Genomic DNA, 112305 nt, shown 5'->3' with positions numbered 1-112305 from the left:
CCCGGTTGGCAGCATGTGCAGGATCATGAAAGGAGCCGTTCCCTTTCAGTGGGTTATCTGCGTTGGCGAGGCCATGTTCGAGGAGACACTGTATGAACCGATTCACGGGCGGTTGCCTTTGCGGCAACGTGAGTATCGTGGCGACGGGGCGCCCGTACCGGGTCGGCATTTGTCACTGTATCGACTGCCGCAAGCACCATGGAGCGCTATGACTGTGATCGTGAGGAGCCTGGACGTTCTGGTGAGTAGGTGTGGCTGAGACCTCAAAGCCCGCCCGATGCCAGTGGGGTCTCTATCATCGCCTTTGGCCTTCCGCTCAGCTCGAGGCCTCCTTTGAACGCCACTATGGCATAGCTTAGGCCCAGCCCCAGGCGAAGGCTTGGACATTATTGCGGAAAGCGATTTACCCAGGTGCCAGAGCTTAGCAAAGCGGCAGATGCAGAATGGCACCGCGCAGGCCACGCTCGTCGGCCCAGAGCTTGCCCAGGGTGATAGGCAGGCGAAAGCGGCGCTTGCCAGCCGCACCGGGATTGAACAGCAGGTGGCCCCCCTGCCATTCGTGACGCGGCTTGTGGGAGTGGCCATGAAGCACGGCATCGCACGAAGTGGCGGGATCGAAGTTCCGCAGGATATGCACCAGATGCAGGCGCCAGCCGTTGACGGCGAGATCCAGCGTCAGCGGCAGCGCCTCGGCCCAGGACGCGGTGTCGATATTGCCGCGCGCCGCCGCCACGGGTGCCAACTCCGCCAGCCGCTCGAGGATGGCTGCGTCCTCGTCCCGGCTGCCCACGTCGCCCAGATGCAGGATAAGCTCGCAGCCTTCCAGCATCGTCAGTGCCTCAGGGCGCAGCAGCCCGTGGGTATCACTGATGACGCCGATCGGCAGCTCGGTAATGATGGAAGCTTTCACTTCATCCCGAAACCACGCTTGGTCAGAAATTCACGCATATGGGCACGCAGCTTGCTGTCGAACAACGGGGTCAGATTCTTTGACCAGTTGGTGTCCTTGTTTCCGCCCTTGCGCTGGCCGTAGTAGGTCTGCATGGCGTCATCGAAAACCGCCACCAGCTCACTGTCGTCGGTGTAGTAGTCCTCCTTGAGGACCGCTTCCACCGGCAGGCGCGGCTTTACGTCAGGCTCATGGGCCGGGTAACCAAGGCACAGGCCAAACACCGGGTAGACGTGTTCCGGCAGGCGCAGCAAGTCACTCACGGCCTGGGGGTTGTTGCGAATACCACCGATATAGCAGATACCGAGCCCCTCGGACTCCGCGGCAATGACAACATTCTGGGCCATCAATGCGGTATCCACGCTGGCCACCAGCAGTTGCTCGGTCATGCCGCGCACGACGTTGGCGCCGATTCGCTCGGCAGCCTCGGTGGGCCGCTTCATGTCGGCACAAAACACCAGGAAATCGGAGGCGGTAGCAACGTAAGTCTGGCCGCCGGCCAGCTCGGCGATCTGCTCGCGGTTGGCCGGGTTCTTCACGTGAATGACGGTGTAGGCCTGAACGTGGTTGGACGTTGCAGCGGCCTGGCCGGCACGAATCAGTTCGAGAAGCAGTTCGTGCGGCACTTTCTGGTCTGTGAATTTGCGAATCGAGCGGTGGGATTTCAGCAGTTCGATGGTGGAATTCATGTCGCCTCGCGGAATGCGTGTCGATAGTTAACCTGCTTAGTATCTTTCATTCTGCGGCCCATTACATCGTTGCGCCACCATGGAGGAAGCAGGTAGGCGTGCCTCCCGCGCAGACAGCGTGTTAGCGTGGCGAACTTCCCCACCCATTGCCAAGAGCGTACTCCTGCATGGAAGAGATCGGCCTGAGATGGCTGCTGGGTCAGGGTGTCAGCCTGATCGCTCTGGCACTGTGCCTGGTGGCCTTCGCCAGCAAGCGCGATGATCGGCTGTTCGTGCTGCTTCTGTTTGCGAATATCGCCTTCGCCGTGCAGTTCGCACTGTTCGAAAGCTGGGTCGCCGCCGGGATCTCGGCGCTGATCGTGCTGCGCATCGCCCTGGTGCGCCGCTTCCGGCGCAACCTCCTCCTAATGCTCGGCATGCTGCTTGCCACCTTGGTGGTGGCCGCGCTGACCTGGAGCGGGCCGCGGGATATCCCGGCCCTGGCTGCCGGTCTTTTGGGGACCTACGGCATGTTCATGCTGAGCGGTATTCCCATGCGTATCACCCTAGCCGCAGCGGCGCTCTGCTGGGTCGCCAGCAACGTGCTGGCGGGCTCCATCGGCGGAACGATTGCAGAAAGCCTGATCTTCCTGACCAATGTCGTCACGATGCTGCGCCTGAGGCGCGACGCACGGTTGCTGCACACGACGTGACCGAGCCAGGTGGCCTTTCCGTGCGCCTTCAAGGGCTTGTCACACCGTTTAAGCCTGTCATTTGGTTCGCATGATGAGCAGAATAATGATGCGAGCCGACCTTGGTAAAAATGGTCCACTTGACCCACTGTCCCGCCGGGTAGTGAGATAAGTCCTACCGCCATGCGCAGCGGCACCCCGCCTTGCGCCAGTCCTGAGGCTTTCATGCGAAAGATTCTGCTCGTCGACAACGGTTCCCTGCGCCCCCAGGCCACGCTCAACCTGCGCCGCCTGGCACATGCCCTGAGCCAGGCCACTGGCGAAGCAGTGGAGGCTACCTCGCTGCTGCATTCCAACAAGATTTCCCCCGAGAAACTCGATGGTCACAAGGCCGTGACCCTGGGCCCCCTGGCGGAACGAGAAGCCGCGCGGGGGGTGACCGAGCTGCTCATCCTGCCGTTCTTCTTCGGCCCCAGCCAGGCGCTGACTCATTACCTGCCCGAGCGCCTATCCGAGGTTCAAGCCAGCTACCCGCAGCTCGGCGTCAAGGTAGCCCTGCCGCTGGTGGACAGCCAGGCGCCAGTGGATCTGCGCCTGGTACAGCTGCTGGCGGAGAACGTTCGCGAACGCATGGCGGGGCTATCGCAGCCGAAGGTGGTACTGGTGGATCACGGCAGTCCGCTCCCGGAGGTGACGGCGGTGCGCAACTACCTTGCAGGGCAGCTCAGCGTGCTGCTTGCCGATGAGGCCAGCTGCGTCACCTTCGCCTCCATGGAACGCCGCCAGGGAGATGCCTATCGCTTCAACGAGCCACTGCTGGTCGACCTGCTCGCCTCTCCCCCCATGGCCCACGGCGACGTTATCCTGTCCATGCTGTTCCTTTCCCCCGGGCGCCACGCCGGCGAAGGGGGCGATATTGCCGAGATCTGCGAACAGGCAATGACCCGGTCCCCCGACCTGCGCGTCACCACCACCCGCTTGGTGGGTGAGAATGACGCCATCGTGGATATCCTCGTAACCCGACTGCAGCAAGCCCTGGCAGGTGAGCCGCTGCTGGCGGAACTAGCCCCCTTCGGCGCTTCTTCCTGACCCTTGTCGGCCAATTTCGGCAACCAGCCAGACGGCACGCTGACTGTTTTGCTGCGCACCGCTTCAGTGGAAGCTCGTCATCCATGGCGACGACCCATGCGAGCGATGTAAATCAAATGCAAATCGCACGCAAAGGCAATACCAAACAACTGAATTCAAAGGAAAATTGACCAATTTCTCAATTAACCCTAGGATGGATCGGATACCCCTGCACGACGAAAAAAGGATTCGCATGAAAGGCAAGCAGAACATCATCGATGCCCTGAATGGCCTGCTGGCGGCAGAACTCGCCGCCATGGACCAGTACTTCATCCACTCCGAGATGTATGCCGACTGGGGGCTTGGCAAGCTCCATGAGCGAATCGCCCATGAATTCGACGATGAAAAGGGGCATGCCAAGCAGCTTATCGAGCGCATCCTGTTCCTTGAAGGCAAGCCCGATATGCATACCCGTACCCCGGTTCGCGTCGGCCAGGACGTGGAGGAAATGCTGGGCAACGACCTCCAGCTCGAGTACGAAGTGGGCGATGCCCTGAAGGAAGCCATCGCGCTGTGCGAGCAGGAGCGAGACTTTCAGACACGCGACGTACTGCTGGGGCTGCTGGCCGACACCGAGGAGGATCACGCCTACTGGCTGGAGCAGCAGCTGCGGCTGATCAAGATGCTGGGCAAGCCGAACTACCTGCTCTCCCAGATGTGAGCCACTGGACCTCGTCAGGGAACTGACCAGTGCATGCTGGGCCGGATGCAGCCGCGGTCAAGCATGACGCGCCCCCGAGCCCCACACAGACGATAACGAACGGGGGCTCGGCGAGCGTTCATGGCGTCTCCCACGCATGCAAGGAAGTGCCAATTAGTGCCCGGCGAGGTTCGGTGGAAACGATGTGCGCCATGTGCAACACAGTGACGCATGAGTTCAAAAGCAAATGGAATCATGCATCACGACAAATAGGATGGTCGGCGGGACACTCCCCCACGAACCCGCTTTTCATGGAGAGAAAATGAGCATGAGAAAAACGCTGACTGCGCTGGCAATATCAAGCTTCGTCCTTATCGGTGCAGGCCAGGCAACTGCCGGCCAAAGCGCACAGATTACCGAAGCGGATGTCGTTCAGGCCCAGCAGACCTGGGGCGAAGCCATCGTCGCCATCGGCGAGGCGTATACCTCGCAGGAGGACTACGAAGCACTGGCGGAGGAGGTCGTCGACACCCTTTACGGCTATGACCAGGGAACCGTGCTTTTCAAGCCCACCAAGGCGTCGGAATTGCAGTTCCGCTCAACCAAGGAAGAGGTATTGTCTTATTTCGTGACGGGAGCCATCTCGGAGGATGGCGGCTTCGCCATCCAGCCCTGGAGCAACGTACGCTTCGAGAACCACGGCATCATTCTCGATGAGGACTCTGCCATTGCCATGGGCAACTACTACTTTACCGAGGTCGACTCCGGAGAAGAGGTCAAAGTGGAATACACCTTTGGCTATTTCCAGGACGAGGATGGTGACCTGCGCATCAGGCTTCACCACTCATCGCTTCCCTACTCTCCGCAACACTGATCCCTACACTTCAGGTCTCTGAAAGCCTGGCCCCGCATGGCGGGGCCTTCAGCCCCCGCCTTAATCCCCTGAGCCCGGCCTTTGTACGCTGACGAACATACGCCGGCCCCCGATCTGCGTATGCTGAGGTACATCCACTGATCTTGGTGGAGACCTCTCGTTGACTGTCGGCCGTCTCGGCCGGGACCTTCCTGTCGCCTCCTCTGGGTCCAGACCTGAGGTTTGCGATTCATGCTTCCTGACTCCCTTCAAGCCATCCTCGGCTCCGCCACTCCCCCTGATGATGCCCGTCAATCGGCCGTTGTGTACTGCGAAAATAACTTCACGCGCATAGATGGCAAGACAGCCAACGGCTTGGTGCGCAGCAGTGAGCGGTATCGCATCCTTTCCGTCATCGACAGCACCCTGACCGGCGAAGACGCGGGCTCCGCCCTGGGCGAGGCGGCGGCAGGCATTCCCATCGTGGCCGATCTGTCGGCGGCGCTCACAGCGGCCGATAGCCTTCCCGACGTGCTCATCTTCGGGCTTGCCCCGCTGTCGGGGCTCATGTCCGAGGCGGACCGCGCGGTGGTGCTGGCGGCCGTGGCGGCTGGTGTCGGCGTGGTATCCGGCCTGCACGAGTTCCTCGCGGACGACCCGGAAATCTCGGCGGCCGCACTCGCCAGCGGTGTTGCGCTGCATGATATCCGCCGGCCTCGCCCCACCAAGCATCTGCGCATGTTCGATGGTGCGATCGACAGCGTCGATTGCGTACGCATCGCCATACTCGGCACCGATGGCGCGATCGGCAAGCGCACCACCTCGACGCTGCTCACCCAGGCACTCAACGATGCCGGGATTCACACCGTGATGGTAGGGACGGGGCAGACCGGCCTGATGCAAGGCGCCGCCTATGGCGTCGCACTCGATGCCATCCCCGCTCAGTTCGGTGTCGGCGAGCTGGAAGGGGCGGTGCTCGCCGCCTATGAAAGCGAGCACCCTGCCGTCATCGTGATCGAGGGCCAGGGTGCCCTCAGTCACCCCGCCTACCTGAGCTCGACGGTGGTGTTGCGCGCCAGCCGGCCACAGGCCGTGATCATGCAGCATGCGCCGGCCCGCCAAATGCTCAGCGACTACCCGCAGGTGCGCATGCCCTCCCCCTTATCGGAGGTCGAGCTCATCGAACGGTTCGGCAAGACCAGGGTCATTGGCATCACCATCAATCATGAGGACATGACCCGGGCGGAGGTCACGGCGGCCATCGCCCGCTACGATGCCGAGCTTGGCCTCCCCGCCACCGACGCGCTGTGGCACGACCCCTCGGCACTGGTGGCAATGGTCACTGCCGCCTTTCCTGCACTCAAGGAAGGCAGGCAACTGGCAATGGCATGACCTGCCCTCGCATTGAAATCGATCTGACCAAGATCGAGGAGAACGCTCGCACACTGGTCACTCTCTTGTCCGGGCGCGGCATCGATGTCACCGGCGTCACCAAGGCGACGCTAGGCTCGCCCGAGGTGGCGAAGGCCATGATCGCGGGTGGCGTGGTGCGTCTCGGTGATTCTCGCCTCGAAAACCTCGAGGCGCTTCGCGATGCGGGTATACAGGCACCCCTGACGCTGCTGCGATCGCCCACGCCGGACCAGGCAGACCGGACTGTGGCCTGCGCCAGCCTCAGTCAGGTGAGTGAACGTGATGTCGTGGAGGCATTGTCAGGGGCGGCGGGCAGGCGCGGGGTGGTTCACGGCCTGGTGCTGATGGTGGAGCTGGGCGACCTGCGCGAGGGCGTACTGCCAGAGAATGCACTCGACTTCGCCCGACACATTTCGCTCACGCCTCATGTGGCACTTGCTGGCCTCGGCACCAACCTGGCGTGCCGGGCTGGCGTCGTGCCCAGCGCCGACAACATGGGTGAGCTCTCTGCACTCGTGAACCGGCTCGAAAGCGAACTGGGCCAGCACCTGTCCCTCGTTTCCGGCGGCAATTCGGCCAATCTCGCCTGGGCCATCGCAGCGCCCGCTGGCCGAATCAACGACCTGCGGCTCGGCGAGTCGATCCTGCTGGGCTGCGACCCGCTCACGCGAATACCCCTGAACGGCCTGCACGCCGATGCTTTCACCCTGGTGGTGTCCGTCATCGAATCACTGGCCAAGCCGACAGCGCCACGCGGTGCAACCGGTGAGGCTGCTTTTGGCGTACCGACGCAGACAGGCGAGCGCGGCACCATCATTCAGACAATTGCCGCCATCGGACGTCAGGACGTCGACCCGGATGGCCTGGCCCCTCCACAGGGCATCAGCGTGCTCGCCGCCAGCAGCGACCATCTGGTGCTGGAATCGCAACATCACCTGCCACCCGGCACGGAGATCCACTTCGGCCTTGATTACTCGGCGCTGCTGCGTGTGATGACTTCCCCGTTCGTGGCGACCGCCCTCTTCGCTACGACATGCCTGCCGACTTTGATTCGGCCGTCTCCCCCACCCGTCCCTCCCCCTTCACCCTCTCCTTTCGCAACTCGACCCTAAGCCACTCTTTGATACTCACCGGGCCCAGAGCTGCCCGAGTCCAGGCGGCCCAGCCAGGCAGCGGAACCTCGAACGCCCAGGTGCATGGCAAAATTATCTTGACTCGCTTCACGGGTGTCGCTAAGTTGAAGCCACTAGCGTGGTCTGACCATCAGATCATAGAACCATGGAATCGAGCCCGGAACCGAGTCACAGCCTTATGAAAATTGAGCCGCTTGAGAAGAAAAGTTTGAGTGACGATGTCGTGGCAAAGATAAAGTCCATGATCGTTAGTGGTGAGCTCAAAGAAGGCGACCGGATCCCAAGTGAAAGGGAGCTGTGCGAACAGTTTGGTGTGAGTCGCGCCTCTGTTCGGGAAGGGCTGAAAATCCTATCCCTCCAAGGACTGCTTAATAGAACCAATGCTGGAACCGTTATTACCACAAACTTTTCTTCCATCCTTGAGGAAACACTTGCTCTAAAAATATTGCTGGACGACTGCAGCTACGAAGATGTCACCGAAGCCAGAATGTTTCTGGAAAAGGCCATGGTTCGCCTGGCGGCAAAAAGGATAACGAACAGCGATATAAGCATCATGTCACAGCAACTGGAGCTTATGGTAAAGGCCGAAGAAGAGGACAATAATGACGAGTATGTCCTGGCTGACATCGCTTTTCACCAGCAAATCGCGAAGGCATCCAATAGCCGGGTATTGGCCAGCTTATACAACTCCATCATCACGTTGGTATTCCGAACCCAGAAAAGCGTCGGGTACGACAAGCCTGTCATGAAGGAATCTATCAATTTCCATGGAAAAATACTGGAGGCCTTGAAACAACACAATGAGGAGCGTGCAGAACAAGAAATGCAGCTCCACCTGCTCGACGTCCAGGAAAGGCTAAACCATCTCGTCAAAACTGAAATAACAAAAGCCGGAGTTTAAATATGTACGTCCGTTATGAACATAACAACAACACATACGAAGGATACATGAAGGATGGCCTCGTCACGAAGCTTGAAGGAAGTATGTTCGAAAACCCTGAGCTGAGCGATGAGACGGTACCTGCCTCCTCAGTCACGTTACTCCCACCTTGTCAGCCAACAAAAGTGGTTTGCGTAGGTCTTAATTATCTGGATCATGCCAAAGAAATGAATGAAGCGCTGCCTGAGGCACCGCTGCTGTTCCTGAAACCACCGACTACAGTTATTGCACACGAAGATGACATCGTCGCACCCAGTAATACGGGGCGACTTGACCATGAGGGCGAGCTGGCCATTGTCATTGGGAAGAAAGCAAAAAACATTTCAGCCAATGAGGCAGAGGGAGCAATATTCGGGTTTACTTGCGCCAATGACTTCACCGCTCGCGCAATTCAACTGAGCGACAAGCAATGGACACGTGGAAAGTCCTTTGACACATTTTGTCCGCTGGGTCCGGGCATCGTAAGCGATATCAATCAGAAAGATGCTAAAATCCAGCTAACCGTAAACGGCGAGGTCCGACAAAGCTCCAACATCAACATGTTCATATTTGGTGTCAACGAGATCGTAAGTTATGTATCGAAGTGCATGACTCTACTGCCAGGCGATGTCATTCTCACCGGCACGCCCCATGGGGTTGGCCCGGTCAATAGCGGTGATGTAATGTCCGTCACGATTGACGGAATTGGCACCCTGACTAACGCGTTAAAAATCGCATAAAAAGAAAAACCTTGCAGCAGGCATGACGGTGGCGTCGCATCACAACGATGGTGCCAGGCCTTGCTGTATAAAAACAACAGAAATGAAAAGAGAGACAATATCGTGAACCCCTCGGTCTTGATGACAGACACGATCTTTCCTGACACACTGGTTGAGCAAGATGTGTTCCAAAAAGAAAGCATCGACTTCAGGCTAAGCCCTTCTGGCGAACTTGCCAGCCTAGGCGAACTGGGAAAAGATGCTGATGCGCTCTTGGTCGTTTATGCCGACGTAAGTGCAGAGCTCATTGAGCAGCTGGATCGCTGCAAGATAATAGTGAAAGCCGGCATCGGATATAACAACATAGACGTGGAGGCGGCATCGAGAAAGGGAATCATCGTTGCTAACGTTCCGGACTATTGCCAGGATGAAGTGGCAGACCATACCTTCGGAATGTTCCTTGCTCTGGTGAGAAAAATCTGCCACTTGGATAGCCAAGTCAAGCAAGGTGTTTGGAATGCCAACCAGGCGAAAAGCGTGCCTCAGCTCAGAGGAAAGAAGTTTGGCTTGCTAGGCTGTGGTGCCATCGGACAGCAGGTGGCTCTACGAGCCAGGGCTTTTGGCTTGGAAGTTGTGGGCTATGACCCATATAGTTCACCCGACCTTCTCGCTCAACACCACATCAGCCAGATAGAAGACTTCGATGAGTTTCTTCATGAAGTCGACTTTCTATCCTTACATCTCCCACTGACAGAGGACACCAGGCACATACTAAATAAATCAACATTGTCGAAAATGAAAGAAACCTCCGTTGTCATCAACACATCCAGAGGAGGACTCATACAGGAAAATGACCTTTTTACCGCGCTGATAGAAGGCCGACTCGCCGGAGCAGCCATGGATGTACTGGAGCAGGAACCTCCAGAAGGTGCGCCTGAGCTCTCCAGCCTGGATAATGTTGTCATCACTCCTCACACGGCCTTTTTATCCCAAGATTCCGTAGCAGCATTAAGAAAAAAAGCATCACAGGAAATAGTCAGAACAATAAGAAATGGGAAAGCCAGCAACCCTGTAAACTAAGCAAAATACCAAGAAAGCCATCAATACAAGGACAACAATATGAACATCAAGAAATCAGGCTCTGCAATAGCAGGCCTTGTGGCTGCCACCACCTTGTTTGCAGCATTGACAATGAGTGCATCCGCACAGTCTACCGTTAACATCAAGTTCGCCCACAATGGGAATACGAACCCTGACGACCCTCAGAATGTTGGTGTTAACGCCTTCAAGGACATGGTGGAAGAGCGCTCCAACGGTGCAATCAGTGTTCAAATATATCCAGCCGGCCAGCTTGGGGATGCCAGAACAATTGTCGAAGGCATACAGCTGGGCATGATTGAAATGGCTGATGTCGAAAATGGACCGATGGGTGGGTTCGTGCCAGAAGCCATGCTGTGGGACCTTCCCTTCATCTTCCGTGACATTGAGCATGCTCATACTGTCCTGGATGGGGACATCGGCAGGTCCGTTCAGGAAAAATACACGGACGTGGGGATCCGGCATCTAGCGTATAACGACGGGGGATTCAGATACTTCACCAATGACCAGCGACCCATCCATACAATGGAAGACCTGCAGGGTCTTAGTATTCGCGTGATGGAAAGTGAGGTCATGGTCGACACGATCAATGCATTTGGTGCTTCAGCCGTACCAATGTCATTTGGCGAGCTTTACACGGCACTACAACAAGGTGTTGTTGATGGCCAGGAAAATCCGATGAACCTCATTTACAGCCAACGTTTTTATGAAGTTCAGGATTACCTCTCCCTTAGTGGGCACTTTTATTATCCAAGGCAGTATATTGCTGCCGAGAAGTGGTGGCAGACACTGGATGAAGAGCACCAGGAGATCATATCCCAGGCATCCGTGGAAGCAAGCAATATCCAGCGTGAATCCCTTGTTGAATACGAGGTCGAGATGCGAAGCGTGCTTGAAAGCAATGGCATGAAAATCAATGAGGTTGAAAAAGACGCATTTATTGAGGCCGCAGCTGAACATATTTATCCTAGCTACTATGAAATGCTGGGCAGCGGCGATGCATCGCGAGGTGAAGAGCTCATCAGGGCCATCATGGCGACTGAATAAGCATTGCACCGGGGTGCCAAAGCCATGGCACCCCGGTGTCCTTCTTTCGGCCTGATCAACTTATAAGGAAATATTGGTGGATAACAAAAAGACGTTTAGCCCAATATTCTACCTGGACACGTTTCTCAAGTCATGCCTGGTTGCCATGATGATTGCCATCGCATCATTGACATTTTACCAAGTCGTCATGCGCTACGGGTTTAATAAATCCAGCTCATGGAGCGAAGAGGCTATTCGGTTTATATTCATCTGGTGCAGCTTTCTGGCGATTGCCATGGGAGTGCGTGAAAAAATACACATTGGCATCAACATCATAGTCGGGCTCTTCAATAGAAAAAGACAGCTCATGATAGAGATCATTGGATATCTTGCCATAATGTTCTTTTCGGGACATTTGGTGTACTACGGCTGGAAAGTTGTACTCGCAACAAGGTTTCAATCATCTCCCGCACTAGGCATCCCCATGAGCTGGGTGTATTTTTCAGTACCCACGATGGGCGCACTTATATTTTTTTACTGTCTGGTCGGGGCAATCAATTCTAAAAATAATTTAAAAACAATGCGCAAGGGGCCATGACATGTTGACTGTACTTCTTACTGTGCTTGTGGTCTGTTTCATGATCAACATCCCAATTGGCTTTGCCATGGGGCTTGCAGCATTAGCCAGCTTGCTGGCTTCAGGCATGATGCCCATCGAGATGCTGCCGCAACGCATGGTGGCCGGCATTAATTCCTTCCCTCTACTTGCCATTCCTTTATTCATGATGGCCGGATCCATCATGGAGCGTGGCGGTATATCAAAACGAATCGTTGGCTTGGCGAGTGCATTGGTCGGGCACTTCAAGGGCGGACTCGCCGCTGTTTCAGTCATGGCTTGTACGTTTTTTGCTTCTATTTCCGGATCGGCTCCCGGCACCGCTGCGGCCGTCGGCGAACTGACCATTCCCGAAATGGTAAAGCGCGGATATTCAAGGCCGTATGCGTCTTCTGTCGTTGCCTCCGCTTCATGCCTTGGTGTCGTGATTCCACCTAGCATTACCTTTATCCTGTTTGGTATCGTTGCCGATGTTTCCATCGGGCAATTGTTTGTGGCTGGTATCCTGCCTGGCGCCATGCTTGCTGGCGCACTGATCGCTGTCAGCATCATACGCTCTCATCAACTGGGCTATCCTGCAGAGCAAAAGCAGAGCTGGCGGCAACGCTGGAAAAAGCTGCTTGACTCCTCCTGGGGAATCTTGATGCCCATCATCATTCTTGGTGGAATCATGACAGGGGTATTCACGCCGACAGAATCGGCTGGCATCGCTGTCGTATACGGCCTCTTTGTCAGTATTTTCATTTACAAGGAGCTTGGCTGGAAAGATATCACCCCGGTCTTCTACAAGGCATCATTGAACTCGGCAATGATCGTGCTTCTCATTGCCGTTGCCAGTCCCTTTGGCTGGATCATGACTATCGAGCAGGTCCCACAAATGGCCTCCAGTACCATCCTGGGGTTATCAACCAACACTTACATTATCTTGATGCTGATGATCCTGATGTATCTGATTCTCGGCACGTTCATGGAAACTGGAGCTATCATTCTGCTGGTTGTGCCTATATTCACCCCTATCGCCCAACAGCTCGGCATCGACATGGTTCACTTTGGTGTCATTACCGTCGTGGCGCTGGCTATTGGCATGGCAACACCACCTGTAGGTATTACTCTATTTGCCACTTGCAGTATTTCCGGCGTCTCTATTGGGCAACTGTCTCGCATGATAATTCCTTTCCTGGCAGCCCTTATCGGATGCCTGCTTCTGCTGGCCTTTGTACCAGCTATCTCTACCTTCCTTCCGCAACTTGTGTTCTGAATACACCAAGGATTGTATCAGCCTCCGCCAAGTGGGCGAGTGTGATGTATGGAAGGCATCACCTGCCGGAACTCCTCCCGATAGGCCGCTGCGTGCTGCTCCGGATCCGCCGGGAAGCGCCCCAGTTCCACGGCAAGATCGAAGAAGCCCTGCGCTGGTAGGCCCTCGCCCCGGCGGCTGACAACCAGCGCTGCGATGAAGGGCTGCCCCTGCTCGGCATCTTCACGCATCAGGGTTTCCAGGGCATGTGCGATGCGCTGGATGGTGCGCGGGGGCTTGAGGCCCAGCGCCTCGGCGAGCTGCTGATAGGTCATCGGCAACATCGCCTCGGGTGCCGTTTCGAGCACCTTGCGGACTTGACCTGCCAGAGGAGTATGGGGCTCTGCTCTCATGATCATGTCTCGGGTTGACCGCTCCTGGTTACCCTGGCGGCCTACTCGTCTCCCCTCTTGTTGTTGTCGCTTTCCTCATCGTCGGGCTTGGTCGAGCCCTGGTGTCCCAGGCGGGATGCCTCATCGAGACGCGGGTGGTTGTCCAGGAACTCGCGGTGCGGGTCCGGCAAGGCATCCAGCGCCTGGAGGGTGTGCGTCAGCACGTGGATGGCGGCCAGCACGTCCTGGGTGTTACCGGTTTCGGAGATGGTGTGCATGTTGCGAATGGGGAAGCCGATGGAGGTGGCGGCGCAATCCACGGCAGCCAGCACACCGGCCATGCCATCGGTGCCGGTGTCGGCGCCAACGATGTCCCGCTGCATGGGAATACCATGTTCCCGGGCAGTGGTCTCGATGATGCGGTTGAGCTGCTCGCTGGCAATGGCACCCACCGACATGGTGAAGCCCTTGCCCATCTCCAGCGGCTGCATGCGCCGGTCGCCGATACCGGGGGCCGCCACGTAGTCGTGGTTGACGTCAACGCCGATCACCACGTCCGGGCGCAGTTCCCCGGCCAGCACACGGCTTCCGAAGCGGCCGATCTCCTCGTAGCTGGCGATGGCGAACAACACGCGCACCTGCTCGGTACCGCCGGCCTCGGCGATCAATCGCGCCACCTCGGCGGTGACGAAGCAGCCCAGGCCGTTATCCAGGTAGGCGCCGTAGAAGGTGTCGGGGCTGAAGCCGGGACGAATGGGGCGGTCGAAGATGATGGAGTCGCCGGGACGCACGCCGAGATTGAGCACTTGCTGCTTCTTGTTCTCGCCGTGGATCTGCAGGTCGAGGTAGATCTGCTCCTTCTTTATACCCTTGCGGCCTTCGCGCTGGGCCGGGTCGGAGAAGTGGATGGCGCCCAACGCTTCCACGGTGCCGCCCTGGATGATGCGATAATGGCCCGGCACCTGGGGGTCCTCGCTGAACAGCTTGACCTCGTGGCCGACCAACACATTGGGCAGGAAAGCGTCGGTGTTGATCCAGATCTTGCCATCGTCACCGATGCTGCGCACCTGCATGCGGATCTTGTCGGCGTGGCCGATGATCATCACCTTGAACAGGTCGTTCCGGCCGGGGTGGGTGTCCAGCACCACGCCGGCATGCCCCTTGTACTGGTGTAGATGCCAGTCGCCGGGGGCGAAAGTTTCGAAATAGGGCTTGAGCACACCGTAGGTCATGGCGCCCTCCAACCCCACGGGGCTGGGAGCATCCAGAATCTGCTGCATCAGGGTGAACTGCTGCTCCGGCATGGGCTGGGACCAGGGCTTGGTGGTTTCTCTCATATGCTCCTCTTCACTCTCTTCGGGTCAGTAACGACCCTAGTCTGACAGATTCCATGAGATCCGACCTTCCGGGCGCAGGGCGGCCAGTTGTAGCTGCTGCCAAAAAGAAAGGCAAGGCGCAATGGCCTTGCCTTTCCGATGCCTTTAAATGTCCTGCACAGCTGATCCGTGCTGCCTGGCGGTGAGGCTATCTCACATGACTAGTTACGTCCCCAGGCCTCGGAAAGGGTCAAATCGTCATCCACTTCGCTGTAGCGCTCCTCGTCGTATTCGTTGGTGCTTTCCAGCTCGTCTTCACCATAGGTCTGTTGGAACACCAGTTGGTCGTCCTCCAGGAGCATCTCCGCTAGCGGCAGAGTGATGTCCGTGCCACCCATGCCCCAGAAGCCCCCAACGGTGATAACCGCATGAAGGTCACCGGTGTCGTTATGCTTGACCACTTCCTGGATATCACCGATTTCCTTATCTTCCATATTGATGACGGTCATGCCTTCCAGTTCGCTGACCTGCATGGAGCCAAGTGACTCATCCAGCGTGGCCTCGGCCGGCCCTGCCTCATCGAATGCATCGTCGGCACCGGTCGCGGGAGCCTCATCGGCCTCCATACCTTCGGTGTCCATGCCTTCGGTATCCATGTCGTCGGCCGTTTCATCGACATCCATGTCATCAGCCATGTCGTCATCGGTCGTATCGACGTCCATATCGTCGGCGTCCATGTCCTCATAGTCTTCGACATCGTCGCCTTGGGCATCCAGATCGTTTTCATCACGATCCAGGGCGTTCTCGGGATCCTCGGTCACCTGTTCGGGCTGTTCTTCGCTCATTGCTGCATCACCGTTGAGCTCGTTTTCATCCTCGGCATCCTGAGCCAAGGCACCGCCTGCAAAGCCGGCGGAAATTGCGCCGATGGCGATAGCCAATAGTGTTCTCTTCATTCCATTTCTTTTCATGACAACTCCCTCCTAGAGTTAAGAACTACCTTGTCAAGATAGGTCGGCAATCTTGGTCGATACAGGAGAAATGCGCAGCAAAACGTTAACGAAAGAAACCGCTTAGTCACCATTGTTTACCGCTTATCCAGACCACGTGATGTTGTCTGGAGGCGGTCGGGCATGGTGACCTCTAAGACCACCAGGGCAAGGACGACCGTGGCCGAGGCAAGAAAGACGGCACGGTGAACCGGCACACCAGCAGATTGTGTCGCGTGGAACTACCATAATGATCGGAACCGGCCCGAACCCCGCCGTGGATGCCTTTCAGACCTGGCTGCTCGACGAGGTGCACCACGCCTATGGTGACGATACCTGACTCAGCTCTTCAAAGCTGAGGTGCCCAGAGGTCTACTCATTCGACGATCACGTCCAAGCTATACGGATCGAAACGATAGCTGCCCCCGTCTACCTCAAACACTAGCTCACCCGAACGCCACCCAACGGCGGTATAGCGAGCGTGGGCAGGCACTTGCGCTTCATGGTCCGGTATACGTACCGCCGCGGAATTCTCGCTGACTGTCGCGCCAAGGTTCTGACGATCGACGACGGCCAGGGTATGGCTCGGTGCCGGGCCCTCCGCCTCGAATACCGCGTAGCGCCCATTCTCGCTCCAGGGCCCGAGCGCCAGGTCGCCGCCATACTGAAACGCAGCAGGCTGCGGGTCTCGGTTTCCCACCCGCACCAGCCAGCCGGCACTGTGCGCGACCCCGTCGGTAGTGACTGCCAGCCACTCCCCATCGGGTGAAAGGGAAGCGCCGGTAAACTGCTCCGATGCGCCAAACTCGGTATCGGCATCAACATGGATGCTGCCAGGGATATCCTTGATATGAAGCAGCAGGGTGCCATCTACGGCATGAAGTCTGCTCTCCCCCACCTGAAGCGGGGCCAGCTCGGCGGTAGTCTCGCTCAATGGTGATGCAGTGCAACCAGCCAGCACAGCCAGGCTCGCCAGAAGGAAAAGGTACGTGCGAATAGCGACAGGGGGGCTCGTCTTCATTGGCTTCTCGGCAGTAAAGAGAAATGGCTCCCGCCTTTCAGGCGTCGTGCCGTATCGGCAGCGGGCACCCACGGCCCCTGCAAGGTAATATTAGCAGCGGTCCGGACGGAGACAGGTATTGATGCAGCCAAGCGGCAGAGCGAGACTCACTGACAGGTTGTATAGCATTGGATGAAATACCGCAGGCCCCATGTATGCCTGGGCGAGCGGCACGATCAAGCATAACAACGGCGAGGAAAGCACTATGCACTCAGCGCGTCGAGGTGGACGGTGGCCGTCGGTGTCGGGACTGCTTGCCCTTGCCCTGCTCGGCTTGGCTACCCTGCTGATGGCTGCAGCAGGACCCACCTATCGCATGGAATGGCTCTCCTTGAGCGGGGCCTTCGACCTGTTGCGCTACGGAGCCTATGCTGCCTTCGCGTCGGCTGGGCTGGGCCTGATCACCCTGGTGGCCGCTGCCTTCTGCCGTCGAGTTAAAGCGGCACTGGTCGGCGGCCTGGCGCTGATTGGCACAATGGCGCTGCTGATCGTTCCACTAACGCACCTGCAGCAGGCACGCTCTGCACCCGCCATCCACGACATCACAACTGATACCGAGGATCCGCCATCCTTCAGGGCGCTGGTGGAAGCCCGCGAGGCCGCACCCAATGCGGTGGAGTACCCCGGCGAAGCCTTCGCCAGGCTGCAGCATGAGGCGTATCCGCACATCGAGCCGCTGGAGCTGTCGATGCCCCTCTCGGACGCCTTCGATGCGGCCGTGGCCGAGGTGAAAGCCGCAGGTTGGGAGCTGGTCGCCGTCGACGATGGCATCATCGAAGCCGTTGCTACCACCACCTGGTTCGGTTTCGAGGACGACGTGGTAATCCGCCTGCGTGAAAGCGGAGCTGGCGTCAGGGTGGACATTCGCTCCGCCTCGCGCATCGGCCGCAGCGACATTGGTGCCAACGCCGCGCGGATACATGGTTATCTCACGAAACTGGAGTCGCGTGCCCAGCGGGAGACAGGCGCGGTCGATTGAAAGAGACCCAGCGGGCCAGCGTGACGGCGCCCTGTGGACAGCGGCAGGACGCCGTTCGTCGCTACCTGTCAGCCATGACGGCTGCTAAGAATATGGTGCAAGCTGCCGCACTCCACCATGCGATCGTCGCAATTGACCACGATCTCCGAACGGGCCAGGACATAGCTCTTTCCGGTGATGGTGTTCTCTACCACCTGGTGCTTGCCGCCCGCCTCCCGTGAACTGACAAATTCACCGATGAAGCCGGTCTCGCGCAGAGAAACCGTCTCCAGGCGGTCACCGGGCTTGATGGTGCCTTCGTAGTGCATCAGTGCCAGCCGCGCAGAAGTGCCGGTACCGGTGGTGCTGCGACAGATCACGCCCGGGTGAACGTAGGTGGCGGAGCGCGAACGGTAGAAGTCGTCAGCGACCTGGTCCACTGGCCCCATGAAGTGCAGGAACGGCAGCGGCCCCACGTCTCCCAAGGTGTAATGGGAGAAGCCGCTGCTGGCCTGGATAGCCTCGACGATGCGGTGGGCGCATCTGGCCAGCGCCCGCTCCTCCTCCCGCTTGAGCGAGAAGCCCAGCTCCGAGGCATCCACCAGGGCGTAGAAGCCACCACTGTAGGCAATGCTGTAGGTAACGTCGCCCACCTCGGGTACGTTAATGCGTGCCCGATGCGTATCGATGTAGCTTGGCAAGCCACCACAGGTGATGGCCTCGACCACCCCGTTCTCTACCAGAGCCTCAATCTGCACCAACCCCGCCGGGGACTCCAGCATGAAGCGTTGCTTGCCCTCCTGCTTGGGAATGAGGCCGCTCTCCAGCAGCGCAGTGGCCGTGCAGATGGTGTTGGAACCGGAGTAGATCGGATAGCCCATGACCTCCATGATGATGTAGCCCATGCTGGCCTTGGGGTTGGTAGCAGGGACGATCAAGTCCACCGACATCTCGGGAATCCCGTAAGGCTCGTTCAGCAGCAGCCGGCGCAGGCCGTCGGCGTCGTTCTCCAGGTATTCCATCTGCTGGCGCACGGTATCGCCAGGCAGCGGATCGATGCCACCGATCACGATCCGGCTGACGTCGCCGCCGGCATGGGTATCGATCAGGCGCAGCGTCAATTCGTGGCTCATGCCTTCTCCTCGAGTGCAAAGGGCGCACCGTGTTCTTCCCACTGGGCGTCGGGCACGATGACGATCTTGCCCAGGTAGTTGCTACCACGGTTGACGAAATAGGTTTCGGCCCGGTGCAGATCGGAGAGCTTGAAGGCGGCATGCAGAACTGGCTTGAGCTGGCCTTGGCGTATCCACTCCATCAGCTGCTCCGCCTCTTCCCGCGTACCGTGCGAGACGCCGAAAATCTGCACCTGATAAAGATAGATACGGGTCCACATGATTTCGCTGAGATTGCCACCGCTGGCCCCGGCTATGGAGAGACGCGGATAGGTGGAGCGGCGCTTCATGTCGACGATCATGGTGTCGATAAAGCGGTCGGTCATCTCGCCGCCGACCAGATCCATCACCGCATCGATCGGCGAACCGCCGGTCGCTTCCAGCACGCGCTCGACGAAGGTCGGGAGATCGCCTCGATCGACCACCGCCTCGGCACCCATGGCCAGCAGGGCATCCGCCTTGTCGAGCTGACTGACCGCAATGGGGGTGGCTCCCACAATGCGACACAGCTGGATCAGGGCAGTGCCAACGCCTCCGCTGGCTCCGGTTACCAGGACCCGCTCGCCTGCGGTCACATTGGCCGATGTCATCATGTGATAGGCGGTCTGATAGGAACACATGCCCAGGGCGGCGAGCTCTGCATCCGCAAGTTCAGGATTGGGCACGTGGTGAAACTGATCCGAGGGCACGGCAACGTATTCGGCGAATCCGCCATCGGCACCATGTCCATAATAGTCCGGCATCAGGTTGATATCGCGTCGTGAATCGGGGTAGAGATTGAAGTCCAGCAGGCCTCGCTGGCCGATGCGCTGGGGGTCGACTCCCTCGCCCACGGCAGCCACCTTCCCAGCCACATCGGCGCCCTGGATGCGCGGAAAGGTCAGCGTCGGAGTTCCCCCCATGGCAAAGGAGGTCACCTCGCCCTTCTCCTTGGTGGGGTAGAGCCCTTCCCGGGCCTTACGGTCGGTGTTGTTCTTGGCCGTTGCGGTAACCCGCACCAGCACTTCGCCCGGCCCGGGCCTCGGCGTGGCCACATCGTCGCGGTAGATCAACTTGTCAATGCCACCATGGCCGGTCAACAGCATTGCTGTCATTGTTTCAGGCACGTTCTCTGTCAGGGTATTGGCTGCCACGTTACCTCCTGCCACGTTACCTCTCGGGTTGCGGATATCTCTCTGCTCGAACATAGCAGAAAATATGCAGTCTCCCAGGGTCCCGGGGACGCCAAATTGAACCACGTTATCCGTCACTGGAGACAGCGCAGGTCAGGATCGATTCTTTCTGAATTGTGAGTCATTTTTACCACTTCTTTCTTCTTGTCATGTCTCGTTACGGCATGATGCTTCATGCAAAGCCACTCGAAATTTCATAGTCGAAGCGAGAGACTTCGGTGCATTAAAACCGATAGCTGACTAAGCTCATGGGGAGCGGGGCGCTGGGGTAAGGAGACACCACGATGCGTGACTGGTTGATCATCAATGGCAAGGCGGGCGATGGAAAGCGCGGCGAGTCATTCTGGAAGGCCCACCTGAATGCGGTGGGCATGACCGATTTTACGACACGCGACCTGACGCAACCGACCTGGGATAGCGATATCTGCGAAGGCGATCGAGTACTGGTGGCTGGTGGCGACGGTTCCGTGAACCGGGTGGCATCGCTTTGCGTCGAGCGAAAAGCGACCCTGGCTGTGCTGCCCTCGGGAACGGCGAACGACTTTTCCCGAAACCTGGGGCTGCCGGAAGACCCGGCGGAGCTATGCCGACTGGTCGCTTCGGGTCAGACCGCCGATGTCGATGTCGCATGGATCGATGATCGGCTGTTTCTCAATGTCGCCCATATCGGCTTGGGGACGGTACCCAGCCGGGAAGCCTCACAGGGGCAAAAACGGCGGTGGGGCCGCTTCAGCTATCTTTTCACTTTGGCGCAGAGGGTCGGCTTGCAAAAGGGTATTCATGCCCGCATCGAGTGTAACGACCAGGTCGCCGAGGGACGCTGGCTCACCATTGCCATTGCCTCGGGCGCCTATTTCGGCGGCGGTCACTACATTGCCGAAGCCAGGATCGACGATGGCTATCTGGACGTAGTGGCGGTGCGCCAACGCCCCTGGCTGCCTCTGCTGGTTGCCTTCATCACGACTCGCTTGCTGAGACGTACACCTCGCCGTAACGACACCGTCGTGCATTTCAAGGCGCCAGAATGCCAAGTCAAGTTACGCCATGCCCATACCCTGACCGCGGATGGCGAGGACATGGGTCGCATGGCAGACGTTGTTGCCTTCACGCGGCGCGGCGTGCTCAAGGTGCTGTGCGAGCAACTTGCCCCGCCCCAGCCGATCATGCTGAGGGAGAAACGCTTCACGCCCAGCGACACACACCCGATGGCATGGTCAAGCTCCGGACCATTCTGAGGGCTCACTAGTTCACGCTGTGGGCAGGTGCAGAACGGCGACGCGTCACACACCATCGTCGGCCCACAGCTTGCCCAGGGGGGCTTCAAGCTTTTGTGTTTACGAAAAATTGTTACCAAGCGTATAGAGCATGGCGCCTTTCAAGCTGGCGGCCTCCCCATCAGGAATGGCGAGAGCGGGCTCCGAACCGGCTGGGTACTGCTGAGAGGGCTGATACGTGAGGCTCGGCATTGGGAAGGCCTGCCGGAACGGTTGGCCGACGCCCTGGGTGAACCGACGCATACGCTGGACCTTCCCGGCAATGGCCAGCGTTGGCGCGAAGTCAGCCCGACCGATATCGATGGCATGGTCGAAGCGCTGCGCGAGCAGATCGCCCGGGATGGTATTTCTGGCCCACACCGTGTGCTGGCGATTTCACTGGGCGGCATGGTGGCACTGCGCTGGGCACAGCGCTTTCCTGATGAGGTGGAATGCCTGGTGTTGATCAACTCGAGCCTGCGCGGCATCGCACCATTCTACCAGCGACTCCGCCCACGCCAGTATCCACGCCTGCTGCTGGCACTGCTGCTACCGCTCAGTCATGAGCAGCGCGAACGCTTGATCCTACGCATGACCACGCGATTGCAGGATGATCTGCCCGCAGTAGCGCAGCGACACGCCCGATGGCAGCAAGAGGCCCCGGTCAGCAAGGCCAACCTGATACGCCAATTGCTGGCCGCCACTAGAGGATTCACTCCCCCGCAGACGCTGCCCGGTTTGCCGACGCTGGTGCTGACCTCGAAATCCGACCAAATGGTGTCGTGGCGCTGCTCGAAGCGCATCGCCGAGCGTTGGGGCTGGCCGCTCGAACTTCACTCAAAGGCCGGCCACGACTTGCCGCTGGACGCCCCCGAATGGGTGGTCGAGCGCATCCGCCGATGGCGAGACACCGAATTATCATGCGCGCAGCAGCCAGGAGGCGAGTGCCACCCCCACCAAGCCGATAACTGCGCCGGGGAAGGCACCCAGGCCAAGGCTGACCCCCAGTCCGACGAATAAGGCACCGCCTCCCGTGAGAATGGCCGCCTTGCTGGTCGTGTGTGGCACATCCTCCTTGCGATAGCGCTCGAAGGCCACCACGGCGATCATGACCGGAGTGACCATTAATAGACAGAGCCCAAGCCACTCCAGCCTGCCGATCCAGAAACCCGCCTCACCGGGCAGGCCGGCATCGATCGACCAGCCCAGTCGCATTCCCAGCCAGGTGGCGGGTAGCTCGGCGAACTTGTGCCAGAGATAGAGCTGCAGCCCCAGGGCGCCGAACATCGCCATCCAGCGCCCCATGTGCCGACGCTTGAGAAAAGTGCGCACCGGTGTCTCGAAAAGCACGACCAGGCCGACCTGGAGCCACATAACACCCAGTAGCGCCAGGGTCGGCGGAAGCAGGTTGGTGTCGCCGCCGACATTGCCGTTGACCATCGAGACGGGGTAGCCGACCGCCACGGCCAGCCCCAGCCAGGCCAGTCCCAGCAGCAGCAGGCCCAGGCCGACACGACGTCCGAAGAAGCGTCCGTGCCACCAGGCGATGCCAAGCTGTTGCGGCAATATCCAGACAAGAACGATATTGATCCAGCCAAAGTAGTCGTGGGTGTCGGTGACCTGTGCGCCAAACACGAGCATGTCGGTAAGGCCAGTGGGCCGTGCGCGCAGCAGGTCGATAGTGGCAATGAGCAGAATCAGGCCGGCAACGGCCTTGAGCCCCCAGCGACGGTCTGCCCAGACGCAGAGCGGCAGCAGCAGCTGCACCCCAAGCAGGATCAGCAGGAACCAGAGGTGAACGGTCAGCGAGTGGTTGAGGGGGCCAAGGACGCCATCCCTGGTGAAGAGCGCCGTGAGCGCAAAAACGGTCAGCACTGCCAGGTAGGTAACGGTGGGCCTCGCCAACCCCAGGGCGCGATCCGCCCACCAGTGCAGGTGGGGCTTGCCCCTCTCCAGGCGTTGCTGGACGCCATCGGAACTGACTGCGGCAGAGACAAAAACAAACAGCGGCACCACCTGTACAATCCAGGTATACAGTCCGGCCGGAGCCCATACATCCAGGATATGGTCGGTATCCACCAGGATGCCACCTTCGACGCGGGGCAAGGTCGCCGCCCAATGCCCCAGCACCACGATCAGCAGTGCCAGGGCACGCAGGGCATCCGGATAGGGGTCTCGTTCCTCCTTTACCGCATTCGCGTGTTCTGCGTCGCTCATCCCTCCTCCCGATCCCTGGCCATTCTTTCCTTTCGCTCCCTGCGGTTTCTCCGCCTGGCTCCCGCTCTTCTGGCATTGGCCACTGCGCGAAGATATTCGCTATTCGCAAGAAGGTTAGTTGATTGAGCCCCCCTAACCAAGGAAGCACGCAGACTGGCATTCGAAGGGTCCCGGTTTTGTTGCTACGTTGGGGAACATGCTTCAGCAAAGGGTAAGGCTTGGAAATGGGAATGACGCACGGCACTGTCAGCACCCTGAATAAATCAGTGCAGCGAATGGCTCTGGTAGCGGTGACAGGAGGACTACTGGCGAGTGCATCGCCGCTGGCATTGGCGGAAGTCGGGCTCCCCCGTTTCCCCTCCATCAGTCCGGATGGTTCGGAACTCACTTTCAGTTGGCGAGGCGATCTCTGGCGGGCGCCAACCGACGGCGGCGATGCCATCCGGCTGACCCGCCACGACCTGGATGACCTCTATTCGAGCTGGAGCCCGGATGGGGAATGGATCGTGTTCGCTTCAATGCGCGATGGCTACCTGAACCTGTGGCGTATGCGCCGCGATGGCGGCGAGCTGACCCAGCTCACCCACGGCGACCAGCATCTGCGCAACCCGAACTATGCCCTCAACGAGGACGGCGAGCCGGTCATTACTTTCTCCGGCATGCTTGAAGCCGACGTCTACCGTGACCAACGGCCCTACCAGCTGACGCCAGAGGGAGGCGAGTATCGCCGGCTGCATGATGCCTTCGGCTCCGAGCCACAGCTTTCTCCCGATGGGCAGCGTGTCGTCTTTACCCGCGGAGGGGCCTACCATGGCTGGAACCGGCGCCATTACCGCGGCCCGGACGCCATGAACGTCTGGCTGCATGACCGGGAAACCGACGAGTTCCATGCCCTAACCGAGCGCGATGGAGACGATGGCAGTGCACGCTGGATCAATGACGAGACACTGCTCTTCATGTCCGACAGGGAAGACGAGACAGTCAATCTCTATCGCGTCGAGCTAGGGGAAGAGACACCAACCTTCAACCGACTCACCGACTTCGACGAGCGCGACCTGCAGCACTTCGATGTTTCCCGCGACGGCAGTACCGCCATCCTGCAGGTCTGGGACACGCTTCTCACCCTGGACCTGCAGGACCGGGATGCCGAACCCGAGCCGGTAACCCTGCGGGCTGCCGCGGACGGCCGGGACGACCATGAGCTGCGCCGTATCAACCGCGACGTGAGCGAGGCGGCGCTCAGCCCCGACGGCCAGACCATGGCGTATATCGCCTACGGCAGGGTGTACGTGCGGCATATGGACGACCAGAGCCCGACCCAGGCCGTAACGCCGGGCACCCATGCCCGCCACAGGGACATCGCCTGGTCCCCCGACGGCCTGGTGCTCTATTTCGTCAACGACAGCGACGGCACCGAGTCGATTCATGAGGCCCGCGTGGCCCTGACTCGGAACGAAATCCGCCAGGCCCACGAGCGGCAGTCACCCGATGAGCAACCCTCTCGCGACTGGGAGCTCACGGCACCCTCGCCCGATGAGGCGACCAGGCCCACCCCCGAGGAGCCGACTGACCCGGTGCCCGAAACCAACGATGAGCCCGACATCGCACTGCAGGGGGAGGACCCCGAGGACCCGTTCGCCCCGCAGGATCCGGGGTTCCTGATCACCCCCATTCTGTTGCCGACACCGTCGGCCCCGGTAGATGTGCCGGAGCCGCTGCAGGATCAACCGATACAGGCCGAAAGCCTCCCGGAAGAGGAGCTCGACGTCGAGGTTGCCGAGGATGTACCGCCCGAGCACGATCCGAGCCGCTGGCATGACGCAGTCCAGTTCGATGTTCAGCCGCTGGTGGCGAGCGAACACAACGACCGTCAGGTCTCCCCCTCCCCGGACGGCCGCTCCCTCGCTTTTCGCCGAGGACGCGGCGACTTGGTGATAAAGGACCTGGAGAGCGGTGATGAGAGAACCCTGGTCGAGGGCTGGGACAGCTTTACCCACTGGCGCTGGTCGCCGGATAGCCGCTACATCGCATTTTCCCGTAACGACCTGAACTTCAGTGCCAATATCTTCATCGTTCCGGCCGACGGCTCGGAGGAGCCCGTCAACATTACCCGGCATCCGCGTAACGACCTCAGTCCTCGCTGGTCGGCCGATAGCCGCAAGCTGAGCTTCATCTCCAACCGCTCCGGCGACAGCTACGACCTCTATAGCGTCTACCTCGACCGCACCATCGAGACCTATACGCCCCGCGAGCGGAGCACCTACTACCGTAATGCCCGCAGCGAGGCCGATGCTCGTACCCCCCTACCTGTCATGTGGGAGGAGGGCGAAGAAACGGATGCCGGTGACGCACCGACCCTCGAGCTGGAGAATGCCTGGCGCCGGGTTGAACGCATTACGGCTTCTCCCACCCATCAATCGGCCAATGAGATGACGCCGGGCGGCGACCGCTACGTGTTCAATGCCGGCAGCGAAGGCCTGTTCGTCATGGACTGGGATGGCAGCAACCGCACCCGGCTGGGCCCCAGCGCCAACGTGCAGCACCTGAGCACGACCGGCGACCGGGTCGTCTATATCAGCGATGGCCGCGTGGGGGTGGCACGGCTCTCGGGGGGTACCCATCAGCGTCCCGATATCTCGGACCGCATTCGCATCGACCTGCAGGCTCAGTCGCTGCAGAAGTTCCACGAAGCGGCGCGGATGATCGGCGAGAGTTTCTATCGCGAGGACATGAAGGGGCTGGATTGGTCTCAGGTGGTCGAGGATTACGAGACGCTGATACGTCGCGCGCGAACCCCCAGCGAATTCAGCGACATTTCCAATCGCCTGATGGGCGAACTCGCCGCCTCCCACATGGGGGTTTCCAACCCCGGACCGGTATCGGCACTGCGCGAGCCCTCCGGGCGATTCGGCATCGAGCAGGAACCCATCGTGTCGCAGATCGACGGCCGGGCCGGTTACCGCGTCACCGAGGTGATCCCCGAAGGGCCGGCAAGCCGAGGCCCCATGCCTCTGCGGCAAGGTGACATCATCACCGAGATCGACCTTCAGCCCTTCGAGGAGCGCGAGACCCTGCTGCGGCGGCTGCGCGGACTTGTCGATCAGGAGGTGATCGTCACCTTCGACCGCCCCGGTGACGATGGCTATACCGAATACCGCACCATGCTGACTCCGATAAGCATGAGCGATCTTGCACGACTCAAATATGACCATTTCCGCGAAGAAAGTCGCCGCAAGGTCGAGGCGCTCTCCGACGGCCGGCTCGGGTACCTGCACATCCAGGCCATGAACCAGACCTCGCTGGAGGGTTTCCAGGGGGATCTCTACGCCGCCGCGACCGGCAAGGACGGGCTGATCATCGATGTGCGCAACAACGGCGGGGGCCATACCACCGACCGCATCCTGACCTCGATCATGGCAGGTGAGCACGCCTATACGATTCCCGCCGGGGCGGACCGAGAGGCAACAGGCCACTATCCCCAGGACAGGCTGGATGCGCCTCGATACACCCTGCCGATCAATATGCTGGTCAACGAAAAGAGCTATTCCAATGCCGAGATCCTGGCCCATGCCTTCTCCACTCTGGATCGTGGCAACCTGGTGGGCCAACAAACCTATGGCGGGGTGATCTCCACCAACAGCCACACGCTGATCGATGGCGCGACCGTCCGTCGCCCCTTCCGTGGCTGGTTTTTGCCCGATGGAACCGACATGGAGCACAATGGTGCGATGCCCGACATCCTGGTAGAACAGTCACCGGAGGATGAAGTTGCGGGCCACGACCGCCAGCTGGAACGTGCCGTGACAGACCTGCTGATGCAGCTCGACGCGAAGGAGTAGCGGCCAGGCTAGCCACCATAGTCCCGCTCGACCCTGGCAATACGAACCTTGAAGTCGGCATACCAGCTCGAATGGCCCAGGCGCTGGGCCTCCCGGTGTTCCACGTTCTGTTTCCACTGTGCGATCGCCTCCAGGCTCGCCCAGTAGGAGACAGTGACGCCAAGCCCCTCGCGGGCAGACTCCATGCCCAGGAAGCCCTCCTGGCGTGTCGCGAGGTCGACCATCCGCTCGGCCATGACGCCATATCCCTTGTCGCCATCGGTGCGAATCGAGGTGAAGATGACAGCGTAGTAAGGCGGTTGAGGCGTACTAGCGATCTCGGGCATGTTGTCCTCATCTATGGTTGCTGTGCAAAAGGCCTGCCTCAGTGACACGGAAAACGGCGTCGACTTGGCCGCGACCCTGTACCTCAATGCTGCTTGACCCGCCAGATACGCCAGGCAAGCACGCCGATGATGGCAAGACCCAGCGGGCCGATGATCGAGGCGGCCACGCCGGGCACCACGGGCACCCCAAGCGCACCGAGACTCTCCAGCGACAGCTTGAACAGACTGAAGACGTAGTAGCTGATGACAATGATCGAGAGCCCCTCGACCGCCTTCTGGATCTTCAACTGACTGCTGGCGCGCTCGTTGAGGCTGTGCAGGATGCCCGAGTTCTGCTCTTCGATCTCGACCTGGGCACGAGTTCGCAGCAGGTCGTTGAGCCGCGCCACGCTCTCGGCCAGGCTCTCCTGGCGCCGATTGATCGCGGCACAGAAATGCACCGTGGGACGAAAGCGGCGCAGGATGAAGGTCCCGAGACGAGGACACTCCTGCACTCGCGATTCACGCAGCTCTTCGATACGGGTAAACACGATCCGGGCGTAGGCCTCGGTGGCACTGAAGCGCTGCCGCGACCGGGCGCCGCTTCGCTCCAGGCGAGCCGAAAGCAGTGAGAGGGCCGAGAGCAGCGGGCGCGGGTTGGTCTCAGCCTGCTCGGCATTGCGATCCGAGAGTTCGCCTAGCTCGGTCTCGTAGCCCTGCAGCTCGAGGCCGAGCTCCTTGGCCAGGGGCAGCGACAGCGAGGCCATCATGCGGTAGGTCTCGATCTCCAGTAGTCGGCGCACCATGCGACCGAGACGGAAGGCGTTGAGCCTGCGGTTGATCAGCAACAGATGATTCACGCCCTCCTCGGTAAGGCGAAAATCACTCCATACGATGGCATCGCCACCTCCCACCAGAGAACCAGCCGGGTCGTTGAAGCCATACGCTTCCCCTTTTCCACTCCAGGCCTCCTCAGCCTCCACCAGGACCAGGGTGGCATTGATCAGCAGAGCCTGATTGGCAGCGATGATCGAAGCCAGTGGCTCGGGCGCCGCCGGCCATCGTTCGCTGTCACTGCCACGGGGTAGCAGCAGGGTGAGCGTGAAGAATTCGGTATGCCGCTCCCACTTCAGGGTCATCCCGTCGAAGGACAAAATTTCCTGAACGGATTCGGTATCCAGCTCGAGCCCCGTTATCTCGCCCAGCTGTGCCAGGATGGCGTCACAGCCTCCACCCTCATCCAGAAAGGCGTAGTGGTGGACGTGGGCCGGCTCCGAAAAGTAGATGGAGGGCCGGGCGTGCAGTTCGTTGTGCAGGCGTTCTCGTTGGGGGTGCATGTCGGGGCCTGAAAGGTATGTTGTTTCCCGAGACTAAGGTCTTAAGGCCCCCAAGCCAACTGCTATCATGCTTTTCCAGACCGCCCCAACCTTCGCAGCCGGTCCGCAACGCGGCCCCAGGCGGGCGCCTTCGGGCGGCCTGGGCTTCACCCTGCTGCGTCCTGCTGCGCCAGCGTCTCCAACGGCACCGGTCCCTGCAGGAACTGGAACATCCACTCGAGCGCGCTGGGCAGGCTGGCGCGCCAGACCCGCCAGGTATGCCCACCACCCAACACATTCAGGGGGACCAGATCGGGCTGATGGTGTTTGAGCGCCTGATGCACCAGGCGGGCGTGATGCTCTGCGTTGTAGACGTCACGATTGCCGGCGCTGAGATAGATCGGCACGACGATTCCTCGTTCCAGGTAACGATCGAGATAGGCGGTGTAGTTACGCCGCTGCCAGAGCTCGGTGTCGAACTGGCCGTTGTCGTCGAGGAAGGCGGGGTGTCGATTCGCCGAGGAGTTGGCAGGAGGCAGCGGATGGTAGCTGGCCGGGCTCAGGGCCGCGGCGGCTCCGAAGAGCTCCGGCCGCTCCAGCGCGAAATTGAGGCTGCCATAGCCCCCGGCGGAAAGCCCGGCTACGCCGCGCCACTCCCGCTGTGGAACCACCTGCCAGGACGCCTCCACCCGGGGCACGAGATCCTCGAAGAAAGACGTACGCGCTGCCTGATTGTAGCCATCGATCCACCAGCTCTCGCTGCCGGGCATCACGATGACCACTGGCGGAATGACACCCTGGCGAATCAGGCGGTCCGCGGTCTCCTTCAGCGCCCCACGCTCGACCCAGTCGGACTCGCTGCCGAAAGAGCCATGCAGCAGGTAGAGCACCGGGTAGGCAAGATTCGATTCGCGGTAGCCTGGCGGCAAATAGAGGGTATAGGCGTAATCGCGCTCCAGTACAGTCGAGTGGAAACGATGGTGGGTTACCTCTCCGGCCAAGGCCGGGGTGGTGCCCAGCAGTAGCCCAAAGACAAGGCAGAACCTGATAGCGTGGCGGATCGTCATGCACGGACTCCCTGTGCCCGGGAACGGATTTATGAAACACTGTTTCCCAAATCTGGGAATTTCTCCTCCTCCTCGTGGTCGACAGCACAGCGGTGCGGGATGTTCCTACTCGCCGTCACAGCTGACGGTTTCAACTACCGGCGAAGCCACTTCACCGTTGACAGCTACGACTACCAGAGACAGCACAGCAGGGAAGGCCAAGGACCATGAAGCGAATCGAAGAAATCTATTGGCTGCGCTTCTACGGCTGTCTTGCCGTCTTCGCCTTTCACCTGCTCGATCGACTGAACCAGCACGTCGACAATGTCTATGTCGACCTGGCCCGTATCCCCACGGTCCTCGGCACGCCAATTTTCATCTTCATCTCCATCTTCCTCTTTGCGGCCCGTTATGGCAGCCAGCCGCCCGATGGCTTTCTCAACAAGCGCCTGCAGTACGTGATGGTGCCCTATCTGGTCTACGGACTGATCTATTCGACGACCAATTTCTTGAGCCTGCGCCAGGAAGGCATCGACATCGGATTCTGGGAAAATCTGGTCTTCTATCTGGTCTATGCGGGCTGGCACGGCTACTTCCTGATCATCGCCATGCAGTTCTACGCCTTCTACTGGCTTTATGCTCGCTATGGTCTGGAGCGCTGGCTGAAACCCGGCCCCTGGCTGGTGATCGGCAGCCTCATCGGCATGGCCTACTGGGGACTGACCCGCCTCTACGGCATCGAGCCTCCCGGCTACCTGCTATGGATCGCTCCCTTGGGCTGGATCTACCTGTTCTTCCTGGCCATGCTGGTGGTGCGCTACTACGCCCAACTGGACCCCCCGCGCCTGGATGAGGTGCCTGTATTGAAGCGGCTCTCCCAGCCACGCTACCTGGCGGCCTTCGTTGGACTCATCGCCCTGCTGACGCTGCCCGGCTGGCTGGAGTACTCTTCCAAGGAGACTTGGGTGGTGCCGCTATTCATCCTGTTCACGCTCTGCGCGGTCACTCGCCTGCGCCACCGGTCGGCGCCGCCGCTGGTCAAGTACGTCAACCAGTACTCCTTCGGCATCTACCTGGCCCACCCCATGTTCTTTGCCATGGTGGACGCGGTCAATGCGATTCTGGTCATGCCGATGCTGGTGTATACCGCCCTGCTGATCGTGGCCGGCCTCGCAGGTTCCATCTGGCTGAATCAACTCGCCAACCATACTCGCTGGGGCGGGATGCTGTTCGGTAAACGGCTATTTGTACCGGGCATCCGGCAGACGCCAGCGGGTCAATTGCGCTAATCTGGAAACCTGAATCACTATCTCTGCCTGCAAGGGAGACCTACCATGAGTGAGCACATTTCGCTCGTGATCGTGCCAGTGGATGGCTCGCCCACCGCCGACGCTGCGGCACGTCATGCCGCCATGCTGGCCCGCCTGCTGCAGGCATCGCTGCAGCTGCTGCATGTGATGCCGCTGAATCCTCCTGAACTCAGCGACCTGCCCGCCAACCGACGAGCCGAGGCCGACCGGGACCGTTCACTGCGCCTGGAAGCGGCCAAGAACGCCTTCTCCCGTGCCAGGCAATCCATCAGCCCGCCGCTGGAGACGTCCATCGACGAAGTGACGCTGGAAGACGACACCTTTATCCGCCATCCGGCACGCGCCATCATCGAACATGCCAAAACCCATGAGGCGTGCCTGCTGGTGATAGGCGCCCGCCATCTCAGCGATATGGGCAAGTTCGTGGAAGGCAGCGTCAGCAACGAGGTGGTTCACAAGTCTCCTTGCCCGGTCACGGTGGTGCATGCCGAAGCGGCTCCGGAGGATATACAGCATATCGGCCGGGTGTTGCTGCCGGTGGACGGCTCACGTCACAGCGACAGCGCCGCGCTTCTGGCAGGCGACCTGGCACGCAGTGCCGATGCAGCGGTAGAGCTGCTGTTCTGTCGCCCGTCGGGCAAGCCACCGCAGCAGGCAGATGAACCCACCGACGAGGCCGAACGCATCTTCCAGCGCGCGCGCAAGGTGCTGGGCGATGTGCCGGCGGGCATCATCGAGCAGGTTTTGACCGGCGAGCGCTATGCCGAGGCCATCATCCAGCAGGCCCGACGCCACGAGGACTACCCGGTTATCGTGATGGGCCGCAGGGGGCTTGGCACATGGCGGGAAAAGCTCCTGGGAAGCGTCAGCCATCGGGTCATCGACCAGGCGTCTTGCCCGGTGACGGTTGTGGTGTAAGCCGGCATGCGTTCTGTCACCTGCCGGCTTCGTAGGCGGCCTTGAGCCGGTAGAACTCGGTGACGATATCCTCCATGGCAGAAGCGTCGTAGTCACAAAGCCCGCTTACCACCAGCTTCTTCGAACCGCTGCCGATCTCGTCCCCGCCATCAGTGATACGAAACTGCAGGGTCACGTCGCCGCGTTTGCCACTCACCGTCATGCTCGAATCCACCAGCTCCAGCGAAGGCCTCTCCAGGTCAATTCTTTCCAGCGAGAAGCCCATGCTGTCGTAGATCACCAGTGGGCGACGCGGATTGAACATGACGCCCTTTTCTTCGAGCAGCGGCTTGAGTACGTGGGGGAAGTTCCTGCCCGAGAACGCCACGTAGCAGCGGGTGAAGGCCTCCACCGCCGACTCGTCCCGGGTCGTTTCCCCGCTGCGGGTCACATCGAGATAGCGCTTGCCGTCATCGTCGCTGACAGCGATGTGCCCGCTTTCATCCTCCTCCAGGCACAGCGTAGTCCCGTCACCGACCATGCTGCGAAAATGGAAATCCATTTCCCGGGAAAGGCCAAAGCGGCTCAGCACCAGCGCAAACAGCAGGTCGCCGGGAACGCAGAAGCGACGTGCCTTGGGGTCGTGAATGGGGTTGAAGTCGCCCGCGATACCCTTGGCGAAGTCGCTCGCCTGCTGTGCCGTGATGCGAATGTGCGAATCCGTTTGCGTATAGTAGGAATCAAGAAACATATGTGGTCCGGCCTGCCCTGGATGATGTGCCACAAAAAGTAACGGTGATGATGCCATAAAATCCCCGAGTGCGAAGCCACCGGGACCAAGGCCCTGATCGCCAAGGAGAAGGCAGCCGCCTGACGATGTCTCAGAACAGTGAAAGAACACCGTCTCCTCGCCGTCTTCGCGTTCGGCCCCTGCTCTGGCTGCTGTCCGGCCTGCTGATGCTGGCGCTGCTGGCACTGGCAGGCACCAATATCCTGCTCAACAGCACCTCGGCACAGAGCTGGATCGACCGCCGCCTGCCCCATGTCACCATAGCTTGGGAAGCCGGGTGGAGCCTATGGCCTGGGCGACTTCACTTTCAAGGCCTGACCATCGAGCGCCATGCCACCGAGCTGCCTCTCTACCTCGCGGTGGACGAGGCGGAGGTGCGTATCGCGACAACCGGGCTGTTGCGACGGCAGCTGACCCTGCAGCAGCTCGACGCACACGGCATTCGCCTGCTGCGGGCTGGCCCCCATCGCCTGGAGGGCGAGGGCGAGCTGCAAGCCAGGGGGCTTGAGCTCGCGACACGGCGAGTAGGCACCGATTCGTTCCGGCTGACGCTCGATGCCGGCTCGCTATGGCGGGACGACATTTTGCTGGCCGATGATCTCAGGCTCGATACAACGCTGAACGTCGCCCCTTTCGACCCCTCTCCCGGCCTGGATCGGCAGCAGTTGAACCAGTTGTCCGGGCGCCTTTCCCTGGACGGGCGCGCCGATGCCTGGGATGTCTTCAACCCCTATCTCCAAGCTACGCCCTGGCTTTCGCTGGAGGGCAGCGGAGCCCTCACTGCCGAGCTGATGCTGCATTCCGGCAAGCTCGCCGCGGATAGCCACGTGACGCTGGAATCGCCGAACCTGGCCGTTGAACTCGATGAAGCAGCCTTGCTGGGTAGCCAAGACGGCAACGCAAGCCGACAGCGTCTCTCTGGTCGAGGGCGGGCCAGTCTAGTCGTCCATGGCGGGGAGGCGCCTGGGCGGCCCCACCTTGACGTGAGCCTGGAGGATGTGGCGATGAGCCCCGCTGAGGCAGATGAGGAAGACCCGCTGCTGACCAGTCGACGCTTCGCGATATCGGCCCGGCTCGAAAGCGCAGACCTCACCGCGCCCCCCGCGCCTCCCGCCGCGGCGCGAATGACCTGGCAGGAGGCCGAGGTCCCCGACGTGAGCCGCCTTGCGCGCTATCTCCCCCCCGGCTTGCCGCTGACGCTTCACGCCGGCACCGCACGGCTGGATGCCCGGTTCGACTATCAGGAGGGCCGGCTCGAGGGGCGGGCCGACCTGAGCGGCAATGACATCGCGATGACACTGATGGAACAGCCCCTCATCGGCGAGCTCTCCCTGGGGTTGAACCTTGCCGAGCTGGACCCGATGGCATCTCGCCTGGACCTCTCGGGCAGCCGGTTGCAGGTGACGGCCGCCCGGGAGGACCCGGTGGGCGAGGCCAGTCCCATGGTCACCGAGCTGAGCTTTCCCCAGGCCAGCTTCACCGCACCAGGAGCGCTCGACGCGTGGTACGCCCCCAATGGTGCGGCACCTCTGGACGGCGCGGTGACCGTGGTCGGCCGGGTATCACACCTGGCCTTTCTCGATACCTTCCTGGAGGAAGCCTTCAATGGGCGCGGAATGACACTGGACGGTGCCGGCCGGCTCTTCGCCGACCTCAGGTTCGAGGACGGCCAGCCCATGGCGGGCAGCAGCATGCGCATCGAGGCTTCGACGCTGGAAACGCGCTTTCTCGAGTTTCACGCTCGGGGCAGAGGCCGGCTCATCGCTCGCCTTGTAGAGGCGTCCGATGAACCCACCGCCGAATTGCAGCTCGACCTGGAACAGGCAAGTCTGACCCGTGGCCAGGATACACGCCCCCTGCTGATAGCACCCTCCCTTAACCTGACCGCCGAGATCGATACCCTGACTCGGGACCATGCCGCACGCAGTGCGACCCTGCAACTGAGCTGGCCGGAAGCGGCCATACCCGATGTAGCGGTATTCGCGGACCACATGCCCGACTCGTCGCCGCTCAGACTGCTGGGCGGCAGCGCCACGAGCCAGGGACAGCTGACCTTTGACAGCAGCGGAGTGCGAGGGGAGATCACGCTGTCCGGGCAAGGCCTCCGGGCGGGGTTGTTCGATGCCGAAGTGCTGGGTGAGATCATCCTGGCGCTGCCAATACGCCATGCCAGCCTGGACGGAAGCACCCTGGATCTCTCCGGCTCGCGCTTCACCCTGGCGCTGGACGACACCGATGAACCGCAGCGGGTGACGACACGGCTATTGGCCCGCCAGGCTCGCTTCACCGATCCTTTCGGCGCTAACGGCCAGACGCCCCGTACCCAACTTGTGCTGGACGGCAGCGTCGACCGGCTAGCCTTTCTCGATCGCCTGCTGCCCCGTGCCCACGGCCTGACGCTACGCGGCGCCGGCCAGCTCCAGGCCGACCTCGACCTGGTGGGCCACGAGCCCCAGCCAGGCAGCCGGCTTCGCATTGATGCCGACCGGCTGGCCGCCACCTTTCTCGACTATCGCGTCAGTGGCAGCGGCAGGCTGGAAGCCCTCATCGAAGGCGACCGGGCCGAGCCCGAGGCACGCCTGTCACTCAACCTGGCCCGGCTCTCCCTGGGACGGCGGGACGGCACGACCGAATACCTCAGCGGCCGACACTTCCGGCTCGAGACGACCCTGCCCCGCTTTACCGTCGACCCGGAGACAATACCGGCGCAAGCCATCACGACACGTATCGAGCTACCCATCACCGAAGTGGCAGATATCACCGCCTACAATGACTACCTTCCTCCGGGGGCCGGGCTCGCCCTGCTCGGAGGCAGCGCCAGCCTGATGGCCGATCTGCGGTTGGAGGGCCTACGCGCCCAGGGAGACCTGTCGCTCAGGGCGTTCAACAGCGACCTCCGAGTCGGCGAGCAACGACTCCGTGGCGACCTATCACTGGATGCCCGACTGCGAGAGGGTAACCTTGAGACGCGCACCTTCGATGCCGCCGGTACCCGTCTACGCCTGGACAATGTCTCACTCGAGGGACCCGAAGGAGGGCGAGAACGCGGCTGGTGGGCCCAGCTCGACCTGGAGCGAGGGCGGCTGACCTGGCAAGAGCCCCTCAACCTTTCGGCTCGATTCGGGCTTGCCATGCGCGACTCGGGGCTGCTGGCCAACCTAATGCTGGCCCGCGCACGTGAACGACCGAGACTGGCCCGCCTGCTGACTGTGCCGATGATCAGCGGCCATGCGGATGTCGACCTGTCCGACAACAGGCTGCACATCAGTGACCTGCGCCTGACAGGACGCAACCTGGAAATGCTGGCAGACCTGCGCCTAATCGACGATAGCGTCCACGGTGAGTTGTATGCCCGCCTTGGGGCATTCCGGATCGGCCTGGCCCTGGATGAGGAAGGGCGCGACCTACAGCTGTTTCGGCCGCGCCGCTGGTACCAGAGCATCGAAGAGGCTCGAGCCGAAGCGGATACCCGCCAGCCGCTACCCTCGGGCTGGCAGCAGGAAATAGAGGGAGTTTCCGCCTCCCCGCCACGCTAGCAGACTGAAAAATATGCTAGCTTAGCCAAGCCGGGTCGCTAGCGTTGATGTTCCGGACGCACCGCTTTCGCTTTGTGAATAACGCCAAGCGTCTATTGTGCAGATATGTATCATTGATGTAAGACTATTACATTCCAACAGTAGGGTACTGCCGGGGACTGAGCTGGTTCACGGCAAAGGGGACGGGGGAACGCACTATCGATACCTGCAAGAGGTCCTGGCCAATACCGTCATGCCCGGGGCCGGACACGAGGCAGCCATTGTCCGACAGGGCGCTGATGCCATCGGCTCGCGCCGCCGTGGCGCTCCGTACACCAAGCCTGGTGGAAGGTGCCGTGTGGCTGTGTTGACGCGTCTGCTACCGATAATGCTGCTGCTGATGCTGGCTCCCGCGACCAGTGCTGACCAGCGTCAGGTGGCCTTGATTGTTCACCCGGATGTCGATACCCGCACCTTGACCCGCGATAACGCCCGCGCCATCTTCGCCATGCGCCAGCGCACCTGGCCCGATGGGCAGGCCGTGCGGGTCTTCGTCCTTCCCGGCAGCCATGCCGTGCATGGGCGCTTCACCAAGGAACATCTGGCCGTCTACCCCCATCAGCTGCAGTTGGCCTGGGACCGGATGGTCTTTTCGGGTACCGGGCAAGCACCCAATAGAGTCAGCAGCCAAGCCGAGATGCTGGAGCGCATCGCGACCACGCCCGGCGCCCTTGGGTATCTGGAAAGGGAGTATCTGGATGATCGAGTCCAAGTTATTTCGATGGAGTAGTCGTTGCTCCCCGCTGTTGGCTGCACTGGCGCTTGGGGCGCCGGTCGCTGCCGCGGAGGAGGGTGTGCTGGATACACTGCAAATGCATGGGTTTCTCAGCCAGGCCCTGGTGATCACCGATCGAAATGATTTCTTCGGCCCCAGCAGCAGCGATTCCGGTAGTCTCAAATACACCGAAATCGGTGCCAATGTCTCGCTTCGCCCACACCAGGACTTCCTGGTTGCGGCCCAGTTGCTGAGCCGTCGTGCCGGCGGTGATGGTCAGGATGCTCGCCCGGTGCTCGACTATGGCATCATCGATTATCAACTGCACTCCAGCCAGCAGCGAACCCTGGGAGTCCAGGCCGGGCGTTTCAAGAACCCGTTCGGCTTCTATAACCAGACGCGGGACGTCGCCTTTACGCGGCCGAGCATTCTGCTGCCCCAGTCCATCTATTTCGACCGCACCCGTTCGCTGGGCCTCTCAGCCGACGGAGGCAGCGTCTATGCCGAGGAGCGACTGGACACGGGAACACTAAGGGTCAAGGCCGGCATTGGCACTCCAACAACCCGAGGCCTGGAAGATCAACTGTTTCCCCCCGGCATGGGCGTCCACGTGGATGGCAGCACTTCCTATATCGGGCAGGTACTCTATGAGCATGGCAACGGACAATTCACCGCCGCACTGAGTGCCGCAGACGTCAATCTGGACCTCAGCTCAGGTTTCGGGGATGGCGAGCTCAACTTTCAACCCTGGATACTCTCGCTGCAATACGATCAGGAAAACTGGGCCTTGACGGGTGAGTACGCTATACGCAATGTCTCCCTTTCCGGTGATATACGCCAATCCGACACCACCGGGGAGAGCTGGTATGTGCAATATACACGCCGCTTCCACCCTGACTGGAAATGGCTGATACGCTACGACAGCCTGGTAACCGACCGCAGCGACCGTTCGGGCACCGCCTACCAGGCCCAGGGCCTTGGACCTGCCCACGCCCGCTATGCCGATGACATCACCATGGGGTTGCAGTGGAATGTCACGCCGAGGTTGCTATTGGCAGCCGAATACCATCATATCGATGGGACCGGCTGGCTGCCGCTACAGGACAACCCGGACCCTGCCGAGACTAAACGCCGTTGGAATATGCTGCTGTTCCAGCTTTCGCTTCGCTTCTGATCCGCCATAGTTGACTTCTTCAACCTCGGGTAGGGATAAGCTTGCATGAGCGCATCGAAATCCCAGGGAATACGCCACCGACTAAGCCTTACATGGCGAGTCATCGCCATGAGCAGCCTGCTGCTGCTGGCGCTGGTGGTACTGTTTACCTGGCTCGGCCATGCCAACCTGACCCGCCAGTTCGAGGAGAGCCGCCAAGAGCATAATGCCCGCCAGGCTCGGGAGATTCAGCTGGCACTCCAACGCTCCGAGGATAGCCTGCAGCAGTTGGCGGCCCTGACGGCCGCATCGCCCGACCTTGGCCCCGCGCTTGAAACAGGCAACGCAGAGGTACTGTTTCGCTCTCTCTACTCGCAGTGGCCGACCCTCCAGCTCGAAGCAGGAATCGATGAAATCCTCGTGTTCGATACCGAAGGCAGCCTGCTAGCAGAGTGGGGCCAGGGCCAGGCCGATAACGAGCGACCTATCCAGGCCTGGGTCAAGCAGGTCATGACCACCGAGTTCCCCCTCTCAGCCCTGCGCTGCGCCACTGACTGCCGTCAATATGCGGCCGTACCCATTCTGGTCGCCGGGGAGAGCGTGGGCATTGTCATGCTGTCTCGCTCGCTGGCGGATGTGACCCGCGAGGTCCAGCAGGTGTCGGGAAGCGATGTCGCCCTGCTGATCACTGGCTCACCGGAGCCCCAGACGATGCCGGAGCGACACCTGGAGAACTGGAATGGCAGCCTGATCGCCATGACACGCCAGGAAGCCTATCTCCGCTTGCTGGAAACAGCGGCCGAGCAGACCTCCCTCAATGAGTTACTGCGGTCCCCGCTGCACTTGCATCATCAGGGCGACGACATCGAACTCTCTGCGGTTCATATGGCCTCGGATGAAGATCGACGCAGTAGCGGGTATTTCCTCCTTGCCTCCAATATCTCGTCGCAGATGCAGGCCATCAATCAGGATACCCGAACCCTGCTTGTGGCGGGCATCACGGGCTGGATCGCTGCCGAACTTCTCTTGTTGGCCATCCTGCTGCGCCCCATGGCACGTCTGCGTCGTCTCGCTGGCGTGCTGCCCGTACTCGCCCATGGCGGCTTTGACCAAGCCCGAAGCGCCATCCCCACACCGCACCGACGCTTTCCCGATGAGATCGACGTGCTGGAAGGGACCACCCTCGATCTGTCCAACCAACTGGAAACCCTGGAGCGGGAGGTGGGCGCAAGGGGCGCTCAACTGGCCGAGCGTGTCGCGGAGCTCGCCCGCGAACGAGACTTCGTCAGCAGCCTGCTGGATACGGCACGGGTATTCATCATTATTCAGGATGAGCATGGCCGTATTACTCTGGTCAATGACTATGCCCTCACGGTCATGGAGACCCAGGAAGATAAACTGCTGGGCCGACTGTTCGATGATGTCTTCGCTACTCGTGATAACACCCTCGGTGATGCTGCCGGCCTCGATGACAATGCCGCCCAGGAGGAGCGCTGCCTGCGCACTGCGGAAGGCCGTCAGCGAACCATTGCCTGGTTCCATGCTCCGTTGCCGACGCGCCTCGAGGGAGGAGCCTCCCGCATATCGGTGGGTCTCGATATCACCGAGCGCAAGGTGGCGGAAGCACGCCTGACCTGGCTTGCCGAGCGGGACCCGTTGACCGAACTCTACAATCGCCGCTATTTCCATGAAGCGTTGGCCCTGGCCATGCAGCGCGGACGATCCGGTGCCGTACTGCTGCTCGACCTCGACCAATTCAAGGACGTCAACGAGCTCAGCGGGCATCATACCGGCGACCGACTGCTTCGCATGGTGGCGGACACCCTGTTCCAGGAGTTCGGACATCGCGGCGTGATCGCACGGCTGGGAGGCGACGAATTTTCCCTGCTGCTGGAGGGCGCCGATGACAAGCAGGCCATGTGTGTGGCCAAGCAGATCCTCCCCCTGCTCGAAAATACCGGGCTGGACGCTGGCGGCCAGCGGCACAGGGCCGCCGCCAGCCTGGGCATCGCCCTCTATCCTGACCATGGCAACAATGCCGCCGACATGATGGCCAGCGCCGACCTTGCCATGTACAAGGCCAAGGAGGGCGGTATACAGCGCTGGCATCTGCTCTCTACGGTAGAGACAGCCAAGGATGAGCTCCAGGAGCGAGTCTATTGGGTGGAGAGGATACGCCAGGCCATTGAAGAGGATGGCTTCGAATTGATGGTGCAGCCCATCGTCCGGCTGAACGACAGGAACGTGCGTCATTACGAGATACTGCTGCGCATGCGCGGCCCCAAGGGCTCGCTGATTGCGCCGCTGCATTTCATTCCCGTCGCCGAGCGAAGTGGCCAGATCGTCCAGATCGACCGCTGGGTGCTCCGCCATAGCCTGCAGGCACTGAAACACGTTCAGGACAAGGGCATCAGCCTGGCGGTCAACCTCTCGGGGCAGACCCTCCACGACGATGGACTCAAGCAGTTCCTTGTCGAGGAGCTGGCCACGAGCGGTGCCGACCCCAACTACCTGATCCTGGAGATCACCGAGACAGCCGCGGTCACTGACTTCTCGAAGGCGCGTGGCGTGCTTCAATCCATTCGCGACCTTGGCTGTCGTACCGCCCTTGATGACTTCGGTGTCGGCTTCAGCAGCTTCCACTATCTCGGCGAACTACCCGTGGACTTCATCAAGATCGATGGCGCCTTCATTCGCAGCCTGCTGACCAACCCAGACAGCCGGGTCATCGTTCAGGCGATTGCCGATATTGCAGCCGGCTTCAGCAAGCAGGCCATCGCCGAATTCGTGGATCAGGAAGCCCTGGTGCCTCTGCTTGAATCCTATGGCATCACCTACGGCCAGGGATACCACCTCGGCCGTCCGGTGCTATTGACTGAAGTCATTCCGGAGGCCCTGGGTAGCACAAACCGGGCCTGAACAACCAATGGAAACTCAACAGGAAAGGATGCCGGTGAGACATGAGCAACGACACAGCAAGAAGGACGCAGCCGCTCGATAAGACAAGCCCTTTGGCAACCTTTGCCAAGCAGTTCCGATTCTCGATCGCCAACGACAGAGAGTCCCGCTATAGAGCCTACGCCCTGCGACACAAGGTATTCCGCCAGGAGCTTAACTACGACCTGGGAGTCAATTCAGACATCCCGTTCGAAAACGATGCCCACGACGAGCATGCCATTCTCTGCCTGCTAAATCATATCCCCAGCGGTATCGATACCGGCTGCTTGAGGGTGGTACTGATACCCGGCAACGCGGCACCGCCCCTCGACACACTGCCGCTCGAGCGCAGCTGCGGATTCAGCCTCGACCACCCAAGGCTGCATCCCGATCGATTCCAGCGCTCCACGATCTGTGAAGTGTCGCGTCTCGCCGTCCACCCGGCCTTTCGCAGGAGCAAGGATTGCGCCCTCGGCTTGAACGAGCACGACATTCAGCAACTCTCGGGGCATGACGTCAAACCCTTCTCACCGCTGCTGGGGCTAAGCCTGTTTCTCGCGGCCACGGCGATCGTTGGCCTGTCGGAGAGACGCCATGTGTTCGCCATGATGGAGCCACGTTTCTCGCGCCTGCTGAAGATCTCAGGCCTGGCCTTCCACAAGGCTGGCCGCGTGATCGACTACTGCGGCCCCAGGGCCGCCTATTATATCGATCAGCACCAGGCCGAACGGGACATGCATGACACCTTGCGTCCCTTGTATCGACATATTCTCACCGAATTGAGGCCCCAGCTTGACGAAGCCCCCGCACAAAGACTGATCGCTACTCCCTCTCACACCCATGATCAAAGGCCCATCAGCGAGAGATCAGGCCCGGGGTAGAGCCTGCCCGGCCAGCGCAGCACCATGATCGCCAATACGTTGCGATGCTCCCCGCGCTCCAGATCGGACGACCCTGTGGCTGAGGGAATGATGCTGGACTGAGGGTCGATGGCCGCCACCAGGGAGTCGCGTATCCGGCCAACGGCCGGATGCGCCTCCTGCCCGGCAAGGAGGAAGCTAAGCGCCACTTCAGCCTGGATATCCTCGCTGGCATTGGCCAGGATTCGGTCAATATCCCCGGCGAAGGCATCGAGTATCCAGGCATAGTCCTGCGGATCCACCCAGCGCTGATAATAGCGGCTCGAGGCGATCACGAAGTGGGTCATACCGTAGAGCTTGTTGTGATACTCCGCTTTGCCAAGCTCAGCGGCGCTGCCTGCGGGGTATTGGCGTTGAAAGGCCGCCACCACTGCTTCACGCAGGTCGGCAATGTCGAGCTGATGGAGAAAATAGACATGGTTGGCCACCTGGGCGGCATAGATGGCCATGACATCGGCATCGGTCAGAAAGCGCTCCCACGCCACGCCGGCCAGATACTCGAGCGCTCGCTCGTGATCTGCGATTGCCGCTGTGTCCAGCAGGCCGTAGTAGTCGGCTTGCACCAAGCGAAATAGCAGCTGGCGGGCAAAGGCAATCTCCCCCCACTCGGCCAGCATTGCCCTCCGGGCCCGCTGCTTTGCGGTGCGCTGGGGATAGTCCGCCACGATCTGGTGGCTGCGAATGGTGGCATGATCGGGGTCGGCCAGCCCTTCGATATCGCTCCTCAACTGTTGAACCAGATGCCGGCCGTGCTCATGCGCGATTTCCCGATACCGCGGTTCCGCGGTAATGCGGTAGAGCCTCTGGGCATAGTGTCGCTGCTTGGCCATGGACAGCTCGGGCAACGCGTCCTCATAGACCGCCTGAATCGCCAGGCCCGCCTCGCGATGACGGTCGCGCTCGACCTCCGTCGGTGCAGCGGCGCAACCCGCCAGCAGCAGCAAGAGAAGCCATCCATACCAAAAAACTGTGCGGAAGCTGAGGTAACAGCAGCGACTACTCATTGCTGGATCCCTGTTTATCCCGAACACGCTTCTGACGAATCATCCTCACTCTCGCCTTGGTGCGTGCCTGCGGCGCTGGCGTCTTGTCGCTTCCCGCTTCATCGCTGCCCGATCCCGGGGGGGCTATCTCCCCCCAGGCGAATACCGGCAGCGAAAGCCGCCAGTAGATGGCCGCCAGCCGCAAACCCAGCGTCATCATCAGTGCCAGGGAGATCGTCAATGCCCAGGGCGCCTCGAGCGCATAAAGCACGACATAGGTGATACCGCCGGCAATGGAGGCCGTGGCATAGATCTCCTGGCGCAGCACCATCGGCACCCGACGCGCCAGAACATCGCGGACCATGCCACCGGCGACACCCGTCAGCAGCCCCATCAACACCGCCACCGCGCCGGGTGTACCAAGCTGCAGGGCCTTGTGGGTGCCAATCGCGGTGAACAGCGCCAGGCCGAAGGCGTCGGCCACCGGCAGGAAAACGCGTGACAGCCGGTGAATATAATGGAAGCCGATGATCGACACCCCGACGGTGGCCAGGATCACCCAGAGATAGGTGGGATCCGCCACCCAGAAGACAGGGCGTACGCCAAGCACCAGGTCACGCAGGGTGCCTCCGCCGATGCCGGTCACCGCCGCCAGCACCAGCATGCCGAAGGGATCCATCCGCGAGCGACAGGCGAGTATTACGCCCGATAACGCAAAGACGATCACCCCCGCCATATCAAGCCAGTAGACCATGCTCGTCACCGCTTGCCTCCTTCCCTGCCCACGGGCGCGCTAGAAGCACGATGGCTCACTGATAGGTCACGACCAGGAAGCCCACCAGCTCTTCTTCGCCGCTGTTCTCGATGGTGTGCTCCAGGTCAGCATGATAGTGCGCCGAGTCGCCGGGATTCAGCTCGCAGCGGTTCTCTCCCGCCAGGACCTTCCCGCAACCTTGTGTGAGGGTCAACAGCTCCCGCGTCCCTTCGAAGTGGGCCGCGCTGTGCAGGCGGGCACCCGGGGCCAGTCGCACCTCGTAGAATTCCACATGTTTTTCCATGTGCAACGGTGACAGCGTGCGTATGCGGCAGTCCCGGTCATCGCGAAACAGCTGGCTGGCATCGTCGCTGCGGATCACTTCGATACGCGAGGCCGTCCATGGCTGGTCAACCAGGTCGCCAATGTTCATGCCGAAAGCCTGGGCGATGCGCAGGGTAACCGCCAGGGTGGGGTTGGCCTTGCCCCGCTCGATCTGGCTGAGCATCGAGCGGCTCACCCCCGACGCTGCCGCCAGCTGCTCCAGGGTGAGCCCGCGGCGCTTGCGCAGCTCGATCACACGCGTGGAAAGACTGCCGGCTTCCGCCTGGGATTCGGCCATGGTTGTATCCGCCACCTACACTACTCCTCTACTACCACTGGAAGTCGAGCGCGCTATCGAAACAAGACACTGCCTCAATGCGTAGATTAATCCCATATGGTGGAATTTTTTCTTGCATCGAAGAAATATTCTGCAATACTGGAAATGGTTCTTCTATAGTAAACATTTGCCGGCGAATTGCCAGGCCCGCTCGCCGCCCACCCACCTGAGCGACATCCAACGACAAACGACAGGAAGGTAACCATATGAAAGCACTGATCAAGAAGGAGGCAGCACCCGGCCTCTGGATGGATGAGGTGCCCGACCCACAGGTCGGCATCAATGACGTGCTGATCAAGGTAAAGCGCACTGCCATCTGCGGTACCGACGTGCATATCTACAAATGGGACAGTTGGGCTCAGAAGACCATCCCCGTCCCCATGGTGGTGGGTCATGAGTTCGTCGGCGAGATCGTCGAGGTCGGCTCCAACGTGAATGACTTCAAGCCGGGCCAGATCGTTTCCGGAGAGGGCCACGTGGTCTGTGGGCGCTGCCGCAACTGCCTGGCCGGGCGCCGCCACCTCTGCGCCTTCACCAGCGGGATCGGCGTCAACCGGCCCGGCGCCTTCGCCGAGTACGTGGCCCTGCCCATGTCAAACGTCTGGGAGCACGCCCCGGGCATCGACCTGGACGTGGCCGCTCTGTTCGACCCGCTGGGCAATGCCGTACACACGGCCCTGCAATATGACTTGCTCGGCGAAGACATACTGATTACCGGTGCCGGCCCCATTGGCGCCATGGCGGCGGCAGTGTGCCGCCATGCCGGCGCACGCCATGTGGTGATCACCGACCTCAACCCCGAGCGGCTGGCTCTGGCCGCTCGCCTGGGCGCCACGCGCACGGTGGACGTCCGCCACGAGAGCCTGGCCGAGGTTCAGCGCGACCTGGGCCTCAGCGAGGGCTTCGATGTCGGCCTGGAGATGTCCGGCAGCCCCGCCGCCTTCCGCGACATGCTCGCCAACATGTGCCACGGCGGCAAGGTGGCAATGCTGGGCATTCCCACCGAGGATATCGCCATCGACTGGAATACGGTGATCTTCAACATGCTGACGCTGAAGGGTATCTATGGCCGAGAGATGTACGAGACCTGGTACAAGATGTCGGTGATGATTGAGTCCGGCCTCGACATCTCCCCGGTCATCACCCATCGCCTGCCCTTCACCGAGTTCCAGCACGGTTTCGATGCCATGCTGTCCGGCGAGGCCAGCAAGGTCGTTTTGAACTGGGAGTCATGACATGTACGGAGCCTTTCAACAGCATCTGCAAGACGAACTCGACGCCATCCAGGAGGCGGGCCTCTACAAGCATGAGCGCCAGCTGACCACGCCCCAGGGGGCCCATGTCGGCATCAACCAGGGCCGCGAGGTGCTCAACCTCTGCGCCAACAACTACCTGGGCCTGGCCCAGCACCCCGAGGTCAATGCCGCCGCCAGGGCCGGCCTCGACAAGTGGGGCTACGGACTGGCATCGGTGCGTTTCATCTGCGGCACCCAGAGCCTGCACAAGCAGCTGGAAGAGAAGCTCACCGAGTTTCTGGGCACCGAGGATACGATCCTCTACCCCTCCTGCTTCGATGCCAACGGCGGCCTGTTCGAGACCCTGCTCGGCGCGGAAGACGCCGTGATCTCGGATGAGCTCAACCATGCCAGCATCATCGACGGCGTTCGGCTCAGCAAGGCGAAGCGCTATCGCTACCGCAATCGTGACATGGCCGACCTGGAAGAGCAGCTCAAGGCCGCCGATCGCGACGGCGCTCGCTTCAAGCTGATCACCAGCGATGGGGTCTTCTCCATGGATGGTTACATCGCCCCGCTCGACGAGATCTGTGATCTGGCCGAACGCTATGGTGCCCTGGTGCATTTCGACGACTGCCATGCCACCGGCTTCATCGGGGACGGCGGCCGCGGCACCCACGAGTTCCGTGGCTGCATGGACCGCGTTGACATCACTACCGGCACCCTGGGCAAGGCGCTGGGCGGCGCCAGCGGCGGCTACACCAGCGGCAAGCGTGAAATCGTCGAACTGCTGCGCCAGCGTTCGCGCCCCTACCTGTTCTCCAATACCGTGGCCCCACCGGTGGTGGCCGGCGCCCTGAAAGCGCTGCAACTGGCCGGCGAATCCGAAGAACTGCGCGAGCGGCTCAGGGAAAACACGACCTTCTTCCGTTCCGGCCTGGAATCGCTGGGCTTCGAACTGCTGCCCGGCGAGCATCCCATCGTCCCTGTGATGCTGCACGATGCCACCGTGGCTGCCCGCTTCGCCGAGGAAATGCTCAAGGAGGGCGTCTACGTGATTGCCTTTTCCTTCCCCGTGGTACCCAAGGGACGTGCCCGCATCCGTACCCAGATGTCGGCGGCGCTGACCCGCGACGACCTGGAGTTCGCCCTGGCAGCCTTCGGCCGGGTGAAGGAGCGCCTGGGGCTGTAGCGGCTCCCGCTCACCCCGGGTGGGGCGAACTCCTGACGATGCCGCGCAGGAGGCGGCCAAGCACGTCGGAGCCGGTAAGGATGCGCTTCTCATCGGCCCAGAGCAGGATGACGTCCTCGTCGAGCACGTCATCCTGTCGATGGCTGGCATGGACCCGAAAACGTCCGATGACCTCGCCCAGGGGCACGCTGGGGTCGCGTACGACGATGGGCCTATGGCAGTGGGCCAGCGGCGTGAAGAGATCGGGGTCGAACAGCGCCGCACGCAGGAACGCATCGGTATCGATCACGAGTCGCGGTTCGCCGGCCGCGTCCACCACTACCGCGCGGCTCTTGCCGCTGACCTGCAGGGACCGCAGGAAATCATCGTGTCGGGTTCGCTGGATCTCGGGAAAGATCGGCTTGTCACCGTGGAAAGGCAGAACGACGATGCTGTCGGGGGCCAGCACCTCCCCCTCACGCCCCAGGGGCACATCATCCAGCATGAGGAAGTTCATGGCACCGCGCCCCTCCACCCGGTCGATCTCGGTTTCGGTGGACTCCATGTGGAGCCGGATCAGCTGATGCAGGTCCCGCTCCCTGAAGAAGGGTATCGCTTCCAGCCCCAGCCAGCGATCCAGCACCCAGGCGGTCGGACGCGCCACGGGCCACAGCAGCAACTGGTAGAAGCGCACCATCGGGGCCAATAGTGACGCCATGCGTAGCGCGTGCCGGGAGAAGAACGCCTGGGGCAGGATCTCGGCACAGAGGGTGATCACCACCGTGGAGAACAAGAACGCCACCATGGCCCCCATCACCGAGCCGGAGAGCAACGCCAGCAGCACATTTACCGCCACGTTACCCCACAGGATGGTGACCAGCAGGAAGTTGGCATCCTGGCGCAGGCGATGTACCCGCCGAGCTCGCGGACTGCCCTTGCGGGCCTTGATCTCGAGCTCCAGCTTGTTGATCGAGAAAAAGGCCAGGTTCAGCCCCGAGAACATCGCCGACTGGACCAGGCAGAGTGCAATCCCGATCCAGGTCAGCAGGGTCATCGGGGCAGTCTCTGGTGACGAATGTCAGTTGGTCTCGTAGCCATGCTGCACGAGCCAGTCGCGCAGGAAGGCGATCTCCTCCTCCTGGGCCTCGATGATCTCACGGGCCAGGTCGCGGATCGCGTCGTCCTCACCATGCACTAACACCACGTTGGCCATATCGATGGCGCCCTGGTGGTGGGGTATCATGCCACGGGCGAAATCGGCATCGGCATCGCCGGTGAAGTCGATCGACATGTCTTCATGCATGCGCCGATTGACCTCGCGATAGGCCTGCACGGCCTCATTGTCTGCATGCTCGTCCTCATCATGCATTGCATGCTCATGATCGTGGCCGTTATCGTTGCCGTGGTGCGCCGGCTGTTCGTCACTCTCGAGCACATCATCGTCGGAGGCCTCGACCTCGCCATCATCCCCTTGCGCTTCGGCCTCCCCGGACTCGACCTGCTGGATCCGCTCCTGAGCCTGAGCCTCCTCTTCCCCGGCCATGACGGGTGCCGCAAGCAAGGCGCTCCCGGCCAGAATGACAACAAGCGCCGAAAGGGGGCGTACTACCAGGGTGTGTGACATGGTGCTCTCCTATAACATGGGCAACACGGATATCGTAAAGCCTTGGGCGGCGCACAGGTCAAATCCCTGTCGCCCCTTGGCCCATCAAACACGACACAGAGACTATCATGGACTGGAATCCTGCCCTGATCTGGATTGCCATCGCCCTGCTGCTGGGCCTGGCTGAGCTCTCTTCCGGGGGCCTTGTGCTATTGGCGCTGGCAGTGGCAGCCGTGTTGACGTCGGCACTGGCCGCCCTGGGGCTATCGCTTCCCTGGCAGTTGCTGGGAATGGGCGTATTCTCGGGGCTGCTCGTACCCCTGGCCGTCATGGTCATTCGCCCCTGGTTCTCGCCTCGCGGCGTTGCCTACGGCACCACCGGTACCGGCGTGGAGAAGGGCCATACCTACACGACGCTCAGGCGTGATTTCGATGGCGCCAGCGGGGTCAAGGTCAACGGCGACTTCTACCGCCTGCGCGTCGATGAAACCGGCGAGACCGACCTGCCCGAAGGTACCCTGGTCATCTTCAAGCAGTTCGACGGCACCACGGCCATCGTCAGCCACTGCCAGAGGCACCAGATGGAGTAGGATGCAACGCTTCATTCACACCACGCCCACCAAGAAGCAATCCCCTCGACAACCTTTCAACGCGTCATCACCAACACGCACTCGCCAAAGACAAGGAGCAGTACATCGTGAACATGGATCTTCCCATCAGCCCCGGGCTGTTACTCGCACTGATCATCGTCGTCATCGGCATCCTGATCATCGCCAAGGGGCTGGTCATCGTGCGCCAGTCCGAGGTGATGGTCATCGAGCGACTGGGGTCGTTCAATCGGCTGCTCGAAAGCGGCATCAACATCATCATCCCCTTCATCGAACAGCCCCGCGCCATCACCATGATTCGCTACCGCAAGATGGGCGAGGACTACCACCCGGTGACCAGCAGCGAAGTCCGTATCGATCGCCGTGAGACGGTGATGGATTTCCCGGGCCAGCCGGTGGTGACCACCGACAACGTCACGGTGAACATCAACGGCGCGCTCTACTACCAGATCATCGACCCCAAGCGCGCTGTCTATGAGGTTGAGAACATGAGCCAGGCGGTGGAGGTGCTGGCCAAGACCACGCTGCGCTCGGTGGTCGGCAAGATGGAGCTCGACAAGCTGTTCGAGTCCCGTGCCGAGGTCAACAACGAGATCCAGGCCGCCATGGAAGAAGCCGCCTCCAAGTGGGGGGTGAAGATCTCGCGGGTCGAGGTCCAGGACATCGCCATGCCCGAAGAGGTGGAGTCCGCCATGCGCCTGCAGATGGCCGCCGAGCGCAAGCGCCGTGCCACCGTTACCGAAGCCGAGGGGGAGAAGTCCGCCGCCATCGCCATGGCCCAGGGCCAGCGCGAGTCGGCGATCCTCAACGCCCAGGGCGACAAGGAATCCGCCATCCTGCGCGCCCAGGGCGAACAGGAGTCGATCAAGCTGGTACTCAGCGCCATCGGCGACAGCGACGAGCATAAGCGCACCGTCGTGGGCTACCTGCTCGGCCAGAGCTACATCAAGGGGCTGCCCAACATGGCCAAGAACGGCGAGCGGGTCTTCGTGCCCTACGAGTCCTCCGCCCTGCTCGGCTCCATGGGCATGTTCCGCGAGATGGCCGGTTCACCGGAAGACGCCGTCTCCCGGCATCTTCGGTCCAGCGACAACCAGAGTGGCCTGCGCGGCGGCATCGTCGGCGGAGGTGGCAGCGCCTCCTGATCGAAGCGACACGCAGCACAGGGAGCGAGCCCACTGGCTGACGCCAGTCAGCCAGTGGGACGTAGATGGTGCAGCCGCAAACGACGACGCCCGCAGCAGCGGGCGTCCTATCAGTCGGCAAAGCGTGGCGAATGCGTCAGTGGCCGTGCTCCTCGAGCCAGGCTTCGAGGAAGGCGATCTCCTCCTCCTGGGCGTCGATGATCTCACGGGCCAGCTGCTGCAGCGCCTCGTCCTCACCGTATTCAAGAACGATATTGGCCATATCGATGGCGCCCTGGTGGTGGGGGATCATGCCGCGGGCGAAGTCGACGTCGGCATCGCCGGTAAAGCCTCCCATCATTCCCTCGTGCATGCGCTCATTGGCTTCGCGGTAGGCCTGCACTGCGGGATCGTCGGCGTGCTCCTGGTCATCCATCTGATGATCGCCGTGGGCGTGCTCATCGCCATGATCGTGCTCGTGGCTGCCGGCCTCGGCCAGCGGACTCAGCGCCAGCAACGCGGCCACCCCCAGGCTGCCCAGCAGCAGGGCCAACGGCCCGCGGGAGGAATCGGCGTCATATGCAGCGGTACGGGGTTTGGTCTGGGTAGATCGCATCATGAAAACTCCTTGTTACTGAAATGCATCGCGTCAGGCCATCAATGTAAAAGCTATGGGCTGCCCACAGGTCAAGCAGGCCATTGGGGCACCGACAAGGCAGAGCCCTGCCAGAAGCGCCGAAACGGGCCACCGCTTGCCGGTACAAGGCCGGGGGTGAGGCGGTCGTCACGCTTCGAGCCGGCGCAGCATGATGGTGACCTCCTCGCCCCGGTAGTTCAGTATTTCATGGTCGCACCAGCCGAGGCGCCGGTATAGTCCCTGCTGATCGTGGGTGTACAGATAGAACTGATCGATACCACAGGCGGCGGCCTCCTCTTCGACGCGCCGGATCAGCCTGGCGGCAATGCCCTGCCCACGCCATTCCGGCAGCACGAACACCGAGGCCAGCCAGGGCGTGAGGTCGCGCCGGCTGGCCATATCCTCCGCCATCAGCGCCGCCGTTCCCACCGGACGGTCGCCCTGCATGGCCACGAATACTGAGGGCACCCCGCCATCGCCGCACTCCCGGCGAAAGGCTTCTCGCCAGGTTTCAGCCGTGTATGCGGGATTCAGATGCCCCCATTCGGCGTAGGTCCAGCTCGCCACCGTGGCCACATGGTCGGAGTCGGTATTCAGCCGCACGATAGTGATATCTCGCATGATGCCCCTATCCTGTTTGGGTCTCGGTGGAAAGTGACGTCTCGGGGGAAAGCCTAACCCAACTGGAACGGGTAGACCGAGCCGATCTGCAGGATACGGGTCAGCTCGTCCAGCGCCGTCAGGGTCTCGTCGGCCAGCTGCGGGTCGGCCAGGTCGTCGGGCGCCAGGCGGTCGCGATAGTGGCGCTCGACCCAGGCGGTCAGTTCCTCATGGAGCCCGTCGTTTAGCAGCACGCGACCGGTCAATGCCGATCGCTCCACCTGCGACAGTGCCACCCGCAAACGCAGGCAGGCCGGGCCGCCACCGTTGCGCATGCTCTGCTTGACGTCCTTGACGATCACCTCCCCGATGGGGTTGTTGCCCGCCAGCAGGTGATCCTGGATGGTACGCCACACCGCCTCGCGCTCCTGGCACTCGCCGGGAACCACCAGGGTCATGCTGCCATCGGCATTGGTCAGCAGCTGGGAGTTGAACAGGTAGGAGGCCACGGCGTCCTCGAGGCTCACCGCCTCCAGCGGCACCCGCACCGGGATCAGGGGCGTCGCCATCTTGCGGCGCAGCTCGTCGAGGGTCGTCCCCTCGTCGAGGAAAGCCATCTCGTGGTAGAGCAGCACCGGGCCGTTGCCCACCGCGATCACGTCGTTGTGGAACACGCCGGCATCGATGGCATCGGGATGCTGCTGGGCGAACACCGCCTGGTCGTCGCTCAAGCCGTGCTGACGGGCCACCGCCTGGCTCGCCTCCAGGGTCTGGCGGGCCGGGAACTTCTGCGGTTCGATGCGCCCGCCGAAGGCCTGGCGGCCATAGACGAAGAGGTGCACACCGGGCTCGCCGTGCTCACCACAGAGCCGGGTATGGTTGGCCGCCCCCTCGTCGGAGAAGGCCGGGGTCGCCGGCAGCACCGAATGGTGGGCGAAGTGGCGCTCATCATGGAAGATCGCCGCCAGCACGCGCCCGGTGGTCTCCGGCTCCAGGTAGCGGTGAAAGCTCGACTGCAGGTTGGCCGGGGTGAAATGCACCCGCCCATCCGGCGCATCGCGGCTCGGCGTCACCGTACCGGCGTTGGCTGTCCACATGCTCGACGCCGAACACACCGCCCGCAGCACCTGGGGCGCCTCACTGGCGGCACGGGCCAGCACCTCGGAATTGCTGCCAGTGAAGCCCAGCGCCCGCAGCGCGCCCAGGTCCGGCCGCTGCTGGGGCGGCAGTACGCCCTGGGCATAGCCGGCGTCCATCAGCGCCTTCATCTTGCCAAGCCCCTGCAGCGCAGCTTCACGCGGGTTGGAGACCAGGCCGCCATGGCTCATGGAAGCGACGTTGCCGTGGGCCAGCCCCGAGTAGTTGTGGGTCGGCCCCACCAGGCCGTCGAAATTGACTTCCCGGTAGCTCTCGTCGCGCAGCGTCACAGCGTCGCTCATAACACCACTCCCGGCGGCAGTTGGTCAGGCAGATGCAGCTCGTCGCTCTCCATGGAGGCCACCGGATAGGCGCAGTAGTCGGCGGCATAGTAGGCACTGGGACGGTGGTTGCCACTGTCGCCGACGCCACCGAAGGGGGCATCGCCCGAGGCACCCGTGGTCTGGCGGTTCCAGTTGACGATGCCGGCACGAATGCGCAGCAGGAAGTCGTCCCAGTCGGCACGCTCGCCGCCGATCAGACCGGCGGAGAGGCCATAGCGGGTGTCATTGGCGATAGTGACCGCTTCACTCCAATCTTTATAACGGTATACTTTCAGCAATGGGCCGAAGTGCTCTTCGTCTGGCACCGTAAGACCGGTGACGTCGATCAGCGCGGGGCTGAGCAGGCTGGTGCCCTCCTTCAGGCACGCCATGCGCGACAACACCACTCCGCCCAGGGCTTCCAGCTCGTCCTGGGCCTTGAGCAGCCCCTGGGCCGCCGCCGGGCTGACCAGGCCACCGTAGAAAGGCGCCGGCTCCTCGAACTGGCCTGCCACGTGCAATCGACCGATGGCATCCACCAGGGCGTCGAGCAGGTGGTCGCCGACCTGGCCCTCGGGCACGATCAGCCGCCGCGAGCAGGTACAGCGCTGGCCGCCGGAGAGAAAGGCCGACTGCAGGATGGTCAGCACCACGGCGTCCTGGTCGTGCACGTCCTTGACCACCAGCGGATTGTTGCCCCCCAGCTCCAGGGCGAGAATCTTGTCGAATCGGTCGGCGAATTGCCGGTTGAGCAGCCCACCCACCTTGGCGCTGCCGGTGAACAGCAGGCCGTCGATACCCGGGTGGGCCGAGAGCGCCTGCCCCACGGGAGCGCCCCCCTGAACCAGGTTGATAACGCCGGCTGGCAGCCCCGCTTCCTGCCAGCACTGCAGGGTGAGGTCAGCGGTCAGCGGTGTCTGCTCGCTGGGTTTGAACACCACCGTGTTGCCGGCCAGCAGCGCAGGCACCATGTGGCCATTAGGAAGGTGACCCGGGAAATTGTAGGGACCGAACACCGCCATCACCCCATGGGGCCGATGACGCAGCACCGCCCGGGTGTCGCCCACATCGCGGCTGCGCTCGCCGGTGCGCTCATGGTAGGCGCGCACCGATATCGCCACCTTGCCGATCATCGCCCCCACTTCGGTGCGGGCCTCCCAGAGCGGCTTGCCGGTTTCCGAGGCGATGGTGCGGGCCAGATCCTCGCGATGCGCCTCCAGCACTTCGCGAAAGCGCTCCACCACCGCCAGCCGCTCCTCGAAGGCACGCCGTGCCCATGAGGCAAAGGCGCCGCGGGCGGCGGCCACTGCCGCCGCCACCTGGGAATCGCCGGCACCGTTGCCCTGCCACAGGGTGTCGCCGGAGACCGGGTCCTGCTTGGTGAAGCGGGTAGCGTCTCCCGCCTGCCAGGTGCCATCGATCAACAGCTGCTGCTTGGCTTTCATGGTGTCTCCTCGGTATCCAGTACGCGCAGGGCGTCGCCGGCGACGACGCCGAGCCGCTGCGCTTCCTGCTCGCTCAGGGTGATGGTGTCGTCCTCGTTGGGTCCGCCGGCTACCCAGGCGGCGCGGAACGCCGCCATGTCGGTACTCGCCGCCAGCCAGCGCGGGCGCGCGGCGGGGGGTTCGCTGCCGGTGTGAACTTCCACCCGGCAGCGGCGTGACTTGCGCACGCCGCGTACATCGTCGATATAGGCTTCCACGGTGGGGCCACCGTCAAAGATGTCGATGAAGCCCTCCCAGCGCAGCCCCTCCTTCTTGAGCATGGCCAGCGCCGGGCGGGTATGGCGGTGCACCTGGCCGATACAGGCACGGGCCTCGTTGGAGAGAAACGGCGTGTAGATGGGGAACTTGGGCATCAGCTCGCCGATGAAGCTCTTCTGGCCCAGCCCCGTCAGGCGGTCCGCCTCGTCGAAGTCCAGCGGGAAGAAGTGGCTTCCCAGGCACTCCCAGAAGGGACTCTTGCCACGCTCGTCGAAGACGCCGCGCATCTCCGCCAGTACCTTGTCGGGGAACTGGTCGCGGAACTCGGCGATGAACAGCCAGCGCATCATCGACAGCAGCGCGCCGTTGCGCTGATGACGATGTCCTTCGCCACGGTACTGGGGTCGCAGGAACAGCGACGCCACTTCGGCATCGCCGGTGTGATCGGAGCTGAGAAAGAGAGTGTCGATGGTGCGGTGCAGGTCGAGCTGCACCGAGGAGTGGGCCAGGGTGCCGAGGCGATAGTGATAGAACGGCACCTCGCGACCCACCTGCCCTTCGATGGCACAGCAGCCGGCCAGCTCGCCGCTGTCCTCGTCCTCCAGCACGAAGAAGTAGTTGCGCCGGTCCGCCGGGGAGCGCTGCTCGAAGGCGGTAACGGCCAGTTCGATCTTCTCGGCGAGAAACTCTCGGTTGTCGGGCAGCGAAGTGAAGCCGACCCCGGTCTCGCGCGCCAGGGCCTGCAGCTCGTCCAGGTCGGATTTGGCAATTGCTCGAATGCGCATCACAGCTCCCCCTCGTCGTAGCCCAGCTCGGCATCTTCCGCCGCCAGGGCCAGCGGTGCCACCAGCACGGCACGCCCCTCCTCCACGCCCAGCAGCTCGGCGTGCTCGGTCGAGAGCATCAGCTGGCCGGTGGGCGACAGCGCGTAGCGGGCCACCACGCAGCGGAAGTCACCCAGCCGCTGGTTGGCGATCATGGCCGGCTCCGCATCCGGCAACAGGTGGGCCGGGCGCACCCGAACCGGATGCCAGGCGGCACGCCGAAAGCTTGCCAGGCGATCGCGCTCTCCCTTGATCACCGGGCCGGCATCAAAGATGTCCACATGGCGCGAGCGCAGGAACCCTTCGGCCAGCATCTCGGCCATGGCGGCTTCATGGTCCGGGTGCTCCCGCCCGATCGCCGCGCGTGCCTGGGGCGTCAGCAGCGCCAGGTAGAGCGGGAATTGCGGCATCACTTCGGCGATGAAGCTCTTGGAGCGCACCCCCGCCAGGTAGTTGATGTCGTGGTAGTCACGCACGAAGAAGTGGCGCCCCACGCTGTTCCAGAACGGCGATTCGCCCTGCTCGTCCAGGTAGCCGGGAAAGGCCATGGCCAGCACCTCGGCGAAGCGCTCGGGGTACTGGGCGATGAACATCAGCCTGGCCCGGCGCAGCAGGCTTTCCGCGCTGGTGCCACGGTAGCGCGGCTCGATGGATAGCGCGCAGAGCTGGGTGGTCTCGGAGACCTCATGGGAGAGCGCCAGGGTCTGCACCTCGCGGCGCACGTTGAGCTGCTGCGAGGCGTGGATCAGGGTCTCCTGGCGATAGGTGTAGTAGGCCTCCCGGGCCCCGGCCTCGGCGCGAATGGTGGCGGTGCCCACCACCTCGCCGCGCTCCAGGTCCTCGAGGACGAAGGTGTAGAGCTCGTCGCCGGGGAAGTCCACTTCGCGGCTGAAGGAGTGCCGCGAGCGGGCGATGCGCTCCTCCAGCCGGTCACGGTGGGCCGGCAGGTTGGTCAGGCTCGGCGTGGCGGTGCCTGCCAGCCGCTCCAGGGCCGGCAGGTCGGCCGGCCGAACGGGGCGTACGACCATCATGGCAGGGTCTCCGGGTCGGTTGGCGGCATCTTGCATGGGCTGGCCGGCCTTCACTTGGCCGCCACCAGTCGCGCCACGGCCCGCTCGAGGCGCGCCATGCCCTCGCTGATATCGGCCTCGGGAATCACCAGCGACGGTGCCATGCGCAGCACGTTGGGCCCGGCGATCAGGGCCATGAGCCCCTCTTCGATGGCCAGCGGCAGGATGTCCTTGGCCCGGCCTTCGTAGCCGGTCGCCATTTCGGCACCGATCAGCAGCCCCATGCCGCGGATCTCCTTGAATACGCCATGCTTGCGGTTGATTGCCTCAAGGTGCTCGCGGAACAGGTCATGACGCTGTTTCACGCCATCGAGGACCGCTGGCGTGGCGATGTGCTCGACCGCAGCCAGGGCCACGGCGGAGGCCAGCGCATTGCCGCCATAGGTGGAGCCATGGGTGCCGATGGCCAGCGCCGGAGCGACGCGGTCGGTGGTCAGCATCGCCCCCACCGGGAAGCCGCCGCCCAGGCCCTTGGCACTGGTGAGGATGTCCGGCAGCACGCCGTACTCCATGTAGGCGTAGAGGGAGCCTGTGCGGCCGACGCCGGTCTGCACCTCGTCGAAGATCAGCAGGGCATCGTGGGCGTCGCACAGATCCCGCAGCCCCTGCAGGAACTCCTGGGTGGCCGGCACGATCCCGCCCTCGCCCTGCATCGGCTCGACCATCACCGCACAGGTATCGTCGTCGATCAGGTCGCGCACGCTATCCAGGTTGTTGAACTCGCCGTGGACGATGCCGCCCGGCACCGGGCCGAAGCCCTGGGAGTACTTGGGCTGGCCCCCGACGCTGACAGTGAAGAAGGTGCGTCCGTGGAAGGACTGCGAGAACGAGACGATGCGTGTCTTGTGCTCGCTGACGTTGTCATGGGCCCAGCGCCGCGCCAGCTTCAGCGCCGCCTCGTTGGCTTCGCCGCCGGAGGAACAGAGATAGACCTTGTCGGCGAAGGTACGCTCCACCAGCGACCGGGCCAGCGCCAGGGCCGGCTCATTGGTGTAGACGTTGGAAAGGTGCCAGAGCTTGTTGGCCTGCTCGGTGAGCGCCTCGACCAGCACCGGATGGCAATGGCCGAGGGAGTTGACCGCGATGCCCCCGGCGAAGTCGATGTACTCGCGCCCGTCCTGATCCCAAAGCCGGCTGCCCTCGCCGCGCACCGGAATGACCTTCTGGGGAGAGTAGTTGGGCACCATGTACTGATCGAAGTCGGCGCGGGTCGGGGTGTGGCTCATGTCGGTCTCCATTCCAGCGTAAAGGGGAAGCGAAGCGCTACTGTCATTCGAGTATACGGAGGCCATCCCATCCAGGCTTTCAGCTATGGGACTCCCTCTTGTGAAAATGGCTGTCGGTATTGCGCAATAACAGGGTCTGGTTGGCCGACGGCCTGCTAAGCTCAATATCCATCCTCCGGAGCATGTCGATGTTCAACACCACGGCCTGGAATCGAATTCGCTATGGGCTCTACGCCCCGGTCTACGATATGGTCGCCGACCGCAGTTTTCGCCGTCCCCGCCAGCTATCGCTGGACGCCGTAGACTGGCAAGCGGGTATGCGGGTTCTACTGGTGGGAGCCGGTACCGGACTGGACCTTCCCTTTCTGCCCCGGGATGTGGAAGTACACGCCACCGACCTCTCACCCGCCATGGTCAAGCGCATGCAGCAGCGCGCAGAGCGGCTGGGCATGGACGTGGAGTGTCGAGTGATGGACGCAGAGGCGCTCGACTACCCTGACGGTCACTTCGATGCGGTCATCATGCATCTGATCCTGGCCGTGATGCCGAACCCCCGACAAGGCTTGGCCGAAGCGCACCGGGTACTCAACCGGGATGGTCAACTCTGCGTGATGGACAAGTTCCAGTCCGATGAGCATGCCGCCGGCCTGGCAAGGCGCGCGCTCAATGCCTTCACCGCCACCGTGGCCACCGACATCACCCGCCAGGCCCGCCCACTGCTGGAGAGTGCCGGCTTCGAAATCGAGCTCGACCGGCCGGTAATGCTGGGGTCGCTGTTTCGGGCACTGGTTGCCCACAAGGCAGCGCAGGCAGGCGGTGCTGTCGGGGTGGGCAGCAAGGCCTAGCCCACCACTCACCTAGTGCAGTCGCTCCTCGCGGGGCGTTACACCGAAATGGTTGCGATAGGCCGTGGAAAAGTGCGCCGGGGAAGAGAAGCCAGTCTTCATGGCGATCTCGCCGGCGGGCAGGTCGCTGTCGCGCAGCAGCCGCCGGGCTTCCTGCAGGCGCAGATCGAGGTAGTATCGGCCAGGCACCGCTTGTAGATACTTCTTGAAGAGCCGCTCCAGCTGGCGCCGGGAAATACCCAGGTGTTCCGCCAGTTCATGGGTGGTCAGCGGCTCCTCGATATTGGCTTCCATCAGCATCACTGCATCCACCAGTGGCGCCGGCGCATGGCCCAGGCGGGCACGCAGCGGCACCTGCTGGGGCTCGTCTGCCATGCGGATTCGCTCCAGCACAAAGTGTTCGGAGACGCTTTCGGCCAGCTCACTACCATGGTGCGAGGCAATCAGCGTCATCATCATGTCCATGGCCGCCGTACCGCCGCCGCAGGTGAGGCGGTCACGGTCGATCTCGAACAGCTGCTGGGAGAGCCGCACCCGGGGAAAGTCGCGGGTAAAGGCGGCGAAGCGCTGCCAGGGCAGCGTGGCGCGGTAGCCGTCCAGCACACCGGCACGGGCCAGCAGCTCGGTGCCGCCGCCCACGCCGACCAGCGTAACGCCGTTTCTGCCCAGCACGCGCAGGCGGTGAACGATGGCGTCATCGGCATGCGCCGACAGGGGCGCCGGGGCGCAGACGACAAGCATGTCCAACTCGGCCGCCACGTCAGAGAAAGGCTTGGCCGCGGCCAGGCTGAGTTCGGCCAGACTGGGGGTCTCACCTCCACCTGAGCTATAGGCCTGCACGCGATAGAGACGCCGGCCGGCCAGCTGATTGGCCATTATCAGCGGCTCAAGGGCACAGGCCTGGGCCAGCAGGGAAAAGCCCGGCAGCGACAGCACCCCGACCCGGCGGATTGCAGACATAGAGAAGTTGGCGGTGGGGGTGTCGGGCATGGAGCGCTACGCCGTGAGCCGGTCGGGAGTGTGATCTTACTCGATCGGGAGCGTTGGCGACGAATGCGCTGTGTAAGTCGAAGCGCCCCGCGTTACTGGATAGCGAGGCGTCGTCGAGCGGGCGGCGGGCTAACCGCCGTTTATGCGTGAGAGCCTTACCGCCCGCGCCGTGACGATGGCTGCGCGATCAGACCCAGAGCGCCGACAGCAGGCGGTAGGCCAGGAAGCCGCCTGCCAATACTGCCGTGGCCAGCAGCAACCAGTGCCAGCCTTTGGCGGGCCTCCTGGCCTCCGGCTGAGAGGCGTCAGGTTCTGGATGCTCGAAGTCCTCGGGCATCCTCACCTCTTTGATGTGCTCGTACTCTTCTTGCGCTGTCTTGCTCTCCCGGGTATCCATCGCGTACCTCCATGCTCGGGAACTTTCATGCTGCGAACCTCACGGAATGCCGCAATTCGCAGAATTTTTACGCAGACCCTACAAACTCACGACATCGAAGGTCACGTCCGGGTTCACATCGGCATCGTAGTCCACGTCATCGCGCTCAAACCCGAACAGCTTCAGGAAATCATGCTTGTAACCAGCATAGTCGGTAATTTCGAACAGGTTCTCGGTGGTCACCTTGGGCCATAGCTCCTTGCACGCCTGCTGTACATCGTCACGCAGCTCCCAGTCGTCGAGGCGCAGGCGACCGGCATCATCAGTATCAAATTGCCCGCCCTGCCCTTGGGCTGAGTAGAGCCGATCACCAAACAGCCGGTTGAGCTGGTCGATGGTGCCCTCATGCAGGCCCTTCTCTTTCATGATCTTGTAGACCATGGCGATATAGAGCGGCATGACCGGTATCGCAGCGCTGGCCTGGGTCACCCCTGACTTCAGCACCGCCACGTTCGCGCCTCCTCCCGCAGCCTTGAGCTTGCTGTCGATCTCGCCGGCGGCACGATCCAGGTCTTCCTTGGCCTTGCCCAGGGCGCCGTGCCAGTAGATCGGCCAGGTGATCTCGGTGCCGATATAGCTGAACGCCACGCTGCGTGCGCCAGGTGCCAGCACGCCGGCGCGGCCCAGGGCATCCATCCACAGCTCCCAGTCCTCACCGCCCATCACCGCCTTGGTGTCCTCGATCTCCTGCTCGGTGGCAGGCTCGACCTCGGCCTCGATGATCACATCCTTGTTGGTATCGATGGCGGTGGCACGGTAGGTCTCGCCAATGGGCTTGAGGCTGGAGCGCTTGAGTTCGCCGCTATCGGGCAGCTTGCGCACCGGCGATGCCAGCGAGTAGACCACCAGGTCGACCTGTCCCATGTCCTGCTGGATCAGCTCAATGGCCTTATCGCGAGCCTCATGGGAGAAGGCGTCACCGTTGATCGACTTGCTGTAGAGACCTTCCGCCTTGGCGAACCGGTCGAAGGCGGCGGAGTTGTACCAGCCGGCAGTACCGGGCTTCTTCTCGCTACCTGCCTTCTCGAAGAACACGCCCAGGGTGTCGGCGCCATAGCCGAAGGCGGCGGTAATCCGTGCTGCCAGGCCGTAGCCACTGGAGGCACCGATCACCAGCACCTTTTTCGGACCCACGGACGGGTCCAGTCCTCGAGCACGGGTCGCCTCGATCTGCTCGAGTACGTTCTTCTCGCAGCCGACGGGGTGGGTGGTGGTGCAGATGAAACCGCGAACCTTGGGTTTGATGATCACGTCTAACCTCATTGTCGATTGCCCGCCACCGGCACGGCGATATCGGGCAGATTGAGTGGGCAGTGGTGGCATTCTAGCGGTCGTTATCTCTCCTGTCCGCTCTTGAGCCCGGCCCTCGAGTGGGGCAGGATGCATTTCCCGGGTAACGCGCAGTCAGGAGAGAACAATGGATGCACAGACGCTGGTAGATGAACGCGGCGAGCTGTGGCTGGCACTGGCGCCACTATGGCTGGACCGCGAACCCGGTGAACGCGACTATGCACACATGGTGGAAGTGATACAGCGCCACGACCTGACGCTGCATGAGCTGGAGTGGATATTTCGCCTGGAGCTGGCACCGGTGCTGGCGCGCACTCAGATGTCGGTCGCCAGTGAATGGCGGAAGTTCGATGACCTCCAGCTCATGAAGCGCCTGGTAGCCCACAACATGCGGCTGACGGGCTGGCGACGCAAGAGCTGGGCGCTGTTCTCCGGCTTGACCACCATGATGACCCGTCACCGCTGGAATGAGCTGATAATGCGCGTGATGCTCGAGCGCGGTGAGGCACCCCGTTAGGCTCAGGTCTCATCCAGAGCCTCCTCCAGGGCGAGCGCCAGCACATCACGGCCCTCACCTGGGGCGAAGCGTCGTATTACCCGGCCATCCCGGCCCACCAGAAACTTGGTGAAATTCCATTTGATGAGCGTGGTGCCGAGCACCCCCGGCGCATGCTGCTTGAGCTCCTTGAAGAGCGGATGCGCCTGTGAGCCGTTGACCTTGACCTTCTGCATGATGGGAAAGGTGACACCGTATTGGGAAGAACTCATGGCACAGAAGTCCAGCGCTGACTCCGGGGCCTGCCGGGCAAACTGATTGCAGGGAAAGGCCAGCACGGTGAAGCCACGATCGCGGTAGCGGCCATAAAGCCGCTCCAGTTCACGTAGCTGAGGCGTGTAGCCACACCGGCTCGCCACGTTGACGATCAACAGCACCTGCCCCTTGAGGGCCTGCAAGTTGAAGGGTTCGCCGCGATGAGTGCGACAGTCGTGCTCGTGAATGGCCATGGGTCGTCTGCTTTGCTGACACCTGATTACGATGCCACGTCCTCCCTCGCGGCACCACCCCGGCGAATTCGATATCGCGCCTTGGGCAAGCGCCGCCGGACCTTCTGAACCGCCTGTCGTAGTCGTCTCAGGCCGGCACGCCGATCCGCTTCATTCAGCGGTGCATAGGCAAGACGTTCGTACTCCTCGACCACCGCCTCAAGGGCACCACTGGCAGGGCCGCACGCCGAGGCGACACGCCGCAGGTGGCCGGCAGGGGTCTCGCCGGAGACAGGCTCCAGGCCAAGACGAGCCAGCCGCTCCTGAAGATATTCCAGCATGGCGCTTTCATTACGCCAGCGGCGCTGGCGCAAGCCCAATCGCAGCAGCCATGCCATCCCCACCAGCGCAAGCACCGCGCCACTCAGCCAGGCAACGACCACCCAGGGTGCCGAGCGCAGATGCGCCATGAGCCAGCCGTACCCCACCTCCAGCCGCTCGCCGAGGCGCTGCATGAACGACCTGGCCACCTCTCGCTGGTAACCGATGACGCCTCGCTGCCACTGGTACTCCAGATTTTCCCAACGCAGCCGCAGGCGATTGGCCCAGTCCAGCTCACGCAGTCGCAGCGAGGAGAAGGGCGAGTCGGCCAGGAAGGTCTCGGCACTTCCCTCGACGGCCTGGGGCCCCAGCTCGATACGCTCGGGGGCAATGGCGGCCGTAGGGTCAAGGCGTTGCCAGCCGCCGTCGAGCCACACCTCGACCCAGGCGTGGGCATCGTAGTCGCGAATGGTGAAATAGCCATCCGGATGGCGTTCACCGCCCAGAAAACCGACTACCAGGCGCGACGGAATCCCCGCCGCACGAATAAGGGTCGCGGCGGCCGAAGCATAGTGGGTGCAGTAGCCGGCACGGCTCTCGAACAGGAATTCGTCGACCCGATGACGGGAGTTCAGGCGCGGCGGCATGAGGGTATAGCGGAAGGGGGCCTCGCCGAACGGGGCCATGCCTGCCGCCAGGAAGGCATGCTTGTCCCCCCCGCTCTCCTGCCACAGCCGCTCGCCCAGCGCCCGGGTACGGGGGTTGGCCCGGTTCGGCAGCATGGTGTTCCAGGCGTCGCCGGCGGGGTCGGCATTGGCCGGGGCCGCCCCCCTACTCTCCCGGCGCAGCAGGCTGCGCGAACCCCCCCCAGCAAGCCGCTCCAGTGTGCCATCGGCCAGATAGCGCTGTTCGCTGTCAGTGGCCAGCGGCGTGCCCAGCGAGGGGAGCCAGGGGCGGCTGTCGGGGTCCAGCAGCAGCTCGGCGCGAAAGCGCCCCTCACCGGCCGCCTCGTCCACCCAGGGCGAGCGTCGCCCCTGGCGAGCGAAGCTGGCTTCGGTTAGCCCCAGGGTCGCGGCCAGCTCGTCGGGGGGCGCCCGGAACCAGCGCCGACCGTCGGTGCCGGAGAGCGTATAGACCCGCCAGTAGCGCTCGTGAGTCGCCGGTTCCTCGCCGTCGAACGCCGCGCGGAAGACACGGGCATCGCTGCGCGAAAGCTGTGCGATATCCCCCGGCGATACCTCATCGGAAAGTCCGGTGGAGGCACGATCCATCTGTGGCATGCTCCATAGCGGTCCCAGCCGAGGAAATACCAGAAACAGCACCACCATCAGCGGCGCCGAATAGAGCAGCAGCCATGCGGTTTCGCCCCAGGCGCGGCGAGCGTCCGGCGCGCCGGCCAGCCAGTTCAGCGACTGCAGCAGCCAGCCCAGCGCCACCAAGGCACCCAGTGCCATCGGTATCCCCTGATCGTGCAGGAAGGCCACCCCGGTCGCGATGATGCCGATCACCACCACCACCCGGGCGCCGCGCCGGTCATGGGTCTCGAGCAGCTTGAGCAGGTAAACGCCCAGCAGCAGCCCGATCAGCCCTTCCATTTGAGACATGACGCCATAGTGCAGCCAGAGGGCGCCCAACAGCGCGACAACTCCGCCCAGGCGCAATACACGCCCGGCCGGGGGCAACCGTTGACGCAGCTCCAGAAAACGCCAGGCCGCCACGCCGAGTGCCAGCGCCACCAGCCAGATCGGCATCCAGGCAAGGTGCAGCGCCAGCACCAGGCACTGGCCAATGACCAGGCGCCGAAGCATCGCGGCACCAAGCTCGCGACCGTCGGCCAGCACCGCCGCCTCCGGGCGGGGCCGTTGGCGACGTGCCAGCCAGCCTCTTGCGATCACTGGTCCAGCCCTCCTGTCGAACCGGCCTGAAACAGGCCAAGCGCCTCCAGCGCTGCGCGCCGCTGACGCTCGCCCTCCGCCAAGGGCAGCTCCAGCCCCGGCAGCCGCAGGCCGTAATGGTCGCCGGCTCTGTGATGCGCCAGCACTCGGGCACAGAGCAGTGACAGACGCCGCTCGGGGCTGCCCCGACAGTTGGCGTAATCCAGCCACAGCTGCTGGCGAGGCGGCACGCTGAAAACCTTGGTGGTGAGGATGCCGCTGCGGCTCCACTGCTTCCAGGCCACTCGCGTGGCGCTATCGCCGCGCTCGAAGCGCCTCAGCCCGGCAAAATCGGTGGCGTCCAGCCCTGCGCCGAGCTGACGATGCTCCGCCCCCGCCGCCTCGAGCGGTGCGGGGTAGACGAGCAGCCCGTCGGTGGGCTGCACCCAGGCCACTGCCCGCACCAGCCCCAGCGGCCAGCAGGACTCCAGGCGCAGGGTGGGCGGCAGCTGCCAACCACGCTGCCCGGGCCGCCAGGGAAGTCTTGCCGAGGCCTCGTTCTCCAGGCCCGGCAGCGTAGTCTCATGGGCGTCCAGCACAAGGCCGATGGCGGTTCGTGGGCGGGCGGCCCTGAGTATCACCTGCAGACGTGCCTCGTGTCCGGCAAAGGCCTCCCGGGGCAACTGCAGCTCCACGGTGACGCCCAGCAAATTGCGCCAGGCTCGCACCAACACAACCATTGCCAGCCCCGCCAGCCAGAAGGCCAGGGCGTAGGCCAGACTGTTCTGGTAGTTGACGCCGAACAGCAGCAGCACCGCCACCAGGGCGATCCAGCCCAGGCCGAAGCGGGTGGGAATCAGAAACAGCCGACGCTGCGGCAGGGCCTCACCGGGAGCGATTGTCAGGCGTCGACCGAGCCAGTCGCGCAGGCGCTTTTTCTTTCCAGCATTCGGTTTGCCGGCTCCCGGCTTGCCGGCGCCCCGTGTGGCTGCCTCCGAGGCTGCGGTGTGGGCCGTGGTCATATTCAGGCCGCTACCGGCACGCGTCCGAGCAGGTGCGCCGCCAGTGCTTCGCCCTCCTCCCGGTGGCCGCTGCTCAAGCGGTGGCCGGCCACCGGCACCCAGACGGCCTGGACGTCTTCGGGCAGCACATGATCCCGCCCCGCCAGCAGCGCCCAGCCACGTGCTGCCTGTACCAGCGCCAGCAACCCCCGGGTGGAAAGCCCCCAGGCCAGCTCCGGATGCTCGCGACTGGCACGTCCCAGGGACTGCACATAGTCGAGTACCCGGTCGGAGACATGAATCGTCGCAACCTTCGCCTGCCAGTGGCGCAGGCTCTCGCCATCCAACAGCACAGAGAGATCATCGAGCCGGGTGCGCCCCGCCAGGCCGCGCAGGATGTCGCGCTCGGCGCGAAAGTCGGGATAGCCCAGCGATAGCCGCATCAGGAAGCGATCCAACTGCGATTCCGGCAGCGCGAAGGTGCCGGCCTGATCCTGGGGATTCTGGGTGGCGATGACGAAAAAGGGGTCGGGCAGCGCGCGGGTCTCCCCCTCCACGGTGACCTGTCCCTCCTCCATCGCCTCGAGCAGTGCGCTCTGGGTCTTGGGGGTGGCGCGATTGATCTCGTCGGCCAGCACCAGGCCGTGGAAAATCGGCCCCGGGTGGAAGCGAAAGCTCGCCTCCCGCGGGTCGAAGACCGACACCCCCAGCACGTCGGCGGGCAGCAGGTCGCTGGTGAACTGCAGCCGCTGCATGTCGAGCCCCGTGACACGAGCCAGTGCCTGGGCCAGGGTGGTCTTGCCCAGTCCCGGCAGATCCTCGATCAGCAGATGGCCGCGGCAGAGCAGGCAGCAGAGGGCCAGGCGCACCTCACGGGACTTGCCCAGCACCACCCGATCCAGGGTGGCGGCAATGGCCTCCAGGCTCTGCGCCGCCGCCAGCGCGTTCATCGCCCCGCCTCCAGCCAGCCGGACGCAATCAACGCCTCCACGGCCTGGCGGGTGTCCGGCGTGACCCCGTCCAGAGCCAGCGCCTCCTCGAGTGAACACCAGAAGGCGTCGGCAACCTCTTCCACCTGCAGGGTAAGAGGGCCGCTGTACTCGACCAGGTAAAGACTGCCGAAGATATGGTTGCCGCCCCGGTCATGACAAAACTCCCCGGCATGACGCAGGGGCACGCCGCGAATGCCCAACTCCTCGGCCAGCTCACGGCACGCCGCCACATGCACGGCCTCACCGGCACCGACGACGCCGCCCGCAGCCAGGTCGAGTCCGCCGGGGAACACCTCCTTGGCCAGGGTTCGGCGCTGCACGCAGATCTCGCCGTGGCGATTGAGAACGACCACGTAGGTGGCCCGGTGCCAGAACTGGAAGCGACGCATCAGCGCCCGGGGCGCACTGCCACAGGGCCGGTTGCGGGCGTCCACCAGTTGGATGGCTTCATCGGCCATACGGGGCGCCGGCAGTGTCGGGTCGAGAGGGGGCTTGGCCGTCACGGTCATCTCCGCAGGATCGAGTCACAAGCCTACCCAGTGGTGCCGCCGTCGTCACGCCCGACGTCACGTTGACCCGGTCCGATGCACTGACCATGCTTCGGAACAGTTCCCCAAAATACCGACCGCAAGGAGCACCGTCATGGACAGTCCGTTCCCCCGAACCCGCATGGCGACCCACGAGGTGCTCAACCAGCCCGCCCCCCGGGGCGACCGGGACCTGCTCGCCGCGGACCTGCCGCTGCGCGAGGCACTGGCCAGGGAAGCCCCGCCGTGGGTCGCCGAGCGCCTCGCCCCCCTGGGCCGCGACACCGGCAGCACCCGAGTCGCCGCCCTGGGCGAGGAAGCCAACCGCCACCCACCGGAGCTGCGACTCTTCGATCGCCACGGCCGACGCCTGGACGAGGTGCGCTATCACCCCGCCTACCACGAGCTGATGACGATGGCGATGGCGGGCGGCTGGCATGCGGTGGCCTGGCAGGAGGAGGGCCGCGGCGGCCACCAGGCCCATGTCGCCGCCCTCTACCTGCTGACCCAGGCCGAACCGGGCTTCTGCTGTCCGGTGACCATGACCCATGCCGCCATGCCGGTGCTGCGCCACAGCCCGACAGTGGCGGCCGCCTGGGCACCCGGGCTGCTGGCCAATGCCTATGATCCCCGCCCCCTGCCGGCCGCGGAAAAACAGGGCCTGACCTTCGGCATGGCCATGACCGAGAAGCAGGGGGGCAGCGATGTGCGCAGCAACACCACCCGCGCCGAGCGCGACGGCGAGGGCTGGCGGCTCACCGGTCACAAGTGGTTCTGCAGCGCGCCAATGTCCGACGCCTTTTTCACCCTGGCACAGACCGAGGCCGGCCTCTCCTGCTTCCTGGTGCCGCGTTTCACGCCGGACGGTGAGCGCAACGCCATCGAGCTGCAGCGGCTCAAGGAGAAGTGCGGCAACCGCGCCAATGCCTCCGCCGAGATCGAGTATCGCGGCGCCTGGGCGACGCCGGTGGGCGAGCCCGGACGCGGCGTGGCCACCATCATCGGCATGGTGCAGCAGACCCGCCTGGACGCGGCCACCGCGCCGGTGGGCATGATGCGCCAGGCCCTGGCGGAAGCCTGGCACCATACGCGGCAGCGACACGCCTTCGGCAAGGCACTGGCCGAGCAGCCGCTGATGCGCAGCGTCCTCGCCGACCTGGCGCTGGAGGTGGAGGCCGGCGTCGCCCTCGCCATGCGCACCGCTCGCGCCTTCGACGGGGGCGCCCAGGGCGACGAGCATGAAACCGCCCTGGCCAGGCTGCTGCCATCGCTGGCCAAGTACTGGCACAACAAGCGCGGACCCGGGTTCATGGCCGAGGCCATGGAGTGCCTGGGAGGCATCGGTTACGTGGAGGAGTCGCCGCTGGCGCGGCTCTACCGGGAGGCGCCGGTGAATTCGATCTGGGAGGGGTCGGGCAACGTGATGTGCCTCGACGTGCTGCGGGTACTGGCCCGGCATCCGGAGTCGATCGAGGCGCTGCGGGCCGAGCTGGCCGCGGCTCGGGGACAGCAACCGGACTTCGACCTGGCGCTGGCCGGGCTGGAGCGTGAACTGGCGCTGCCCTCCGATGCCCTGGAGGCCAGGGCACGGTGGCTTGCCCAGCGCCTGGCACAGTGCCTGCAGGCCTCACTGCTGCTGCGCCATGCCCCCGACGAGGTGGCCGAGACCTTCTGCCGCTCGCGCCTCGGTGTGGAGGCCAGCCCGGCCTACGGCGTGTTGCCGGCCGACGCCCCGCTGGCCGCGATCCTGGCACGGATCGGCGACTGATCCGAGGCCAGCTCGGGAATCATGTCGGCGGGCACAGGCCGCGACAGGCCGAAGCCCTGCACATGGGTACAGCCGAAGCGGGCCAGGGTCGGCAGGCAGTCGAGCTCCTCGACCCCTTCGGCCACCACCCGGATACCCAGGCGACGCCCCAGCAGGGCGACCGCCTCGACGATGGCCGCATCCTGGGAGTCCTGCTGCAGGTGGCGCACGAAGCTGCGGTCGATCTTGAGCTCGCTGATCGGCAGCATCTGCAGCCGCGACAGCGACGAGAAGCCCACGCCGAAGTCGTCCACCGACACTTCCATCCCGTTGAGATGCAGCCGGGCGGCGATTTCGGAGCCCAGCAGCTCGTCGTCCATGGCCGCGGTTTCGGTGATCTCGAGCACCACCAGCGGCGGCTCGCCCGGCCGGCGGTGGCGCGTCAGCGAAAGCAGCTGCGACTCCATCAGGTCATCGGCGGTAACATTGACCGACAGCGACAGCACCACGCCCATGCCTGCCCACTGCTCGGCATCGGCCAGCGCCTGCTCGAGTACGTGACAGGTGAGCCGCCGGCTCTGGCCAGCGGTGAGCATGGGCAGGAAGCTGGCCGGCCCGATCAGGCCGATCTCGGGATGCGACCAGCGCACCAGCGCCTCGACGCCGCTCAACCGGCCCGTGGCAAGCTCGAACTGCGGCTGGTAGTGAAGGGTGAGTTCGTGCCGTTCCAGGGCTCGGTCGAGCTCCGCGGCGGAGAAGAAGGGGTCGTCCTCGGGCGCGATGGCCGGCTTGCGCCCCAGGTGCAGCCGGTCCAGCCGCTGGCGCAGCTCGGTCATCCGCATCGGCTTGTCCAGCGAGCCGAGCATCTGCAGGCCCAGGGTGTGTCCCACCCGCTCGGCAATTCGCGAGATCTTGCGCTCGACGCCACCCAGCAGCAGCACCCAGCCGGCATAGCGTCGTTCGGCCAGCAGGCGCAACAGGGCAATCCCGTCAGGATCGCCGAATTCCAGCCCCATGATGACCAGTTGAGGCTCGCACTCGTCGATCTCTTCCAGCAGGACATCGGCCCGACGATAGCAGCGGCTCTCCATGCCCAGCACATGTAGCTGGAGCGACAGGACAGCCACCACATCGGGGTCCTCGTCCAGGACCACGGCAAGAGCGCGGTCCTCCTCTTCTATCGACAAAACGTCCATGGGGGCTTCCGCTTTCGAATAGCCTTGAGGCTACCATTATCCCCCGCGCGCGGCCGGTACGGCTGTCAACGCTGTCAGCCGAGCGGGCCGACCACCACCCGCAGGGCAAGGGCCAGCAGCATCACGCCGGTGATGCGATGAATCCAGTGGGCGCGGCTCTGAAGCCAGGGAAGCACCCGGGAGTGGGTCAGCGACACCGCCACCAGCACATACCAGCCGCCGTCGATGATCATGGCGGTGAGCACGATGATCGCCTTGGCCGCCAGGCTCATGTCCGGGGTGACGAACTGGCTGAGCAAGGCAATGAAGAACAGGATCAGCTTCGGATTGCCCAGCGCCACCAGCATGCCTTCCCGCGCCGCCTGGCTCCGGGTCGTGGCCATGCCCGTCGCTTCCAGGGCCCCGGCCCGCCCGGCGCGCAGTGCCTTGATGCCAAGCCAGGCGAGGTAAGCCGCGCCCGCCCAGGTGATCGCCTGGAACAGGGTCGGGTAGCGCACGATCAGCGCACCCAGACCCCACACCGTCAGCAGGGCATAGAAGCCCACTCCCAGCGCATGGAAAAGCGCTGCCACTACCCCCGGGGCGCGACCTCCACCCAGGGTATGGCGCAGCACCAGTGCCAGGCTGGGTCCGGGGGACATGGCCCCCATGGCGCAGACCGCCACCAGCGACATCCATAGCGAAAACGGCATCCTTAACCTCTCCTCGATACACTTGACGCTGCCTTGGCAGCGCCGCTCATCCATCTCAACGGTGGAACTGCCCTTCCCGTTCCGGCTGCCACAGGATGGCATCGATGCGCAGCTTGGTCTCGCCACCGCCGGGCAGCGGCCAGTCGATGACGTCACCGATACGCAGGCCGATCAGCCCTGCGCCGATGGGTGCCATGACCGAGATGCCGTCTTCGGTCTTGGCCAGGGCGTGGGGGTAGACCAGGGTGCGGATGATCTGCCGGTTACGGTTCAGGTCGGTGAACTGCACTTGGCTGTTCATGCTGACCACATCCTCGGGAATCTCTTCCGGGTCGACCACCTGGCCCCGCTCGAGCTCCTCTTCAAGGCAGTCGGCGACAAAGCGGTCCTTGTCGTCTGCCTGGTCGATCAGGCGCTGCAAGCGATCGGCATCCAGACGGTTGATGAGAATGGGTGGACGGGGTGACATGTTGACCTCCTTATTGGTCGATCAGCGCAGATGAACGCGCTGGCAACCCTACAACTAAAACAGCCCTTCGCCCGCATTGGGGAGAAGGACTGTAACGATAGCGACATGATAAGCCCGACGGCGGGCCTTGTCAGGCACTTACGATCGTTTTCGGCGGCTCGTCAGGATCACCACGACGCCCAGCACGGCCAGCGTCAGTCCGACGAACAGCGCCGGATTCTGGGTCTGAAAGCCGAACAGGGTCAAACCTACCCCCAGCACGATCAATGCTGCGGCGAACCACTTCACACCCATGACGCACTCCTCGTAATTCAGTATAGCCGCCAGCATGACGTCGATACTGAGGCACATCAAGGAAATAGCGGAAGGATCACATCACGCCGAGGGTCTCCAGCGCCCTGCGGGTCACCTCGAAGGGCACGTAGAGCGCCTCCGGACTGAGGTTGAGCACTACCATCAGCAGGGCGAAGGTCACCGCGCAGCCGATGAGAAAACTGACCACATGGAAGCCCCGCCGCTCGGCTTTTCCCACCGCGCGGCTCCTCCCTTGATGCGCCCGGGGTGGAAAGCCCGCCTCATCCGCGAACTCCTCGTCGGCGCCTGCGCGGCCACGCCTCAACCACCCCGGCGGCGGCCGGCCCTCACGCCGATCCCCCTCCTTCCAGCTCTCCTCCCGATCTTCCATCCCCATGCTCGCACCCCCGCCGATATCGCCACTGCATCACATTATCATAGCGATGGAGGTGGTTTGGGATTTTGGACCAGCAAAAAAGTCGAGAAAGCAGAGGATCAGAAACGCAAACAGCCGCTCGTAAGCGACTGTTTTTCATAAGGGTACCGGCGCTGGCCCTCCTGCTTCTACCGTGTGGTCCAAAGTGCTGCGGTTATTCTATGAATCCAGGCCTGCCAACTAAGTGCTAGATTATTCGTGGCTGTGGTCACAAAGTAATTACTCATTAATGCTAATCTTGTGCTACGCATTAGATATGGTATATTTCCTTACCCGTTGAGTAGCAAACAGAACCACCAAGCACATCCAATTAATATAAATTATGAAGAAAATAAAAATAATAGCATTAGGCTATCGCGGAGATGATTATCATGGCTACAAAAACTGAAAAGCGCATTGATTTTGAAGCAATCAAGTCAATGGCAGCAGAAGCTGCTCAGAAGGCGAGCCGAGAGCGCGGCATTCGTGTAATAGGTTCCTCTACTGTAGTTGCCACATACAGTGGACATGAGGAAGCCTCACTTAGAGAAAAAAAGAATATCGATATCTTTTTTAAAAACAACAAAATTAAGCATTAATACAATGCAGGGAAAGGGGGTCCTTTGATAGGTTTTCTTATATTCCCAATACTTATATGCGGCTACCTTTACATATCCTCTTGGCCGCCCGAAAAAATTAAAATAAGCTTGTATCATGGATGGTCTTTATACATAAGGGCTGCTGCATTTGGTTTCATAATTGTTACCGCAATTTTTTTTATTTTTGGCGCAGCACTCCCAAAGCTCGGCCTTTTAATTTATCACAATACGGGCTTCTCCCTTACTTCCAGTAGTAGTATATTTAGCCTTGTATCTTCTTTTATTGAGGACAGCCATGTATTTAGGCTATCTCAAACTGCTGCCTCAGACGCCAGTATCGACATGGCATCAGTATCGATTGTTTCAATACTGATCACTTGGTTAACATTTGGTCTGATAAATTTTATAAGCAAAAGCCAAAGAAAAACAATCAAAAAAATTGCCGAATTTTTTTGGATTGAGCATATAAAAGCATGTAGCATTGAGCGAATATTTCTTGAAAAATCCCCCATAGAGCATCAACTTCTGATCATTGCCAATAAAGCCAAAGAAGATCTAGCCTACAATGACTATATAAAGTCAGTTAGAGAAAAAGCCTTTAAGGCTGTTGTCGATGGCGATATAAACAGAGACAACAAAGATGCTATGAATGAAATTTTTTCAGCGCTTCAATATCGCAGCATTACATACTCATTGATAACCCTTGAAAATGACAAGTTTTATATTGGCCTACCTGTTATAATACCTGAACCAGACGAAGAAAGCATCGCTTCCACTTCAATACAGATCATTCCTGTCGCATCTGGTTATAGAGACAAGAAGAAGAATCTCACTTTTACCACTGAGTATGATTTCCATCTTAGTGAACTAACTAATCACGACTGCATCTCAATCCCCCGAGACAAGCTTCTAACTGTTTCTGGCTTTAGTTTTGATACATACAAAAGACTGCAGAACAACTTTAACAAAGGAAACAGATATAACAAATAAACCACACCCCAGCCTGTCAGCGCAAGTGCCACGCTCTAGCTATGTACCTATCATGCAGTCAGCTGGCACAGGGATACCGAGAAGGGTGCTTTTCGATAAGCAAGCGGAAAACGCTCTGATACGCCAAGAAGGAACAGAAGGAGGTTAGCTCTGCTCGACGAGAGCGAGGATTCGCATATCACTGTAGGTGGAAATAGCCAAATAAATGACCTCGCCACCTCGAACCCACCAATCACCTTTCTGACTTCAGCCTTATCAAATAAACTGATCTTGCATAATCTCTGACCACCTTGCTTGTACACTCTACATATATCAAAAAAATCAACCCGCCGCTTATTACCGCCCCAGCATAGATTGCCCAATAAACATCATCCGAAAGAATTAAAAACAGAATCCCACAAAAATAGAGAGAACACAACGATTCCAGTGAGCTTTTTATTATTGTTGCCATTCGAACAAAGCGCCTCCTTCTTTCATTCAACACATCAAAATCCAAGTCGATATCGCCCTCACACTCTTTAAAAAAGTCATCTATATATGACAACCTGTCATTGATTCTAAACGTAATCATTGCCAACACATGGCTTAAGTGGGGAGCCATTAAAAAACATATAAAAAATGCAAAAAAACTAATATCGAACCTTGATTTCGCCACTGACTCAACAAACAAGCCAACACCTTCCTGCAAATACAAACCCCTATACTCAATAAAAAACAAATCTCTGCCACTGGGCGACGCTAACAGAATTACCAATAAAAAAATTGCTGCCCTACGTAAATTAACATAGGGTTTTACGCTCTCAAAAATCTCGTCAACAACCTTTTCGGCAACCATCAGTCCATCACCGGGCTTATAAATTCTGCTGCTCCACTGCCCGGGTCAAATGCCCCGTATTTCTGCAAAGGGCTTGCCCAAAAAACGACCTCTTGATTATGATTTAATCCGGTGAAAAATTTTAGATCTCCAGCGCTGCGAACATAAATGTTAATCACATGATTAGAATAAGCGCTATAAATGTACACCTCATATACTGCCCCACTCAATGCTTTTGCTTTAAAGCCCTGATATTTACCTTTGTATACTACCGGTTCTGTCGGACGAACAACCTTCACAAGACTTGTAAAATTCTTGGCTACATTTTCAGTTATATTATATGACCTTTCGCAGCTTTTTTTACAACATCTAGCCTCATTGAACTGGAACCTGATGCCTTTATTACGCTAAACATGCTGTCCATATCCTGCAACATGGCGGATCTTGCGTAATATCTTTTATCCTTACTACCCCATACCATTAAATCTTTTTGAGTTTTGTGCTCTACATCATCTGACTTTATTCTTGCACGGTAGACTTTAACTTGGTGCTCGGGATCAATCGAAACATCCCCTACAATAGCCTTGTTGTAGGGCTCACTGAATGCCCAGTTGAAAAATTCAACAGCCCCTTTTTTCACCTTACCAAAAAGAGGAATAACAAACGATCCCTCCTCTGGAATATAAAACATTAAATCAGCGCTAGGGTATGTCTTTTTTCCAGCCCCCTGACCCTTATTGAAAGCACCATCTCTTTCGTAAATTACTGATTTATCAATCGCCCTTTGGAAATGAGGGAGCGTGCTCCCTAATGTTCTAATACTGATACCATTCTTTTCATCAACGATACCCCCATTATATGAGAGCCTGAATATTTCTTTGTTATCTTCTTCCACTGTCCCCACCCTTTTAAATTCTTATTAATATTAGTTTAACCTGACATTACTGCGTCCATTGCTCAAGTCTGACACTCCTCATCCTGAAGCCATCCCCAGGTACCACCTTGCCGCTGCCGCTCTGGCTAGACGGCAGCCATCCCTGTTTGCTTGGGCATCTGGCGCTCCTATCTCTGGGCTCACCTGCCCAGCGCCCTCGATCATGTGGTCATTCATCAGCCACATTGTGTAGGGGATGCAATAACATATGGCGCTAGCAGACCACATCATGAGGCGTGATGCATCAGATCGTGGAAATGTATACCGGTCGCTCTGATGACGGCGGTCATGGTTCGCAGTGTAGGGTTGCCTTTGGGTGACAGGGCCCGGTATAGGCTTTCGCGTGAGACCTTAGCGCGTTCGGCTACAGCAGCCATGCCGCCCTTGGCTTCCACCACATGACGAAGCGCCATCAGAAAGGCAGATTCCCCACCCTCCTCGTCCAGCCCGTCGAAGGCAGCGCGCAGGTATTTGAGCGCCATGTCTGGATCATCGCGAAGCATTTCAATAACAGCGGTGTCGTGGCTTTTCATCGGAAGCATTGTAGCTTGAAAGCTACAGAAAGGAAGAAATCGTTGCGTGCATAGGAATCTGGAGGGCCAGGAACGCAAAACAGCCGCTCGTAAGCGACTGTTTTTCAAGTGGTACCGGCGGTCGGACTCGAACCGACAAGGGCTTGCACCCGGCGGATTTTGAATCCGCTGATATCTCTTGAAAATCATTGGCTTGAAGCCGTTAAAATCATTTTACCAACATATCTACCAACATCTTGCAATGCGCTTGGCTGCCTTGCCTTGCGACAGTATGCCACGCCTATCGCCGCCCTTTCTCGCTGCTACCTGCCCGGCGCGTATCACCTGGGGCTGCCATGCCAATGGTAGGGGCCAGGTGCGGCTGGCGGTTGTGCATGATGCTGCCCAGCCTGTTATCGCCTGCATCCAGGCTGCAGCAAGGGCCAGGTGAGTTAGCAACCAAGGACAGGGGCAGCTCCGGTCGCAGGCGCCAGTGGCTCAAGAATCAGGCCGCCCTCTCCCCCGCCGATGCGTTGGCTTTTGACTACCAACGGTTAGCCTGACGTTTTCTGACGTAGCTGCCTCACTTGTTTTACCCTGCAACCAGGTGACAACGTGTTGGCGCGCTCTCTGGTGGATACCGGGACGGATACCAGCAGGCGCCTTCACGCACCATCGTCACGCAGTCAGACGCGAACTCATACCGCGAACCACAAGGGAGGCGGCAGCAGCATTTGGGTTGCGTCAGGCTCGGCTTTTTACCGGGGAGAATCAACGGAACTGCCGCCAGCACCCTAGCATCCTGACGGGCCATTAGCTGGCGGCAATGTCAGGTTGCAGATACAAGTTTTTCCTAGTAGCGATAGGCGGCACCCGCTGCGTACCTATGGTGCGCACCAAACGTGCGAACCTTAACAAAAGCTAACATCATTTCAGCACCTTCACCGCCTCGCAGCCGGCCAACCACGCGGTTTTTGCCAAGTGGTGGTGGAGCGCATGCAAAACCGAAAAAATGCCGCTGGCCGGGCTCTCCGCGCCCCATGGCCAAGGTTATGGCCCTGATTGGGACCCGCCAAAAAATGGCCAGACACCAGGAATCTCAGCGGATAGAGTGAGGATCCCCATGCCCATGAGGCGGAGCCAAATCATTCTTCCCTGAAACGTAAATTTTTGTTTCTCTACATGGGACGCTTTCAGTAGTCGGCTCGGTCGCTGAGAGTGTCAACGGAGCACTACGAGGCAGCTTAGCCACGGACGGACACTGCTTAGTAGCTTGGCCATGGATGGCTGCCCTCCTTAGCTGGAATCAATATTCCGCTTCCGGATGCGGATCGCCCATCAGCCCTGACGTAGTGCGGGTTTTCATGCTGCCGCTATGCGGAAACGAAACCGCAACAAAACCGCCGTAAATAGCGGGCGCCTGGGACTCGGCGGCCCCTCGGGTACGGGGTGGGTGTCGAAGTACCTTTCGTGACAATGCCATACCAAAATAAGTAGTGGAATGTGCCACATTTGGTTTGACGCCTGAACTCGCGTGCCGGCATGGATGCTGTTTCGCCAACGGGGCGCGTCAAAAGGAAGCAGTATAGCCACGGACGGCTGACCCCAAGCCTGTATTCTTTACTCTTGAACTGCTGGCACAGGCTGGTAAAGAGCCATCCTTGGCTGCGTAGCGTCTAATCCCTAAGCTACGAAAGCGGTCATCCATGGCTGCGTAGCGTCTTATCCCTGAGCTACGAGGCAACAGTGCGCTTCTTGCCGGCGCGACCGATTGATCTATATCAATGAAAGTTGACTCTTGGCTGTTTCATGCATTCAGGACGACAATCGGAAGTGATCAGCGAACCTAATATGTAGCGGCTATGTTGAGCTTAATATGGTTAGCGTCCGTCATTTTCTGATATGCGGGCACTCTATATTGGCCAGGAATAATAGCAGCTTGCGAACATTTGCTAACAGGCTGACGACTTTTTCTAAAGTAGGGTCGAGTAGAAACTCCCGAGCGCGTGTGTTCGGAAAATTATCAGACAGGCAGAAGCAGCAAAGGCGCCCAGCTGGCGGCGCCATTTGATATTGGTTGATCGTTTTTCAAACCACCTGCCCTTTTAAGGGGTATGAAAATCATCAGACTGGCATCGCGCCAGCTCTCGCTCGACGGCCAGGCGCACAAACTCGGCACGGTTGCGGTGGCCATGGTGACGCCCCTGGGTCATCAGCCGGTCGATAGCCGTCACCACCTTGGCCTCGACACTCACTATCAGCCGCACGGGCTCGGCAAACCGCCTGGGATTCTTGCTCATGGCGTTGGCTCCTCTCCGGTGCCGGCGTCTAACGCCACCTCGGGCAGCGTCAGGTCAATCTCGGGCAGGGTGTCCAGGTCGATGGCCGGCAGCGTCTCCAGGTCAATGCCGCCCTTTTCTAGTCGGGAAGAATCATCAGTCACCAGCCGCCGATAGGCGTCACAAGCGGCCTTGGACGGGCGGCCCTTACGGTTGCGTCGTCTCATGGTGTCGTACCTCTCAGCATCGCGTTAGCGGCCCGCCTGCCGGCATTGGCGCGGCGGTGGGCCTGGGACTCGGCATCAGCAGCAGCGGCCCACGCCTCGACGTAACGGTGCGCCAACCGCATCGCTTCAACTTGTGGCCTGCCAGACAGGTGGTGCAGCAAATAGCGCCGGTCGTCCGCCACCAGCTCACAGTGGCGGTCAATATGGGCCAGCCAGGGCGCCAGCGGCTCGACATTGACAACCGGGGCGGGTCGCTCGGGATAGGCTGGCCAAACCGCCTGGGCAGCCTCCAGCGCCTTAGCATTCCTTAGCAAGCGGCGGGCTTGCTGCCGGGCGGTCATCAGGTCCGGCGCCACCTCGAAGGCGTCATCTATCACAGCCACCAGCTCGGCCCGTACCTGCCGGCTCAGGGGCGCCAGCGTCTCGCGTAGGCGATGCGCCAGCGCCGGCCCAAGGTCGCGGCCCGCATCAGCCAGGGCGGCCAGCAGCGTCTCGACCTCATGCGCCGGCCCGGCCTTGTCTTGCTGCTCCTCCTTTTCGTGGTGTCCCATGGGGCCGACGTGTCCCATCCGCTCAACCATGCGGGCTGGCGCCGGGACACTTGCGGGACACGTCGCGGGGCCAGGTGTCCCAGCGAAGGCGCGATAAACATCGTCCAGGCTCATACCGGCACCTCCTCACCCTCAACCGGGCGGATCGCATAGACGCGGCGGCGGCTGCCGTTAATGGTCATGCGCACAGACCGCTTATCGCTCTCGCGCTCGACCAGCCAGCCGGCCACCTCCAGGGCTTCGGTGCCGCGCTTCAGGTCGAAGCCGCCCAGCGCCTCGCCGTTGAACAGGTAGGTCCGGCCCTGGGCATCATCGCGCCACCAGCCGGCGCGGTTGTGAACCATGGGGGTATGGGTCGGGTCGGCACTCACGTTGCTGAAACGGGCATCACCGTGTCGCTCAATGAAGCCGGACACGTTGGCCAATATCTGCTCATGCTCGGACCTCACGCCCCCTTGGCCGGCGGCCCATGCTTGGAATGCGTCGATAGCGGCGGCCATGGCCTCGCCCGGCTGCCAGCCCGTCAGCCCGTATTCGGTGGCCATCTCGCCGGCCAGCCCTATCAGCGCCAGCACCTTAGCCGCCCGGCCTTGCAGCGGGCGGGACGATGCGAAGCCCGGTAGCTGGGCGAACTTGTCCACCTCGCCGGCCAGGTCGCGCTCCTCGCTCACCAGCCGCTCGATAAATGCCGGCCCAAGGTGGCCATGGTGGCGCGTCACCTCGCTTTTCAGGTGGTCGGAAAAGGCACGCCCATCGGCCAAGTGGTGCAGGTCATCGAAGGCGCCGTGCCGACGCTTGACGGGAATATCCAGCAGCCGGACCGCCTGCCCGGCATGTGGGCGCTTGCCGGCCTCGCTCATGTGGGCGGCCAGGGTGCGCTCGCCGCTGCTCAGCACTGCGATGCGCCAGCGATGGGGGCGGCGCGCATTGCCGTTGCGGCTGGCGCGGGCCTTGCCGGTGCCATTGCCCAGCGCATAAACCGTCGCGCCCACCTCGCGCCCATCGGCCTCGCCTATCTCGTCCAGAATCAGCGCCGTGTCACTCAGGGCGGCGGCCACGCCCTCCAGCCCGTTGCCGGTGGCGCGCCAGGTGCGCTTGAAGTCGGGACCGCCCCAGACGCTCGCCGCCACTTCCAGCAGCGTGGTCTTGCCGTTGCTCGAATCGCCTACCAGATGGGTGCCGGCGGTTTGCCGATGGGTCAGGAACAGCAGGGGGCCGGCCAAGGCGGTGGACACGGTCAGCACCATCAGCGGGTTGCCGCTGCATAGCCGACCGATATGCTGGCGCCAGCTCTCCAGGCTGCCGGCGGTGGCGTACTCGTCTTGGCCAGCCACCTCGCTCTGGAAGGTAATGCGGTGGACCAGCTCCCCCTGGGCGATGGTGCGCCGGGGCATGACGAAAGCGCGCCCCGCCTCCAGTTGGTGCCAGCCGACGCGGGTGGCCGCTATCACCACCTCATCGGGCAGTGATTGGGACGCCCAGCGGTGCAGCAGCTTGAAGCCGTCAGGGCTGATTCGAACGCCCATGTCCAGCAGCTCGCCGCGCATCTCCTCGCCGCTGCCTTTCAGCAGCCGCAGGGGCATGGACCATTGACGCCACGCCCCATAGGGCGGCTTGAAGCGCAGCAGCAGCCCATGATTGTCGCCGCGCTCATCATGGGTCGCGGCAAGGCTCTCGACGGGACTGCATATCCAGATGTCGAACGGCTCGGGGTCGCCGTCGCCTCTGGGCTGGCGCTGGCCGTGGTAGTACAGCCCTGCCGGCCCAAACTGGCTGGGGTGCAGGTAGCAGGCGAAGGTGGGGCGCCTGGGCTCCTTGACCTTCTCCGGCTTGCCCTCGCTGGGGTCCACCTCTCTGGCGATGGGACACGTGGGGGCCGGTGGTGTCCCGTTGGTGTCCCGGCGCGAAGCCGCGTCGTTAGCGGGCTGGGACACATGGGACACTTGGGACACGTCCAATGGGGCATGGTCAGACTCAGGGGCCGGCGGCTGCCCGAACATATCAACAGTATCGGCATCGCGGTATTCAGCCACCATGGACACCTCCCAGCCGGCAAAGGCGAACGTCGGCAAAGTCGGTGCAGCTCCGGCAGCCCTTGCAGAACGACGGCATCAGCAGGTCAGCACCAACCGTCAGCGCAGCGTGGCGGGCCTCAACCGCGCCCTTGTTGGCCTTGCCCTTGGCCGGCAAGTGTCGGTCATCGTCACCACAGACCGTCATGGCCACGTCATCCCCCAGCCGTTGCCGCAGGCGCCGCGCAACCGGGGCCAGGTTATCGGCATTGCGCGCGACCACCACGGGGCAGCCGATGGCCTCATGCAAGGCGGCAGCCGTTGACCAGCCCTCAGCCACCAGCACGCGCTTGGCGCCAGCCAGGTCGCCTATCAGGCTCGCCGCACCTTTGACGCGACCGCCGGGCAGGGGGCGCTTGCTGCCATCGGGATAGATGCGCTCCAGGTTGACCAACTCGCCCTCGAAGAACAGCGGCACCAGCAACATCTCGCCACGCTGGCGCAAGTTGTAGGGCGGTAGCCGCTTGCGGGCCAGCCAGGGGTGGGCCGGATCGCCGGGGCCGGCCTGGGACCACCAGCGATTGGCCATCGCCTTGGCTTCCGCTTCACGCTGGCGCCTCTCACGGTCGCGCCGTTCACGCTCGCGCATGGCCTCCAGCCGGGCTTGGGCGGCGGCTTCGGGATCGCTTGGGCCATGCAGTGACACAGCCTCCACCACGTCCCAATGCCAAATGCCAAAGCTCGCCGCTTGGGGGGAATGGATGCGATACCATCCGTTTTTGCTGTCCGGTTTGTCCGGTGTGGCGAACCGCTCGAAGCGGCCTGACGCCCTGGGCGCCAGCGTCACGCCCTGCCGGGCCAAAGCCTCAGCCAGTGCGGCCTCGATGGTGGTATGCTTGGGGGGCGCTTTGGGTGGCGCTTCAAAAGGGGTCCGGCTCTCCTCGGAGAGTCGGGCCTTTGTCGTTTCTGGCGTCATGCCTCGCCCTCCTTGCGCTGCTTGGGCTTGCCGGTAAGCCAGCGCCAGGCGCCGGCCAGCAGGTGCGAAAGCTCAAACATCATCGCCCTCCTCCTCTGCCATCTCTCGCAGGAAGTCGGCACGGTCGGCCAACTCGCCCGCAATAATGTCGATAGCGGTCAGCAGCCCGTCACGACGAAAGGCATTGGCCAAGGTGGCGTCGTCTTGCAGGCATTGGGTGATAGCCGCCAGGGCGGAGCTGGCGCGCTCCATGGTGCAGGCGTCGCCGCTCAGTGCCGCGCGGCTCAGGTAGTAGCGGTCAGTCAGCGTCATACCCTCACCTCCATGGGCTGCCATTGGTTGCCCTCCAGCCGCTCGACTTTCAGCTCCTCCAGCGGCACAGGTCCGACCACCGCCAGCCAGTGGCGCGGATCGCCGCCGGCCTCCTTGCCTATGGACTCCATCGCCCAGCGGTCGCGCTTGGGAATGCGGGCAAACTTGCACGCTCGGCGCCAGTCCATCAGCCGGCCATCATCGGCAGGCAAAGCAAAGCGCACGCAGCCGAAAACGTCGCTGTACTCCTCGAAGGTTTGCGGGACCAGCAGGCCGCCCGTCCAGCGGGGCTTGGTGGCGGTGGGCTCCCAGAACGGATGGGCCGAAAACCAGACCAGGGGGCGCTCGCCCTCCATATCGGCGCGCCCTCTCAGCTCGCCGCTGGCGAGAATCATGGGCAGGTGGTGGCGCTCGCTGGTGTAGTGATAAAGCGCGCTCATGCCGACGCCTCCCGCTGGGCTTGCTCCCAGCTTTCAACGTCGCTCAGTGACCAACGGGTGAGGTTGCCTGCCAGCTTTACCGGCTGGACAAAACGGCCTTCACGGCTCCAGCGCCAGATGGTGGCTTCATGGGCGCCGTAGCGGCTGGCTAGTTGCTTGACGGAAAGCCAGGCGTGCCAGGCATTGCTGGCGCTTTGCTTCTCCGGCGCGGTGGTGTCATTGCCGCCGGTGGTGGCGGCGCGGGTGGGATCTGCCATGTGGTGCTGCCTTGCGTTGTGGATTCGCAGGCAGCATGGCGTGGCAAGTTGGCCGGCAGTCCTATATAGGGCGGGTGCCGTCCGTCATGGATGCGACATAGTGCTATATCGCATCAAAAGGGGTCGCTGGCGCGCTCCTCGCGGGTGGCCAGTATCTCTTGCACCGTCTTGGCTATCGGCTCGTCATCCAGCTTCAGCCCGTGACGCTCCAGCACCGCTTGAAGTATGGCGGCTGCCTTGTAGGGCTCGTCTGGTATCTCGCCGCCCAGCACCTCAAGCGCCAGCCCCTCTACCAATTTCAGGTAGGTTTGCCGTCGCTTGTGGTGAAGGGGCTTATCTTGCGGGGTGGCTGGCGCCTGGGGCTTAGGCATGACGCGCAGCGCCTCGGGTATGTCATTGTCGGTAATGCCTGACGCCTTTAGCCAACGGTAGACCTCTTGGCGCTCGAAGGTAAAACGGGACTCTAAAACTTCAGCATCTCTTCTTAACAGCCCTTCATTGAATCTATCTTGCTCCACCCATGCTTTTGCCTCCCCACCAAAGCTTGCAAACTTTATTTCATCGTGAATCAGCGATATGCAGTCACCTTTGGTGGAGTCTCTTCCATCCTCCGTCATCGCAACCGCGTCACGATTCCATTTAATGTAAGCGGCTTTATAGACTGCTTTCAAACTGCCATCTTGCACCGCCTGCAATATCACTCCCTCCCATTCATTCTTTTCTTGAAGCCTAAGCTCTCGCACATATCCGGCTTCGGCGGCTGCTATATCGTAGCCACCCAATATTGCTGCAACTTGCTCGCCGCTCAGCTTGGCAGCAACGTGCCAGGGTGAAATTGCCATCGGCGCTACTCCTCGCGCTCACTCCAGGGAAGGTTGGCCGGCGGGCGCGGTGGAGTTGCCGCGCGTTCAGGTGTACGGCCCTAGCCGGCCAAATCGGTCATTCGGTGGATACCTTGCTGGATACCTTACGGATCGCCGTTATCTTCTTGTCGCTGGCGCTGGCCGTGGTGACAAGAAAGGCAGCCCATTGCTTCATTAGCCGGGCGCGCTTGGCCAGCAGGTCGCCGCGCCGATAGGCAGCCTCTGCTTGGTTGGCTATCGCATGGCCTAGCGCCATCTCTGCTACATCGTGCGGTGTTGCGGTACGCTCCGCCATCCAGTCGCGGAACGTAGACCTCATGCCGTGGACGGTTGCCCGCTCCTTCTCGCCCATGGCGGCCAGCAGGTCGGTCATTGCTCGGTCTGATAGTTTGCGCCCCTTGTCGCGGGTGAATACCAGCCCAGCATCGGCCTGGGGTAACGAACGCAGCAGCTCAACGGCAGCCGGCGACAGCGGTACGCGATGCTCCCGGCGGCCCTTCATCCTTTCCGGGGGGATTATCCAACCCGCCCCCGCCAGGTCTAGCTCCTCCCAACGCGCGCCCAATACCTCGCCGGACCGGCAGCCGGTCAGGATGGTGAAAGCCAGCGCCTTGGCCGGCATATCGTCACGCTCGCTCAGCCGCGCCCAGAATGCCGGCATGTCATCAATCGGCATGGCGCGGTGGTGGGCTTTCTTCTTTATTTTGGCTGGCGCCGGCAGTACAGCATCAAGGTTGCTTTTCCAGGCGGCAGGGTTTGGGCCGGTGCGATGGCCGTGGGCGGTCGCCCATGACAGAACGGACTCGATGCGCTGGCGCACGCGGGCGGCGGTGGTGGGCTTGCTCTGCCAGATGGGCTCAAGGGCTTGCTTGACGTGGACCAGCTCAATGTCGGCCACGCTCATGGCGCCCAATGTTGGTAAGGCGTATGCCTCCAGGCTTTGCCGCCATTGCCGCGCGTGTTTCGGATTGCTGGCCTCGGCTTGCTTCACCTTGATAACGGCCTGGGCAGCCTCAGAAAACGTCAACCGCGCCAGTTCAGCAGCCAATCGGGCTTGCTTGGCGGCCTTGCGCTCTGCCAGAGGGTCGATACCTTCGGCCAGCATCTCGCGGACCTTGCGGGCTTTCTCGCGGGCCATTGCTAGAGACGTATCGGGGTAGCCGCCTAATCCATGGTCCCGGCGCACCTTGTAGGGCTTGCCGCTCGCGGCCAGGCGCGTCTCGCCAGTGGTGTAGCGCAGAATCCATGAACGGCTGCCGCTCTTATCGACACGCAGCAGCAAACCGGCAACGTCGCCCACGGCATGAAAACCGGGGGTGGTGAGTCGCTTCACTTCAAGGGCGGATAGAGTACGGGCTTTTCTGGGCATGGCTTCTACCAACATCCCTACCAACATAAAATATGTTATTGGATGCTAGGTCATGCCACGTCAAACCACAAGGAAGGAAGGTAAGTTGCTGTTTTTAGTGGTACCGGCGGTCGGACTCGAACCGACAAGGGCTTGCACCCGGCGGATTTTGAATCCGCTGCGTCTACCAATTCCGCCACGCCGGCAGCGCGGTGCATTATACGTGGCCTTCACCGCAGGTCAATCGGGATGCCTGACGACGCGGCCATTTTTCGGTATCCTTGCGGGCTTGTCCGGCTGCCCGCCAGCCGCTTCTGCCGACCTTTCCTGCGGAACCGAACCTGCATGCAGCGCGCCGATTTCCATTACGAGCTTCCCGAGGATCTGATCGCTCGCTACCCCTCCGAACAGCGCAGCGACTGCCGCCTGCTGTGCGTGGATGGCGCCAGCGGCGAGCTGGCCCACCGGCGCTTCGTCGACCTGCTCGAGCTGCTCGAGCCCGGCGACCTGCTGGTGTTCAACGACACCCGGGTGATTCCCGCGAGACTCCACGGCCACAAGGCCAGTGGGGGCAAGGTGGAGATGCTGTTGGAGCGTCCGCTGGACGCCCACCGCGGCCTGGCCCACCTGCGCAGCAGCAAGTCGCCCAAGCCCGGCACAGAGCTGGTCTTCGAGGGCGACATCCATGCCGTGGTCGAGGGCCGCCGCGATGCGCTGTTCGAGCTGCGCTTCCTCGGCGACACACCGTTGATCGCGCTGCTGGAGCGTCATGGCCATATGCCGCTGCCGCCCTACATCACCCGCGAGGACGAGCTGGCCGACCGCGAGCGCTACCAGACAGTCTATGCGCGCCGCGACGGCGCCGTGGCCGCCCCCACCGCCGGGCTGCACTTCGACGAGCCGCTGCTGCAGCGCCTGACGGAGAAGGGAATCGACAGTGCCTTCGTCACCCTGCACGTGGGCGCCGGCACCTTTCAGCCGGTGCGCGCCGACGACATCCGCGAACACCAGATGCACAGCGAGTGGATCGACGTGGGCGAGGCCGCCTGCGAGAAGGTGCGAGCCGCCCGCGCCGCCGGTCGCCGCGTGGTAGCAGTGGGAACCACCAGCGTGCGCTGCCTGGAGAGCGCCTGCGCCAACAGCAGCGACGGCGAGATCGCCCCCTACAGCGGCGAGACCGATATCTTCATCTACCCGGGCTACGAGTGGCGCTGCGTGGATGCCCTGATCACCAACTTTCACCTGCCCGAGTCGACGCTGCTGATGCTTGTGTCTTCCTTTGCCGGGTACGAGTCGACCATGGCGGCCTATCGCGAAGCCGTGGCCGAGCGCTACGCCTTCTTCAGCTATGGCGATGCGATGTTTTTAACCCGAAAGAGCTCCTGAATCGCAAGACACACTGAGGGCGATCATGCTGAATTCAACGCCGACTCGTTCACACCCGGCTTCATGCTCGGCCAGCGCCGTGAGTTCGCCAGCGCTTGCCTTGCCCGGCCCTGCTCGGCCCCTCCAGTTTTCTTATCGAGATATCCATGCGTAACGAATCCTTCATGTCCTTCGAGCGGCTGGCCAGCGACGGCCGGGCCCGCCGCGGCAGACTCACGTTCCCCCGCGGCACGGTGGAAACACCCGCCTTCATGCCGGTGGGCACCTACGGCACGGTCAAGGGCATGACCCCCGCCTCGGTGGAGGAGATCGGCGCCGAGATCATCCTCGGCAACACCTTCCACCTGTGGCTGCGCCCGGGCACCGAGGTAATCGAGGGCCATGGCGACCTGCACGACTTCTCGCAATGGCACAAGCCGATCCTCACCGACTCCGGCGGCTTCCAGGTCTTCTCCCTGGGCAAGATGCGCAAGATCACCGAAGAAGGCGTGCAGTTCCGCTCGCCAGTCGATGGCGCCAAGGTGTTCATGGGGCCCGAGGAATCCATTGCGGTGCAGCGTTCGCTGGGCTCCGACGTGGTGATGATCTTCGACGAGTGTACCCCCTACCCGGCCACCGAGCAGGAAGCCGAACTCTCCATGGAGCGCTCGCTGCGCTGGGCGAAACGCTCCCGCGAGGCCCACGGCGACTCGCCTTCGGCGCTGTTCGGCATCATCCAGGGCGGCATGTACCCCGAGCTGCGACGCCGCTCCCTCGACGGCCTGCTCGAAATCGGCTTCGACGGCCTGGCGATTGGCGGTCTCTCCGTGGGCGAGCCCAAGGAGGAGATGATCGGGGTGCTGAACTATCTGCCCGAATGGATGCCAGAGGAATACCCGCGCTACCTGATGGGCGTGGGCAAGCCGGAAGACCTGGTGGAAGGCGTGCGCCGCGGCGTCGACATGTTCGACTGCGTGATGCCCACCCGCAACGCCCGCAACGGCCACCTCTTCACCGCCGAAGGCACCGTCAAGATCCGCAATGCCAAGCACCGCCACGACACGCGACCCCTGGAAGAGGGCTGTGACTGCTATACCTGCCAGAACTTCTCCCGCGGTTACCTGCACCACCTGGACCGCTGCGGCGAAATGCTCGGCTCGATGCTCAATACGATCCATAACCTGCGCCACTATCAGCGCCTAATGGCCGGTTTGCGCGGTGCCATCGAAGCGGGTACATTGGCGGACTTCGTGGAAGGCTACTATGAGCAGCGGGGGCTGCCGGTACCTCCCGCACCGAATTGATTGTCGATCGACTGCCGTGGCCCACCCGCCCCGCAGCTTCGCTCGATGAACGTTTCTCGCACGCAACCTTAACTTACCCTCTCAGGAGACACGCCTCTCATGCTGGACTTCTTCATCTCTCCGGCCATGGCCCAGGACGCCGGCGGCGCCGGTGGCGGCATGGCACAGATCATCATGCTGGTCGGTTTCGTACTGATCTTCTACTTCCTGCTGTGGCGTCCTCAGGCCAAGCGTGCCAAGCAGCACCGCGAGCTGGTCGGCGGCCTCTCCAAGGGCGACGAGGTGGTCATCGGCGGCGGCCTGCTGGGCCGGATCACCAAGGTTGGCGATGATTTCATTACCCTGGAAATCGCAGACAATACCGAGGTCAATGTACAGAAGAGCGCTGTGGCGAACGTGCTGCCCAAGGGCACCATCAAGTCCATCTGACTTCGACGCTCCTCGTCCTTGCCGATCGACCCTCCCCGGTCGGGTAACGGCGAGGGTCGCAATCCGGCCGATGCCCAGGGCACCCTTCGCGCCCCCGGCATGCGGCCGTATTGCCGTCTTGTTGGCCACAGTATCAGCCACTTCTTTTCATTTTCTGCAACCTGTTTTCAGCAACCCGTTTTCAGCAACCAAAGGGCAGGGCTCGCATGCTCAACCGTTACCCCCTGTGGAAGTATCTGCTGATAGGCATTGTGCTGCTCGTAGGCCTGGTCTACTCGCTGCCCAACCTCTATCCGGAAGACCCGTCGGTACAGATCAGTAGCGTCCGCGGCGATGCCACCATCGATGCCGACCAGCTCGACAGCATTCGCCAGTCGCTGCTCGACGCCGGGATCGACATCAAGGGCGTGGAAAGCGAGGACACCCGGGTCCTGATCCGCCTGGACGACCCAGACGACCAACTGCGCTCCCGGGACATGATCGCCGGCATGCTCGGCGACGATTACGTCGTGGCGCTCAACCTGGCCGAAGCGACCCCCCAATGGCTGCAGGCGCTCTCCGCCTCCCCCATGACCCTGGGGCTCGACCTGCGCGGTGGCGTACACTTCCTGCTGGAGGTGGACATGGACGCGGCGCTCGAGCAGCGCCTCGAAGTGAATGCCAGCGCCATGCGCGAGCAGCTGCGCAGCGAGCGCATTCGCTACCGCGGCACCGAGATCGAAGGGCGCACCCTGACCTTCACCTTCGCCAACGAAGAGGATCGCGACAGCGCGCGCCGGCTGATAGCCCGCGAATTTCGCGACTTCGACTACGATAGCGCCGGCGATGGGCGTGGCGCCCAGTTGGTCATGACCATGACCGAGCAGGCGGTCAACGATCTCCAGGACTACGCCGTCAACCAGAACCTCACGACCCTGCGCAACCGGGTCGACGAGCTGGGCGTGGCCGAACCCATGGTACAGCGCCAGGGTCCTGACCGGATCGTGGTCGAGCTGCCTGGCGTTCAAGACACCGTGGCCGCCAAGCGGGTGGTGGGTGCGACCGCCAACCTGGAGTTCCGCCTGGAAGCGCGCCCCGACACCCCGGATATCGAGACTCAGAGCTTCAGCTTCCGCAATGATCCCTCGCGCACCGCCGACCTGATGCGCGACGTGATCATTACCGGCGACAGCGTCTCCAGCGCCAGCCGCAGCTTCGACGAAAACGGCCGCCCCCAGGTCAACATCAACCTGGACGGCACCGGTGGCACGCTGATGAACCGCGCCACGCGCACCAATATCGGTCGCAACATGGCAGTGCTCTTCATCGAACACCGGACCCGCGACACCACGGTGATCGAGGACGGTGAAGAAATCACCGTACGCGAGCCCTATACCGAGCGCGGCCTGATCAGCCTGGCCACCATCCAGAGCGCACTGGGCAACAGCTTCCGCATCACCGGGCTCGACTCGCCCACCGAAGCGGCTGAACTGGCCCTGCTGCTGCGCTCAGGCTCCCTGGCGGCACCGATCTACTTCGTGCAGGAGCGCACCATCGGCCCGAGCCTGGGCGCGGAAAACATTCAGCGCGGCGTCATGTCGGTGCAGATCGGCCTGGTGCTGGTGGTGCTGTTCATGCTGATCCGCTACAAGGTGTTCGGCATCTTTGCCAACGTGGCCCTGGCGCTCAACCTGACCCTGCTGATTGCCGCCATGTCGATGCTGGGTGCGACTCTCACCCTGCCCGGCATCGCCGGCATCGTGCTGACACTGGGCATGGCGGTAGACGCCAACGTCTTGATATTCGAGCGAATACGCGAGGAGCTACGCAGCGGTCTGTCGATACAGCAGGCGATACATGCCGGCTACGAGCGTGCCTTCACCTCGATTGTCGATGCCAACATCACCACCCTGCTGGTGGCGGTAATTCTGTTCTCGATCGGCACCGGACCGGTCAAGGGCTTCGCCGTGACCCTGTCGCTGGGGATCATCACATCGCTGTTCACCGCTCTGCTGGTGACCCGCTCGATGGTGAACCTCACCTACGGTGGTAAACCAGTCAAGAAGCTCTGGATATAAGAGGTGGTAATGAAAACCCTCATCAATCGACAATTCGACTTCATGGGCAAGCGCCGCATCGCCTTCATGATGTCGGCGGCACTGATCCTGGCGTCGATCGTCTCGCTGCTGTTCCAGCAGCTCAATCTGGGGCTGGACTTCACCGGCGGCACTCTGGTGGAGGTGCGCTATGGCGTGGCGCCTTCGCTGGAGGCTATCCGCCTGATCCTGGAGGACGCCGGCTTCCGTGACGTCTCGGTGCAGACCTTCGGCGCCTCAACCGAGGTGCTGATTCGCCTGCAGCAGGCCTTCGACCCTGAAGTGGGTGACCGTGTCGTCAGCCTGCTGCGCGCCGAAGGCGACACCGTCGAGCTGATCCGTGCCGAGTTCGTCGGCGCCCAGGTGGGCGAGCAGTTGCGCGACCGAAGCGGCCTGGGGCTGATGGTGGCGCTGGGCGTGGTGATGCTCTACGTCGCCTTCCGCTTCCAGTACAAGTTCGCCATCGGCGCCCTGCTGGCACTGATGCACGACGTGATCATCGTGGTCGGGATCTTCTCGCTGTTCCAGCTCGACTTCGATCTCACCGTGCTGGCCGCGCTGCTGGCGGTGATCGGCTACTCGCTCAACGACACCATCGTGGTCTACGACCGCATCCGCGAGACGATACGCAAGTCGCGAATCGACGACATGCCGGCGATATTCAACGAAGCCATCAACCTCACCCTGTCCCGCACGCTGGCGACGTCTGGTACCACCTTGCTGGTACTGATGGCACTGTTGCTGCTGGGTGGCGACATGATCCACTACTTCTCCATCGCCCTGATCATCGGCGTGGTGGTGGGTACCTTCTCCTCCATCTACGTCGCCGCGGCCCTGCTGCTCGCGGTGAAGCTGGAGCGCAAGGACCTGATCCCGCCGAAGAAGGAGGATCTGGAAGAAGGCGAGGAGGAGCTGCCGTAAGGCGTCTTCCCTGGCTAGAACCAAAACCGCCCCCGCAGCGACGCTGCGGGGGCGGTTTCGTCTGCGCACCATCTCATATCAGAAGTGCGGCTTGAGCTGCTGCACCAGGGCCTTGTAGAGGCGCGGACCGGCAGCCATGAGGCGGCCATCGTCCTCCACCGAGGGCTGCCCGTCAGGGGTGCCCATCAGCGCACCCGCTTCCTTGAGCATCAGGCTGCCAACCAGGCGGTCCTGCTCTTCCAGGCCCAGCACGAAGGCGGCATCCACGCGACCCGCAGCGAGTTCGGCCATGTCGAGCAGGCCGCTGCCGGTGGCCAACTGGAGCTGCACCAAAGGGCCGAGTTGCTGGACCAGGGTCAGGTAGGCGGGCAGGTGGCGGCTGCGCTGGTCGAACTCGGGCAGGCTCATGGCCAGGCTGGCACCGCTGATGGCGGTGGTCTTGGGCACGCGAATGCGTTTGCCGTTGTGCTGGGCACCGCGGCCACGGCTGGCCAGGTATTCGTCATCGCTGAAGGGGCATATCACCACCGCATGCTCCGGGCGCCCCTTCACCAGACAGACCAGCGACAGGGCGAAGCCCTTGCCGGCCACGCTGAGGCTGGAATAGCCATGGAAGGGCTCGATCCGCCATTCGACGTCCTGCCCTTCGCCCTCGCCGGAACGGTGGGGGGTGAAGCGGCCGGAAATACCGTGCTGCGGATAACCGCGGCTGAGCTGATGCGCGATCAGCGTCTCGGCATTGCGGGCGGTGTCCTCGAGCAGGCGCTCAAGACTGTGTTCCTCGTGAGAGTTCTCGATGCGCTCGCGAATGCGCAGGAACTGTTCGGCGGCACTGCGCGTGGCGCGCAACGCAAATTGGACCATCGGATGCATGATCGGGCCTTGGAGCGTCGGTGGTGTTAAAGAACAGGCTAGTTCGAACGAAAGGTGCGGGTCGAACGTGTCGGCGCGAATCCTAGCAGAGTCGGCCCGACTGTGCCATCGCCGCAAACGGACATGGTAGACTCTGCGCCCTCCTTTCCCCGTGACGCGACAGGCAGGACTCTCATGCTCGACCGCATCCGCATCGTTCTGATCGGCACCAGCCACCCTGGCAATATCGGCGGCACCGCCCGCGCCATGCACAATATGGGGCTTGCCGACCTGGCCCTGGTGGCGCCGCGCTGCGAGCCGCTGACCAGCGACACCATTTCCCGTGCCTCCGGTGCCGATCATATCGTGCATGGCGCCCGCCGGGTCGAGACCCTGGAGCAGGCCGTTGCCGACTGCACTCTGGTAGTGGGCGCCAGCGCCCGCTCACGTACCCTGCCCTGGCCGATGATCACGCCCCGGGCGCTGGGCAGCCGGCTGTCCGACGAGCTGTCCGGCGCCGAATCGCGGGTAGCGCTGGTGTTCGGCCGCGAAGACAGCGGTCTCTCCAATGCCGAGCTGCAGCGCTGCCATGCCCATGTACATATCCCGACCAACCCGGACTTCAGCTCGCTCAACCTGGCCGCGGCGGTGCAGGTACTGGCCTACGAGTGCCGACTGGCCTGGCTGGCTCAGCAGGACGAGGAGGAAGGCGCCGAGGCCGAGCCACACCAGCCGCTGGCAAGCCACGAGGAGCTGGAGCACTACTTCGCTCACCTGGAACGCACCCTGATCACCATTGGCTTCCATGACCCGTCCCTGCCCCGGCAGCTGATGGCACGACTGCGTCGCTTCACCCTGAAAGCCCGCCCCGAGCGCATGGAGCTCAACATCCTGCGGGGCATTCTCACCGCCACGGAGAAGCAGGCAGTTCGAACACAGGTGGAACAGCGGTACGACGCCGACGACAGTGATACCCCGACGCCTTGAAGCCCGCGCCTTGCGCCCCCAATATGGAAAGTCACCCCGACAGATGCCGCTACCGGCTCCGCCCTACCGCCACCCAAGGACCGCCGCATGTTTCAACGTCTGCGCGAGGACATCAACAGCGTATTCGCCCGCGACCCGGCGGCACGCAACTTCCTTGAAGTGCTGACCAACTATCCGGGCCTGCATGCCCTGCTGCTCCATCGCATGGCACACTGGCTGTGGAAGAAGCATCTCAAGTGGCTGGCGCGCACCCTGTCTACCTTCTCGCGCTGGCTGACCGGCATAGAGATACATCCCGGGGCAAAGATCGGCCGGCGCTTCTTCATCGATCACGGCATGGGCGTCGTAATCGGAGAAACCGCCGAGGTTGGCGATGACGTCACGCTCTACCAGGGCGTCACCCTGGGCGGCACCAGCTGGCACAAGGGCAAGCGCCACCCCACCCTGGAACAGGGCGTGATCGTCGGCGCAGGTGCCAAGATCCTCGGCCCGTTCACGGTGGGTGCCGGGGCCAAGGTGGGCTCCAATGCGGTGGTGACCAAGGAGGTGCCTGCCGGAGCCACGGTGGTCGGCATTCCGGGCAAGATCGTCAAGCGCGAGGAGCCCGACGCGGCCGCGGTACTCGATATCGATCCGGCACGGCGCGAGGCGATCTGCCAGAAATTCGGCTTCGACGCCTACGGGGTCAGCGAGGATATGCCCGACCCGGTAGCACGCTCGATCCAGGCCATGCTCGACCACATGCATGCCGTGGATGAACGCATCGAGCGCATGTGCGGCACACTGCGCAAGCTCGATGCCAGCTATCGCGAGGGCAAGCTGCCTGAGCTGCGCGACGAGGATTTCGCCGATATCCTCGACGACGTCGATGCCTGCTGCGGCCCCCCAAAGCCGAACCGGCAAACACCGCGGAAAGACGAAAAGGGCGATGTCCACCAGGGCAATGGTTGACCGGAACACTCGGGCTTTACCATAATGGACCTCCTGATTCCCGTGGCCAGCCGGCCTCGCCACCTGAGCGCCAGCCCTGAACGATGGCGCAGAGGTACGCTCCCATGCGTTTGACAACCAAGGGGCGCTACGCCGTCACCGCCATGCTCGACCTGGCCCTGAACAGCGACAAGGGCCCCACCTGCCTGGCTGACATCTCGCGCCGCCAGGAAATCTCGCTGCCCTACCTGGAGCAGCTTTTCGCGCGCCTGCGCCGAGCGGCTCTGGTCAAGAGCGTTCGCGGCCCTGGCGGCGGCTACCTGCTGGCGCTGCCGGCCGAGGAAATCTCGGTAGCGAAGGTGATCGACGCAGTGGACGAGTCGGTGGATGCCACCCGCTGCCAGGGGTTGTCGGACTGCCAGCAGGGCGATACCTGCCTGACCCACCACCTGTGGTGTGACCTTTCCGAGCAGATCCATGGCTTCCTCGACGGCATCACCCTCGGGCAGCTGGTGGAAAATAGCGATGTTCGACGTATCGCCAAGCGCCAGCGCGGTCGCCTGGATGCAAACACCATCCTGACCTCCGCGCCCTGAACGCCGACAGTCGCCACACAAGATCCCGCATGGAGACGCCTGCGAGCCCATGAGTGACCTCGTCTATCTCGACTATGCCGCGACCACGCCGGTCGATCCTCGGGTCGCCGACGTGATGCAGCGCCATCTCACCCAGGACGGCATCTTCGCCAATCCCGCCTCGCGCAGCCATATGCTCGGCTGGCAGGCGGAACAGGCCGTGGAGAGCGCCCGCCGCCAGGTCGCCGACCTGATCGGTGCCGATCCGCGTGAGATCGTCTGGACCAGCGGTGCCACCGAGGCCGACAACCTGGCACTGATCGGCTACATGCGCGCCAACCGCAGCCGGGGAGGCCACCTGATCACCTCGAAAATCGAGCACAAGGCGGTGGTGGACACCGCCCTGGCACTGGAGGCGGAAGGGTTCGAGGTCACCTGGCTGACCCCGGGGCGGGACGGGCGCGTCACCCCCGAACAGCTGCGCGATGCCATGCGCACCGATACGGTCCTGGTCTCGCTGATGGCGGTCAACAATGAGCTGGGCTGCATCCATGACCTGGCGGGGCTGGCGGAAGTCGCCCACGCCGGCGGCGCGCTGTTTCATGTCGATGCCGCCCAGGCGGTGGGGCGCATCCCCCTCGATGTCGCCGCACTCGGCATCGACCTGATGTCGCTTTCCGGCCACAAGGTCTACGGCCCCAAGGGCGTGGGCGTTCTCTACGTCAAGCGCAGCCCGGATATTCGCCTGGCACCGCTGATTCATGGCGGCGGGCATGAGCGCGGCATGCGCTCCGGCACCCTGCCCACACACCAGATCGCCGGCATGGGGGAGGCCTTCGCCCTGGCCGCCCGGGAGGGCGAAGCCGACCAGGCCCGCATCCTGGCACTGCGCGACCGGCTGCTCGAGGGCCTCTCGAACCTGGGTGGCATCCACCGCAACACGGCTGTCGATGTCTCTGTTCCCAATATTCTCAACCTCGCCTTCGAGGGTGTCGACGGCGAGTCGCTGCTGATGGCGCTGCGAAATATCGCCCTTTCGACCGGATCGGCCTGCAACTCGGCGAGCGTTGAGCCATCCTATGTATTGAAGGGTATCGGCGTGCCGCGTCCTCTGGCGCTGGCATCGCTTCGCTTCAGCTTCGGCCGCTTCACCACCGAAGCCGATATCGACAGGGCACTGGACGCCCTGCAACATGCTCTTCCGGGCCTGCGCCGCTAGGCGGTCACGCCCACCCACACAAGCAGGAGAATGACGATGGCGCATCTTTCGATCACCACCGCCGCCGCCGAGCAGATCCAACGGGTGCTCGAGGAGCGCGGCCAAGGGCTGGGCCTACGGGTCTCGGTCAAGCCCAGCGGCTGCTCGGGCTACAGCTATGTGCTCGACTTCGCCGACGAAGCGACCAATGACGACATCGCCTTCGAGGACCACGGCGTAACTGTCTTCGTCGCCCCCGATGCGCTGGAGATGCTCGACGGCAGCGAGGTCGACTATGTCTCGGAGGGGCTCAACCGCTTCTTCCGCTTCAACAATCCCAACGTCAAGGACCAGTGCGGCTGCGGGGAAAGCTTCACGGTGTGACGCGTTCACCCGGGCCTTCCACCTTGGCAACCGGGCGATTGTTCCGCCCCCGGAGACTGGACGATTGTTCAACGCCCGCCGGGAGCGTTATACTCTGCGCCCACTGTTTATGCGCTGAATCGTCGTGCCGCCCTGGCGTGCGACGTCGAACGCACCTTTATTCGTAGCGCCGCGCCGCGCCGGTTTTCCTTCGAACCCGGCATAGCGTGGCGCTATCCCCATACGTACTACCAACGGAGACAGGCCCCCATGGCTACCGAACGCACTCTGTCCATCATCAAGCCCGACGCTGTCGCCAAGAACGCCATCGGCGAGATCATTGCACGCTTCGAGAAGGCCGGCCTCCAGGTCGTGGCTGCCAAGATGCTGCAGCTCTCCGAAGAGAAGGCCGGTGGTTTTTACGCCGAGCACAAGGAGCGTCCCTTCTTCAAGGATCTGGTCGGCTTCATGACCTCGGGTCCGGTCGTCGTGCAGGTGCTGGAAGGCAACGATGCCATCGCCAAGAACCGTGACCTGATGGGCGCCACCAACCCCAAGGAAGCGGCCCCGGGCACCATCCGCGCCGACTTCGCCGAGACTATCGATGCCAATGCCGTGCATGGCTCCGACTCTTCTGCCTCCGCCGAGCGTGAAATTGCCTATTTCTTTAGTGCTGACGAAATCTGCCCGCGCTGAGCCACACCAGGCCTGCCTATGCGGGGGCATTTTTGCCCCCGCCCCTGTCCCTCCGATGTCCGTGATGCCATGACCGCCACCGCTTCCCAACGCACCAACCTGCTCGGCATGACTCGCGAGGAGATGGAAGAGTTTTTCCTCTCCATCGGCGAGAAGAAGTTTCGTGCCGCCCAGGTGATGAAATGGATTCACCACGAAGGCTGTGACGACTTCGCAGCCATGACCAACCTGTCCAAGGCGCTGCGCACACGCCTGGCCGAGGTAGCAGAGATTCGTGGACCAGCGGTGGTTTATGAGGGCACTTCCAGCGACGGCACCCGCAAGTGGGTGCTGGAAGTGGAGGACGGCACCTATGTGGAGACCGTGCTGATCCCGGCAGAGAACGGCAAGCGGCGCACCCTGTGCGTCTCCTCCCAGGTCGGCTGCTCGCTGGACTGCAGCTTCTGCTCCACCGGCAAGCAGGGCTTCCAGCGCAACCTCTCCAGCGCCGAGATCATCGGCCAGGTCTGGGTGGCAAGCAACAGCTTGGGTCCACGCCGCGACCCCGCCAACCGGCCGGTCACCAATGTGGTGATGATGGGCATGGGCGAGCCGCTGATGAACTACGACAACGTCGTACCGGCGATGAAACTCATGCTGGACGACAATGGCTACGGCCTCTCCAAGCGCCGGGTCACACTGTCGACCTCCGGCGTGGTCCCCATGCTCGACAAGCTGGGCGACGAGCTCGACGTGAGCCTGGCCATTTCGCTGCATGCCGCCACCGACGAGCTGCGCAGCGAGCTGGTGCCGCTGAACCGCAAGTACAACATTCGCGCCCTGCTGGACGCCTGCCAGCGCTACCTTGCCAAGTGCGGCGATACGCGGATGGTGACCATCGAATACACACTGATCAAGGACGTCAACGATCAGCAGGAGCACGCCGAGCAGCTCGCCGAACTTCTGCGCGAGCTGCCGTGCAAGATCAACCTGATTCCCTTCAACCCCTTTCCCCACTCGGGCTACGAGACGCCGTCGCGCAACCAGACGATGCGTTTCCAGCAGTGGCTCTACGAACTGGGTTACACGGCACCGGTTCGCAGTACGCGCGGCGACGATATCGATGCCGCCTGCGGCCAACTGGTGGGACGGGTGAAGGATCGCACCAAACGGAATGAGCGCTATATCCGCTCGATACAGATCGACGCCGACTGAAGCGGGTGGCTGCCTTGACTTCAACACCTCACGGCGCTTTGATGGACTGGCTTTTTCCCGCCACCACTGCCGACGAGTTCTTTGTATGAGGATGCCATGACGCGCTGCCCCTCCCTGACCTCCCGACTCAGGCCACTCTCGCTGGTGGCGATGCTCGCCGGGTCGCTATGGCTGACCGGCTGTGCCAGCCAGGCCGAACGGAGTGACGGCAGCAGCCCCGCCGAGGCATTCACCGAGCTGGGCATGGCCTACCTGGAGCAGGACAACCTCCCACGTGCCATCGCGGCGCTCAACCGCGCCCTGGAGAACGATGCGAGAAATCCCCAGGCACTTCAGGCCATGGCCATTGTCTATCAACGGCAAGGTGAGGACGAGCTGGCCGACGAGACCTTCCAGCAGGCTCTCAAGGCCGATCCCGATTACAGCCGGGCGCGCAACAACTACGCTGCCTTTCTCTATGACAAGGGCCGTACCGCCGAGGCCTGCGAACAGCTCGAGCTGGCATCCCGCGATACCCAGTACGCCAACCGTGCGCAGCTCTTTGCCAACCTGGGGCAGTGCTACTGGGAGCTGGGGGACCTGGCCAAGGCTCGCAGCGGCTTCGAGCGCGCCCAGAGCCTTGAGCCACGTAGCCCGAGGAGTTATTTCGCACTGGCAGAACTGGAATTGATGCTGGGAAACCCGGAACATGCACGCCAGCAACTGGATGCCTATATCCGGTTGGCGGGCATGACACCGAATGCCCAGGCACTGGCCAATGACATCGCCGTGGCCCGAAGCGGGAACACGGCGGTCACCCCTGACTCGGACACCGTACGTGACGCCCCTTGATCAACGATTCATGACGAAGGATGCTCAGCCATGAGCGACAATCACAATATCGATACCGTCGACTTCGGGTCCCAGGCCTCTCCCGGCGAACTGCTCCGCCGTGAGCGCGAGTCCCAGGGTCTCTCCCGAGAAGAGGTGGCCACGGCACTCAACCTGCGGCCAGCCGTCGTCGTCGGGCTGGAAGAGGATAACTACGACCAGGTCCCGGTTGCCGCCTATCGCCGCGGCTATCTGCGCGCCTATGCCCGCCTGCTGGGCATGGATGATCGGCCCGTCCTCGAGTCCTATAGCAGTCGTTTCAGCAGCCAGGAAGTGGAGCAGCGGGTGACCCCGGTAAACGTCTCCCGCCCCCCTTCCCGAATCGGCGCCTGGCTGTTCAAGCTGGTAACCCTGCTGGTCATTGCCGGGCTGATCGGCCTGACCCTCGTTTGGTGGCAGAGCCGGGGCGGCAACGATCTGCTCGACTTCGGCGACAGCAGCCCTGTCTCGGTGGACAACCTCGATGGCACCACCACCGAGGTGCAAGAGTCGCCGCGACCCGAAGTGGAAGAGACGCTGCCGCCGCTGCCCGAAGAGGGCGTTGACCCGGTCGGCACCCAGGCGCCCGCCGCCCCCTCCCCGCAGGTCGACCCTACTGGCGCTGAACGGCTAGCGGCCGCTGGCGACATCGATGCGCCGATTCCTACCGACATCGATGCGCCGATTCCCACCGACGTCGAGCCAGCAGCCGAAGAGGTCGCCGAGACCCCCGATATCGTCGCCGAAGAGGAGCCCGAAGCCGTCGAGGCACCCGCCGCCGGCGACGTTCGCCAGCTGCAGCTGACCTTCAATGAACAGTCCTGGACCGAGATCTTCGATGCCAACAACCAGCGCATCTTCGTCGGCCTCCAGGAGCCCGGCACCACCGCCAACGTGGAGGGCGAACCGCCCTTCCGCATGACCATCGGCAATGCCACCGGCGTCGAGCTGATCTGGCGCGGCGAAGCGGTCGATCTCGCGGCCCGCGCCGGCGCCAACAACGTTGCTCGCTTCACTCTGGGAGAATGATTCCGTCACCATGCACGCTCAATCGCCCATTATTCGACGCAAGTCCCGCCAGATCCATGTCGGCAAGGTTCCGGTAGGGGGCGGCGCCCCCATTTCCGTGCAGAGCATGACCAACACCGACACCCTGGACGTGGCCGCCACCGTGGCCCAGATACGGCAGCTGGAAGCCGCCGGGGCCGATATCGTGAGAGTCTCGGTGCCGACCATGGAGGCCGCCGAGACCTTCGGCCGCATCAAGCGCGAGGTCGAGGTGCCGCTGGTGGCCGATATCCATTTCGACTACAAGATCGCCCTGCGCGTCGCCGAACTCGGCGTCGACTGCCTGCGCATCAACCCAGGCAACATCGGCAAGGAGGAGCGGGTTCGCGCCGTGGTCAGCGCCGCCCGGGACAACGGCATTCCCATCCGCATCGGCGTCAATGCCGGTTCGCTGGAGAAAGACCTGCAGCGCAAGTATGGCGAACCGACACCGGAAGCTCTGGTGGAGTCGGCCATGCGCCATATCGACCACCTCGATCGCCTCGACTTCCAGGAGTACAAGGTCAGCGTCAAGGCCTCGGACGTGTTCATGGCGGTGGCCGCCTACCGCCAGCTTGCCACGCTGATCGAGCAGCCGCTCCACCTGGGTATCACCGAGGCGGGCGGCCTGCGTTCGGGTACGGTGAAGTCATCCATTGGCCTGGGCATGCTGCTGATGGACGGCATCGGCGACACGATTCGCGTCTCGCTTGCCGCCGACCCGGTCGAGGAGATCAAGGTCGGCTTCGACATGCTCAAGAGCCTGCGCCTGCGTGCCAAGGGCATCAACTTCATCGCCTGTCCCAGCTGTTCGCGCCAGAACTTCGATGTCATCGGCACCATGAACGCCCTCGAGGAACGGTTGGAGGACATCATGACGCCGCTGGACGTTTCCGTGATCGGCTGCGTGGTCAATGGCCCCGGCGAGGCCAAGGAGGTCGATGTCGGCCTCACCGGCGGTTCGCCCGCCAACCTCGTCTATATCGACGGCAAGCCGGCCTCAAAGCTGAGCAACGAGCACCTTGTCGATGACCTAGAGCGCCTGATACGCGAGCGGGTACACCAGAAAGAGCAGGCAGAACAGGACGTGATCGCCCGCGACCAGTGAACCGGGCGGCAACAAGGAGTCAGCATTGAGCAAGTCCCCAGTCAGCAATAAAGAGCCGAGCAAGAAGAAGATTCAGGCCATTCGCGGCATGAACGACCTGCTGCCGGAGCATTCATCGCTCTGGCAGTACTTCGAGGGCACCGTGCAGTCGCTGATGCAGCGCTACGGCTATGCCGAGATCCGCACGCCCATCGTCGAGCAGACCGCCCTGTTCGCCCGCTCAATCGGCGAAGTCACCGACATCGTCGAAAAGGAGATGTACACCTTCGAGGACCGCAACGGCGACAGCCTGACCCTGCGCCCCGAGGGCACGGCGAGCTGCGTGCGCGCCGCCATGGAGCACGGCCTGCTGCACAACCAGACCCAGCGGCTGTGGTACCAGGGTCCGATGTTTCGCCACGAGCGCCCGCAGAAGGGGCGATATCGGCAGTTTCATCAGGTCGGCCTGGAAGCCTTCGGCCTGGACGGCCCCGACATCGACGCCGAGGTGATCCTGCTCTCGGCACGGCTGTGGAAGGAGCTGGGCCTGCTCGATCATGTAACCCTGGAGCTGAACTCGCTGGGCTCCAACGAGGCCCGGGCCGCCTATCGCGACAAGCTGGTGGCCTATTTCGAGGCGCACCGCGACCAGCTCGACGAGGACTCCCTGCGCCGCCTGACCAGCAACCCGCTGCGCATCCTGGATTCGAAGAACCCGGACATGGCACCGATGCTGGCCGATGCGCCCAGGCTAATGGACCACCTGGACGACGAATCCCGCGAACACTTCGAGCAGCTCACCAAGATGCTCGAGGCCGCCGGCATCGACTACACGATCAACCCGCGCCTGGTGCGTGGGCTGGACTACTACTGCCGCACCGTCTTCGAGTGGACCACCACCGCGCTTGGCAGCCAGGGCACGGTATGTGCCGGCGGGCGCTACGATGGCCTGGTCGAGCAGCTCGGCGGCAAGCCGACACCGGCCGTCGGCTTCGCCATGGGCATCGAGCGGCTGGTCCTCTTGCTTCAGACACTGGAGCTGGTACCACAGGACGCCCTGGACGAGCTGGACGTCTACCTGTTGCCCATGGATGATGACGCCACCGGAAGCGCCATGCTGCTGGCCGAACAGCTGCGCACCGCGCTGCCCGAGCTACGGCTGCAGCTGCACTGTGGCGGCGGCAGCTTCAAGAGTCGCATCAAGAAAGCCGACAAGAGCGGCGCCCGCCTTGCCCTCCTGCTGGGCGAGGATGAATTGGCCAATGATCGAGTGACCCTGAAGTTCCTGCGTGAAGCGCGCGATCAGCAGAGCCTGAGCAGGAACTCGCTGGGCACCGAACTCGCCACCTTGTTGTCAGGCAAGGTTGTCGGAAGCACGACCGCCTGACCCGAATCGGACATGCCGTAAAGGAGACCGCCCGTGGCGGAGCTGAGAACTGAAGAAGAGCAGCTGGATGCCATCAAGCGCTGGTGGAAAGAGAACGGCACCTCGCTGATCGCCGGCGTGGCCCTCGCCGCCGCTGGCATATTTGGCTGGAATGCCTGGCAGAACTATCAGGAAAACCAGGCCGAGGCGGCCTCGCTGCGCTACCAGCAGCTGGTCAACCTGGCTGACGCCGAGGCGCTGGACGATGAAGGCCTCGCCCAGGCCCGTGCCCTGGCCGACGAGATCGTCGACAACCACGGCCGCACGCTCTATGCCGACATGGCACGGCTTATCGACGCACGCCTGGCGGTCGCGCAGGACGACCATGATGCCGCCGTGACCGCCCTCAGGTCGGTGATCGATGCGAGCAAGCGCGACTACATCCAGGGCCTGGCGCGACTGCGCCTGGCCCGGCTGCAGGTGGCCCAGGGCGATGCCGAAGCCGCGCTCGAGACCCTCGGCAGCGGCATCCCCGACGCACTTGCCGCCCAGCGAGCCGATATCCGCGGCGACGCCCAGCTCGCGCTGGGCCGTGAAGACCAGGCGCGGGAAGCCTGGCGTGAAGCGCTGGCCCACGCCGAACAGCGTGACCAGCCGATCTACGGTGTCCAGCTCAAGCTGGAAGACCTTGGCGTTGAAGAGGCGATACTATGATTTCCATCATGCGGCGCAAGGCATCTCTGGCCATTGTCGCCACCCTCACCATCGGCCTGCTGGCCGGCTGCGCCAGCAAGTCCGAGCCGCGCTACTCGCCCAAGGAGCTCACCCGCTTCGATGCCACCGCCGAGTTGGACAGCGACTGGCGCCAGCGGGTCGGCCAGGGTCTCGGGCGTGCCCAGTACCCCATCGCGCCGTCGCTTGACAACGGCACCCTCTATGCCGCCGACGAGCGCGGCCGGGTGATGGCCTTCGAGGCCGACAGCGGCAGTCGGCTATGGCAGAAGGATCTTGATGTCGGCGTTTCCAGCGCCCTGACCGCCGTGGCCGGCGAAATCTACTTGGCCACGCGCAATGGCGAAGTGCTGGCGCTAAGCCAGGACGACGGCGAGGTGCTGTGGCGCTCACGGGTACCCAGTGAAGTGCTGGCCGCCCCCCAGCCGACCCAGCAGCTGCTGGTGGTGCAGAGCGTCGATGGCAGCGTCACCGCCCTGGATCGCAGCAACGGTCAGGAACTTTGGTCACACAGCACCACCGAGCCCGCCCTTACCCTGCGCGGCACCGGCACTCCCTCGGTTATCGACCCAGTCACCTTCGCCGGCTTCGCCAACGGTCGCCTGGTCACCCTGGACAACCGCAGTGGACAGCCGCTGTGGGAGCGACGCATTGCCGTACCCCAGGGCCGTAGCGAGATTGATCGCATGGTCGACCTCGGCGGTCAGCCGGTGCTGACGCCGGATGGGCGCCTGTTCGTTACCAGTTACAACGGCCGCCTGGTGGCCCTGCAGGCCAACACCGGCGAGGTGCTGTGGGAGCGTGAACACTCCAGCCATCTGACGCCGGTGCTGGTGGGCGACCGGCTCTTCACCGTCAACGAAGCCAGTCACCTGGTCGCCTTTGATGCCCGCAACGGCGAGGAAGTGTGGCGCAACCGTGACCTTGAGGGTCGCTGGCTCACCGCACCCGCCTTCGCCGGCGGCAATCTGGTGGTGGGCGACTTCGAAGGCTACCTGCATCTGATCGACACCCAGAGCGGACGCTTCACTGCCCGCACCCGGATCGACAGTTCGGGCATCAGTGTGCGCCCCGTGACCGATGCGCGGCGCATCTATGTGCTGAGCAATAACGGTCGCCTGGAAGCCCTGGACATCCGCCGATGACACCAGTAATTGCCCTGGTCGGCCGCCCCAACGTGGGCAAGTCGACCCTGTTCAACCGCCTGACCCGCTCGCGGGACGCCCTGGTGGCTGACTTCCCGGGCCTGACCCGTGACCGCAAGTACGGTAACGGCCTGCTCGGTGACAAGAGCTATACGGTCATCGATACCGGCGGCATCAGCGGCGACGAGGAGGGTATCGACGCCGCCATGGCCGAACAGTCCCTGGCGGCCATCGACGAGGCCGACATCGTGCTGTTCATGGTCGATGCCCGGGCCGGTCTCAACGTGGCCGACGAGGCCATCGCCAACCACCTTCGGGTCAACCAGAAGAAGACCTGGCTGGTGGTCAACAAGACCGACGGCCTGGAAGAACACTCGGCCATGGCCGACTTCTGGGCGCTGGGGCTTGGCGACCCCTTCCCCATCGCCGCGGCCCACGGTCGCAACGTCACCACCCTGATCGAGACGGTACTCGAACCCTTCCCCGAGCGCGACGAGAGCATTCCCGCCGATACCGGCACCAAGGGGATTCGCATCGGTGTTATCGGCCGCCCCAACGTGGGCAAGTCGACCCTGGTCAACCGGCTGCTGGGCGAGGAACGTGTCGTGGTCTTCGACGAGGCCGGCACCACCCGGGACGCCATCGAGATCCCCTTCGAGCGTCGCGGCAAGCCCTATGTGCTGATCGATACCGCCGGTGTCCGCCGACGCAAGAACGTGCACGAAAGCTTCGAGAAGTTCTCGATCATCAAGACCCTGGAAGCGATCAAGGAGTGCCACGTCGCCATCATGGTGCTGGACGCTCGCAGTGGCCTGGTGGAGCAGGACCTGCACCTGCTCGACTACGTGCTGACCACCGGACGCGCCCTGGTGCTGGCGGTGAACAAGTGGGACGGACTGGAGAGCGAAGCCAAGGAGAAGATGCGCGCCGAGATCAAGCGCCGCCTGGGCTTTGCCGACTACGCCGAGCTGCACTTCATCTCGGCCCTGCACGGCACGGCGGTGGGCGACCTCTACCCCTCCATCGAGCGCGCCTTCGCTTCCGCCAACAGTCACTGGTCGACCAACCGCCTGACCACCCTGCTTCAGGATGCGGTCAGTCAGCATTCGCCGCCCCTGGTACATGGCCGCCGCATCAAGCTGCGCATGGCGCATCAGGGCGGCAGCAATCCGCCCATCATCGTGGTTCATGGCAATCAGACCGAGGCGCTGCCCGAAGCCTACAAGCGCTACCTGATCAATACCTTCCGCAAGGTACTCAAGGTTCGCGGCACCCCCATCCGCTTCGAATTCCGCTCCGGCAGCAACCCCTTCGACCCCATGGCCGACGCCAGCGATCGCGAGAAGGCCAAGAAGCGCGAACTGGGGCGCACCAAGGAGGCTCGCAAGAGCCGTCGCTGAACCCGCCGACTACTCATCACCGCTACTCAGGCATCGCCGGCTCCCGGCCGGCAGTACCGCTTCCCTCGTGCTGTCCTGGCGCTTGCCGGTTACCGTTCCGTTGCGGAAATTATCTTGACAGCAAGGTCCGTCGAACCTGAAATACGCCCGTTTGCCAATCGCTGCTGCCCTTCCAGGGCAGGGAGTCCCTTGCATGATCCTGACCCGCTTACTGCCGAAACCTTCCCACCATCGTCGGCGCTGGCGCCTGCTCGCCCCGTTTTGCCTGGCGGGGCTGCTGACCGGCTGCCTGGCCCTGCCCCAGACCGGCCTTTTTGCCTTCCGCCTGGCAGTTACCTCCCTGGGAGTCGAGGAGGTGCGTATCGGTCCATATGCCGTGGATGCCCGCCTCGACACCAGCGATATCATGTCACTGGCGCTGTCGAGCCTCGGGGCCGGCAGCCTGCCGGTTCAAGCCACGCTGGCCATGGGTCTGGGACTACCCACCGGGATGCCACCGGTGCAGATGTCGGGCTTTCGCTGGACGCTGGACATGCCGGGCGTCGAGCCGGTCAGTGGCAACTATCAGCAGGATGTGACACTGACATCCGGTGACGATGCCAACTTGCGGCTGCCGGTAGCCTTCGACCTGCTCGGCGGCGACCGTGATCGACTGGCCCCCATGGTCGAGCTGGCCAGCCAACTGGCCCGCCAGGGTGAACTGCCCGCGGGAAGCGAGCTGGCGATCACCCCGGGCAGCTTGCGTGGCCTGGGCGTCACCCTGCCGGCGGGTCTATGGACCCCGACCCTGCGCTTCGCCGTGGGCCAGAACGGCGAGCTGACGCCGCAGCGTGGATGAACCGAGGGCCTCAGCGGCCCTCGTGCAGGCGACGGCGGCCAACCCAGTGGCTGGCGAACTGCCAGGCCCCGCGGCCGCTTCGGCCGCCGCGCAGGGTGGCGAAGCGAACCGCCTCGGCACGGGCCTCGGCACCCCAGTCACTGGCGCTGCCCAGTTGGGTGACCCAGTGGCAGCAGGCCTCCAGGTAGGTGTCCTGATTGAAGGGATAAAAGCCGAGCCACAGCCCGAAGCGGTCCGATAGCGAGATCTTCTCCTCCACGGCATCACCATGATGCAGCTCGTCGCCAACCAGTTGGGACGCCTCGTTGTCGGACAGCGATTCGGGCAGCAGGTGGCGGCGGTTGGAGGTGGCATAAAGCAGCACGTTCTCCGGCGGACCCGTCAGGGCACCGTCGAGCACGCTCTTGAGCGCCTTGTAGGCATCGTCGTGGCCCTCGAAGGAGAGGTCGTCGCAGTAGACGACAAAGCGCTGTGGCTGGTGCCGCAGCTGCTCCACCAGGGTCGGCAATCCGGACAGGTCGTGCCGGTCGACCTGTACCAGCCGCAGCCCTTCCGGTGCCAGGCTGTTGAGCAGGGCGCGGATCAGCGACGACTTGCCGCTGCCCCGCGAGCCCCACAGCAGGGCGTGGTTGGCCGGCAGCTTTTGCAGGAAGGCGCGTGTATTGTCGATCAGCGCCAGCTTCTGTCGCTCGATGCCCAGCAGGTCGTCCAGCGTCAGGGCGTCGCGGGGCGGTACCGGCAGCAGCCGCCCGCCCAGGGCGTGACGCTGCCACAGGGCAGCCACATCGCGCTCCCAGTCGACCTCCTCGGGCACCGGAGGCAGCCAATGCTCCACATGATCCAGCAGTCGAGACAGGCGTCGGGTGAGTTCGGCATCCATTGGCGGCGGCTCCTCATCGGTGACTAAGTGCGATCACGGTTGACCTGATCGTGGTACGGGGTATCTTGTGGCGAACCGCCATCCCCGTCCAGGGTCTCAATAGTCCCGGACACAGGAGATATTCGCTATGCGCTGGATTCGCACCCTTGCCGTGACCGCTCTGGTCCTGACCCTCGCCGCCTGTGAAACCTCTCCCACCGGGAGGCAACAGCTCACCCTGATGTCCGACGCCCAGCTCAACGAAATGGGACGAGAGGCTTTCGAGAAGTACCAGCAGGACCTGCCATCGGCCGGCCAGGCCCAGCAACGCTATGCCCAGTGCATCGCCGACGCCCTGGTTGCCGTACTGCCGGAGCGTGAGCGCAACAAGGACTGGCAGATCCGCGTCTTCGAATCGGAGCAGGCCAACGCCTTCGCCCTCCCGGGCGGCTACATGGGGGTCAACACCGGCATGCTCGATATCGCCAAGACCCAGGATCAGCTCGCCGCGGTGGTGGGCCACGAAATCGGTCATGTGATCGCCAACCACGCCAACGAGCGCGTCTCGACCCACACCTCGACCCAGCTTGCGCTCTCGGTACTGGGCTCCGCGGCGGGCATGCAGGGACAGGGCGGCCAGCAGCTGATGGGCGCATTGGGTCTCGGCGCCCAGTACGGTATCCTGCTGCCCTTCTCGCGCCGCCACGAGAGCGAGGCCGACACCATCGGCGTACGCCTGATGGCCGATGCCGGCTTCGATCCGCGTGCCAGCCTCGCCCTGTGGGAGAACATGAGTGCCCAGGGCGGCGCCCGTCCCCCGGAGTGGATGTCCACCCACCCCAGCCATGGCCAGCGTATGCAGGGCCTGCAGGCGGAGATGGGCAGCGCCATGGCGCGCTACGAGCAGGCACGACAGGCGGGGCGAACGCCCAACTGCCCCCGTCCCTAAACCACTTCTGGAAAGCGAATGCTGAAAATCGGACTACTCCTGTTGATCGTCCCGCCGCTGATGCTGATGGGTCTCTACTTCTGGGAGCTCAGCGACGTACGCGAATGCACCCTCATGCAGGGCGGCTACTGGGACTATCTGGACGGCGTCTGCCGCGATACCTCCCAGCCCTTCGTGCCCTGGGTGGAGCGTCAGCCATTGCTGGTCAACGGCGGCATGCTGCTCTCCGTGGTGGGACTGGTCGTCTGCATGGCCGGGCTCTACGTCAAGCGTCGCTGATGAGATGGCTGCCGCTGAAGGCCCCCCCTTGGAACAACACCAGGGAGCCTCTGGTCAGGCCAGGCGACCCGCCAGCGTCAGCAACAAGGCCATCAGTATGATGAACATCGCCGTGGCGGTGCCCAACAGCCCAAACAGCCGGCCCTCTCCGGGCCGGCGCAGCGAAGCAACCCCCATGCCGGCGGCGATCAGCTGCAGGCCAATGAGGAACAGCAGTTCCACACCGACCAGACTGATGCCCGCCGAGTGGCCCCCGGTGTCACCCGGCGCACTGTCCGCGATAATCGAGGCCACGACGACCAACCCAGCCAGGAACACGGCGCCGAACAGCGCCATGAGCAGGGACACAATACCCAGGCTGGAGCGACGGGGCGGTGGTGATGCCATTCCGATACCTCTCGTCTAGCTCAAACTCCGGGAGTGGGCTCGTACATCGAGCCCGCAGGCCGGGAGCGACACCGCTCCCTCCTTGCGTGGACGTTATCGACGCCTCCTAACTGCCAGCCGCTTCTTCCTCGTAAAGATAGCACGCCACCGAATGCTCTCGAGCGATCAGCCGGCGCCGGGGAGACGCCTGGGAGGTGAAATGCACCGCCAGGGCCACGGAGCCATCGGGCGATACCGCCGCGGCGTCGGCCAGTGAGGGGTGCTTCGCCCTCAGAATCGCGGTGAGCTCCTGCCTGGCGGCGTCGATGCCTCCCCCGCGCACCGACAGATAGACATCCAGCCCGGCCAGCTCCGGCGCCCCCAGGTGCTCGACCTCCTTGCCCGCGATGCGCCATTCGCTCATGGCCGTGACCACATCGCGTCCCTCCCAGCCGCAGTGGCTCATGGCCATGGGGCAGCGGGTATGGAAGTGGCAGCCGTTGGGCGGATCCACGGCGCTGGGAATTTCCCCGGCACTCTCCAACGGCGGCTTGACCACCGTCGGGTCCGGCTCGGGGCTGGCATCGAGCAGCAGCTGGGTATAGGGATGCTTGCGCTCGTGGATCACCTGCTCGGTGGGCCCCACCTCGACGATCTCACCCAGGTACATGATCGCCACCCGGTCTGCCACGTAGCGGATCGTCGGCAGGTCGTGGCTGACATAGACGAAGGAGATGCCCAGCTCGTTGCGGAAGCGGTGCATCAGGTTGAGTACCCCGGCGCGGATCGATACATCAAGCATGGAAACCGGCTCGTCGGCGACGATGAGACGCGGCTCCAGCACGATGGCCCGGGCGATGGCCACCCGCTGTCGCTGCCCACCGGACAGCTCGTGGGGAAAGCGGTCGCGATAGATCTCGGCCGGCTTGAGTCCGGCACGCTCCAGCGACTCGACAACCTTGCGCTCCAGGGCCTCGCCCTCCGCCAACCGGTGGATGACCAGCGGTTCGCCGACGATATCGAAGATGGTGAAGCGCGGGTTCAGGGTCTGGTAGGGGTCCTGGAAGATCATCTGGGCGCTGCGACGAAAGGCCTTGAGCTCGCGCCCGGCAAACCGGGTGATGTCGACGCCATCGAAGCGGATCTCGCCGGCGGTGATGTCCTGCAGGCGCACCAGCATCTCGCCGGTGGTGGTCTTGCCCGAACCCGATTCGCCGGCCAGCCCCAGGATCTCGCCCTGGCGCAGGTCGAAGGAGATGTCGTCGACGGCATGTACCTTGCGGTCCTTGTGCCTGCCCCGCAGGCCGTCCAGGAAGCCCTGCTCCACCGGGAAATGCTTGCGCAGCCCCTCCACCTCCAGCAGCAGCGGCGAATCGGCGGCCACCGGCTCGATGGTACCCGCCCCCTGCACCGGCTCGTTCAGGCGCTCGCCGACCACCGCCCAGGTGTCGTTCCTGGCCGCCTTCTCGCGAAAGGCCTCGACCTGCTCCGGGTAGTGGCAGGCGGAGCGACGGTCCTCGCCCACGCTGACCAGCGCCGGGGTTTCGCTGGTACAGCGCTCGGTGGCGAAGGGACAGCGCTCGGCGAAACGGCAGCCGGGCGGGGGATTGAGCAGGTCTGGTGGGCTTCCGGGAATCGAGATCAGCTCGCGCTGGGCGCCTTCCAGTGTCGGGAAGGCGTTGGTCAGCCCCATGGTGTAGGGATGGAACGGCGTGCCGAACACCTCTCTCACCGGCCCGGTCTCCATGATCTGACCGCCGTACATTACCGCGACCCGGTCGCAGGTCTGCACTACCACCGAGATGTCGTGGGTAATGAAGAGCAGTCCCATGCCTCGCTCGCGGCGCAGTTTGGAGAGTCGTGCCAGGATCTGTGCCTGGGTCACCACGTCCAGCGCGGTGGTCGGCTCGTCGGCGATGATCAGCTTGGGGTCCAGCGCCAGTGCCATGGCGATCACCGCGCGCTGCTTCATGCCGCCGCTCATCTCGTGGGGATAGGCCGAGAGCCGCGCGGGATCGATGCCCACCGCACGGAACAAGTCCTCCGCATGGGCCCAGGCCTCGTCCCGCTTGATCTTCACATGGGCGTTCATCGCCTCGAGGATCTGGTCGCCAACGGTATAAACCGGGTCCAGGGCGTTCATCGCCGCCTGGGAGATCCAGGCGATTTCCTTCCAGCGCACCTTGCGCATCGCCTCAGGGTCCAGCTCGACCAGGTTGCGCCCGTCGAAGTCGATGCGCCCGCGGGGCACCTCGCCGTTGGGCGGCAGCAGGCGCAGCATGGCCTTGGCGGCGGTGGTCTTGCCACAGCCGGACTCGCCCACCAGACCCAGGGCCTCGCCCGGTCGCAGGTCGAAGTCGATGCCATCCACGGCCTGCACCGGGCCGGCCCCGGTGCGGTAGTGAATGGCCAGGTCGCTGACGGTCAGTAGTCGTTGTTCGGTCATCGGCGTGCCCTCAGTCGCGGATTGGCAACCAGCTCCAGCGAGCGGGAGATGAAGAACACGGAGAGCACCGTGATCATGATGAACAGGCCAGGGGGCAGGTTCCACCACCAAGCATCGCGCCAGGCGCCGGAGAGCCGGGCGTTGTGGAGAATACCCCCCCAGGAGATCGACTGGGGCGGCCCCAGGCCGAGGAAGGAGAGCGTGGCCTCGGCGATGATCGATACCCCGACGATAATGGCGAGCTCCAGGAACACCAGCGGCATGACGTTGGGAAAGATGTGCAGGTACATGATGCGCAGGTCCGAGGCACCGGCGACCCGCGCCGCCTTGACGAAGGGCCGCTCGCGCAGCGACAGCACCTGGGAGCGTATCAGGCGCGCCACGGTACGCCAGGTCAGCAGCGAGACCGCCAGGATCACGATGAACAGGCTGGGCTCGAACAACAGCACCAGGATCAACGCGAACGGCTCGAAGGGGATGCCGTACATCACATCCACGGTACGCATCAGCACCGTCTCAGTGCGGCCACGGAAGTAGCCGGCGATCAGACCGACGTTGGCACCGATCAGCACCACCAGAGAAGCACCGATGAAACCCACCAGCAGGGCGATCCGCGAGCCGTAGACGTTCTGGCTGTAGAGATCGCGGCCCAGATGGTCGGTGCCGAACCAGTGCTCGCCGGACGGCGGGGCCAGGCGGTTGACGAAACGGTCCGAGCCCAGGGCATAGAAGGCGTCCTCCGTCACCATCAGGGTGCGCAGGTGGCGCTCCTCGTCGCTGGGCA

Annotated in this window: 112 protein-coding genes and 1 tRNA gene (1 of these 113 running past the window's edge); 55 read left to right on the top strand and 58 right to left on the bottom strand. The window is 62.6% G+C overall.

Going from position 1 to position 112305, the window contains the following annotated elements:
* Positions 1-92: 92 nt before the first annotated feature.
* Complete coding sequence (locus LOKO_RS20690) at positions 93-212, top strand: GFA family protein (RefSeq protein ID WP_470303279.1); 120 nt, start codon at positions 93-95, stop codon at positions 210-212.
* Positions 213-421: 209 nt separating this feature from the next.
* Here the strand turns inward: LOKO_RS20690 and LOKO_RS01645 are convergent, their stop codons facing one another.
* Both LOKO_RS01645 and nfsA read right to left on the bottom strand, forming a co-directional pair.
* On the bottom strand, positions 422-910 hold the full coding sequence (locus tag LOKO_RS01645; RefSeq protein ID WP_083517374.1) for a metallophosphoesterase family protein: 489 nt from the start codon (positions 908-910) through the stop codon (positions 422-424).
* Complete coding sequence (nfsA, locus tag LOKO_RS01640) at positions 907-1638, bottom strand: oxygen-insensitive NADPH nitroreductase (protein ID WP_066444212.1); 732 nt, start codon at positions 1636-1638, stop codon at positions 907-909. Before nfsA ends, LOKO_RS01645 begins: the two co-directional genes overlap by 4 nt.
* A gap of 167 nt (positions 1639-1805) precedes the next feature.
* On the opposite strand from nfsA, the gene LOKO_RS01635 reads away from it, so the two are divergent.
* The 12 genes from LOKO_RS01635 (at position 1806) to LOKO_RS01580 (ending at position 13112) form a co-directional block, all read left to right on the top strand.
* Positions 1806-2330 (top strand): YgjV family protein, encoded by a 525-nt coding sequence (locus LOKO_RS01635; protein ID WP_066444209.1) that lies wholly within the window; start codon positions 1806-1808, stop codon positions 2328-2330.
* Positions 2331-2534: 204 nt separating this feature from the next.
* Positions 2535-3398, top strand: coding sequence for a sirohydrochlorin chelatase (locus tag LOKO_RS01630; protein ID WP_066444206.1), 864 nt, complete (start codon positions 2535-2537; stop codon positions 3396-3398).
* 232 nt (positions 3399-3630) lie between these two features.
* Positions 3631-4098 (top strand): bacterioferritin, encoded by a 468-nt coding sequence (gene bfr / locus LOKO_RS01625; protein WP_066444197.1) that lies wholly within the window; start codon positions 3631-3633, stop codon positions 4096-4098.
* A 301-nt stretch (positions 4099-4399) separates the two neighbouring features.
* Positions 4400-4951 carry a phosphoribosyl-AMP cyclohydrolase gene (locus tag LOKO_RS01620; RefSeq protein WP_201025345.1) on the top strand — a complete coding sequence of 184 codons (552 nt, stop codon included), beginning with the start codon at positions 4400-4402 and terminating at the stop codon, positions 4949-4951.
* A gap of 231 nt (positions 4952-5182) precedes the next feature.
* The gene (locus tag LOKO_RS01615) at positions 5183-6322 is read left to right on the top strand and encodes an N-acetyltransferase DgcN family protein (RefSeq protein WP_083517373.1); all 1140 of its coding nucleotides are present in this window, start codon (positions 5183-5185) and stop codon (positions 6320-6322) included.
* Positions 6319-7455 carry an alanine/ornithine racemase family PLP-dependent enzyme gene (locus tag LOKO_RS01610; RefSeq protein WP_083517372.1) on the top strand — a complete coding sequence of 379 codons (1137 nt, stop codon included), beginning with the start codon at positions 6319-6321 and terminating at the stop codon, positions 7453-7455. The genes LOKO_RS01615 and LOKO_RS01610 overlap by 4 nt, the downstream gene beginning before the upstream one ends.
* 199 nt (positions 7456-7654) lie before the next feature.
* Complete coding sequence (locus LOKO_RS01605) at positions 7655-8377, top strand: FadR/GntR family transcriptional regulator (protein ID WP_066444194.1); 723 nt, start codon at positions 7655-7657, stop codon at positions 8375-8377.
* 2 nt (positions 8378-8379) lie between these two features.
* A complete protein-coding gene (locus LOKO_RS01600; protein WP_066444192.1) occupies positions 8380-9135 on the top strand; it encodes a fumarylacetoacetate hydrolase family protein in 756 nt (251 codons plus the stop codon).
* Positions 9136-9195: 60 nt separating this feature from the next.
* Positions 9196-10194, top strand: a complete 999-nt coding sequence (locus LOKO_RS01595) for a C-terminal binding protein (RefSeq protein ID WP_144439595.1) — start codon at positions 9196-9198, stop codon at positions 10192-10194.
* 39 nt (positions 10195-10233) lie between these two features.
* The gene (locus LOKO_RS01590; protein WP_066444185.1) at positions 10234-11259 is read left to right on the top strand and encodes a TRAP transporter substrate-binding protein; all 1026 of its coding nucleotides are present in this window, start codon (positions 10234-10236) and stop codon (positions 11257-11259) included.
* 76 nt (positions 11260-11335) lie between these two features.
* A complete protein-coding gene (locus tag LOKO_RS01585) occupies positions 11336-11836 on the top strand; it encodes a TRAP transporter small permease (RefSeq protein ID WP_066444182.1) in 501 nt (166 codons plus the stop codon).
* A 1-nt stretch (position 11837) separates the two neighbouring features.
* Entirely contained in the window at positions 11838-13112 is a 1275-nt protein-coding gene (locus tag LOKO_RS01580; RefSeq protein ID WP_066444179.1) for a TRAP transporter large permease, read from the top strand.
* 17 nt (positions 13113-13129) lie between these two features.
* Here LOKO_RS01580 and LOKO_RS01575 read toward each other — a convergent pair whose 3' ends face one another.
* From LOKO_RS01575 to LOKO_RS01560, 4 genes are all read right to left on the bottom strand, one after another.
* Complete coding sequence (locus LOKO_RS01575) at positions 13130-13510, bottom strand: hypothetical protein (RefSeq protein ID WP_235588918.1); 381 nt, start codon at positions 13508-13510, stop codon at positions 13130-13132.
* Between the two features lie 35 nt (positions 13511-13545).
* Complete coding sequence (locus LOKO_RS01570) at positions 13546-14820, bottom strand: M20/M25/M40 family metallo-hydrolase (RefSeq protein ID WP_066444176.1); 1275 nt, start codon at positions 14818-14820, stop codon at positions 13546-13548.
* A 200-nt stretch (positions 14821-15020) separates the two neighbouring features.
* Positions 15021-15770 (bottom strand): PRC-barrel domain-containing protein, encoded by a 750-nt coding sequence (locus tag LOKO_RS01565; RefSeq protein ID WP_083517370.1) that lies wholly within the window; start codon positions 15768-15770, stop codon positions 15021-15023.
* Between the two features lie 394 nt (positions 15771-16164).
* Complete coding sequence (locus LOKO_RS01560) at positions 16165-16722, bottom strand: hypothetical protein (RefSeq protein WP_066444167.1); 558 nt, start codon at positions 16720-16722, stop codon at positions 16165-16167.
* A 331-nt stretch (positions 16723-17053) separates the two neighbouring features.
* Between LOKO_RS01560 and LOKO_RS01555 the strand changes: the two genes are divergently transcribed.
* Positions 17054-17827 (top strand): DUF1499 domain-containing protein, encoded by a 774-nt coding sequence (locus LOKO_RS01555; RefSeq protein WP_066452160.1) that lies wholly within the window; start codon positions 17054-17056, stop codon positions 17825-17827.
* A gap of 68 nt (positions 17828-17895) precedes the next feature.
* Here the strand turns inward: LOKO_RS01555 and LOKO_RS01550 are convergent, their stop codons facing one another.
* Both LOKO_RS01550 and LOKO_RS01545 read right to left on the bottom strand, forming a co-directional pair.
* Positions 17896-18939, bottom strand: coding sequence for a proline racemase family protein (locus LOKO_RS01550; protein ID WP_066444165.1), 1044 nt, complete (start codon positions 18937-18939; stop codon positions 17896-17898).
* Complete coding sequence (locus LOKO_RS01545) at positions 18936-20072, bottom strand: zinc-binding dehydrogenase (protein WP_066452159.1); 1137 nt, start codon at positions 20070-20072, stop codon at positions 18936-18938. The genes LOKO_RS01550 and LOKO_RS01545 overlap by 4 nt, the downstream gene beginning before the upstream one ends.
* A 362-nt stretch (positions 20073-20434) precedes the next feature.
* Between LOKO_RS01545 and LOKO_RS01540 the strand changes: the two genes are divergently transcribed.
* Complete coding sequence (locus LOKO_RS01540; RefSeq protein WP_083517368.1) at positions 20435-21385, top strand: diacylglycerol/lipid kinase family protein; 951 nt, start codon at positions 20435-20437, stop codon at positions 21383-21385.
* A 27-nt stretch (positions 21386-21412) separates the two neighbouring features.
* Positions 21413-22423, top strand: coding sequence for an alpha/beta fold hydrolase (locus LOKO_RS18490; RefSeq protein ID WP_083517367.1), 1011 nt, complete (start codon positions 21413-21415; stop codon positions 22421-22423).
* Here LOKO_RS18490 and LOKO_RS01530 read toward each other — a convergent pair.
* Positions 22322-23620 (bottom strand): acyltransferase family protein, encoded by a 1299-nt coding sequence (locus LOKO_RS01530; RefSeq protein ID WP_066444156.1) that lies wholly within the window; start codon positions 23618-23620, stop codon positions 22322-22324. The two genes, LOKO_RS18490 and LOKO_RS01530, sit on opposite strands and share 102 nt — an antisense overlap.
* A gap of 230 nt (positions 23621-23850) precedes the next feature.
* Between LOKO_RS01530 and LOKO_RS01525 the strand changes: the two genes are divergently transcribed.
* A complete protein-coding gene (locus LOKO_RS01525) occupies positions 23851-27459 on the top strand; it encodes a S41 family peptidase (protein WP_066444154.1) in 3609 nt (1202 codons plus the stop codon).
* 8 nt (positions 27460-27467) lie between these two features.
* Here LOKO_RS01525 and LOKO_RS01520 read toward each other — a convergent pair whose 3' ends face one another.
* The 3 genes from LOKO_RS01520 to LOKO_RS01510 form a co-directional block, all read right to left on the bottom strand.
* Positions 27468-27785, bottom strand: coding sequence for an antibiotic biosynthesis monooxygenase family protein (locus tag LOKO_RS01520; RefSeq protein ID WP_066444148.1), 318 nt, complete (start codon positions 27783-27785; stop codon positions 27468-27470).
* A gap of 83 nt (positions 27786-27868) precedes the next feature.
* A complete protein-coding gene (locus tag LOKO_RS01515) occupies positions 27869-29101 on the bottom strand; it encodes a DUF3422 domain-containing protein (RefSeq protein ID WP_066444142.1) in 1233 nt (410 codons plus the stop codon).
* A gap of 146 nt (positions 29102-29247) precedes the next feature.
* Positions 29248-30147 carry an alpha/beta hydrolase gene (locus LOKO_RS01510; protein ID WP_066444139.1) on the bottom strand — a complete coding sequence of 300 codons (900 nt, stop codon included), beginning with the start codon at positions 30145-30147 and terminating at the stop codon, positions 29248-29250.
* 206 nt (positions 30148-30353) lie between these two features.
* On the opposite strand from LOKO_RS01510, the gene LOKO_RS01505 reads away from it, so the two are divergent.
* Together LOKO_RS01505 and LOKO_RS01500 are read left to right on the top strand one after the other, a co-directional pair.
* The gene (locus LOKO_RS01505) at positions 30354-31415 is read left to right on the top strand and encodes an acyltransferase family protein (protein ID WP_066444137.1); all 1062 of its coding nucleotides are present in this window, start codon (positions 30354-30356) and stop codon (positions 31413-31415) included.
* Between the two features lie 45 nt (positions 31416-31460).
* The gene (locus tag LOKO_RS01500; RefSeq protein ID WP_066444130.1) at positions 31461-32354 is read left to right on the top strand and encodes a universal stress protein; all 894 of its coding nucleotides are present in this window, start codon (positions 31461-31463) and stop codon (positions 32352-32354) included.
* Positions 32355-32370: 16 nt separating this feature from the next.
* On the opposite strand, the gene LOKO_RS01495 is transcribed toward LOKO_RS01500, so the two are convergent.
* The gene (locus LOKO_RS01495; RefSeq protein WP_066444123.1) at positions 32371-33084 is read right to left on the bottom strand and encodes a DUF3581 domain-containing protein; all 714 of its coding nucleotides are present in this window, start codon (positions 33082-33084) and stop codon (positions 32371-32373) included.
* Positions 33085-33209: 125 nt separating this feature from the next.
* On the opposite strand from LOKO_RS01495, the gene LOKO_RS01490 reads away from it, so the two are divergent.
* The 5 genes from LOKO_RS01490 (at position 33210) to LOKO_RS01470 (ending at position 42384) form a co-directional block, all read left to right on the top strand.
* Positions 33210-36659: a hypothetical protein gene (locus LOKO_RS01490; protein ID WP_066444120.1), complete on the top strand. Its 3450-nt coding sequence runs from the start codon at positions 33210-33212 to the stop codon at positions 36657-36659.
* Between the two features lie 337 nt (positions 36660-36996).
* A complete protein-coding gene (locus LOKO_RS01485; RefSeq protein ID WP_316935702.1) occupies positions 36997-37428 on the top strand; it encodes a type 2 periplasmic-binding domain-containing protein in 432 nt (143 codons plus the stop codon).
* Complete coding sequence (locus tag LOKO_RS01480; RefSeq protein WP_083517366.1) at positions 37397-38587, top strand: porin; 1191 nt, start codon at positions 37397-37399, stop codon at positions 38585-38587. The genes LOKO_RS01485 and LOKO_RS01480 overlap by 32 nt, the downstream gene beginning before the upstream one ends.
* Positions 38588-38632: 45 nt before the next feature.
* The gene (locus LOKO_RS01475; protein WP_066444108.1) at positions 38633-41485 is read left to right on the top strand and encodes a bifunctional diguanylate cyclase/phosphodiesterase; all 2853 of its coding nucleotides are present in this window, start codon (positions 38633-38635) and stop codon (positions 41483-41485) included.
* Positions 41486-41526: 41 nt separating this feature from the next.
* The gene (locus LOKO_RS01470) at positions 41527-42384 is read left to right on the top strand and encodes a PEP-CTERM/exosortase system-associated acyltransferase (RefSeq protein WP_083517365.1); all 858 of its coding nucleotides are present in this window, start codon (positions 41527-41529) and stop codon (positions 42382-42384) included.
* On the opposite strand, the gene LOKO_RS01465 is transcribed toward LOKO_RS01470, so the two are convergent.
* Genes LOKO_RS01465 through LOKO_RS01455 form a run of 3 tightly spaced genes read right to left on the bottom strand, consistent with a single transcriptional unit; the run spans position 42348 to position 44797 of the window.
* Complete coding sequence (locus tag LOKO_RS01465) at positions 42348-43367, bottom strand: DUF3541 domain-containing protein (protein WP_235588917.1); 1020 nt, start codon at positions 43365-43367, stop codon at positions 42348-42350. The genes LOKO_RS01470 and LOKO_RS01465 overlap by 37 nt on opposite strands.
* Before the next feature lie 52 nt (positions 43368-43419).
* Positions 43420-44169 carry a trimeric intracellular cation channel family protein gene (locus LOKO_RS01460; RefSeq protein WP_083517364.1) on the bottom strand — a complete coding sequence of 250 codons (750 nt, stop codon included), beginning with the start codon at positions 44167-44169 and terminating at the stop codon, positions 43420-43422.
* A gap of 46 nt (positions 44170-44215) precedes the next feature.
* Positions 44216-44797, bottom strand: a complete 582-nt coding sequence (locus LOKO_RS01455; RefSeq protein ID WP_235588916.1) for a helix-turn-helix domain-containing protein — start codon at positions 44795-44797, stop codon at positions 44216-44218.
* Between the two features lie 230 nt (positions 44798-45027).
* On the opposite strand from LOKO_RS01455, the gene tdh reads away from it, so the two are divergent.
* Positions 45028-46056, top strand: a complete 1029-nt coding sequence (tdh, locus tag LOKO_RS01450; protein ID WP_066444098.1) for an L-threonine 3-dehydrogenase — start codon at positions 45028-45030, stop codon at positions 46054-46056.
* A gap of 1 nt (position 46057) precedes the next feature.
* The gene (kbl, locus tag LOKO_RS01445) at positions 46058-47248 is read left to right on the top strand and encodes a glycine C-acetyltransferase (protein ID WP_066444097.1); all 1191 of its coding nucleotides are present in this window, start codon (positions 46058-46060) and stop codon (positions 47246-47248) included.
* A 10-nt stretch (positions 47249-47258) separates the two neighbouring features.
* Here the strand turns inward: kbl and LOKO_RS01440 are convergent, their stop codons facing one another.
* Together LOKO_RS01440 and copM (LOKO_RS01435) are read right to left on the bottom strand one after the other, a co-directional pair.
* A complete protein-coding gene (locus tag LOKO_RS01440; RefSeq protein ID WP_066444096.1) occupies positions 47259-48281 on the bottom strand; it encodes a DUF21 domain-containing protein in 1023 nt (340 codons plus the stop codon).
* Positions 48282-48305: 24 nt separating this feature from the next.
* A complete protein-coding gene (gene copM / locus LOKO_RS01435) occupies positions 48306-48851 on the bottom strand; it encodes a CopM family metallochaperone (protein WP_144439593.1) in 546 nt (181 codons plus the stop codon).
* Positions 48852-48958: 107 nt separating this feature from the next.
* Here copM (LOKO_RS01435) and LOKO_RS01430 point away from each other — a divergent pair, with 107 nt between their 5' ends.
* The gene (locus LOKO_RS01430) at positions 48959-49420 is read left to right on the top strand and encodes an NfeD family protein (RefSeq protein WP_066444094.1); all 462 of its coding nucleotides are present in this window, start codon (positions 48959-48961) and stop codon (positions 49418-49420) included.
* Positions 49421-49533: 113 nt separating this feature from the next.
* Positions 49534-50583 carry an SPFH domain-containing protein gene (locus tag LOKO_RS01425; RefSeq protein ID WP_066444090.1) on the top strand — a complete coding sequence of 350 codons (1050 nt, stop codon included), beginning with the start codon at positions 49534-49536 and terminating at the stop codon, positions 50581-50583.
* Between the two features lie 136 nt (positions 50584-50719).
* Here LOKO_RS01425 and copM (LOKO_RS01420) read toward each other — a convergent pair whose 3' ends face one another.
* From copM (LOKO_RS01420) to LOKO_RS01390, 7 genes are all read right to left on the bottom strand, one after another.
* Positions 50720-51181, bottom strand: coding sequence for a CopM family metallochaperone (gene copM / locus LOKO_RS01420; RefSeq protein ID WP_235588915.1), 462 nt, complete (start codon positions 51179-51181; stop codon positions 50720-50722).
* Between the two features lie 165 nt (positions 51182-51346).
* A complete protein-coding gene (locus LOKO_RS01415; RefSeq protein WP_066444086.1) occupies positions 51347-51820 on the bottom strand; it encodes a GNAT family N-acetyltransferase in 474 nt (157 codons plus the stop codon).
* Positions 51821-51873: 53 nt separating this feature from the next.
* Positions 51874-53238, bottom strand: a complete 1365-nt coding sequence (gene astB / locus LOKO_RS01410; protein ID WP_066444083.1) for an N-succinylarginine dihydrolase — start codon at positions 53236-53238, stop codon at positions 51874-51876.
* The gene (astD, locus tag LOKO_RS01405; protein WP_066444080.1) at positions 53235-54704 is read right to left on the bottom strand and encodes a succinylglutamate-semialdehyde dehydrogenase; all 1470 of its coding nucleotides are present in this window, start codon (positions 54702-54704) and stop codon (positions 53235-53237) included. The genes astB and astD overlap by 4 nt, the downstream gene beginning before the upstream one ends.
* On the bottom strand, positions 54701-55747 hold the full coding sequence (gene astA, locus LOKO_RS01400; protein ID WP_066444077.1) for an arginine N-succinyltransferase: 1047 nt from the start codon (positions 55745-55747) through the stop codon (positions 54701-54703). The genes astD and astA overlap by 4 nt, the downstream gene beginning before the upstream one ends.
* Positions 55747-56817, bottom strand: coding sequence for an arginine N-succinyltransferase (locus LOKO_RS01395; protein WP_066452154.1), 1071 nt, complete (start codon positions 56815-56817; stop codon positions 55747-55749). The genes astA and LOKO_RS01395 overlap by 1 nt, the downstream gene beginning before the upstream one ends.
* A 50-nt stretch (positions 56818-56867) precedes the next feature.
* Positions 56868-58082: an aspartate aminotransferase family protein gene (locus LOKO_RS01390; protein WP_066444074.1), complete on the bottom strand. Its 1215-nt coding sequence runs from the start codon at positions 58080-58082 to the stop codon at positions 56868-56870.
* Between the two features lie 188 nt (positions 58083-58270).
* On the opposite strand from LOKO_RS01390, the gene LOKO_RS01385 reads away from it, so the two are divergent.
* Positions 58271-58927 (top strand): class I SAM-dependent methyltransferase, encoded by a 657-nt coding sequence (locus tag LOKO_RS01385; RefSeq protein WP_066444071.1) that lies wholly within the window; start codon positions 58271-58273, stop codon positions 58925-58927.
* Positions 58928-58939: 12 nt separating this feature from the next.
* Here the strand turns inward: LOKO_RS01385 and LOKO_RS01380 are convergent, their stop codons facing one another.
* From LOKO_RS01380 to fabV, 3 genes are all read right to left on the bottom strand, one after another.
* On the bottom strand, positions 58940-59917 hold the full coding sequence (locus LOKO_RS01380) for a GlxA family transcriptional regulator (RefSeq protein WP_201025343.1): 978 nt from the start codon (positions 59915-59917) through the stop codon (positions 58940-58942).
* A gap of 187 nt (positions 59918-60104) precedes the next feature.
* Complete coding sequence (locus tag LOKO_RS01375) at positions 60105-60314, bottom strand: hypothetical protein (protein ID WP_066444069.1); 210 nt, start codon at positions 60312-60314, stop codon at positions 60105-60107.
* Between the two features lie 78 nt (positions 60315-60392).
* Positions 60393-61604, bottom strand: coding sequence for an enoyl-ACP reductase FabV (fabV, locus tag LOKO_RS01370; RefSeq protein ID WP_066444066.1), 1212 nt, complete (start codon positions 61602-61604; stop codon positions 60393-60395).
* Between the two features lie 166 nt (positions 61605-61770).
* Between fabV and LOKO_RS01365 the strand changes: the two genes are divergently transcribed.
* Positions 61771-62160: a DUF7079 family protein gene (locus tag LOKO_RS01365; RefSeq protein WP_066444064.1), complete on the top strand. Its 390-nt coding sequence runs from the start codon at positions 61771-61773 to the stop codon at positions 62158-62160.
* A gap of 2 nt (positions 62161-62162) precedes the next feature.
* Here the strand turns inward: LOKO_RS01365 and LOKO_RS01360 are convergent, their stop codons facing one another.
* Genes LOKO_RS01360 through LOKO_RS01340 form a run of 5 tightly spaced genes read right to left on the bottom strand, consistent with a single transcriptional unit; the run spans position 62163 to position 67318 of the window.
* Entirely contained in the window at positions 62163-62648 is a 486-nt protein-coding gene (locus LOKO_RS01360; protein ID WP_066444061.1) for a glutathione peroxidase, read from the bottom strand.
* Between the two features lie 26 nt (positions 62649-62674).
* A complete protein-coding gene (locus LOKO_RS01355) occupies positions 62675-64843 on the bottom strand; it encodes a transglutaminase TgpA family protein (RefSeq protein WP_066444058.1) in 2169 nt (722 codons plus the stop codon).
* A complete protein-coding gene (locus LOKO_RS01350) occupies positions 64840-65844 on the bottom strand; it encodes a DUF58 domain-containing protein (RefSeq protein ID WP_066444056.1) in 1005 nt (334 codons plus the stop codon). Before LOKO_RS01350 ends, LOKO_RS01355 begins: the two co-directional genes overlap by 4 nt.
* A 2-nt stretch (positions 65845-65846) precedes the next feature.
* Positions 65847-66773 carry an AAA family ATPase gene (locus LOKO_RS01345; RefSeq protein ID WP_066444053.1) on the bottom strand — a complete coding sequence of 309 codons (927 nt, stop codon included), beginning with the start codon at positions 66771-66773 and terminating at the stop codon, positions 65847-65849.
* On the bottom strand, positions 66770-67318 hold the full coding sequence (locus tag LOKO_RS01340; protein WP_235588914.1) for an NUDIX hydrolase: 549 nt from the start codon (positions 67316-67318) through the stop codon (positions 66770-66772). Before LOKO_RS01340 ends, LOKO_RS01345 begins: the two co-directional genes overlap by 4 nt.
* A 139-nt stretch (positions 67319-67457) precedes the next feature.
* On the opposite strand from LOKO_RS01340, the gene LOKO_RS01335 reads away from it, so the two are divergent.
* Positions 67458-69110, top strand: coding sequence for an isovaleryl-CoA dehydrogenase (locus LOKO_RS01335; protein ID WP_066444041.1), 1653 nt, complete (start codon positions 67458-67460; stop codon positions 69108-69110).
* Here LOKO_RS01335 and LOKO_RS01330 read toward each other — a convergent pair.
* The 5 genes from LOKO_RS01330 to LOKO_RS01315 all read right to left on the bottom strand — a co-directional run bounded on the left by LOKO_RS01330 (position 69050) and on the right by LOKO_RS01315 (position 72137).
* A complete protein-coding gene (locus LOKO_RS01330) occupies positions 69050-70285 on the bottom strand; it encodes an EAL domain-containing response regulator (protein WP_066444027.1) in 1236 nt (411 codons plus the stop codon). The two genes, LOKO_RS01335 and LOKO_RS01330, sit on opposite strands and share 61 nt — an antisense overlap.
* A gap of 74 nt (positions 70286-70359) precedes the next feature.
* Positions 70360-70977, bottom strand: a complete 618-nt coding sequence (locus LOKO_RS01325; protein ID WP_144439592.1) for a LysE family translocator — start codon at positions 70975-70977, stop codon at positions 70360-70362.
* Positions 70978-71032: 55 nt separating this feature from the next.
* Positions 71033-71446 carry a nucleoside diphosphate kinase regulator gene (rnk, locus tag LOKO_RS01320; RefSeq protein WP_066444021.1) on the bottom strand — a complete coding sequence of 138 codons (414 nt, stop codon included), beginning with the start codon at positions 71444-71446 and terminating at the stop codon, positions 71033-71035.
* A 138-nt stretch (positions 71447-71584) separates the two neighbouring features.
* Positions 71585-71740, bottom strand: coding sequence for a hypothetical protein (locus tag LOKO_RS19590; RefSeq protein ID WP_158509917.1), 156 nt, complete (start codon positions 71738-71740; stop codon positions 71585-71587).
* A gap of 76 nt (positions 71741-71816) precedes the next feature.
* On the bottom strand, positions 71817-72137 hold the full coding sequence (locus tag LOKO_RS01315) for a hypothetical protein (protein ID WP_066444017.1): 321 nt from the start codon (positions 72135-72137) through the stop codon (positions 71817-71819).
* A gap of 410 nt (positions 72138-72547) precedes the next feature.
* On the opposite strand from LOKO_RS01315, the gene LOKO_RS19100 reads away from it, so the two are divergent.
* Both LOKO_RS19100 and LOKO_RS19095 read left to right on the top strand, forming a co-directional pair.
* A complete protein-coding gene (locus tag LOKO_RS19100) occupies positions 72548-72754 on the top strand; it encodes a hypothetical protein (protein WP_144439591.1) in 207 nt (68 codons plus the stop codon).
* A gap of 24 nt (positions 72755-72778) precedes the next feature.
* Positions 72779-73744, top strand: a complete 966-nt coding sequence (locus LOKO_RS19095) for a hypothetical protein (RefSeq protein WP_144439590.1) — start codon at positions 72779-72781, stop codon at positions 73742-73744.
* Between the two features lie 232 nt (positions 73745-73976).
* Here the strand turns inward: LOKO_RS19095 and LOKO_RS01310 are convergent, their stop codons facing one another.
* From LOKO_RS01310 to LOKO_RS01250, 15 genes are all read right to left on the bottom strand, one after another.
* Entirely contained in the window at positions 73977-74579 is a 603-nt protein-coding gene (locus tag LOKO_RS01310; RefSeq protein WP_066444014.1) for a hypothetical protein, read from the bottom strand.
* Positions 74579-74857, bottom strand: coding sequence for a hypothetical protein (locus LOKO_RS19090; RefSeq protein WP_144439589.1), 279 nt, complete (start codon positions 74855-74857; stop codon positions 74579-74581). Before LOKO_RS19090 ends, LOKO_RS01310 begins: the two co-directional genes overlap by 1 nt.
* A 32-nt stretch (positions 74858-74889) precedes the next feature.
* The gene (locus tag LOKO_RS19085; RefSeq protein ID WP_144439588.1) at positions 74890-75453 is read right to left on the bottom strand and encodes a hypothetical protein; all 564 of its coding nucleotides are present in this window, start codon (positions 75451-75453) and stop codon (positions 74890-74892) included.
* Positions 75454-75719: 266 nt separating this feature from the next.
* Complete coding sequence (locus tag LOKO_RS01305; RefSeq protein WP_066452152.1) at positions 75720-76025, bottom strand: addiction module antidote protein; 306 nt, start codon at positions 76023-76025, stop codon at positions 75720-75722.
* 2084 nt (positions 76026-78109) lie between these two features.
* A complete protein-coding gene (locus tag LOKO_RS01300) occupies positions 78110-78304 on the bottom strand; it encodes a hypothetical protein (RefSeq protein ID WP_066444010.1) in 195 nt (64 codons plus the stop codon).
* Positions 78301-78510 (bottom strand): hypothetical protein, encoded by a 210-nt coding sequence (locus LOKO_RS01295; RefSeq protein ID WP_066444007.1) that lies wholly within the window; start codon positions 78508-78510, stop codon positions 78301-78303. The genes LOKO_RS01300 and LOKO_RS01295 overlap by 4 nt, the downstream gene beginning before the upstream one ends.
* Positions 78507-79061: a hypothetical protein gene (locus LOKO_RS01290; protein ID WP_144439587.1), complete on the bottom strand. Its 555-nt coding sequence runs from the start codon at positions 79059-79061 to the stop codon at positions 78507-78509. Before LOKO_RS01290 ends, LOKO_RS01295 begins: the two co-directional genes overlap by 4 nt.
* A 110-nt stretch (positions 79062-79171) precedes the next feature.
* The gene (locus LOKO_RS01285; RefSeq protein ID WP_158509916.1) at positions 79172-80995 is read right to left on the bottom strand and encodes a DUF927 domain-containing protein; all 1824 of its coding nucleotides are present in this window, start codon (positions 80993-80995) and stop codon (positions 79172-79174) included.
* A gap of 91 nt (positions 80996-81086) precedes the next feature.
* Positions 81087-82049, bottom strand: a complete 963-nt coding sequence (locus LOKO_RS01280; protein ID WP_066443998.1) for a toprim domain-containing protein — start codon at positions 82047-82049, stop codon at positions 81087-81089.
* 72 nt (positions 82050-82121) lie between these two features.
* On the bottom strand, positions 82122-82361 hold the full coding sequence (locus LOKO_RS01275) for a hypothetical protein (protein ID WP_066443995.1): 240 nt from the start codon (positions 82359-82361) through the stop codon (positions 82122-82124).
* On the bottom strand, positions 82358-82801 hold the full coding sequence (locus LOKO_RS01270; protein WP_066443988.1) for a hypothetical protein: 444 nt from the start codon (positions 82799-82801) through the stop codon (positions 82358-82360). The genes LOKO_RS01275 and LOKO_RS01270 overlap by 4 nt, the downstream gene beginning before the upstream one ends.
* Positions 82798-83058, bottom strand: a complete 261-nt coding sequence (locus LOKO_RS01265; RefSeq protein WP_083517363.1) for a helix-turn-helix transcriptional regulator — start codon at positions 83056-83058, stop codon at positions 82798-82800. The genes LOKO_RS01270 and LOKO_RS01265 overlap by 4 nt, the downstream gene beginning before the upstream one ends.
* A gap of 113 nt (positions 83059-83171) precedes the next feature.
* A complete protein-coding gene (locus tag LOKO_RS01260) occupies positions 83172-83900 on the bottom strand; it encodes a hypothetical protein (RefSeq protein ID WP_066443981.1) in 729 nt (242 codons plus the stop codon).
* Positions 83901-83997: 97 nt separating this feature from the next.
* Positions 83998-85290, bottom strand: coding sequence for a tyrosine-type recombinase/integrase (locus tag LOKO_RS01255; RefSeq protein ID WP_066443978.1), 1293 nt, complete (start codon positions 85288-85290; stop codon positions 83998-84000).
* Positions 85291-85388: 98 nt separating this feature from the next.
* Positions 85389-85475: transfer RNA gene (locus tag LOKO_RS01250), tRNA-Leu, on the bottom strand.
* Positions 85476-85614: 139 nt separating this feature from the next.
* Between LOKO_RS01250 and queA the strand changes: the two genes are divergently transcribed.
* The 5 genes from queA to secF all read left to right on the top strand — a co-directional run bounded on the left by queA (position 85615) and on the right by secF (position 91363).
* Complete coding sequence (queA, locus tag LOKO_RS01245; RefSeq protein ID WP_066443975.1) at positions 85615-86655, top strand: tRNA preQ1(34) S-adenosylmethionine ribosyltransferase-isomerase QueA; 1041 nt, start codon at positions 85615-85617, stop codon at positions 86653-86655.
* A 164-nt stretch (positions 86656-86819) separates the two neighbouring features.
* Positions 86820-87938 carry a tRNA guanosine(34) transglycosylase Tgt gene (gene tgt, locus LOKO_RS01240; protein WP_201025381.1) on the top strand — a complete coding sequence of 373 codons (1119 nt, stop codon included), beginning with the start codon at positions 86820-86822 and terminating at the stop codon, positions 87936-87938.
* A 99-nt stretch (positions 87939-88037) separates the two neighbouring features.
* Positions 88038-88367, top strand: a complete 330-nt coding sequence (gene yajC, locus LOKO_RS01235) for a preprotein translocase subunit YajC (RefSeq protein ID WP_066443967.1) — start codon at positions 88038-88040, stop codon at positions 88365-88367.
* 206 nt (positions 88368-88573) lie between these two features.
* Positions 88574-90424 carry a protein translocase subunit SecD gene (gene secD, locus LOKO_RS01230; RefSeq protein WP_066443964.1) on the top strand — a complete coding sequence of 617 codons (1851 nt, stop codon included), beginning with the start codon at positions 88574-88576 and terminating at the stop codon, positions 90422-90424.
* A 9-nt stretch (positions 90425-90433) separates the two neighbouring features.
* Positions 90434-91363: a protein translocase subunit SecF gene (gene secF, locus LOKO_RS01225; protein ID WP_066443961.1), complete on the top strand. Its 930-nt coding sequence runs from the start codon at positions 90434-90436 to the stop codon at positions 91361-91363.
* Positions 91364-91441: 78 nt separating this feature from the next.
* Here the strand turns inward: secF and LOKO_RS01220 are convergent, their stop codons facing one another.
* Entirely contained in the window at positions 91442-92236 is a 795-nt protein-coding gene (locus tag LOKO_RS01220) for an inositol monophosphatase family protein (protein ID WP_066443959.1), read from the bottom strand.
* Positions 92237-92410: 174 nt separating this feature from the next.
* On the opposite strand from LOKO_RS01220, the gene trmJ reads away from it, so the two are divergent.
* The 15 genes from trmJ (at position 92411) to LOKO_RS01145 (ending at position 106622) form a co-directional block, all read left to right on the top strand.
* Positions 92411-93202, top strand: a complete 792-nt coding sequence (trmJ, locus tag LOKO_RS01215) for a tRNA (cytosine(32)/uridine(32)-2'-O)-methyltransferase TrmJ (protein WP_066443950.1) — start codon at positions 92411-92413, stop codon at positions 93200-93202.
* Positions 93203-93289: 87 nt separating this feature from the next.
* Entirely contained in the window at positions 93290-94153 is an 864-nt protein-coding gene (cysE, locus tag LOKO_RS01210) for a serine O-acetyltransferase (RefSeq protein ID WP_066443947.1), read from the top strand.
* A gap of 104 nt (positions 94154-94257) precedes the next feature.
* Positions 94258-94728, top strand: coding sequence for a Fe-S cluster assembly transcriptional regulator IscR (iscR, locus tag LOKO_RS01205; RefSeq protein WP_066443939.1), 471 nt, complete (start codon positions 94258-94260; stop codon positions 94726-94728).
* Between the two features lie 49 nt (positions 94729-94777).
* On the top strand, positions 94778-95926 hold the full coding sequence (locus LOKO_RS01200; RefSeq protein WP_066443937.1) for an aminotransferase class V-fold PLP-dependent enzyme: 1149 nt from the start codon (positions 94778-94780) through the stop codon (positions 95924-95926).
* Between the two features lie 36 nt (positions 95927-95962).
* Complete coding sequence (locus tag LOKO_RS01195) at positions 95963-96289, top strand: HesB/IscA family protein (protein WP_066443935.1); 327 nt, start codon at positions 95963-95965, stop codon at positions 96287-96289.
* Between the two features lie 249 nt (positions 96290-96538).
* On the top strand, positions 96539-96964 hold the full coding sequence (ndk, locus tag LOKO_RS01190; RefSeq protein ID WP_066443933.1) for a nucleoside-diphosphate kinase: 426 nt from the start codon (positions 96539-96541) through the stop codon (positions 96962-96964).
* 69 nt (positions 96965-97033) lie between these two features.
* The gene (gene rlmN, locus LOKO_RS01185) at positions 97034-98158 is read left to right on the top strand and encodes a dual-specificity RNA methyltransferase RlmN (RefSeq protein ID WP_144439586.1); all 1125 of its coding nucleotides are present in this window, start codon (positions 97034-97036) and stop codon (positions 98156-98158) included.
* A 96-nt stretch (positions 98159-98254) separates the two neighbouring features.
* Positions 98255-98989 (top strand): type IV pilus biogenesis/stability protein PilW, encoded by a 735-nt coding sequence (pilW, locus tag LOKO_RS01180; RefSeq protein ID WP_066443928.1) that lies wholly within the window; start codon positions 98255-98257, stop codon positions 98987-98989.
* Between the two features lie 30 nt (positions 98990-99019).
* Positions 99020-100036: a RodZ domain-containing protein gene (locus LOKO_RS01175; RefSeq protein WP_066443926.1), complete on the top strand. Its 1017-nt coding sequence runs from the start codon at positions 99020-99022 to the stop codon at positions 100034-100036.
* A 10-nt stretch (positions 100037-100046) separates the two neighbouring features.
* The gene (gene ispG / locus LOKO_RS01170; RefSeq protein ID WP_066443924.1) at positions 100047-101162 is read left to right on the top strand and encodes a flavodoxin-dependent (E)-4-hydroxy-3-methylbut-2-enyl-diphosphate synthase; all 1116 of its coding nucleotides are present in this window, start codon (positions 100047-100049) and stop codon (positions 101160-101162) included.
* 25 nt (positions 101163-101187) lie between these two features.
* On the top strand, positions 101188-102528 hold the full coding sequence (hisS, locus tag LOKO_RS01165) for a histidine--tRNA ligase (RefSeq protein ID WP_262488985.1): 1341 nt from the start codon (positions 101188-101190) through the stop codon (positions 102526-102528).
* 33 nt (positions 102529-102561) lie between these two features.
* Entirely contained in the window at positions 102562-103221 is a 660-nt protein-coding gene (locus LOKO_RS01160) for a YfgM family protein (protein ID WP_066443922.1), read from the top strand.
* On the top strand, positions 103218-104384 hold the full coding sequence (gene bamB, locus LOKO_RS01155) for an outer membrane protein assembly factor BamB (RefSeq protein WP_066443921.1): 1167 nt from the start codon (positions 103218-103220) through the stop codon (positions 104382-104384). The genes LOKO_RS01160 and bamB overlap by 4 nt, the downstream gene beginning before the upstream one ends.
* Positions 104381-105784: a ribosome biogenesis GTPase Der gene (gene der, locus LOKO_RS01150; RefSeq protein WP_066443918.1), complete on the top strand. Its 1404-nt coding sequence runs from the start codon at positions 104381-104383 to the stop codon at positions 105782-105784. Before bamB ends, der begins: the two co-directional genes overlap by 4 nt.
* 193 nt (positions 105785-105977) lie before the next feature.
* Entirely contained in the window at positions 105978-106622 is a 645-nt protein-coding gene (locus tag LOKO_RS01145) for a hypothetical protein (RefSeq protein ID WP_066443915.1), read from the top strand.
* A gap of 10 nt (positions 106623-106632) precedes the next feature.
* Here LOKO_RS01145 and LOKO_RS01140 read toward each other — a convergent pair whose 3' ends face one another.
* Entirely contained in the window at positions 106633-107502 is an 870-nt protein-coding gene (locus LOKO_RS01140) for an ATP-binding protein (RefSeq protein WP_066443913.1), read from the bottom strand.
* Positions 107503-107629: 127 nt separating this feature from the next.
* On the opposite strand from LOKO_RS01140, the gene LOKO_RS01135 reads away from it, so the two are divergent.
* Entirely contained in the window at positions 107630-108430 is an 801-nt protein-coding gene (locus tag LOKO_RS01135; RefSeq protein ID WP_066443907.1) for a M48 family metallopeptidase, read from the top strand.
* 18 nt (positions 108431-108448) lie between these two features.
* On the top strand, positions 108449-108709 hold the full coding sequence (locus LOKO_RS01130; RefSeq protein ID WP_066443904.1) for a hypothetical protein: 261 nt from the start codon (positions 108449-108451) through the stop codon (positions 108707-108709).
* 54 nt (positions 108710-108763) lie between these two features.
* On the opposite strand, the gene LOKO_RS01125 is transcribed toward LOKO_RS01130, so the two are convergent.
* The 3 genes from LOKO_RS01125 to LOKO_RS01115 form a co-directional block, all read right to left on the bottom strand.
* On the bottom strand, positions 108764-109096 hold the full coding sequence (locus LOKO_RS01125) for a hypothetical protein (protein ID WP_066443903.1): 333 nt from the start codon (positions 109094-109096) through the stop codon (positions 108764-108766).
* A 106-nt stretch (positions 109097-109202) separates the two neighbouring features.
* Positions 109203-111521, bottom strand: coding sequence for a dipeptide ABC transporter ATP-binding protein (locus tag LOKO_RS01120; protein ID WP_066443901.1), 2319 nt, complete (start codon positions 111519-111521; stop codon positions 109203-109205).
* Positions 111518-112305: the 3' portion of an ABC transporter permease subunit gene (locus tag LOKO_RS01115; protein WP_066443899.1), read on the bottom strand. Its footprint extends 955 nt past the window's final position; only the last 788 of its 1743 coding nucleotides appear in the window; the start codon falls outside the window, past its right edge; it ends in the stop codon at positions 111518-111520. The genes LOKO_RS01120 and LOKO_RS01115 overlap by 4 nt, the downstream gene beginning before the upstream one ends.

It is taken from the genome of Halomonas chromatireducens (assembly GCF_001545155.1).
Taxonomy (GTDB): domain Bacteria; phylum Pseudomonadota; class Gammaproteobacteria; order Pseudomonadales; family Halomonadaceae; genus Halomonas; species Halomonas chromatireducens.
Note: the sequence above shows the minus strand (reverse complement) of the source record. Positions and strands in the feature narration are given on the sequence as shown.

Excerpts from the sequence above, each read along its gene's own strand:
- iscR (WP_066443939.1), top strand. The coding sequence starts at position 94,258 with ATGCGTTTGACAACCAAGGGGCGCTACGCCGTCACCGCCATGCTCGAC.
- LOKO_RS01120 (WP_066443901.1), bottom strand. The coding sequence starts at position 111,521 with ATGACCGAACAACGACTACTGACCGTCAGCGACCTGGCCATTCACTAC.
- rnk (WP_066444021.1), bottom strand. The coding sequence starts at position 71,446 with ATGTCACCCCGTCCACCCATTCTCATCAACCGTCTGGATGCCGATCGC.
- LOKO_RS01620 (WP_201025345.1), top strand. The coding sequence starts at position 4,400 with ATGAGCATGAGAAAAACGCTGACTGCGCTGGCAATATCAAGCTTCGTC.
- LOKO_RS01300 (WP_066444010.1), bottom strand. The coding sequence starts at position 78,304 with ATGAGCAAGAATCCCAGGCGGTTTGCCGAGCCCGTGCGGCTGATAGTG.
- copM (WP_235588915.1), bottom strand. The coding sequence starts at position 51,181 with ATGATGCGATCTACCCAGACCAAACCCCGTACCGCTGCATATGACGCC.
- LOKO_RS01540 (WP_083517368.1), top strand. The coding sequence starts at position 20,435 with ATGCGTGACTGGTTGATCATCAATGGCAAGGCGGGCGATGGAAAGCGC.
- trmJ (WP_066443950.1), top strand. The coding sequence starts at position 92,411 with ATGCTCGACCGCATCCGCATCGTTCTGATCGGCACCAGCCACCCTGGC.
- LOKO_RS01530 (WP_066444156.1), bottom strand. The coding sequence starts at position 23,620 with ATGAGCGACGCAGAACACGCGAATGCGGTAAAGGAGGAACGAGACCCC.
- LOKO_RS01440 (WP_066444096.1), bottom strand. The coding sequence starts at position 48,281 with ATGACCCTGCTGACCTGGATCGGGATTGCACTCTGCCTGGTCCAGTCG.
- bfr (WP_066444197.1), top strand. The coding sequence starts at position 3,631 with ATGAAAGGCAAGCAGAACATCATCGATGCCCTGAATGGCCTGCTGGCG.
- ispG (WP_066443924.1), top strand. The coding sequence starts at position 100,047 with ATGCACGCTCAATCGCCCATTATTCGACGCAAGTCCCGCCAGATCCAT.
- secD (WP_066443964.1), top strand. The coding sequence starts at position 88,574 with ATGCTCAACCGTTACCCCCTGTGGAAGTATCTGCTGATAGGCATTGTG.
- LOKO_RS01195 (WP_066443935.1), top strand. The coding sequence starts at position 95,963 with ATGGCGCATCTTTCGATCACCACCGCCGCCGCCGAGCAGATCCAACGG.
- LOKO_RS01545 (WP_066452159.1), bottom strand. The coding sequence starts at position 20,072 with ATGACAGCAATGCTGTTGACCGGCCATGGTGGCATTGACAAGTTGATC.
- LOKO_RS01275 (WP_066443995.1), bottom strand. The coding sequence starts at position 82,361 with ATGACGCTGACTGACCGCTACTACCTGAGCCGCGCGGCACTGAGCGGC.
- LOKO_RS01360 (WP_066444061.1), bottom strand. The coding sequence starts at position 62,648 with ATGGCCATTCACGAGCACGACTGTCGCACTCATCGCGGCGAACCCTTC.
- ndk (WP_066443933.1), top strand. The coding sequence starts at position 96,539 with ATGGCTACCGAACGCACTCTGTCCATCATCAAGCCCGACGCTGTCGCC.
- LOKO_RS01390 (WP_066444074.1), bottom strand. The coding sequence starts at position 58,082 with ATGAGCCACACCCCGACCCGCGCCGACTTCGATCAGTACATGGTGCCC.
- nfsA (WP_066444212.1), bottom strand. The coding sequence starts at position 1,638 with ATGAATTCCACCATCGAACTGCTGAAATCCCACCGCTCGATTCGCAAA.
- LOKO_RS01570 (WP_066444176.1), bottom strand. The coding sequence starts at position 14,820 with ATGAGAGAAACCACCAAGCCCTGGTCCCAGCCCATGCCGGAGCAGCAG.
- LOKO_RS01615 (WP_083517373.1), top strand. The coding sequence starts at position 5,183 with ATGCTTCCTGACTCCCTTCAAGCCATCCTCGGCTCCGCCACTCCCCCT.
- LOKO_RS01295 (WP_066444007.1), bottom strand. The coding sequence starts at position 78,510 with ATGAGACGACGCAACCGTAAGGGCCGCCCGTCCAAGGCCGCTTGTGAC.
- LOKO_RS01575 (WP_235588918.1), bottom strand. The coding sequence starts at position 13,510 with ATGATCATGAGAGCAGAGCCCCATACTCCTCTGGCAGGTCAAGTCCGC.
- LOKO_RS01375 (WP_066444069.1), bottom strand. The coding sequence starts at position 60,314 with ATGGATACCCGGGAGAGCAAGACAGCGCAAGAAGAGTACGAGCACATC.
- LOKO_RS01635 (WP_066444209.1), top strand. The coding sequence starts at position 1,806 with ATGGAAGAGATCGGCCTGAGATGGCTGCTGGGTCAGGGTGTCAGCCTG.
- LOKO_RS01345 (WP_066444053.1), bottom strand. The coding sequence starts at position 66,773 with ATGAACGCGCTGGCGGCGGCGCAGAGCCTGGAGGCCATTGCCGCCACC.
- LOKO_RS01200 (WP_066443937.1), top strand. The coding sequence starts at position 94,778 with ATGAGTGACCTCGTCTATCTCGACTATGCCGCGACCACGCCGGTCGAT.
- LOKO_RS01500 (WP_066444130.1), top strand. The coding sequence starts at position 31,461 with ATGAGTGAGCACATTTCGCTCGTGATCGTGCCAGTGGATGGCTCGCCC.
- LOKO_RS01380 (WP_201025343.1), bottom strand. The coding sequence starts at position 59,917 with ATGCCCGACACCCCCACCGCCAACTTCTCTATGTCTGCAATCCGCCGG.
- LOKO_RS19590 (WP_158509917.1), bottom strand. The coding sequence starts at position 71,740 with ATGGGTGTGAAGTGGTTCGCCGCAGCATTGATCGTGCTGGGGGTAGGT.
- LOKO_RS01520 (WP_066444148.1), bottom strand. The coding sequence starts at position 27,785 with ATGCCCGAGATCGCTAGTACGCCTCAACCGCCTTACTACGCTGTCATC.
- LOKO_RS01430 (WP_066444094.1), top strand. The coding sequence starts at position 48,959 with ATGGACTGGAATCCTGCCCTGATCTGGATTGCCATCGCCCTGCTGCTG.
- LOKO_RS01260 (WP_066443981.1), bottom strand. The coding sequence starts at position 83,900 with ATGGCAATTTCACCCTGGCACGTTGCTGCCAAGCTGAGCGGCGAGCAA.
- LOKO_RS01395 (WP_066452154.1), bottom strand. The coding sequence starts at position 56,817 with ATGATGGTCGTACGCCCCGTTCGGCCGGCCGACCTGCCGGCCCTGGAG.
- yajC (WP_066443967.1), top strand. The coding sequence starts at position 88,038 with ATGCTGGACTTCTTCATCTCTCCGGCCATGGCCCAGGACGCCGGCGGC.
- LOKO_RS01515 (WP_066444142.1), bottom strand. The coding sequence starts at position 29,101 with ATGCACCCCCAACGAGAACGCCTGCACAACGAACTGCACGCCCGGCCC.
- queA (WP_066443975.1), top strand. The coding sequence starts at position 85,615 with ATGCAGCGCGCCGATTTCCATTACGAGCTTCCCGAGGATCTGATCGCT.
- LOKO_RS01590 (WP_066444185.1), top strand. The coding sequence starts at position 10,234 with ATGAACATCAAGAAATCAGGCTCTGCAATAGCAGGCCTTGTGGCTGCC.
- LOKO_RS01325 (WP_144439592.1), bottom strand. The coding sequence starts at position 70,977 with ATGCCGTTTTCGCTATGGATGTCGCTGGTGGCGGTCTGCGCCATGGGG.
- LOKO_RS01270 (WP_066443988.1), bottom strand. The coding sequence starts at position 82,801 with ATGAGCGCGCTTTATCACTACACCAGCGAGCGCCACCACCTGCCCATG.
- LOKO_RS01175 (WP_066443926.1), top strand. The coding sequence starts at position 99,020 with ATGAGCGACAATCACAATATCGATACCGTCGACTTCGGGTCCCAGGCC.
- LOKO_RS01385 (WP_066444071.1), top strand. The coding sequence starts at position 58,271 with ATGTTCAACACCACGGCCTGGAATCGAATTCGCTATGGGCTCTACGCC.
- LOKO_RS01255 (WP_066443978.1), bottom strand. The coding sequence starts at position 85,290 with ATGCCCAGAAAAGCCCGTACTCTATCCGCCCTTGAAGTGAAGCGACTC.
- secF (WP_066443961.1), top strand. The coding sequence starts at position 90,434 with ATGAAAACCCTCATCAATCGACAATTCGACTTCATGGGCAAGCGCCGC.
- LOKO_RS01220 (WP_066443959.1), bottom strand. The coding sequence starts at position 92,236 with ATGCATCCGATGGTCCAATTTGCGTTGCGCGCCACGCGCAGTGCCGCC.
- LOKO_RS01495 (WP_066444123.1), bottom strand. The coding sequence starts at position 33,084 with ATGTTTCTTGATTCCTACTATACGCAAACGGATTCGCACATTCGCATC.
- LOKO_RS01130 (WP_066443904.1), top strand. The coding sequence starts at position 108,449 with ATGCTGAAAATCGGACTACTCCTGTTGATCGTCCCGCCGCTGATGCTG.
- LOKO_RS01310 (WP_066444014.1), bottom strand. The coding sequence starts at position 74,579 with ATGGTTGCCGAAAAGGTTGTTGACGAGATTTTTGAGAGCGTAAAACCC.
- LOKO_RS01470 (WP_083517365.1), top strand. The coding sequence starts at position 41,527 with ATGAGCAACGACACAGCAAGAAGGACGCAGCCGCTCGATAAGACAAGC.
- LOKO_RS01365 (WP_066444064.1), top strand. The coding sequence starts at position 61,771 with ATGGATGCACAGACGCTGGTAGATGAACGCGGCGAGCTGTGGCTGGCA.
- pilW (WP_066443928.1), top strand. The coding sequence starts at position 98,255 with ATGACGCGCTGCCCCTCCCTGACCTCCCGACTCAGGCCACTCTCGCTG.
- LOKO_RS01580 (WP_066444179.1), top strand. The coding sequence starts at position 11,838 with ATGTTGACTGTACTTCTTACTGTGCTTGTGGTCTGTTTCATGATCAAC.
- LOKO_RS01305 (WP_066452152.1), bottom strand. The coding sequence starts at position 76,025 with ATGAAAAGCCACGACACCGCTGTTATTGAAATGCTTCGCGATGATCCA.
- astD (WP_066444080.1), bottom strand. The coding sequence starts at position 54,704 with ATGAAAGCCAAGCAGCAGCTGTTGATCGATGGCACCTGGCAGGCGGGA.
- LOKO_RS01290 (WP_144439587.1), bottom strand. The coding sequence starts at position 79,061 with ATGGGACACCACGAAAAGGAGGAGCAGCAAGACAAGGCCGGGCCGGCG.
- LOKO_RS01135 (WP_066443907.1), top strand. The coding sequence starts at position 107,630 with ATGCGCTGGATTCGCACCCTTGCCGTGACCGCTCTGGTCCTGACCCTC.
- bamB (WP_066443921.1), top strand. The coding sequence starts at position 103,218 with ATGATTTCCATCATGCGGCGCAAGGCATCTCTGGCCATTGTCGCCACC.
- LOKO_RS01630 (WP_066444206.1), top strand. The coding sequence starts at position 2,535 with ATGCGAAAGATTCTGCTCGTCGACAACGGTTCCCTGCGCCCCCAGGCC.
- LOKO_RS01280 (WP_066443998.1), bottom strand. The coding sequence starts at position 82,049 with ATGACGCCAGAAACGACAAAGGCCCGACTCTCCGAGGAGAGCCGGACC.
- LOKO_RS19100 (WP_144439591.1), top strand. The coding sequence starts at position 72,548 with ATGGCTACAAAAACTGAAAAGCGCATTGATTTTGAAGCAATCAAGTCA.
- LOKO_RS01125 (WP_066443903.1), bottom strand. The coding sequence starts at position 109,096 with ATGGCATCACCACCGCCCCGTCGCTCCAGCCTGGGTATTGTGTCCCTG.
- LOKO_RS01350 (WP_066444056.1), bottom strand. The coding sequence starts at position 65,844 with ATGACCACGGCCCACACCGCAGCCTCGGAGGCAGCCACACGGGGCGCC.
- LOKO_RS01315 (WP_066444017.1), bottom strand. The coding sequence starts at position 72,137 with ATGGGGATGGAAGATCGGGAGGAGAGCTGGAAGGAGGGGGATCGGCGT.
- der (WP_066443918.1), top strand. The coding sequence starts at position 104,381 with ATGACACCAGTAATTGCCCTGGTCGGCCGCCCCAACGTGGGCAAGTCG.
- LOKO_RS01140 (WP_066443913.1), bottom strand. The coding sequence starts at position 107,502 with ATGGATGCCGAACTCACCCGACGCCTGTCTCGACTGCTGGATCATGTG.
- astB (WP_066444083.1), bottom strand. The coding sequence starts at position 53,238 with ATGAGCGACGCTGTGACGCTGCGCGACGAGAGCTACCGGGAAGTCAAT.
- LOKO_RS01550 (WP_066444165.1), bottom strand. The coding sequence starts at position 18,939 with ATGAGCCACGAATTGACGCTGCGCCTGATCGATACCCATGCCGGCGGC.
- LOKO_RS01555 (WP_066452160.1), top strand. The coding sequence starts at position 17,054 with ATGCACTCAGCGCGTCGAGGTGGACGGTGGCCGTCGGTGTCGGGACTG.
- LOKO_RS20690 (WP_470303279.1), top strand. The coding sequence starts at position 93 with ATGAACCGATTCACGGGCGGTTGCCTTTGCGGCAACGTGAGTATCGTG.
- LOKO_RS01600 (WP_066444192.1), top strand. The coding sequence starts at position 8,380 with ATGTACGTCCGTTATGAACATAACAACAACACATACGAAGGATACATG.
- LOKO_RS01505 (WP_066444137.1), top strand. The coding sequence starts at position 30,354 with ATGAAGCGAATCGAAGAAATCTATTGGCTGCGCTTCTACGGCTGTCTT.
- tgt (WP_201025381.1), top strand. The coding sequence starts at position 86,820 with ATGTCCTTCGAGCGGCTGGCCAGCGACGGCCGGGCCCGCCGCGGCAGA.
- LOKO_RS01525 (WP_066444154.1), top strand. The coding sequence starts at position 23,851 with ATGACGCACGGCACTGTCAGCACCCTGAATAAATCAGTGCAGCGAATG.
- tdh (WP_066444098.1), top strand. The coding sequence starts at position 45,028 with ATGAAAGCACTGATCAAGAAGGAGGCAGCACCCGGCCTCTGGATGGAT.
- copM (WP_144439593.1), bottom strand. The coding sequence starts at position 48,851 with ATGTCACACACCCTGGTAGTACGCCCCCTTTCGGCGCTTGTTGTCATT.
- kbl (WP_066444097.1), top strand. The coding sequence starts at position 46,058 with ATGTACGGAGCCTTTCAACAGCATCTGCAAGACGAACTCGACGCCATC.
- LOKO_RS01605 (WP_066444194.1), top strand. The coding sequence starts at position 7,655 with ATGAAAATTGAGCCGCTTGAGAAGAAAAGTTTGAGTGACGATGTCGTG.
- LOKO_RS01610 (WP_083517372.1), top strand. The coding sequence starts at position 6,319 with ATGACCTGCCCTCGCATTGAAATCGATCTGACCAAGATCGAGGAGAAC.
- LOKO_RS01425 (WP_066444090.1), top strand. The coding sequence starts at position 49,534 with ATGGATCTTCCCATCAGCCCCGGGCTGTTACTCGCACTGATCATCGTC.
- LOKO_RS01480 (WP_083517366.1), top strand. The coding sequence starts at position 37,397 with ATGATCGAGTCCAAGTTATTTCGATGGAGTAGTCGTTGCTCCCCGCTG.
- LOKO_RS01510 (WP_066444139.1), bottom strand. The coding sequence starts at position 30,147 with ATGACGATCCGCCACGCTATCAGGTTCTGCCTTGTCTTTGGGCTACTG.
- LOKO_RS01265 (WP_083517363.1), bottom strand. The coding sequence starts at position 83,058 with ATGGCAGATCCCACCCGCGCCGCCACCACCGGCGGCAATGACACCACC.
- LOKO_RS01145 (WP_066443915.1), top strand. The coding sequence starts at position 105,978 with ATGATCCTGACCCGCTTACTGCCGAAACCTTCCCACCATCGTCGGCGC.
- LOKO_RS01335 (WP_066444041.1), top strand. The coding sequence starts at position 67,458 with ATGGACAGTCCGTTCCCCCGAACCCGCATGGCGACCCACGAGGTGCTC.
- cysE (WP_066443947.1), top strand. The coding sequence starts at position 93,290 with ATGTTTCAACGTCTGCGCGAGGACATCAACAGCGTATTCGCCCGCGAC.
- rlmN (WP_144439586.1), top strand. The coding sequence starts at position 97,034 with ATGACCGCCACCGCTTCCCAACGCACCAACCTGCTCGGCATGACTCGC.
- LOKO_RS01565 (WP_083517370.1), bottom strand. The coding sequence starts at position 15,770 with ATGAAAAGAAATGGAATGAAGAGAACACTATTGGCTATCGCCATCGGC.
- LOKO_RS01330 (WP_066444027.1), bottom strand. The coding sequence starts at position 70,285 with ATGGACGTTTTGTCGATAGAAGAGGAGGACCGCGCTCTTGCCGTGGTC.
- astA (WP_066444077.1), bottom strand. The coding sequence starts at position 55,747 with ATGCGCATTCGAGCAATTGCCAAATCCGACCTGGACGAGCTGCAGGCC.
- LOKO_RS01415 (WP_066444086.1), bottom strand. The coding sequence starts at position 51,820 with ATGCGAGATATCACTATCGTGCGGCTGAATACCGACTCCGACCATGTG.
- LOKO_RS01475 (WP_066444108.1), top strand. The coding sequence starts at position 38,633 with ATGAGCGCATCGAAATCCCAGGGAATACGCCACCGACTAAGCCTTACA.
- LOKO_RS01490 (WP_066444120.1), top strand. The coding sequence starts at position 33,210 with ATGTCTCAGAACAGTGAAAGAACACCGTCTCCTCGCCGTCTTCGCGTT.